The sequence below is a fragment of the Melissococcus plutonius ATCC 35311 genome (genome assembly GCF_000270185.1).
Classification (GTDB): domain Bacteria; phylum Bacillota; class Bacilli; order Lactobacillales; family Enterococcaceae; genus Melissococcus; species Melissococcus plutonius.
In genome coordinates, this window is the sequence record NC_015517.1 from 1 (window position 1) to 115,343 (window position 115,343).

Consider the following 115,343-nt stretch of genomic DNA (forward strand, 5'->3'; position numbering starts at 1 on the left):
TTTTTATAGATAGAAAAAGAGATACAGCAACCTGCTGTATCTCCTTATCAGTAAATACTTTTTGGATAATTAAAATTAGTGTATACCAAATAAGCATTTTATATTGATAATTTTTGCCAATCTTGTTATAATAATTCCAATCGATGTGCACGGCAATGCACATATATAATTATTACACATGAGACGGCAATGATCACAGGGGTTGTGATTTAGTGTTATTTTGAGTCGAAGCAAAATTAGCACCGTCTCTTTTTTATTTGCTTAAAATATACCATCAATGACTAGAACAAGCAACAATATGTTTATTTAAGGTATAAGTTATTACTTATAAAAACGGAGTATAAATTATACCTTAAATAATTAGAAAGAATAAGTTATACCTCAATAATAAAGGTATAACTTATTCTAAAATAAAAAGTATATTTAGTTAAATAGTTGATTGCATAGTATTCTTCATTCAAATATAAAAGAATAATTTATACTTTAAAATATAAATATAAAAGAATAACTTATTCTTTTTATATAAATAAATAAAGGTATAACTTATTCTTTTTGGCAAAATTAGCATGAAAAAATTATTTTAATTCCTCGAATTTTTGCTTGATTTCTTGCCTGGCTAATTCTTCTTTTGACATACTGAGTCGATTACCAATATAAGATTCGGCGAGCGTATCGACCAATTTATCAAAAGAAATTCTTCCAGAAACACCTTGTAGTTCAACAATATAATCTTGTAAGACATTGAGTTTACTTTCTAATGCAGGTGATATTTTTTTTGGAACAATTACTTTATAACGTTTATCTGAAATAATAACTGGTCTTCCTCTTTTTTTGTTTGCTGCTTGAAGTGTTTTCTCTCCATTATATTTTTTAAAACTTGTTGGTTTTATTAAAGCATTGTTACCAAAATTATTTTCACCTTCAATTTGAACTTTTTTCTTTTTTGGCGCATCAATTAATTGTTTAAATCCTTTAGATTCAGGAATATTTGTATTAATATGTGAAAGATTTTTGCCTGCCATTGAAAATTCTCCTTTTTTAAGATTCTAAATAGTTTCTTCTGGCTTCAATTTCATTAAGAATAGTTGTAAATAATTGATGAGCTTTAAAATCCCATTGATCAAAGTTTCCATTATTATAACGTTTTAAGTAAATTCCCTCTCTTGAATATCGCTTTAATCTATTTTGATAGGTAATAATGGTATCTAGAACGGCTGTATCATACATTTCTTTTGCTTCCTGTAAAACATCGGTATCCAGTTGGCTATCTGGATCCAACATACAAGCAACAATAGCAATAACTTGTAATTCAATATCATAGCGATCAACCATAAAATTTTGATAATTAATGTACTTACTAATACCGTCTAAAGATTCTTCTTGAGTCTGAAAAGCAATAATGCTGTAGTCAGAAGCTGCCATTGCATTATCAGAATAATCAGAAATAGTGGGCGGAACATCAATGAAAATATCATCATAGTGTTCTTTTAAAGGAGCTAGTAAGTTTGCTAAAACGGTTATTTGTTCTTCTTCTGTTTGAAAATTGCTAATGACATATTTTGAGAATGAGCGAAAACTTGTGTCACAAGCAATCAAGTCTAAATTTTCCATAATTGGTGTAATACAATTAACCAGAGAATTTTCTTGAATACCATTAGTTATTGTTTTTTCAATTTTATTAATATCTGCTGTCTTTGCTAATACTTGGGATGCATTAGCTTGTGGATCCAAGTCCAATACCAATGTTTTTCTATTTTTCATAATAGCATTGTCATAACCAAGCATAGTAACAATTTTTGTTTTTCCAACGCCACCTTTAAAATTTCCTACAGTATAGGTTGTTGCTGTCATCCCATTTCCCCCTCTCAATCCATATAAAAAGTATAAGTTATATATTTTTATATGTCAATAAATAACTTATACTTTTTGTAGAAATCACTGTTTTTCAATTTTTCCTAGGTTAGATAGACTAAATAGAATAATGTAAATTATTTTTTAAAGTATAACTTATACTTTTATATAGCTTTTAGAATAGACAATAAATGAATTAATTTTTAGATAAAAAAGCAATAGAACATGGTATTTTTTAAATCATTGAAAGATAAAATTTTTTATTTTCAATGCGAATAATTTATATATGTTATTCGCATAGGAATTAATTAAGTAGTTATCGAAAGTATAACCAGGTAATTGACTGATGAGATATTGACTTATCCATGAATTATAATAATAAAATACATAAAAAGTATAAGTTATACCTTAATTTAAAAGTATAACTTATACTTAAATTGATATTAATTAATCATTTATGTTTAGCTACTATTTAAAACGATAAATTGATGTAAGAAATTTTATTTTTTACTCTTCTTATTAGTAAATTAGTATCTGTTTTTATCAAATATTTGGCTTATTCAAAATAGCGATTAAATACCAAGCTATTTGATTAATGTAAAAAGAATATCTTAGTTCATAAAAGCTTTAAATTGAGATTGCCATTGACTGAAATATCTATTTGGATTAATCAAAGCAATTATCGAATAATATAGTAAAGCAATTGATTATGATATCGAGTTTGACATAAAGGAGCATTGATTGGCATTAATGCTGATGAATCAACTGGCAGATAGTATATGAATAGTTGTCGGTTCTGAATGATCTAGACTGACTGTCCTTGATAAGAAAAAATTATACAATAAAACAGCTAGTGATTTGAATATTACAATTAAACTATCCACTATAAAAATAGATTGTTATGATACAATTAAAAAAAGTTACTCACAAGCATTAATTTATAGTTAGTGCCAAGTGTTCATTAAATAGCAAGTTTATAACATTATTGATTATAATATAAAGGAAGTCTTTTGATACAATAAAGTAAGCGCTTGTTAATTTTTTATAGGGAAACAAGAGATGTGCTTAGTGTGAATAAGAAATATTAAGTATATAAATAAATTTTAGGTTTAAAGCGGTTACCTTGTTTGAAATCATTTAATAGCTCATTATATAAAAGATAAATGGATGAATAATATCTCTGAATTAGAAAAAAATTATAACTATTAAAAAGGATTTTCCTAGAAGGGATTATAGTAACAAAGAATGAATATAAAATTGAAAAATATAAGAAAAAATTATGGATCGTTTGAAGCAATTAAAGGAGTTTCCACTGAATTTAAGGAAGGTGGTTTTTATGGCTTATTAGGACCAAATGGTGCTGGAAAAACAACATTATTTAATCTCTTAATTCAAGCAATTGCTAAAACTTCGGGTGTTATTGATTGGTCGGTGAATGGAAAAAAAGTGGAACAACATGCACTTTATCAACATATTGGTGTAGTATTTCAGTCAGGTCGACTCGATAGTCAATTAACTGTAGAAGAAAATTTGATTATACGTGGTAGCTTATATGGCTTAAAGAAAAAGGAAGTACTTAGTAGAATAGCAGAAATTGATCAATACTTTAAAGATCGAGGAATTGAAAAAGAAAAGATATGGTAATCTTTCAGGTGGACAAAAAAGAAAAATTGATATCGCAAGAGCCTTAGTTCATAATCCATCGTTATTACTTTTAGATGAACCGACTACTGGCTTGGATCCCAAATCTAGAAAAGATCTTTGGGATGTGATTTATCGGTTGAATAAACAAAAAAAGATGACAGTGATTTTGATTACTCATTATTTAGAAGAAATGACCTATTGCGATACACTTGATGTTTTGGTTGAAGGAAAGCTTTATTATTCAGGGGATATTCCGACCTTTATCGAGCAACATGCACAAATGAATTTGCTGCTTACTTTAAAACAGAATGAATCAATCCAAAATCTAACAAATGATTTTCAAGAAAAACGTCAAGTAAGGTTTCAGGAAGTTATTTATCAAGATATATCTATGGATGATATTATGGTTCTGATTGCCAAGAATCAACCAAAGCAAATCATTGAAAGTTTTAATGTGCAATATGCAACATTAGAAGCAGCTTACCTGAATTTGTTAGAAAAAATTAAGAAGGAGAAAAAATGAATTGTTCAATTTAGTAAAAAGAAATATTATGGTTTATACACGTGATCGGGTTGCTTTTGCTATGTCTTTTCTATCAGTCATTATTTTACTAATCCTCTATCAACTATTTTTAGGACAGTCACAATTAGAGGCGGTTAAAGAAAATCTTGGAAACCAAGAGTTAACTTTAGCAATGACAAAAATGATAAATTATTGGCTCATTGCAGGATTAACCACAATTATTTCTCTGACTTCCACTCTAGGTGCTTATAATGTTATGGTTCAAGACAGGGAAAAGAAAATTGATGAAGATATAGGTATTGGTAATTTAGCGTATTGGAAAATCTCATTGTCTTATATCATTGCTGCTGTTTTTTTAGGCAGTGTGATTACAATAATTTGCTGCTTTTTAGGAATTTTATTCTTTAATGGCATCAATGCATTGAATGATTTTTCAATGATTACAGGATTGAAAGTCATTTTAATGATTATTTTTAGTTGTATCCTTTCTTCTAGTATTGTTTTACCGTTTCTGACGTTCATTAAAACAGGGACTGCTTTTACAATGTTAAGTACTATTATTGGCACAGTAATCGGTTTTTTAGCAGGTGTTTATATTTCCATTGGATCAGTGGGTAGACTACTTGCACAAATTATGACTTGGTCTCCTTTAACTCAAATTAATGCAATGTTAAAAAATGTTTTGATGGAAAAAAGTATGAATATCGTATTTAAGAATGCATCAGCGAACACCTTAGAAAAATATAAAAAGGCGTATGGAATTACATTATATAATTATGCTGAAAAGCGTCTGAGTCAGAATCAGTTATTGGTTTCTCCGCTTTTAATAACGATTAGTTTAACGATTGTCTATCTAGCTATAAAGAAAGGCAAAAATGTTGTTTCGTTTGTAAAAGAAAAAGATGTATAGGTGGATAGTATAATAAGTTTTATTTTGACAAAAGTATTTTTTTTTAGTTGTGAAACAATGTTTTATAAAAAATGCACAAAAGTCAGTTGAACTTTACGAACAATTATAAAAACATATCAATTACCTTAAAAAATTTACTAGAGAGGTTCGTGGAGTTCATTCGAAGGGTTATAAATCAAATAGTAGTATTGTTAAATTGCATTTTAGTGCTGATCATAAATAATTAGTGATCATAATAATAAAGGAGGAAATTCTATTTTTAATAGAAAAAGATATGTTCAATTGTTTAGTTTGTTTATTTATTTAATAGCTATTATATGAATTGTTTTGCAAGAAATTAGAGCAACAGAGCTGGACTTAGATTGAATGGTATAAGGCCTTTAGCAGATTTTTAGGCTATTCAATTTAGTGGGGTAGGTTTTTCCTTAGTTGTAGATACGCTAACTATGATTTTATATACCATCTTTGGTTCAACGCTGTTTATTTATATTAAAAACAATCATACTTTTTATAATATTCAACAACGAATAGGATATGTTAAATTTTTAAAAATTTCAGCATTTATTACTTTTTTATCGACTTTTATTTTATCAATTTTTACAAAAGTATAGAATTACTGCTCATTATTGTATTACTTAGACAACTGCCTTCAAATGTTAAACTTGAAAAATTTCTAATTAATCGCCTTTTAATGATAATACGTTAAAAAGTATGATTACATTCACCTTGTTTTCGGCCATTGGTTGAGGCGTATTTGCTGTATTTATCTTCTCGCTAGGTATATTTATTCAAAAAACAAGTATTCATTTTATTTTAGGTGCTATTATTGGTACAAATCTGATTGTGTTGCCAACTATATTTGTTTTTAATCTAGGCATTAAATCGATACCATTTTTCTCGCTTTGGTTTTTACCTAAATTAATCGCTCCCGGACAACTAGATTTTAACCTAGCTAATGGACACGATATTAATGACTATATTCTTTTTCTCTTTTCTTTCTTTATTCCACTATTTTTTGAATATTGATGTGTCAATGGCTTATTCGAAAAAGAAGAAGAGGATAAATTGGAAAATATCTATTAACAATAACTATTTAAAGTGAAAAGAAAGCTATCAAAAGTAAGCTATTTTACTTTTTTAATTCTTTAACAAAAGAATATATTTTTAAACAATATTCTTTTAGGAAAATCATTATATAAATAAAAAAATATTAAAAAAAACATTATTTTTATAAAATGAGATAGTATATAATTAATATATAAAAAATGATTAGAGTGATTTTTTTGAAAAAGATTTGTTTAGGTAATATTTGGGTTAAAATGTTGGCTAGTGTCGTAATCCTATTCTCATTAATGGGGACATCAGCTGCTTATGCTGCCTATTGGACAGTTTCACAAGAGAAGGTAGCTGCTGGTGGAGCATGGAGTACCTTTGGGTCTCCTAATACAAAACAAAGCAGTTCTAATCAGGCATCCTTTAATGGTGATGCTTTGCCAAATTCATTTGGATATAATGTTTGGCTAATTAATTCTAATGCAGGTAGACGTTCAGATACAGTTGGGTTGTATAAAAATTCAACTAGTTATGCTGGTAACAATAGTGGGTTAGCTGGTTATAGTTATTATGCAGACGTTCGTTCAAAGTCTTATGAACCGAATGATAGTGTTGTTACTTTACATTTTAGTGCAAATCGTAAATAATCAATAATTATAACAAATAAAGAGATGGATTTATTCGTCTCTTTATTTGTTAATAAAGGAGGAAATTCTATTTTTAATAGAAAAAGATATATTCAATTGTTTAGCTTATTCATTTATTTAGTAGCTATTACATGGCTTATCTTACAAGTAATTAAAATAAATTCTGGGCTTAAATTTAATGGTACAATACCATTAATAGATTTTTGGAACATCCAACTTAGTGGAGTAGACTCATCTTTAATTGTAGATACACTTACCATGATTTTATACACTACATTTGGTTCGATACTATTTATTTATATTAAAAACAACCATACTTTTTATAATATTCAACAACGAATAGGATACGTTAAATTTTTAAAAATCTCAGCAAGTATTACTTTTTTATCGGCTTTTCTTTTGTCAATTTTCACAAAAATATACGAATTATTGTTCATTATTATATTATTGAGAAGATTCCCTTCAAATATTAAACTTGAAAAATTTCTAATTCAACCGCCTTTTAATGATAATACATTAAAGAGTATGATTATATTCACCTTGCTTTCAGCCATTGGTTGGGGTATATTTGCTGTATTTATCTTCTCGCTAGGTTTATTTATTCGAAAAACAAGTATTTATTTTGTTTTGGGTGCCACTGTTGGAACAAGTCTTATTGTAATTCCAGGTATATTTGTTCCCATTCTAGGTATTAAGTCAGTGCCATTTTTCTCTCTTTGGTTTTTACCCTCATTAATTGCCCCTGGACAACTGAATTTTGCAGTTTCTAATGGACAAAATATCAATGTTTATACTCTTTTTTTCTTTTCTTTTTTCATTTATTCTACTATTTCATGGATATTAATGCGCCAATGGATCATTCGAAAAAGAAGAAGAGGGTAAGTAAGATGCAAATAAAAGAAAGACATATTTTTCCACTAACCCATTATTTATTGGTTGCAATAATTGCTTTAATGAGCAGTGGGTGGTGTGTTATTGACAATAAAATTCATGGAGATATCATTAGTACGCTAGTTGCATCTCATCTTTCAGTCCTAGTTTCACAAAGTCTATTGCTAGTTCTCATGATGTGGCAAGTATTAACCTATAAACCAATTTCAACCTTGATTACAGTTCGTAAACAATCTGAATACATACAAAAACAATTATTAAAAGTTGTCATAGCTGAAACAATCCTTTATTTTTGTATTTATTATGGCTTATTTATGTTTAATGGTATTCACTTCTTTCATGATGGTTCTTTTATGATGGGGACCCTATTGCTTGTACTACGCTTTTTTATCATAGCCATCCTTGCCATTATTATCGTTGGTGCTTATCGTTATTGTCCACCATGGTTATTAACTATAGGTACATTATTAATCAGCTTAGGTTATCACTATATATTAGAAGCTAAGTATCTATTGCTTATTTATAGTCCAATCTATGACCCACTTTATCGTGCCATTCATAGAATTTATCGAGGTTAAAGGAGAAAACAAATGCTAACTGTTCAAAAAATAACAAAGTCATTTAAGGAAAATCAAATTTTAACAGATGTTTCACTACAATTGCACCCCGGTCAATTAATACATATTTCTGGTATAAATGGTTCAGGAAAATCTACCTTATTTAAGATCATTACTGGTTTAATAGCAGCAGATCAGGGGACAGTAAAAATTGATAACGAAGATATCATTGGAGCATTGATTGAAAATCCTGGCTTTTTAGAATATGAAAACGCCATGACAAATTTAAAATTTTTAGGAAACTTAAATAAACGTTTCAATCAAACAAAAGTGATTGATCTTATGAATCAATTTGAACTAAGTCCGAATGGGCAACAATCTGTATCAAAATATTCGGTTGGTATGCGTCAAAAGCTGGGAATTATCCAAGCAGTCATGGAAGATCAGAACATTATTCTTTTAGATGAACTAACACGTGGATTAGATGCCAATGGGATTAAACAATTCATTATTTTACTTGAAACACTAAAAAAAGAAAATAAAAGTGTCATTGTTGCTAGCCATGACTATATAGAAGGGTTGGTTTATAATAAATCATTGAATTTAAAAAACGGACAATTAATAGATAAATAGAAAATTAATTTTTTGGTGTTACTTTTTAATGATGTTTATCTTGTTTATATGTGTTCCTAGCTATTTTGTAGGTATCTCAAAACATGCCTATAGTAGTCTATTTTTTGGCTATCAGGAAAAACCGCTCTTAATCATGATGATTAGTTTATTAAGTTTATTTTTTGATTACCTATCCTTAATTATTCCAAGGATGGAGTTATTTTCGATTCGCTCTTTTTCTTTAATTCGTAAACCAACTATCAAACGAAGTTGCTTTGTTTGTATGAAAGTTATACTTCCTTAATTTATTCCATTTCTTTTAATTAAATTGTATGCCCTGACTATTTTTGCAACTTCAATTGTTTTCGTTTGGATTGGAATATCGATCATTGAATGGTTTTTATGTTTTTATATAAGCTTAAATCTAAAGATCGCTATTCCTAATGGCTTTTTTCTATTTATTTTTATAATAGTTCGAATAATTGCTCATTTGTTATTTTAAAAAGTGAAAAAGATTGGCACCAAATAGTGAACAAGAATGAAAGAACTGCATGTATGGATGAGCAATTCTAGTGACGGTTTTGACTAATAAAGATTATAAAAATTATTGTTTCATTCTAAGCTTTCTAGAACAGTGAAAAAATCAATACAGGAGAAGAAATAGTCCTAAAATTTTGAGACACAAATTGCTTATTCAACGCGAAAAGATTACAAATATTGGAATCATTCGTCAAGAAGAGCTCAATTGAAAAACAGTAAATAAAATTGTAGCCAAAAAAATTAGCTACAAGCAAAAACTTACTTTAGTGTATTGAGTATAACATTTAATGTTAAATAGAGTGTACTGCTTATTGTTAGAAGAGTAATAGCTGAATAAATCAATTTCATACAGGTATTTTTGAAAAACGCAGGAAATTTAGTTATTAAGTTTGTTTAAGCTATTTAGATGTTACAAAAATACAAAAAGAACCAGATTTGACCGTTGTCTAGGTTAAATCTGGTTCTTTTTAATTATGAATCAATAAATAAGATAATAATTTTTTATTTAAAATAAAATAGAAGTGAAGTACAGAAAATATTTGGTTTTATGAATAACATAACAATAATCAGATTGGTAAATGGTATATGTACTATTTTCCAATTTTTATTATCTAGAAATAAAAATTTTTTCTATTAAATTTAAAATATTAATAATTATTTTTTAAAATGTAAGAAAAATGCTATAATAATACTATATCATAGTATATAATCATCAAAAAATTAATAGATGGTTATACTATTTTAGATATTTTAATCTAAAAAGGAGGGTAAAGATAGATGAAAAAAGTAAATTATATGTCGTTGTTGGGTGTTATAATGTTTAATCTGATTTTAGGAATTGCTTTATGGTTTTCTATTTTAGGAATACTGCTATCGTTTTGGGTTATTATGGTAGCCTTTACATTATCTCCATTGATTTTTATTGCCGTTATTTTGGTTAAATTCCAAAAATTTGCGTACTCCCAGCTTACATTAAGTTTTCTTTTAATGGTAGTAGGAGTTATTTTATATTCATTTGTAAAAAAGAGTACAAAAATAATAGTGAATTTTGGAAAGAAATATTTAGAATACAACCAAAAAATGATTTTCAGCTAAAATTAGTATATTCTAATTAGTGATTTTATTTTTAATCATTGATAGGAATCATCATTATGTTTAATAATTAGATTTAATAATTTTATTTAGAATTTATAATTACACCGATTGTAAAATTAAGCTAGACAACTAAAAAAGTCATTTGTTCTACACTCAAAATAGTTCCTTTGAAAAAATTATAAGAAATGAGTACAAATGACCCATTTTACATAAGATGAACTGGTTAATGATAGAGGCCTATTTCAAAATCAATCAGCACTTAAAATAGCACGTTGCTTAAAACGTTCAAGACAAACAATTTATAAAGTATATCTCTATTTTAAAACGGAGCATACCGCTTTTGATTATTTCAACCAATATAGGAAAAATAAAGCTAACTGTGGTAGACATTCCATCGTTTTATCAGAGAAACAAGAATCCTACATTCGAATAAAAGTTGTTCAAGGATGGGAGCCAGATATGATTATCGGTCGTGCAGCATTCCCTATTGATTGTTCTGTTTGTACACTTTATAGAATGTTTCGGACTGGCGTATTTCATCTGTCTCATTTACCTATGAAAGACGAATGAGACCCAAACGGTCACCAAGAAAAACAAGGAAAACAAATGTTTCGTCGCTCAATCCACGAATGAAAAAGCGACTACTCTCACTACTCAGAAGCGTTCGGTCACCTTGAAAGAGACATGATCGTTGGGTTAAACCATAAAAGTGCTGTAATTCCTTTAGAAGTATTAATAACTGGAGTACAAGATAAATTAGTTTCAAATAATGACATATTTGTTTGGTATAAAAATTTAGTAAAAAAGGGAGCAAACGCTTTTATTTATGTCAATGAAAATGCTGGGTAATGTTAGAACGAATATTGTATAATGTAACCAAGGGGAGAACTATGAACAGTATAATTATAAATATCAAAAATGTAACCAAAGAAATAGCTTTATTTAAATCTAACAATTTAATAAGAATAATAGATGATATTTCTCTTGAAGTAAACAAAGGTGAGTTTTTAAGTATAGTGGGTCCGTCTAGATCTGGTAAAAGTACATTATTAAATATTATCTCTGGTTTATCAACTCCTACAAGTGGTGAAGTCTTTTTAGAAGCTCAAAATATATACAAGCTAAATTCAACAAAGTTGGCTAGATTAAGAAGAGAGAGAATTGGATTTATTTTTCAACAATACAATTTAATTTCTGCTTTACCAGTATTTGAAAATATTTCTCTACAATTAAAACTAAGCCATCAAAAAGTTGATAAAATTCAAATTGATAAATTACTTAATAGTATTAATTTTGAACCTAAGTCATCGGCAAGTATTGATTCTCTCTCTGGAGGGGAAAAACAAAAGGTTGCTATAGCAAGAGTATTAGCAACTAATTGTGAAATTATATTTGCAGATGAGCCAACTGGTGCCTTAGACTCAGTCTCAAGTGAAAAAGTATTTGAAATTTTAAGAGAAATAACTAATCAAGGAAAAACAGTGATAATGGTCACTCATAATATTGAAATAGCATCAAGAACTGACCGGGCAGTTGTCATACGTGATGGGAAAATACAAAATATTTTATCGAATCCTACTGAAGCTTCACTTCTTCATGAAATAGCGAGGAACTTATAATATGGTCTCACTGGCATGGCTTCAATTTAAATATTCTTGGAAAATATGGATTTTCTCCCTTCCTGTTTTTATTACTTGTGCTTTTGTAATTAATATCTGCCTAACTAATTTTTTTAACTTTAGTAATAGTAGTTTGATAAATAATGACATGTCTAGCAATACCCAACTATTTTTTATTCCAATAATATTTGGTGGTATTATGATACCAATAGTTTTAAGAAATATTGTGAAAGAGATATTAAGTGGCTTAAGAAAACAAAATAATATACAAATTATTTTGGGAATGACACCAGAGTATCTTGCTATTCTATCAGGCTTAGAATTAGCTATTGCAAGTATATTAGGTACAATAGGTGGTTCTATTCTATCAACTCCATTTGCTCAATTTTTTTATAATTTTCTTGTTAGCACCCAAGGAGTTCAGCAATTCCCTCTCATGACTATCAGGTTTTCATTCCAATCATTTCTTATCACATTGGTACTCATTACAATAGTAACTCTGTATAGTGGATATATTCGTTCGAGACGCACATTTTATAAAATTCAAAAAAATATTGAAAATATAAAACTAAAAAATAGAGATAGATTTTATTGTTTGAAAGTAATGTTTATGCTATTTTTAAATATATCTATAATTATATATTTCTTGTCCCTTTTACCAGAAAGGGTAGGCATTAATTTTTTTGGCATCTTAAGCATTTTATTAATTTTCTCAGAAATAATTTCTATATCATTATTAATAAATGTATGTGGAAAAATAATTTTATTATCCTTTTCTAAAATTTTCAATATTATATCAAATAGATTTAATTTATCTTTGCTAAACTTAGCAACTTATAGTATCAGTGAGCATTATGATACTTTCAAAAAAATATATATCCCAATAACAATTATAAGTATATTTGTTTCCGGATTTTCTTCACTACTTATTGATTTACCTGATGGTGGTGATGCAGGAGCTAGAACTTCAAATATGGTTGTCTTTTTAAGCGCTCCAATACTTATTGTATTAGCAAATACCATATGTATGATGATGTTACTACAAGAAAAAGAAACATTCGAAATAAAACAATTATTTGTTTTAGGTTTAAGACCCTTAGATATTTTTTTAAAAAAAGAATTTGAAATTCTAATTTTTTCATTTACAACACTAATAATATCTTTGACATATAATTTTGTGTTGAGTTTAATGTTTGTTAGAATAACCCAACTGTTTAATAAAACTATGATTTGGATTAATATATGGTTCCCTTCTCTTTTACTTTCATTAGCAATCTTTGTATTAATGTCAATTGTAGCTATAATTAAATTAATAAACACTAAATGGGATATTTTAGACTTTAATATAGATATAGATATTTAATATACTAATTTTTTTCAAATTTAATCAAATAAGGAAACTAGTTCTATTCGTAAAGTTTTCAATATTCTTTTTTAAGAAATCTTTAGGTAAATTTTTTTCGCTTTTTCAATTCTTTCTTGTCCATTTTAACGGGAGCAATTCAAACCGTATTTTTTATTAAAATTTAAATTCATTTTAAGGAACTTTGAAAACAAACTCTAATTCAACTATAGCTTCATCGGATAAGGAGATTGTCCTTCTTCAATTTTATTTATACCTCACACAGATATGTTAATGAGTTTGGATAATTGTTCCTGGAGTAACCCTTTTTTCATCGATTTGCTTGTACATTTTCCTTAACACTATAAAAGACATTGAATTGAGTAAGAATATATTTAGACACTTATATTCTCCCTCAATTTGGAGAATATAAGCCTAGCAAAATTTCTTTTTCTGATGTTCAAGCTTAGACAAATCAATTAGCTATAAATGTTCAGGTGGCTTTAAAAATATGGAAAAATGAGCGGTTAAAGGTAGAACAAAAAAATTTTTGTTTGAAAATCAATCCAATTCAATTAATAATAATCCCTACAAAACCAAAGTTAAATGGTAAAGGAATTATGAAGTTACATGATGAAGATTTAATTAATTATCTTTCGATATTATGAAATAGGATAGATAAAAAGCTATATTCTACGTATAAAATACAGCTTAAATCAATTCTATGTTCAAAGCTTATAATAAAAATTATAGTATAGCTAAAATACATAAATAATTAAATTATTTTTTTCAATATATCAAATACATTCTCTTTTAATCAGTTGCAAATGTTTCAACTTTCATGCTTAGTTGATATTTTTTACGTAATATTGCGATTTGTTTCATCATGTCCGATTGATGATGAATATCTAAAGCTGATTGATTCTTCCAGCGATCAATTAGTAAAATAGAATGTTGATCTTCTACAGGTAAATAATACTCATACCGTTCATTCCCTTCCTGTGCGCGTATTTTATTCACGATACCTTGTTCAATCATTTCTTCCATGAATTGTTTTGCATGGTCTTCTTTTCCAGTATATGTAATCATCACAGTCAAACTCATATTTTCACTCCTTAACTTACTTTTTTGTATCTATAGTATAATCGATATGATGAACAATAAAAAATAATTATATTAATAGTTAAGAGATAATGTTGTAGCGAAAGTATGATTTAATATATACGAAAAGGTGAATTGAATAAATGAATATTCTTTTATTAGGTTGCATAACTTGCTTATTTATATTCTCTAATACATAAAGACAATTATGAAATACTGAATATTATTTTAGTCAATAAAATGAAGACAAAATAATTAGAAGCTTTCTAGATATCGTTTATTTTGAACCTATTTTGTTGGTATCTATTTATCTTTCATACTTTTCAGATACCGACTTATTTCTTTTTGATGGGTGATTAGTAAGTCATGGCTATATTTTTTCTCTTGATCAGAATCTTTTACCTCTTTCCATAAATATGCAGCGACTTTCATTGGTGAGTGATAATCTTTTGCTAGACTATCATTGCTGAAATCTCTGACAAAGTTATTCCACTGATAGGTTTGCTCTTCTTTATTTTTAGATAAGTCAACTGTTTTTTGTTCATAAACGTCAATTAAATCCTGTACTGTCGCATTAGTGTCTTGTTGAGCTTCAATTTCACGCATCTTAATACCCATTGATTTTTTAAAAGAAAATTTCTCCACACCATAATAAGAACAAAAAAATTGACGTGATTGATTGTTTAAACTAAAGCTTGATTCTAAAATTTTTGTTTTTGGCGTTATTTGATATGCTGGCAATCCTCGTCGATTCTTTTTTCTGATTGGTTTAATTTTATTAGTAGATTCGCCTTTTAATAATCGAATGATATATTCGGATAATTCATATTTTGTCCCATAGATTGGCAATTGATATTCCTGACAAATTTCTTTCAATTCTATTTTATACCAATAATGCTTTTCAAATTCTTCAATACTCATTTCTAGCATAAATTTAGTTTGTTTCACAAGTAACCATCTCCTGATTATTTATCTGACTATCCTAGAAACAATCATCTAAACTAGTTTGAATTTTGCAAACTGTTTTGGTTATTAATCCTTATAGATTAACTTGATTTGGCAATAAAATTACTGATATAGGATATAGCAAAAATATATCTAGAATAAACAAGAATCAATGAAACTATTATATAGAGAAAGATAAATAAAAATATTAAGACTGATCAATTAAACCGAATAGGAAAAATGTTAATAATTCGTCTTTTTTCAACATAAATGTAAATTAAAACAAATGAAGATTGCTTAATTTAACAATATTTTAGTGTTTCATATAATAGAATAGAAGAGTAGAAAAGTTATGATGGTGGCTATCCAATCGGAAGAGAGGTGATACGTATGAACGTACTTCACTTCAAAAATCTAAAGAAAGGGGAAGCCTCCTGTCTGCATTTGAAACAATTCAGACCATTTTTAGTTTTAGTATGTTTACCATTACTTTAATCGGTTTGATTGTTAAATTGCTTAAAAATGACAATAAAAAATAACCGTCTTATCTTTGCACGATAACGGTTATTTTTTAATAATCTAAAATTTTGTCACCATCTTAAACGGTTTTACAATTGAGGGATATGCGTCAATATATCTCTCTTTTTTATACTCTTATTATAGCATAGTAAGAACTTTTGTAAATATATTTACACCATCTCAATTAGTTATAAATAATTTTTAACATATATAGACAATCAAAATTTAAAAATTATCATTGATTTTTAGTCCATATGATAAAAGTAAATTTTTTAGTCTATGCAACTTAACACCTATTTTTATAATCTTTAAATTTTTATATATCTGTAAGGTATATGACCATTCTAGCATATCAGAATCAAATAAAAATACTTTTCATGTAAATATACACTAATTATAACTATATTATTTCCAGTAGTTCTTAAACGTCTTAAAGTAATACTGGTAATCAATGGTGAGATTAAGTTAATTGCTATAAACAGTATATAGGCATTCAAGTGATAATTAGATATAACTGAAATTAAATTAATTATTATTAAAACTAATAGAACTAAGATTCTAACGAAAAAAAACTTGAATATGAATTCTTTTTTTTTTTTTGAAATTTTTATTTGGAAATATATTTCCAATTAGTTCCCAAATATCCTTATTACCCTAGTAGGATAATATATGATTTACTTTAACTTGATTGTCTATAGTATCTGTATTTAAAACGATTGTTTTTACTGAAGACAATTTTAAGATAGATTGTTCTAATGAAGAACTAAGTACTAAACCTTTTATCGAACTTTTTTAATTTTATTAGCTTAGATTTTTAATATACCATTTGATATCTCAATATAATCGTCAAAATAATACAAATAAAATTTATAAAAACTAAACATTTGCTTAATAATAGAATTACCAATTGAACAAATCAATGCAAAAAATATGAATAGGTAAAAGTTTCTTGTTAAAAATTGATTTACTAAGAGAAATAAATCTATGCTAAATACATCTAATAGGTCTGAAATAGAGAAAAAAATAGTAAATACATAGAAATAATTCAAGGTTATAAAAGAACCTTGAATTATTTCCTTTATTGGTATAGGTCTATAAACTTTATTAAAGTGCACAATTATTTATGTTGATGTATTATTATATTAATTAACTTATTCGGAGGAAAATATATGAAAGCGATATATTTATTTGGTTTAAAGAAAGAATTATTATCAGTTAGAGCACTGGTAATAGGATCGATATTTAGTTTGGTATCTTTTTTAATTACCAATTATTCTCAATCTTTGGTATTATTTATTGATGGAAAGTCTCCGGCTATTGAAATTTTATTCGGAGTATATGCGATTTTAGGGTTTCTATTCTCTACAATTTTGTTTTCTAATATAGTTACAACTGAGTATAGAAGCCAAACGTTTCGTTATGTAATACCTTACGCTTCAAGAATGAAGATCTATTTAGCAAAATTTTTATTGATGATTACTTATTTTTTGGTGGTAACTTCAATAGGGCTAATAGTTCTTTTGGTTGGTAGAAACCAGTTCTATATTCCTATTAACAAATTAATCAATCTATTTATTTTTTATACATATGTTGAATCATTAACATTGTTGTTATCTACCATTAGTGCAAACGAGAGATTTTCTTCCTTACTAGGAATTATTCTAAGTATCAGCTTTCCCATACTCTATGCATTTATTTATTTTAAAAACAATGCAATTTTAGATGTATTTGATTGGATACTACCATTTAGATATTTAGAAAGTTCATGGGAAATCGGAATCTTAGTAATAATAACAATATTTATTTTCTATATTGGAGAATACTTTTTCGAAAGAAAGGATCTTTAAAAATGATTGAATGTGTTAAAGTACATAAAAGATTTAAACAGAGTGAAATTTTAAAAGGAATTAATCTAAATGTTAAAAATGGTAATATAACTGCATTGATAGGAAAAAATGGGGCAGGAAAATCGACTCTTATTGGAGCAATTCTCGGATATTTCAAAATAGAATCTGGTGAAATTAAAAGAAAATCAATTTCGGTTATGCCGGATGCAGATTCTTTATATACAGATATTACAAGGTCATGAATTTTTAAACTTTATTTGTAAGTTAAAGAATTTATCTTCAAATGATCAGGCAATACGGTTGGCGAGAGAATTAAATTTAGATAATGATTTAGAAAAAAAATAGATGGTTACTCATTTGGGATGAAAAAGAAAATTAGTTTTATACAAGCCTGTATCGGAATATACGATACCTATATTTTTGATGAACCAACATCTGGTGTAGATGAACCTTCAGCCATAAAAATGTTGGGGATAGTGGAGAATTTAAAGGCAAAAGGTGCAGGAATCCTCTTAACTTCTAACAATTTAGATGAACTTGAAAGAGTATCAGATTATATTTATATAATAGAATATGGGAAGATCATTAATGAAGGAACAGTAGAAGATATAATTTTAAATAATACTAGAACATTTCCTCCAAAATATACTTTAATTTTAGAAGATTCACCTCTTGTAGTCCCATTATTAGATAAAATTTCAAATATTGAATTAACAATTATTAATCAAAATAGAATTGAAATTGAAATGATAGAAGATAACGATCAAATTCGAGAAATAATATATATCTTATTGAATAATAATGTTAAATTTAGTGAATTTTATAGAAGTAAAATCAATTTGCGAGAAAGTGTTTATGCTCAATAAGTAGATAAAAGAATTTAAGATGCTCTTCATCTATGTATAAACCAAATCCTAATATGAAACAGTAAGTGAAAAGGTCAAAAAATTTAAGTTTTTGACCTTTTATTTTTGTTCGAATTTATTAGCAACCCATTTAATTATGTCCAATTAGAAGATATATTGATGACTTTAACAGAGTATAATAAGAGGTAAAAAATTATGATGGTGGCTATCCTGAAAGATGATGGTGCTTATGAAAGTAAGTGCTAAAATCGATGAAAGGAGAAGCCTGTTGTCTGCATTTGAAACAATTCAGACCATTTTAGGCTTTGGTATGTTTACCATTACTTTAATTAGTTTGGTTGTGAATTTGCTTAAAAATGACAATAAAAAATAACCGTCTTATCCTTTGGCTGGATAATGGTTATTTTTTAATAATCTTTAAATTTTTGCCACCGTCTTAAACGGTTCTACAATTGAGGGATATGTTTCAGCATATCTCTCTTTTTTATACTCTTATTATAGCATAGCAAAAATTTTTGTAAATACATTTACAACTTCTCAATTATTTACAAATAATTTTTAATATACATAAACAATCAAAACTTAAAGAATAAATCTACAACTAAAGAAATAGCTTCTTTCTATTCTACTTAAAACATCCATTTTTTGTAAAGATGTTGGATTTTGAATAATAATTTTATTTATTAATAAATAACTAAGATATAAATGAAAGAAAGGAAGTTAATCCTTAAAAACTAAATAGTATTTTTTATTAAAAAGGTACATTGTTATAATACCGATTAAAAAAACTACCCACGAATTTCCGTTCGTGAGTAGTCGTGAAAAATCCATTAAAGATATGTCCTTATTATATCATGATTTAGTGTATGGTGGAAGATATTTTACATAAAAATATACATTTATTACAATTTAGTTTAAATTAAGACAAAATATTTGTTAAAAATAATCCTAAGAAAAACGATCAAAAAATTTAGTAAAAGCCAGTTTGGTTTAATGATGGAATTACCAAAGAATAGTATATAAAAATATATAATTAAAAATTAATAGAACTAAATTATTAAAAAAGATAACAATACTCAATTTTATAAAATTAAACCAAACTTATATATAATTTAGTGATGCAAAAAAAGTTTCATTTTTAATAAACAATATGTTATTATTTTTTTATAAAATATAAAACATGCAGAAAAAATATGTAAAAAATTAGTAATTTTGTTTTTACTATGGATTTTTTATTAAACCTAGATATGTGTGTTGAATAGATTATCTATAAATTTAGATGAAATACAATGATGCTAGATTTATGATTAAAAATTATTATTATTCTTATGGAGACAATTATAGAAGAAGGTAATTAAACTATTTGGCATCATTCATAGTGAAGTAATATAGAATAAAAATTATGGTATATATATTTTATTGAAGTAATTGCAAATATAGGTTTTGAAATTATAATAAAAAGTAAAAGATTATAAGGAGTATTGATTTATGAACAAATAATTTTGATTCGTTTTTTATAGATAAATTGAAATATCTATTGAAACAAGAAAGTTTAACTGGTAAACTTAGGTTGCTTAGAACGATTTTCCTGATGATCCTACCTTTAAACTAGATATTATGAATTGATTAAGTTGTAATTAACTACAACGTATTTAGATATATTATAAAAACATTGATGAGGTGAGTTTGTTATTCTTAGTATTTATCTATTTATTTTTATATTATTAGTTATTGAAATCGTTTTATTTTTAATAAAAAATAAATTCAAAAATCATTATTTGCATAAATTGATCATTATTTGTATGACAATTATAGGAATCTTAGTTATTTGCGGAATTATCCCGATAGTAAGATACATATATTTAGTCAACCAAAATTATTAGTAAAGAAAAAGCTGCCAATTAGACTAATTAGTCTAATTGGCAGCTTTTTCTTTACTAATAAGGCAACCTTAAAAAATTAATTGATTATTTTTTGGAATTATCTAAGAAATTTAGCGCAATTATTATTTTATAATTATTTTTAAATCGTTTTATAAAAAATTAAATGAAAAGAGGAATACAAATGGATCAAATGGTCTTGGCAACACAAAAATGGTTGAATAAAACTTATGGAAGTGTGAATGGGTTCAACAAAGTAGCAGAAAATGGCAGAACAGGTTGGCCTACCATCTTTGCGCTACGAAGAGCGCTTCAACATGAGATGGGTATTACTGCTTTATCTGACAATTTTGGCCCAACAACTGAAAGATTATTCAAAGAACAAGTAGAACCAACATTTAATGGGAAAGGAACACCTAAAACAAATATTGTTAAAATTTTACAAGGTGGGTTCTGGTGTAAAGGAATTAACCCTAGGGTGAGTGGTAGTGAAGCACTTGATGGGATGTATACTAAATTCACCAAAGAAGCCGTAGAGAAATTTCAAAAAATGGCAGGTTTAAGTCCTGATGGTTATTTATCAACAATGTTGATGAAAGCATTACTGGATATGAGTGCTTTTGCTTTATTAGGAGATGCAAATATCCGGCTTATGCAACAAGAATTAAATCGAAAATATAATGCTTACTTTGGTTTATTACCCTGTGACGGTATTTATCAGAGAGAGACGAATCAGGCGTTAATTTATGCCTTACAAGCAGAAATAGGAATGGATACAGAAACAGCTAATGGCAATTACGGACCTGGAACAACAGCTAAAACACCAACATTAGTAGAAGGAAATAGTGGCAATTTTGTTAAGATTTTACAATGGGCATTGTATGTCAATGGATTTAACAAATCTGGTTCTTTCAACGGCTCTTTTACAAGTGAGGTAGGTCAAGAGGTTAAAAAATTCAGAGAATTTATGAATTTAAATCCTTATACAACAATTGCTGATATGACTGTAATCAAAGGCTTGTTATCAAGTGCCGGCAATACAGATCGTTCAGCTACTGCTTGTGATATGGCGACACAATTAAATAAGCAACAAGTTCAACTTCTTAAAGACAAAGGTTATTCCATTATTGGTCGTTATTTAACAGGAAGTGTTGGAACTGGCGCCAATAAAAAGGATAAAAACTTAACAACTTCAGAAATACAAAATATAACCGATGCCGGTTTGAATATTTTTCCTATCTATCAAGATGGTGGTTGGGAAGAAAGTTATTTTAATAAAGAAAACGGTGCTAAAGATGGTCAGCTTGCTCATCAGGCAGCTTTTAATCTAGGATTTCCCTATGGAACAACGATTTACTTTGCGGTTGACGTAGATATTCAGGATGGTGATATCGCAGGAACAGTCTTACCTTATATTAAAAAAGTTCAATCTGTATTAGCTTCAAAAGGCATGTATCAAACAGGAATCTATGGGACAAGAAATGTTTGTCAAAGAGCAGTCGATACAGGCGCAGTAAAAAGCTGTTTTATTTCTGATATGTCGACTGGATTTAGTGGCAATCTAGGATTTTCTATGCCGAAAGAATGGGCATTTGATCAATTTTATGAACATGAAGATTTGGGATTCCCTATCGATAAGGTGGCTGTATCCTATAGAGACAGTGGGGTTAATCAATTCAATACAACGGAAGAAAGCTTAGTTCAACAACAAGCCGCTCAGCTTTTAAAGAAATTAAAATGGACGACTCTTGATACTGTCAATATTAATCTGAATACAGAATACCATATTGTTCCTACCTTTTCAGTGGATGTTTACTTCAAAGTAGCGGCATCTTGGGAAAATAACAATCCTAAAGCAGGTTATTCATTGGTCGTATCAAATGGAAATGTAGACAAAATAAAATATTCTGATCCACTACAAGAAGAACTAAATAAGTATTCAGATATTTTGAAATTACAAGGAGATCAGCAAATTGAAACAGTAATCAATAGTCTGGCACCTACCATTGGTAATGGAGTCATTGAAACTGGCATCTGTGCCCGTGATGGTAAAATTGGGATGAAATTTATTATTAAAAAGCAGATAAAGGAAACAATAGAAGGACATGAAATCCAAACAAGCTTAACCTTAACTGCTGAAATTTACACAACACCGTTGAATCCAGCGCCTATCCCTGTACCTAAATATAAAGAACTATATAACGATATTGTAGAAGGGCTTAGCACAATAAATTGGGGAAAAGTAGCTTTAGGTATGGGAGCTTTGGCTCTTATGGGAATAGCCATAACGGTCGCTGCTGCCCTTGCACCAGCTATAGCAGAATTTATAGAAGGAATTTTTACAGTTTTAAATCTAGTTTAATAAACGTGTGATAGTTTTAATAAAATACAATTAAATATCAATGTTAAATAGTTATTTTTTAATTCATTGATAATGTAAAAATTAAACAATGATTAACAAAATAAATGTTTAATAACTATAAGCAAAATTGATAAAATTATTGACATTACTAAAGATAGAGTAATAAAATTGTACCATTTCAATTGAGTAGGAACTAATGAATTTGCTAAACTAAATAGATATTTTTCGTTTTCTTTTAGGTTAATATTTGTACTATTTTCATTGATATATAAATAAAATGATTGTTTAATTTTTTTAATTAAATTTATGAGAAGAATGAGCAAAGATAAAACTAAAACATCAACTATCAAGATAAACATAATGCTCAAATGATTTATTGAAAAAAATAAAGAAAATAGAAGGATGAAGATGATTAACATATAAATAATTATAGATAGTAATAATTGTTGTTTTGTTATATATGAATTTTTACAAATTTGTACAATAATTTTTTGCTGTTTTTGTTTAATTTCCTTCTTTGACACCAATGAATAATACTTAGCAAAAGATTTTTTATCTTGCCTTCTTGCCAAATTGAGTTTAATCATACAATAGATGGTTATGGTAAAAATAATAAAAATAGCACTATAAATAAGTGTAGTTAAAATAAAAATATTCAATAAAATACCCCTTTCAATTATGCTAACTATAGTATAGCATTGATTAACAACTAATTCTATATTATACAAAAAATTATGAAGAGAAGAAATTAAAACTAATTTTTTTATAAAATGCTCATTAGTATAGTAGTTTAATGCCTACTTTGTATGTTTTTTCTGTTAGATGTTAAAAATTAAATAGATAAAATGATAAGGATAAAAAGAAGTAATATTCATATAGTTGCTTGGAAAATATAGGGATATCTATAAAATCATATTATGTACATGTGGAATTCGTACAGCTATTTTAAAAATTAAGGGACACCTAGTTATTGAACTAAGTATGTTTTAATTTAATTATTGACTAATTTAAAATTAGGCTCCGTCTAAGTAAGCAAGAATCATTAATAGAAATAAAAAGGATATTGACATCATTAAAGATAATATTCTATAAAAGTAGTTATTTTTAATAAACGATATATCTGATGTGTTTATATTCTCTTTTTTAAATTCAATTGACGTAAGATCATTATTCTTAATATATAAATAAAGTAAATAGTTTATTTTTTGAGATAAAAAAGTATATAAAAGAATAAGAGAAAAACAAAAAAGACCGACAGACAAAATGAATAAAATACCTAAATTCCAAATAATAGTAAAGTAGAAACAAAGACCATCAACCAAAATAGAAAGAATAACTATTCTATGAATAACACTAATAAAACGATATTTTTTTCTCAAATCAAATGACCCATTAAAAATCTCATTGAGACTCTCTTTTTGTTTTTGTTTAATCTCTTTAGGAGAAGTTAGAGAATAGTAATTGGCAAATAATTTTCTCTTTTTTAGATTAAATAGGTCAAACCTAGTGAAACTAATCATAGCAAAAGCAAAAGAAACAAAACAACAAATAATTGTAATGATAACAAGAGTGTTCAATCTGTATTCTCCTTTAAAAAATTGGTAAATTTAAGTATATTAATTATATTTAATATATTTTGATAAACCAAATTTATTTAAAAATATAAAATAAAAATTTATACAATTTATAATACAATATGTAAAAAATAAATTAATATATTCATTTTAATAATTGGACTATTTGAAATTTATGTGTTTTAAAAATTATAAGAAGGAGAAATTATTCCAATTTCTCCTTCTTAATTTTATAAAATATTGATCAATATAATAGCTAAATATTTTCTAAATTAACGAACTGGCTTAACACGATATGTTTGTCCATTTTTAGGATTATCTACCAAAAAATAGAAAAATCCAACATTTGTAAGTTTATAAGGAGAATGGTTTAAAGGCAAATTGTATCGATGTATTACAGCACCTGGATCAAATCGATCTGTAACATTTACTCCAAATCCATCTATTTTAAGTTCAATTTGCACATTATTTGTACCATTTAATCCAAATATATAACCACCATATCTTCTTCCTGAACCTGAGAAAGGTTGTGAGAGATAAGACTGTCCAACGTTTAACCATTTAGAAGCAGTTGGAGCATTTGTTCCAAGAGGTTCAATAGATGTCAGCGAATCGATTGGTTCAACCACCTGTCCAAATTTATCATACATAATGGGATCTTTTTTTATGTTTTCCTCATGCGAAGATGGTTCAGATGCTTCTACAGTGGTTTTAAATGAAATAGTAAATAAAGAAAAGGTTATTATACTCAAACCCAATAAAATTTTTTTGTTCATAATCTTCCTCCTAAATTTCTATTACCTTTAATAAATTAAAAATATTAATTATATGATATTTATTATATCACAAATAATAATAGTTACAATAAAATTAATCGAGAAACTTCTATATACAATTAATTTTGCACTGAAAAGGTGATTATTCTATGTAAAATAGAATAATATTTACATAGATAAAATCATAATATGATTTTTTATAATCAAATAAGCTTATATACTATTTATGTTCCTCTCTAATGTTAGACGTTTAGGTAGCTTGTTTCAAAATACTACAGTTTAAAATATAAATTTTATTCTTTATGCAAAAAATTCTGAATTCTTACTAATTTAAAGGGTACTCTTATGAAGCAATCTTATTTTATTATAGTTAAATCATTATTTGCTGATAACTTTTCAATTATTTCTCTATTTATTTATGTGTATATTTTTTGATATAAATTTATCATAATTACTTTTTTAACGATCATACTAGTTTTGAAATTGAAATGTTATTTCCAATATCTATTTTTGTATATTTAAAAATCATAATAAATATATTATTTTTACAATTTTTTGTATTCCTAAATCATTATAATTAGGTACAAAAATAGAAATATTCATTTTTGATCACCTGAAACCTAGTTTTTAAGCTCGATTATTTCATCAACAAATGCTAAATTCTTTGGTCGGTGTATAATCATAAGTACAATCTTATTTTTAAACAGTTTTTTAATTTCAGCTAGTATTTTTGCTTCCGTATTTTCATCTAAAGCTGAAGTAGCTTCATCAATAATAATTACTTCAGCATCTGAGAAGAACATTCGAGCAAAGGCAATACGTTGTTTTTCTCCACCAGAAATATTTGCTCCTTTCTCACCGATCTGTGTATATAATCCTTCCTCAAGTGAATGATAGAAATGAGTTAATTGGCATTTTTTTAACACTGCTATAATGTTTGTATCCGGTATGTCTTTATCAAAAATAATATTTTCTTTTAACGTTCCTTGAAAAATTGGCGATTCCTGAGATAAGTAAAAAATATGGTCATAGTAGTCATTCAAATTATAGCTCGATAGGCTTTCATGGTTAACCAATACTTTTCCCTGTGTTGGTTTGAATAAGCCTAAGATTATTTTTACCAATGTTGATTTACCAGCACCACTTTTACCAATTAAGCCGTACACTTTGTTACTCTCCAAATTTAAATTTATGGAATTTAATAGTTGTTTATTTTGAATCGTTAAACTTAAGTTTTCTATATGAATCGTTTGAATCTTTCTTACTGTTTTTCCTTTGATAAATAGGGCATTATCTTCTTGTGTTTCATAGAAATCTTGTAAACGATGATAAGATACTTTGTCTAAATTATATTGAACAAAGATGACATTAAATATAGCAATTGGGGTATAGATACGATCAGCATAGGTCACTAAAGCGACTATTCCACCTAAACTAATGGTTATGATATTTGTAAAAGCCAATATCACAATCAACAACTTAATAATGGCTACAAGTAAGGCAAAAAAACCAAAGAAAAATTCATGGATCATGGTCATTTTTGTCAGATTATGGGTTGTTGCATTGGCCATTTGCTTATAATTGCTAATTTCTTTTTTATATCTTTTGTTAATTCGAAAGGTGACCATCTCTGTTATGCCACGGATTAAAATACTATTCATTACCTCTTCAAAAATTAAGGAATCTTCTTTGATTTTTTTCAAAATATTTAATAAGTATTTTGTGACAATAAATATAAAAATATAACCGAATAAGATTATTGGAACAAATTTTATGTTAATTACACCAATAAAAAACAGATTAAAAAGGGTTTCTGGTAGTAATTCTCTAAATAATCTGCCATAAAAATTTAAATTAATATCCCTACCTGCATTTGAACCCGCCTCAATTTTTTGTAATAGTATTCCAGAACCTGTTTTTAGATATTCTGGATAATAAATCTTACTAATTTTAGTTAAAGCTTTTTCTTTTAAATAAAAGAAAATACTATTCTGAAGCTGAATCTTTGGACTTTGCTCTAAATATGCCAATATTGGAACAAGAACGACAGCAAAGCCATAGACTAAGATACTTTTAATATCTAATCCGTTATTAAAAGTATCTAATAGCTTTTGAAAATAAAAAATATTAATTGCATTTAGTAGTGAAACGATAATACCAATTCCGATATAGATTGAAAAATGCTTTTTAAAGTGTTTCCATAATTTAATATTCATTTTTGCTCCTAATAAGTATAGTTAACAATATCTTTTATCTATTTTTATAAGCCTTCATTAGAGAAATGATGACTATCTTGCGAGATGATTATGTTAAAGGTAATTAGAATCTATGAAAGAAAAGATGAAACCGATTAGCAATTTATGGAGTATTAAGACAATTTTATACTGAATAAACTTACTATTAATTGAATTAAGCTTATCACCAATTTAGTTAAAGCTATTAAAATCACCAGTTTTTCAACTTTGATGAGTTATACTGGTTATTTTTATGACTTATACGATCATCATCTTAAGCTGTTTTGTATCTTCAAAATAGTTTATTTTTATTACTTTTTATATTTTTATTATAGCATAGTGTATTTATGCTTAATACGCTTACATTTGATTAGTTATCTATAAATGAGGATTTAACTACATAAACAATGAAAAATTAATTGTTTATCTATTGTTATAAATAATTACTATATATAAGTAAACAATATGGTAAAATTAGAATATAAAATAGGTACATGGGTAGTGTAAAAGGCTGATTTTAGTAGCGAAAATAGCAGAAGAAATAGCAAATGAATGAAATGTATGGAAACAAAATGGATCGAAAAGAAGATAACTATATATAAATGAAACAATTCAAAATAAAAAACAGGATAAGATAACGCTGCCATTTTAATGAAGGAGAGTAGAGAGATGAACTATGTATTATGCGAGTTAAAATTAATGTTTAAATCTAAACTATTTTTGTTTTCACTAGCACTATCCATGTTAAGTATTGGTGTGGGTATTAGTGGTAATAAACTTATGGTAGAAATGGAGAAAGGATTAACGATATTCTTTTCTGGTTTTAGTTTGAGCACATCTTCTATCTTGCCCTTATTAGCACCCTTATTAGCCGCATTACCAATGGCAGATTCTTATATAAACGATTCTCAGAATAATATGACGACTGCAATATTCAGTCGTGAAACAAAAGAACAATATTTTATAAAAAAATTTTTAAGTGTAGGTTTATCTGGCTGGATTTCTCTTTTTTTACCTTTAATTATGTTGTTAATTGCTAATTTAATAGTATATCCAACCTTTTCCAATGCTTATATGGGAGTTATAGGTGGAGCTTTTTCAAAAATATATGAAAGTAATCAATTGATTTATGCAATTATTCTTATTTTAAATAGTAGTTTTTTTGGTTTTGTTTATGCAAATATTGGGTTAGTTTCATCATTTTATTTTAAAAATAGATATACCTGTGTATTTTTCCCATTGTGCATTTATTTTTTTCCTTCATTTATTTTTCCATTTTTAAATCTAGACAAATATGAACCAGTGACTACCTTTGATATAACTTCAAATACAGCAACAAACGGGATCTTGGTATCTACCCAACTATTTTTATTACTTGGTATTACCTTTCTTGTAGGTTATAAAAAAATAACCAAAAAGGATTTAGGTCTATGATCAGAAGAATTGAATGTATTCGCTTTTCTAGAAATAATTATCATGTACTTATTAGTTCATTTTTATTAATCATCATTGGATTTTCATACTATCAATTTTTTTTAGAATCTCCTAGTAGAAATTTCTTTTCATGGATTTTGTATAATTTTCAGAATTTATATACGATTGGATTAGCTTTTCCGATGTTTTATTTAATAATAATAAATTCTCAATTTTTATTCTCTTTAAATAACTATAACTATATTTCTAGATTGTGTAGTAGACGGATATTATTCCTTTCTGATGTAAGAACAGTTTTTAAGGCTACCTTATTATACTTGCTAGGTATCATAGCGATATGTTCAATGATAGGCATATTCGGTTTAAATCTTGATAATACTTGGGATAAAGAGATATACTTGTTTTTTAGAAGTGTTTTACAAACAACACCAAATAAAGAATTTACACCAATGTTCCAAGCTGGACTTTCCATTTTATTTTTATTTATGTATTTACTAACGATAGGAAATTGTTTTAATTTTCTTTTTACCTATTTCAAAAAGAAAAGCGTTGGTTTTGTCATTTTATTATTTTTAATCGGTAGTCAGATTTATTTTTATAAGGTACCTACTACAAGTTCTTTTTTTAATGGTATTATGCCAATTAATCATTATATTCTTTATATGGAAAGGTTTAATGAGAATAATGGTTTTATTTCAATTGGAATTAGTTTGCTGTATTGGATTATTCTTTTTTTAATAAACTATGGGTCACTTTATGTATTGTATCAGCGGACTGATTTGGGAGAATACAGATGAGAATAAATATAGGATTTCAGAAAATATATCTTTCCCAAATAAAAGAGAAAAAAATTTTCTTATTAATAGGATTTACCTTTATAATTATCTACTTTTCTGTATTGATAGATGTAAATACCAATGTAATATTAATGTATCATTCGATCATTGATGGAATCGCCTATAGAGATTTTTCTGTGTTAGCCATTATTCGTTTTTTGGTATTGCATTTGATATATATTTATTTTTTTTCTTTATCGACCAATTTTAAAGACAATACCTATCTATATTTAGCTTTTAATAGACTTGGAAATATAGGTATATGGTATCAAAATACACTTTTGTATGCTGCATTTTTAGGCATGTTCTATTGGGGAATCATGTTAATTGGTTTTATAATTTACTTACTTATATTAACAGCATTCATTGGAGAATTATCATTGTTTTATCACGTGATTTTCTCAAAAAAGACAGTGCTATTTTTCTTATTTAGTATTCTATCCAGTATTTCCTTAGCAAATATCTTTTTATCAATAAAAAATATAGTAAAAAAAGAAAATATAGCATTTGCTAGTGTAACTTTTCTTTTATTATGCTATATCTTTTCTTTTTATCTTGTTGGAGAGAGGCATTTTCTTTTTTTTAATACGGATATTTTAACGGTTGAAAGGATTAGTTCAACGTTTTTCGGGGAAAACGCTATAATAATTAACATTTTTTGGCAATTTATTCAAAATTTGATTATCAGTATTTTTACTATAACTTACTTAAAGAAAAAAGGATTGGAGTGATTTTTATGAATGTTATAGCAATGGATAAAATCAACATGAAATTTAAAGACCTAGTTATTTTTGAAGATATGTCTTTTAAATGCTCGAAAAATGGCATTATAGGTATTGTTGGAGAAAATGGCTCTGGAAAGAGTGTTTTATTTAAACTACTAGCAGGCTTTATTATCCCAAACCATGGAACAATTATTATAAATGAACATAACATCACTAAAAACAAACTATTTCCTAATAAATTAGGCGTTCTTATAGAAGAACCATATTTTTTAACGGATATTACTGGATTTGAAAATTTAAAACTGCTCGCTAGTATTAAAAATGAAATATCAGATAAAGATGTACTAAATACGTTATAAAAGGTAGGACTAACAAATCAAAAAGATATAAAAGTTAAAAATTATTCATTAGGCATGAAAAAAAAGTTGGGCATCGCTCAGGCGATTATGGAAGAACAAAAAATAGTCTTATTAGATAAGCCTATGAATGCATTAGATGAAGAAAGTGTTGAAAATATGAGAGAGTTGTTCAAACAACTCGCTAATGATGGCGCAACTATTTTAATAGCTAGTCATAATAAAGAAGATATCAATAAACTATGTGATGATATCTATAAAATTAAAGGACATCGATTAGAAAATATAAAAATAGTAGTATAAGATATGAATATTAATAATAGAAAAAATTCCTAAGACATTTAAATTCTTAATAAAAAATGCATTGAGAAACAAAAACTACATTCCTATTCTGATCATAAAAATTTAATTAAACAGATCGTAAATGTTAGTGAAATGAATGCAATTGATTAATAAAAAAAGAGAATTAACTTATAAGTTATTATAGAAAGGTGCTATTCGATATTTGGAACGAAAAAAATTAGTACTAATAGATTAGTATTGAGAAAGCTTTGTTTAAAAGATAGTGTTCAAATGTTTGACAATTGGGGATCGGATTCTAAAGTCACGAAATTTTTAACTTGGAAGCCTTATAAGAATATAGATAGTGTCAATCATTACTTATCTTTAGTAACCAATAACTATTGTAGTGAAGATTATTTTCATTGGGGAATTGAAATAAAAGATACCCATACACTAATTGGAACTATTTCTGTCGTGAACTATCATAAAAGGATTCAAACAATGGAAATAGGATATGCTATTGGAAGAAGATGGTGGAATCAAGGATATACATCAGAAGCATTATCGGAAGTGGTTAATTATTTGTTCGCTGAAACAACGATTCAACGAATAGAAGCTTTTCATGATACTAATAATCCAAATTCAGGGTTAGTTTTAAATAAGTGTCAATTTGTTTTTGAAGGAATTCTTAGAAAAAGAGGAAAAAATAATTGTGGCATTTTCGATGAGTGTATCTATTCAATTTTGAGACAAGAATCAACTAAAACAGCTATTTAATATATACCTATAATTTCTATTCAATTAATTCGAGAAATTGGACTTCCAATATTATTGCTAAATCTAATGATTAACAATAATAGATATAAGGATAAATATCTAGACATTGGATAGGAAAGGGAATCAGGAAACATTCAAGACTTTAAAGCTTAAATGAACAATAAGCACACAATTAAGGATATCCTAGTTGGGTGCTTTTTTGTTTAGTTTGGTAGCTATCTTTTCAGAAAATATAGAGATTGTATGATAAAAATGAAAAAATATAGTTATCTTATGATATAGCCTATATTAATAACTAGGGATTGACTATGAATAATATTTATCTTAAAGAACAAACTTATTTTAAAAAGTCATTCTTCTTTTTCTGTCTAAATAGTTGTTCTTATTCCAAAACCGTCTTTGCTTGTTTGTACTCTCTAATTTTTGGTGGTATAAAACTGTCAAAGAAGGGTTGAATTTCATCAAGTGAATCAGCAAATAGAATTTTATCAAAGTCTTCTTGTGTCAAAAAGCCTTCGTCAACCATTAATTGGTATTGCTGTTTAAGCGGATTAAAGTGTTGACCAATTCTTCCCCACGAAATAACTTCTGTAATTTCTTCAATGGTTCCTGGGCCTCCTGGCAATGCTATATATAGATTAGCAGTTTCAATCATTTTTTTCTTACGTTCATGCATATCGGATACAATGATAAGTGAAGTAAGATTATCTTTTGCAAGCTCTCTATCCACTAAAAAATCGGGCATAATACCAGTAACTTCACCATTTGCCTTGAGGACGGTTTCTGCAATGATTCACATTAACCCCGCATTTCCGCCACCATATATAAGATTACATTGATTCTCACCAATCCAATTCCCTAAATCCTCTGTGATTTGCTTATATTCTTCTGAATTACCACTGCTTGCTCCACAATAAACTGCAATATTCATTTGACTTCTCCCCTCGACATAGTCTGTTTTATGATAGTATAAACTTGAAAGAGGGGATTTATCAATACAGAAATTAGGGAATATAAATCATGAATGATTGATTTTTATAAAAAAAGAAATTGGTATCACTACGATTCCTTTATAAGAATAGGCTTTTTAACAGAAGAAGTTGGTGAACTTTCAAGAGCAATTAGAAGTATTGAAATTGGGAGAGATAGACCAGATGAATTACTAAAAAGTGAAGCATATTATAAAGAAAATTTAATAGAGGAACTCGGAGATGTATTCGATAATGTACTGATCATTGCAGATAAGTATGATATTTTGCTTGATGAAATCATTAAATATCATAGGAGAAAACTTGAAGAACGGTTTAAGGAAAAGTAACACCATTTTACTATAAAAAAGTAGGCACCTCAAAGCGAGGTGTCTATTTTATTTAAGATAATCCTATGATTTTCATTGAAATCGCACCTTATAGAAAGTATTTTTTCTTCTAAGTATTATAGAATATTGTGTATTGAGAATTGAATCTATCTAATGAAATAAAAGATCTCTTATGAAAAATCATGTTAGAGTAATTTTTATCACTTTTTCCAGTAATGTTTTGATTATATTGAAACCGATTTCCAAATTGTAGATTGAATCCAAAGTTAATATAAGAAAATTATCACAAATTTATAAAGAATAATAGATAGTTAGAAACATTAATAATGATAAAATAGAGTAAACAGACTGATTTGTTAGGGAGGTTCTATAAGAATGGAATTGTGTTTAAAAAATTTGTCAAAAGATTATTCAAAAAAGAAGGCTATCAATAATTTGAATATCAGCTTTACCAATGGATTGTACGCTTTATTGGGACCAAATGGTTCAGGTAAATCAACCCTGATGAATTTACTATGTGGATTGATTTCACCAACGTCTGGAAAGATTATGTATGGCACAGTCGATATTTCAAAAAATAAAGATGTTTTGTATGAGCAACTTGGATATCTTCCTCAAACCTTTAATTTCTATCCTGATTTTACTGTATCTGATTTTTTAACTTATTTGGGCACCTTGAAAGGCATTCACCTAGATGACCTAAAAACAAAAATAAATATCGCATTAAAGAAGGTTAACCTAACTACCAAAATAGATAAAAAAATAAAGAATCTTTCAGGCGGGATGCAGAGAAGGCTAGGGATTGCACAAGCGATCATTAATGATCCTAAAATTTTAGTTTTAGATGAACAAACTACAGGATTAGACCCAAGGGAACGTGCTTCCTTTAAAAAATTAGTATCAGATTTAGCAAAAGATAGACTAGTTATTGTATCCACACATATTGTTTCTGATATTGCCGACATTGCAGATAATATTATCTTTTTGAAAAAAGGATCAATTGTATTGACTGGTAATATCGATAAAATTCTTAAAACGATCAATGGAAATGTTTGGCTTGCAACAGTTGATCAAGAATCGGGCGAGAAATTAGAAGAACAATATATTATTTCAAAAGCATATTATCTACCAAATAATGATATACAATATAGGATTATTTCAGACAACCGACCTTGTGAGTTGGCAAAACCATCAACATCATGTTTAGATGATGTCTATCTTTCCATTTTTAATGAAGTGAGTGAAGGAGAAAAACATGAAAACTTTAATTAAATATGAAATAAAGAAGATTATTACTAAAAAATCCATCCTTTTTACATTTCCATTGATCCTTCTTTTTGTGCTATGGCTTTTTATATTGCCATTTTTTCAGGAAAACATCACATTACCATCAGGTGAGAGTTACCGAGGAATGAAAGCAGTCAAAATTTTAAAAAAGCAGCCAGATATACATCTAAATGCACAGGAAGTAAATCGACTAATTGCTAAATATCAAAATTTAGCTAAAGATAAAAAAAATTATCCTAATGGAGACCCGTCCCAAATTGAATTTAAAAATAGGATAAATCATTCATTTGTTTTACCAAATTATGAAGCGTTAAATCTGATTGCCAATGTTCATTCAGGCGCTAAAAGATATGTTGGTCATCCTGAAATACGTAATATCAAAACTTCTAAAAAAACGTTTAATCTCTATAAAAAGTTAGGCACTAACTATCATGATATTGAAAATGGTAGGAAGCTAAATAGTTCTCGGTACTATTCTACTAGTGAGAAAAGATATTGGGAAAACATGGTTAAAAAAATAAAAACACCCTTTAAAATTGGATATCAAGGTGCATGGATAATTATTATTGACCGTCTGACTTTTTTATTTGTTCCCATTCTTTTTATTTGTATATTGGTATCCCAAGCGTTTATTTATGATATACAACTACGTACAATTACAATTATTTTTCCGACTATGAAGGGACGAAGAGAATTGGTCATTGCCAAGCTTTTATCTGCATACCTAGTTGGAGTTGTCTATTATAGTTTGTTTGTTTTCCTAGTCACTGTTCCACTGTTATCCTTATATGGTATTAAAGGATGGGATTTACCTATACAAGTTCAAGATCCAAGTATTCCTTATCCTTGGACATTATCACAAACGGTATTTATCCATTTTGGCATAGGTTTGTTAATTTTACTTGGATTAATAACGATTATTTTGCTTAGTTCATTATTTGTAAAAAAAAATATACCGATTATCATGTTAACAATTTGCCTAGTTCTAATTCCTATGATTATTCCTAAATCTAGTGAATGGTTAGTTTATCGTCTATTGGTAGGAATTTTACCTATTACCCAGCTTGATATGGCTTATGTCGATTGGATTAGCTATAGTATTTTTGGTAAGATATTTAATGTTTATTCTTTTAATCTAGTCATATATACTTTAATTGTACTCATTGGTGTTCCGATGATTATCAAAAAATATTCAAAATATGAAATTGATTGAAGATTGATGCTTTAATGGTAAGTAAAGTAGTAGAGGGAGAGATTTTATGGCTAATGGTAATATTGTAGTCATTGATGATGAAAAAGATATCTGTGATTTAATCGCATCCTTATTGGTGAGTGAAGGGTATACCGTTTCTTCTTTCTACACTGGAAAAAATTTTATAGAATACAGCGAAAGAAATGAAGTACCCCTATTAATTTTAGATATTATGTTGCCTGATATTGGTGGATTAGAAATTTTAAAAGAAATACGAAAACGAAAATTTTTCCCAATTTTATTACTTACTGCCAAGAATCTTGATGCGGATAAACTAGTAGGATTGACTTTAGGTGCAGATGATTATATTACTAAGCCATTTAACTCTTTGGAAGTTGTTGCACGTGTAAAAACACATTTAAGACGAGTAAATCATTATAACAATCAAACGCCAGAGGAGTCCTATCTATTAGAATATAATGGACTAACCTTAAATAAAAAGAAATATAAAATCTTTTTATTTGATGAAGAAATTAAAGTAACTCCTATAGAATTTGCAATACTTCATTATTTATTAATAAATAGTGGTAGGGTTGTCACATCGGAAGAATTATTTGAAGCAGTTTGGAAAGAAAAATATATGGATAGTAATAACACAATAATGGATCATATAGCGAGGATAAGAGAGAAGTTACATGAAAATCCAAGAGAGCCTAATTATATTAAAACAGTGTGGGGAGTAGGATATACTATTGGAAACTAACAGGTTGTATAACAAGGTATTTAGAAAGATATGCTTTCAGTATTTTTCAACAATGCTCCTTCTCCTTCTATTTTTAGTCATCTTTGTAGATATCATATTGATCGATTCAGGTATCAGTTGGCGAGGATCACCGCATGAAATTCAATGGATTAATTATTTACAAGACAATCTATTAATTATCAATATAGTGACCTTATTTTTAATTTGGTCAATCACGACATTCTTATTCTTTTTAAGATATATCTTTTATCTAAAGGAAATTACAGATGCTGTCCAAGTTATTTCAATCAATACTAAAGAAAAGATTGAATTATCTAAAGGAATTAAACCACTAGAAATTCAACTTAATATTATTTGTCAAAATTTAGAGAATCAAAAAAAATTGTTAAAAAATTCAGAGGAAAGCAGACGAGATTTGATCACTCATCTCGCACATGATTTGAAAACTCCCTTAACTAGTATTATTGGTTATTTAACCATTATTAAAGCTAAACCAACACTGATAAGACTAGCAAAAAGAAATACGTTGATATCGTGCTTAATAAAGCCAATAAATTAAATGTTATGATTAATGAGCTTTTTGAAATGACTCGTTTTGATCACTATCAAATCACTTTAAGCAAACAACCCATTAACCTAAGTGTTATGGTTCATCAACTCTTTTATGAATTTAAACCTGTGCTGAAAGAAGGCCAAAGCTTCTCATTAGACATTCAAAAGGACCTAGTTATCGTCTCCGACCTGACTTTAATGGAAAGAATACTGGATAATATTGTGAAAAATGCTATTAATTATGGACTTCCAAATTCTAATATTTCTTTTCATCTAGAAAAGAATAGGGAAAATAAAATTATATTAGCGATAAGTAATACTTGTCTCCCTATCAATCATGAGCAACTTCAACATGTATTTGAACCTTTTTATAGAATTGATGAATCAAGAAGCAGTCATGATGGTGGAACAGGACTAGGACTTTATATTACCAAGAATTTTGTAGAAAAATTGGGTGGTTCTATAACTTTTCAGTATGAAGATAATCGAGCAAATGTACAAATACTATTTCCACAATAATCAAATTTAATTTAACGATATATATCGTATAATATACCTATAGAAAAGTTATGCCGGTGGTTATCCAAAAAGGTGATGGTGCCTATGAAAATAGGTACTGAAATCGATGAAAGGAGAAGCCTGTTATCCGCATTTGAAACAATCCAGACAATCTTAGGATTTGGTATGTTTATCATCGCTTTGGTTGGCCTAGTTGTTACATTGCTTAAAAATGACAATAAAAAATAACCGTCTTATCTTTAGCGAGATTTCGGTTATTTTTCATTAATTAACATTAAAACTTGCTACTGTCTTAAACGGTTCTACGAGAATTAGGGCGTATTGGTAGTACGTTCTTTTTCTTATAATTCCAGGATAACATCATTGTTACTAAAAATCTAGTAAAAGTAATCTTTATAAATTTAATAAATGAATAAATTATATTCATATGCGCCTATTAAAGCTATTTTTATGACAAAGAAATAAAATAGATTTTCATCTATATTTATTGAATGAACTAAAAAAGATATCTTTGCTTAAAAGTAGGCATAAATTAAGTAGTAAGAGGAATTTTCTCATAGATATAAGGTTCTTAGAATTAAAAACAATACGAATGATGAGATACAAGTTAGACAATAATAGTAGTTAATAAAGTGGCATTACTAATACTTCTAATTGTAATTGTGCCCATGCTATCATAAAAGATAGTATACATATTTTTGTTATATTGAGAATTAATTATTTTTATTGAAGTATAGATTAAACTTCTATAATATAATAATTTTATAGGAGGTAGAGATAGCTATGTTATTTGGTGGTTTAACAGGTACGGTTACAGATACAGGTGGAATTATTATTGGTGCATTGATTGGTGAACTTTTTAAGAAAAAGTTGACGATTAAATATCAAGATGTTTTATATACAGCAATTGGGTTTGTTGCATTTGGTATAGGGATAGAGACGATTTCTCAAAATATACCAAAATCCAACTTGCCTATTTTATTCATTATCAATTTTATAGTAGGTACGATAATTGGAACAAGATTGGGATTACAAGATAAGGTAGATCATTTGTCTACAGAGGATAATGCTGAAATCATACAAGCAATTGTCACTATGCTGCTGCTTTCTTGTATTGGGGCATTACCTATTGTTGGTTCGATAATGGCTGCTACAAAAAATGATTTTACTTTTCTTTTTACAAATGCTTCTCTTGATTTTGTTTTGTCTCTAATCTTTGGAGCTTCAGTGGGTATCCGGGTAATTGTAGCAGCACCCATAATATTTTGTTACCAAACAATAATATTCTTACTTGCTAAATGGATGGGAGACTTTTTTTCCTCTTCATTAATTGTAGAAATTTCAATATTAGGTGGATTTATGGTAACTGCATCTGGTTTAAATTTATTAAACATCAAACAATTTAAAACTGTTAATATGTTACCCTCCTTATTCATACCGATTATTTTCTTTGCTTTAAAAGCCTTGTTTTATTGGTAATAAGATAGATAGAAAATAAGAAGATTCTTTTAGCGATATTTTTAATAAGTTTTTTCTTTCAAGTTTAAGAAGGGCATCACCATTACTAATTATAATCTGCTTGAATTATAAGAGTTTCTATTATATCTAAACTAGTTATGCTTATTTTCTTCTAAAATAAGCATAGTATACTACTTTCATTTTTATGTTTCCTCTGTTTGATGAAGGATTTAATCACTATCTTATCTCATGGTTAAGCAAGTTTTATATAGAAAAAATTATTCACATTTGCTTATAATTTTAATTGTTATTTTTAGATCGGTGAATATCTTATAATCCAGGTGACAATTTAAATAAAGATAGAGGCAAATAAACAATAACAAAATTATCTTTCAAAATATCCTTTCTTTTATCTTGATAAAGGAATGGATTATTTTTTATCTTCTGTTTCAGTAATCGAAGTATTCATATAGTATCCATATAGTATCCATTTAGGATTTAACAACTATAACTAAATTGCTAAAGCTAGAAAAAAACTCTTTTTTCTAGAATTGTTGACAATATTATACGATCTTTCATTTTTAGAATCTATAATTTTATGATTTTAAAGACACAAGTAGTTCTATAAGTTAATTTTATCATTCGATTTTATTTGATGAATTATTCTTATTGGTTATTTTGATTTATGTAATTTGTTTGATGGAAAATTAAAATTAAATTATTTAGTTATTTATTTATGTATGTTTATATTCTTTCTTTTTAATATTTTCACAACATAAATGACTCTTTAGTTTTATTTGTTTACCAATTTTTTATAAAACTAGTTGTTTGACAGCTTTTTTTTTGTATGTTAGTTTTTACTTGTGACAGGTTAATTCTGTCATAAAATTAAATTTTTATACTAATAAAATAATTAAATCAAGAAAGCAAATTTTGTTATTTTATTTAAGTTAGTTTGTTTATTACTTTTCTTTAGAAGATTGATCCAATCTTTTACATTATTTGTAATAGGAACCTTGAATTGAAAAGGTCAATTATTTACTAATTTGTAGTTATTTTTTATTTATACTTCTATAAAATAATTTTTTAACTTTGTTACATAAATAACGCTGGAATGGAGAAAATTATGGAAATAGTCATTATTGGTGGTATAGCAGCTGGTATGAGTGCAGCAGCTAAAGCCATTCGAACAAATAAAGAAGCAATAGTAACAGTAATTGAAAAAGCGAATTATATTTCTTTTGGGGCTTGTGGATTGCCTTATTATTTGGGAGATCAGTTCAAAGATGAACAAGAAATGTTTGCTCGAACGCCTGAACAAATGAAGGCAACTGGTATTCAGTTAATGTTAGAACATGAAGTAACTTCAATTGATTTTGAAAATAAGGAACTCAAAATAACGAATTTGAAAACAAAACAAACATTAACAAAAAGCTATGATCGTTTGTTAATTGCAACAGGAAGTACGCCAATTGTTCCAAAAATTAAGGGACTTAATATGAAAGCGAAAAACATTTATACCATTGATACCCCAGGACATGTACAACAATTAAAGGAACAATTAGATAACTATCAAAATATCTTGATTATTGGTGGTGGATTCATAGGTCTTGAAGTTGCCGATCAATTAGCGCAAAAAAATAAGCAAATCCAGTTGCTTGAAGCGAATAAAACAGTTGTCAATGTTCCTTTTGATCCTGAATTCTCTGAAAAAATTGCTGAAGCAGTTACAAAAAAAGGTGTAAATATGTATTTTGAAGAAGTCGCACAGGAAATGATTTTCAAGGAAGATAATGTAATTTCAGTAAAAACAACTAAAAGAGAATTTCAGGTCGATGCAGTAATTATGGCAGTGGGTGTAACTCCTAATACGGCTTTTGTAGCGGGACAACTAGATATGTTAACAATCAATGGTGCTATTATTATTGATGATTATGGAAGAACTTCAATTCCCGATGTCTTTGCAGCTGGTGATTGTGCAAAAATCAACCATCGCTTAGCGGGAACCATGTATATTCCACTAGCTACAACAGCAAACAAGTTAGGAAGGATTGTTGGTGAAAATCTTGTAGTAAAAGAAGAAAATATGCATACGTATAGTGGTTCACTAGCAAGTATTGCAATTAAAGCGGGTGATTATGAAGCTGCTGCTACAGGAATCAATGAAACAAAAGCTAAGGAGTTAGAATTAAATTATAAAACTACTTGTATTGAAACAATGAATCATTCCAATTACTATTCTACTCAAGAAAAAATTATGATTAAATTGGTTTATGATGCAGACACTTTTGTTTTGTATGGTGCTCAATTATTTGGTAAAAATGAAACAGTACTAAGAGCGACAGCTTTTTCTACCGCAATTTATGCAGGATTAACAACAAAAGAATTAGGATTTGTTGATTATGCTTATGCACCACCGTTTGCTTCAACGTGGGAAGCAATTAATGTAGCAGCAAATACAGCAAAATAAAAATGAGAGAAGTGAAAGGTTATGATAAAGACTCCCTTTTTTACACAATTTTTGAAAATTAGCAATTTCTATACCATAGGCGCATTAATCTTATTAGCGCTAGCTATTTTACTTTTAAGATTTCTAAAAACAAAAAAGATTGATTTTTCGATACGTATGATAACTGCATTGATTATTGGACTTATGATCGGTATTTTCATTGATTTTATTGGTGGTAAAAATGGTACTTATGTTCACTTTGCTCAAATGGAGATTTCTGCTTGGTATGAATTACTGGGAACTGGATTTTTAAAACTCATCCAATTATTGGCTGTTCCGGTAGTTTTTTTATCGATTATTAAGGTTGTTATTGATGTTCAGGGAGAACGTTTAAGAACATTAACCAGTAAAACATTTGTTTCTTTACTTGGCACTACCGCTATTTCAGCGATGGTTGGTATTCTTGTTGTAAAAATTTATCGGTTGAATGGTGCAGCTTTTGCTGGAAACTTAACTGGAGAGAAAGCTTCTTCTATGCGTCAGATTGCTTCACAAAGTTTTCCGGAATTTTTTCTAAATTTAATTCCTAGCAATATAGTGGAATCTTTAGGTAGTAATGAAAGTATTGTTTCCGTGGTAATTATTGCTGCTTTATTTGCTGGAGCGATTCGTTTTCTTAAAGTAAAAAAACCGGATCAGGTGGCTCCGTTTGTAACAATTCTTGATTCTTTAAGGATCACAATAAACTCAATATTGACAAATATTATTAAAATAATGCCTTATGGCATTATCGCATTGGTTAGTAATACGATTATTTCAAATGGAATTCAGGCAATTATTGGTATGTTAGGATTCATTGCAGCTTTATATACAGGTATTATAATTATGTTATTAGTATATATAGTTATTTTGATTCTATTAGGCGTGAATCCAGTAATTTTCTTTAAAAAATCATTTACAACCTTATTATTTGCTTTTTCTTCACGTTCAAGCGTGGGTACATTACCTTATACTTTAAAAACCTTACAAAATGGGATGGGAGTAACAGAGGAAACTGCTAATTTTGTTGGTACTCTTGGAACAACGATTGGATTAAATGGTTGTGCAGGCGTGTTTCCGGCAATGCTTGGCACATTAATTGCTTCTGCTGTTGGGACAGAAATGAATTTTGTTTTTTATATTGTAATTGTCCTTGTCGTAACGATCAGCTCCATTGGCATTGCAGGTGTGCCTGGGACAGCAACTGTTGCTGCAACGGTAACTTTAAATGGTTTGGGTTATGGAAAAACAATTTCAAGCATTGGAGCCATTTTTGGTATAGATCCAATTATTGATATGGGAAGAACCTTATTAAACGTCGCCGGTTCAATGATTGCCGCCATTATTGTTGATAAATGGGATGGTACTTTTGATAAGGAAGCTTATAATCGAATAACTGAAAAAGATGAGTAATTGTATTATTTATAATTAGATAAATTCTTTTAAAGACATGGGTAAAAATTATATTGATGATTTAATAAAACCAACGCTTTAGCATTGGTTTTAAAGATTGATATAAATAACTACCTATGTCTTTTATTTTTGGTTCGAATCAGGTTATTAATAAATGGTTGCTTGTTCAGAATTTATTAAACAAGGATTAGAAAAACATTTATGAAAAAAAAGTGAAAATCATATAGAAAAGCAAATATTTTTTTTTTTAAATTCAACGTGCTATGCTTAATTTATACATTTAGATTTTTTAGAAAGAAATTCAGTGATATTTCTAGGTAAAAGTTTTCTATTAAAAAATGAAATTTTTGAGAAGGGTGGTTGCTAATTTTATTCAATAATATGAATACTTTATGGATTCCTAATATAAATTTTGATGAATGAATCATTTAATTATTTGGCAAAAACTATAGGGAAACTATCTTATCTAGTGATAATTAATTGTCAAATATGGGAGGGAAAATTCATGTGGCATGAATTAATCAAGTTTTTTTTAAATAATACCATTATTTTTTTATTTTTATCGTTAGCAATAGGCTATGTCATTGGTCAAATAAAAATCAAATCATTTAGTTTTGGCGCAACGGTTGGGGTATTGGTAAGTGGTTTGGTATTAGGACAGTTGGCAAATTTTACAATTGATCCATTGCTTAAAAATGTCTTTTTTAGTTTATTTATTTTTACAATTGGATATGAAGTAGGACCAACATTTATTCAGAGTTTAAAACGATCTGGCTTAAAATTGGTGGCTCAGGCGTTCTTTTTTGCCATTGTTGCTTTTTTGTTTTCTTATGGCCTTTTAAAATTATTCCGATTTAATCCTGGTGAGGCAGGAGGAATTGTATCAGGGGCGATTACACAATCTGCCGCTTTAGGAACAGCAACTTCAGCAATTAACAATCTAAAAGTATCAGAGGCATTAAAATCTGCTTACACCTCAGATGCAGCAATTGCCTATGCAGTGACCTATATATTCGGAACAATTGCTACCATTGTAACGGTTAGAAATATCGGGCCTTTAATTTTGGGAGTAAATTTAAAAGAAGAAACAAAAAAAGTAGTTGAACAATTACATTTTACCGAGAATGGTAACAATGAACTTTATGACTTAGAGAGTAATATTGTAATTCGGTCATTTAAAATTATTGATTTACCTTCAACAGAAGTAACGGTCGATCAATTTGAAAAATGGTTACAGCAAAAAGTAATTGTACAGCAAGTTTTCACCAATGATCGTCCTCAACCATTCACCCATACAACGAACTTACGAAAAGGGCAGGTAGTGACCATTATTGGGAACAATGAGGAAATTTATAAACTTGAAACAAATGAAAAATATTATCAGGAAATTTTTGATGATAAGTATAAAAAAATTCCAATCAAAAAAGTAGAAGTTATGTTAACAAGAGTTTTTAATTATTATTCATTAAAATCTTTAGTCGATAAAAGTATCATTATTATTTCTGCTAAAAGAGATGGAAAAGATATCGACGATTTGACCAAGTTGCGTTCAGATGACCGGGTGACAATAGCTGGACCTGATCAGTCTATTCAGCGAGCAATACCTAGTTTGGGATACCCGATTACACAGGGAGAAGCGACAGATGTCAGTTTTCTATCAATTGGGATTGTCTTAGGTGTTTTGTTAGGAGATATCATTATTACTATTAAAGGCCTTCCTATAACCTTGGGTTCTGGCGGTGGTGTATTGTTTAGTGGTTTGTTTCTAGGATGGTATCAAAACAAAAACATTCGTATTGGAAATATTCCAAGTTCAACACGTTGGTTTTTAAAAAGCGTAGGATTAAATGGATTTATTGCAACAGTTGGATTAGGTGCTGGAAGTCAATTCGTAAAGGCGATTCAATCAATGGGCATTAAAATTATCTTGATAGGTTTGTTAATTTCAACCGTTCCATTTATTATTACTTTGCTCTTTGGTAAATATATACTGAAATTTAATGCAGTTGATAATATTGGTAGTTTAGCAGGTGGAGGTACTTCTAACTCTGCATTGAATTCTATCATTGACCAAACAGGTAGTAGTATTTTTGCTTTAAGTTTTACGCCTACCTATGCTATTGGAAATATTCTCATTACAATGTTTGGTTCATTAATGGTAACTTTAATAGGTGGCTGATTAAAAATGACTAATAGGTAAAATACCTATTTAATCATAATAGTTTGATAAAATGATTGAAGGAGAGGAATAATTATGGGAAAATTAAAAGTTGGAGATCAAGTCATATTAAAAGCTGATCATATGCCTGGTATGAAAGGGGCAAAAGCAAGTATTATTGCAGCAAAATTAAGTAATGTTTACCAAATTACCTATACACCTACAAATGGTGATAGTCAAGTAACACATCATAAATGGATTATTCAAGAAGAAATTCGAAAAGCACCTAAAGAAAATTATCTATTGCCATCGGGCTATGAATTTACCTGTTTGGCTACACATATGCCACACATGTATCTATCAAAAGCAATCATTGAAAATGGTCGTTTTGATATTGCTTATCAGGTAGTTTACGAACCAGTGAATGGTGGTGGCAAATTAATGCAACATAAATGGTTTATTGATGAAGAATTTGACATGCCTAAATAATAGAATAAGGTTGTTAGGTTAGGAGATTAACCATTAGAATGAAAAAACAAAAAGATTATAAAAAAGATGAAGCCAGTCGTGGCTGCTTAGGTGATACTTTTGTGGAATGGAGTTATATCCATTCCACCTTTTTATCTTATTAGTATGTTAATTTTTATTAAAGAGAATGGAAAGTAGTGAAGAAAATAATACTTGTTTTACCGTTAAGTATCTACAAAAAAGATATTCAAGTGTACTTTTTACATAGAATTATAGGTACCTTTTCTGGTTGATATATTTTCATCTTTTTGAATAGCTATGAATTTTTATGAATGGAGAAGATTGCCTTTTTAAAAATCATCTAAATAGCTAGGTAGTTAGTATTTATAAACATAGTAATAGAGGAGTAATTGTTAGGTAGAAAAATAAATTGATCTATTATTTTCGTTCTTTATTTAATAAATGTATTATAACTTTACAACATTTTAAAATATTGTTACAATTTTAGACATAAATGAAGGGAGTGACTATTTAATGAGAAAAGTTAGTATGAAATTTCCTCCTACTACAGGGAAAGTATTAACAAAATGGTTAATTGGTGAGTCGGATCCTTTAAATAAAAAAGAACTTTCAGAGAAGACAGGTATTGTTAGACAAACATTGTATATTTATATAAAAAAACTTCGTGCAGGTGAGAAAACCATTGAGGAATTATTAACTGTAGATGAAATGCTGCGCTTGATTGCTTACCAAAATGAAGTGATTCAAAGACCTAAAAAAGAGGATGTCCAAAGACAAAAAAATATTGAACAGCAATTGACATTTATAAACTCAATTAGAAAATCACAAAAACAACCTCCTTTAACTTTAGATGAGTTTATAGAAAAAAATTTATAGAAGAGAATTTCTACTAAGGAATGATAGCAATGTGGCAAATCATACTTCCCTTCAACCCAGTAGCAACACCAAGACCAAGTATAAAAAGAACAAAAACAGGAATTCTTACCTATTACACAGAAAAGTATGCAACTTATCTTGAAGAAGTTTCCAATTATCTTTCAGATCATCAGTTAATAAACGATGATTTTTACCAAACGATTGCTTGTGAGATGGGTGTAGTAATGGAAGTGGATTTTTTTATTCAACGAGCAAAAAACCAAAAAAAAGTTAATACTATTTTACGAACCTATGCGCCAGATATCGATAATTTATTAAAAGGTGCAATGGATTGTATTTTTAATCAATCGAAGATTAAAGATAGTTGTGTGGTCGGTGTTATAGCTTTTAAATATAATACAATAAACAATGCTAGAACGGAAATACGTTTAAGACGGGTAGATGAATTGGAAAAAATCCAATATAATTTTTCAGAAATCAGTCAGGTGGATTGGCAAATTTCGTTACCATTTAATCCAGTAGCAACGCCTAGACCAGGTGTTAAAAGAACAAAAACAGGAATTCTTACCTATTATCCAAAAAAATATCAAGACTACAAAACTGCAATGAAAACATATATTGAGGATCAAGAAATGTATAACCAAGACTTTTTTCAGGTCATTCAATCTTCCTTTGGCATGATTGCAGAAATTGACTACTTTTGTCAAATGGCTAAAAATCAAAGAAAACTTGAAAAATTAATGAAAGTAACTGCTCCTGATATTGATAATTTGGTCAAGGGAACATTGGATAGCATTTTTCATTATGGACTACCTATTAAGGATAGTCGAGTTGTTGGTTTGATTGCTTATAAATTCAACACTCTAAAGAATCCACATACTGAAGTCAGAATAAGAGGGATCTAACGGTGGCAAAATTAACAAACAATGAAAAAATTCTTCATATTTTAAATACGCAGGATGCTATGAATCCACTATTGAATGATTATTTAGTTCAATTAAAAAAGCGCTCTGATTGGCAGCAATGTCATAAGAAAAACTATTTAAAAATCGTAGCTGAATTAAATCAATTGAAAAGTCAGGAAAGTAAGAAACAGATACAACAAAAAAATATAGTTCATCTATTCAATAAAGCTAAAAGCGAAGCAAGCATTATTATTATGTACAATTCAGAAATACGATTTGTTCATTTTGAAATATTTTATCAATTTATTCAACTTTCTGAAGTGAATCAACAAACAGTTCAATTAATGATTTTACTTAAGAGTAAATTGTCAAAAGAATCTTTATTAGCCGCTATGCTAGAGAAGTTGATAGCATTATGTTTTGCAATGTCTAAGAAAGATTACCACCAATTTTTGTATTATAGTCAGTTTTTTACAAAAGGAATTCGTTTCTATCAAACTCTTTCACAAAAACAATTGGTAGTATATTTAGGAAAAATTTTAAGTCTATGTCAAAAAAGCCATCTGGATACATATAAACTCAATGAATTAATTATGATGGTTATCAATGAAAAAGAATATCCTGAAAAACCAAATCCAGAAATTCTATTGGCTATGTTACATAAAATGAGAATGCCTAAGATGTATATAAAAAGAGGTTATACTGTTTTAAATTATTATCAACCATTAATTTATGCAATGAATAATTTAAGGAGAGTTTTAAGAGAATCTAGGGAATATACTTCTTTTTATCATGCAGTGATTAATTATAATAATGCAGTCAATAATTTAAGAAATTACTATCATACAAATTATCTTCAGGGAGGTGGAATGCCAAAAAATACAAAAGCAACGATTGATAAATAATAGTAATTAAAATTTACAATGAAAAATATTGATATTGATTATTGAAAGGTAATATATAAAACTGATCAATAAATTAGAAATCAGTGTAAGTTACAACATTTAACAATAAAATAAGCTAATAAATGAATAGAAAATAAACATTAACCTACTAGCATTAAATAGAATACAAATTATTGATTAAAAATGGAAAATTTGTATGTAATTAGGCAGATGGGTTATTTTATTATCTATTTATTTTTGTGTATTAAAGATGAAGATATTTATTTGTATGATAAATAAATATCTTAAAAAAATATATAGTTAATATGGCTTCATATTATCGTATTTAATTCATTAAATATGAAAATATACCGTAATTAATGAAAGAATAGATATTAATTTTAAGTCATAATTAAAATTAGTATTATTTATTTTTAATTATAATACTATAATAATAAAAGTTCCTATTATTAAATCAAATTTACTAATAAAGTAACAGCTGTTATATAAATACAATTCATAATGCTTGACCATATCTATTAAAAAGTATAAAATAATATTAATTCTAAAGAAGAAAGGAGGGAAAAAATAATTACTATATAATTAGGAGAGGTTGTCTATATTGATGAATTTTTTAAGGCATTATTTTATCATTGGCTGGTCATGTCTCTTGGTAAATCTTTTTGCTTTACCTGTTTTTGCTACAGATGAATCTGCAAATTTACCAAATTCATCAAACGTAATTACGCCATCCGTTTCTAATGATTTGCCTAATGTGTCAGAGAAAAATGAATTAAGTAAACAGAAAACTGATGATTCCTCAATAGTTAGTGAGGAAAATACTCAAACAAAGGTACAAATAGAACAATCAAATGAAAAGTTAAAAATATCAGAAGAACAGCAAGAAAAGCGTGCAACATTAAGCTATACAGGACAAGGAACGATTGACTCTCCCTATCAAGTCTATTCGATTCAGGATTTGATTGCTGTATTAAAAATAGATCTACCTAGTGGTCAAACAATGCAATATATTCAGCTGATGAATGACATTATCTATACGTCGAAAGAAATTAATTATGGTTCATCTAGTTATCTAAATATTAGACAAAATACAACGATTGATGGTCAAGGATATGCATTGCTATACAATCGTGGTAGCGCTAATACTGATAGTGCCCATTTTCGCACTGGAGCTAACAACATAACGGTAAATTACAAAAATATAAATTTTGGTAATGAACAATATACAGATAATACTTGGTACGGTATTCTTGAAATTGATGGAAATAATGTAAATTTTACGGTTGAAAATATTAATTATACGATCGCAAATGGTTGCCAACCATTCTATTCTCAAGGATCAAATAATACATTAACAATTAAAGGGAAAAATAACTTTAAAAGTCAGACACCAAAAAGTAACGGAACAAATGGTGGTGAATTTGCCGAAGGCTTTGGCAACATTACTTTTGCCAAAGATAGTGTAACAACAATATACAATGATTCTTCCTCTTCGGATGGTCTTTTTTGGGCAAAAATGAATAGTAGTAAGATGGATGTACTTGTTGATGATGCAGCTGAGGTGACAATTCAATCAAGTAAAAGCTACCTTTTTTATATGTCCTCTACTGGTTCTCTCACTGTAAATCCTAATAGCAAGTTTAAAGTACTTTATTTTAAAGGAAATTATGGAAAATCAAATTTTTCTCTAAGTAGCGCTTCTAGGTTAACAATGACATTTAATGAAAATGCAATTGGAGAGTTTTTATCTGAGGATCAAAATGGTCAATTAAGAGCACAAACAACTACAATTAAATTAAACCAACCCAATTATGTATTATTTAAAAATATGGCAAATGAAGGAAAAAGCTTTTTATCTTCTGGAACTATTCAACTAAATCGTATAGATATATCTATAAATAAATATCCAGTGGATTATATTCAAAACGGTCAAATGAAAAATTTAGTTGATAATGTTATTTCTGGGCAAAGTCAAACGATAACAACAACTAATGTATCAAATGCCACTTCACTTGCTTATCATTCAGCTGTCACAATAAAAAATCATTCTTCAGATTCGACAGTGGATGTAGACAATAGTTCAGTTAATGCGAAAATCGATTCTTATGAACCGGCAACCCGTAAACTAGATAAAGCTTATTATAAAATCGCGACTGACAGACTTTATAGTGGAAAAATCAATACACCTGCTGCACAAGCCAGTATTGAAAATCCAAGTGATCCAAGTGTTGTTCTTGATAGTGTTGAAGTGCCTATTATCTATGATGGTGATGTGATTCAATCTGGAAATTCTCATATCTTTAATCATCTTGCTCCTGAAACCTATTATATTTATATGAAAGTAAAGGATTTAGGAATGGATACAAATACAGAATATGTTACAAAAAGCCATTGGGTAGAGGATGAGGTTCAAGTTGTATCCTTGATCAATGTGGCTATTCCAGTCCAGCGACTTTCATTTACCAGTCCTGCAACAGGTGAATTTGGTAGAAAACAAAATTCGCAAGATTTAAAAATACTGAATCAAGGAAATATTCCACTAAATATTAATCTACAGTCTGTAGTAATTAATAACAGCGAAAAAAATTCTGTTCAACTCGTTAAAGCATTTAATACGCATCAACATGAGTTAATTTTGAATTTGAGTGCCCAATATAGTGATCAAACAGAAAAGGCAATGACTTGGGGACCGTTATTGCCAGGAGAGCAGTCATTTGTTAACCAGTTAGCTCTTCAACCATTTTGGAATGAAACAAAAAGTAATGCAGATATTTATGCTGAAGGTGATTACTCAGGTCCAATGGATACAGCCCAGCAACTGGATTGTTCCATTCGTTTTTCAGTTTCACCAATTCAACAGAGGGAAGGAAAAATTAAGAGCAGATGAATAAAAAAAGAATACTAATCAGTGGTTGTACATTATGTTTATTATTATTTGGTGGTTATCTAATTTATATCAACTATTTTCAAAAAGAAGAAGTACCAACTACTGTAGTTAACGGAGATTTCTTACCCGCAAAAAAGGATGCTCGTAAAATCTCTGCTAGGGAGATTAAAAAATCTGCGCAAGCAGAAGTGGACAAAAGTAACTTCAATATGGTAATCGGATCAAAAGCTAAAATCGATAAAACTACGATGGCGGGTAATTTGTTTATTCAAAATCCTAAACATAACGCTTATCCGATTAATGTGGTGATTTCACTAAATGATACGAAACAAGTGGTTTATACTTCAGGCGCCATCCGTCCTGGCGAGGAAATAAAACATGTTTCATTAGAAAAAAAAATTTCAAGCGGGCAGCATTTGGCAACTGCCAAATTTAATTTATATGACCCAAATACACAAAAACATAAAGGGGAAGTAGCATCAGGAATAACATTTGAAGTACAATAAAAAGGAGGAAAAAAGATGAAAAAACTATTGATGGCAGTATTACTAATTGGCAGTGTTGTAAGCTTTGAGACAGTTGGATTGGCAGAGGATGACACAGAGGCGAGTAATCAACAAACAGTAAATGGGAAAAAAGATGCAGATATTACTGTTGAAGGTACGCTTGGAGCAGACAATAAGAATCCAGAAGAAAAAATTCCAGAAGGTAGCAATGATTGGATCAATGTAACTGTCCCAACAAAGACCATTTTTTACAATACAGTTGAAAATAAAAATATTCAGTCGCCAACCTATACAATTATGAATAATTCCGGACGTCCTGTAACGGTTTCAGCGACTAATTTTGTAGACACAACAAGTGATGTGACACTTCCAACTGATTTTGATTTGAATTTACAAGTTAAAGGAAACAATCCCACATCGGCAAATACACCACTGGTAACAGATGGAAAAATAGTTACAGGCTTGAATGCAAAATTAATTACCTTAGCCAACAATCAAAACCAACTGGTTGCAAGCGATCCTGAAAATGAGAACCCAGTAAATAATAAAGCGACTTTCACTTATGGTGGAACAGCAACCGTAACTAAATCGACTAAATTGTCTTATACCTTAAGTTTAAAGTTTGATGCAGTTGCTTGGCAATAAACCTAGGAGTGTCGAATATGTCTAATGAAATTACGATTGATGGTATGCTAGTTGTTAATGAAGAACAAGAAAAAGTAAATTCTCAACCTACTACTACTTCTTCTAGTTCTACCCACGTTTCTAAAGAAAAAAATGATCAAAAAGAAAAAATTGCTGTAATCGAGAAGCAAATGGATACGACATTTCCACAAACAAATGAATTAGATGGAAGTACTCCTACATTAATTGGTATATTATGTATTTTATTATGCTTAATTTATAAGATTAAAAACTGGTTAACTCATTAATAGATAAATAGCTATAATAAAAAATTTCACTATAAATCAATCATTTTTGATTTATAGTGAAATTTTAGCGTATCAAATAGTTAGATAGGCACAATTGTATACTTGATCTTTTTTAGACCGTCTAATAATCTGATTTTTTATAGAGAAGATAATAGGTAGACAAAAAGTAACAATTGCTACCTTTAAAATGAATTAGATTAATAATAGAAATAGGAAAAAATTTGTTAATTTTTTATATATAGATTATTTTTATTTCCAAATTGTTATTTATAGAGAATAATGGTAAAAAATATAAGTATAGAAATTAATAACTTAAAAAATGAACATAATAAAAATATAACTTTCATTTATCTGCAAAATAGACTGGAACCGAATTATCCATTATATAGATTCGGTTTTTAGTCTATTGCTTTTCTATCTATTTATTTCTGATAAATAGGCTTATGATAAAAATTTTAGATCATATTTTTATACAAGAAAGACAACTACTTTTTATATTTAATATTTATTTTACTTTAAACACATTCCTATAAGCTGCTTCTCTCTGCTTTTATGATGGCTATTTGTGCATTGTTATAAGCATAGATGCCTTCCACATCTCCCGTATTTAAGGCTGCAATGGCTTCATTAGAGAAATGAAGAGCAGAGGTAGTAAAAGAAAGTTGCTCATCTGATTTTTTATTTTCAGCAAGGAAAGTTTTTGTTGCCTGATGATTGATAATAGTCAACGTATCTGGCAATTCGCTTAATTGTCCAATAGCTTCATTTATTTCAAGATCAGCTACCTTTTGATAATGACGTACGGTATAACCGAGAGTTTCATTTTTCTCTAATAACAAAGCCGCATAGTGATCAGCATTAATTAAGGCAGCAATCCCAATTTGACCATTTTGTATAGCTGTTTTTTCTTTTGAAAGTGTTACTTGAAAAATTTCTTCTTGTTCAGTTTGACGAATACCAATGAAAGCAGGCGTTTTTAGGTCACTTAATGTCTCATTTTTACCTTTTAATAAACAACAATTTTTATCTATTGTTAATTCTTCTACTAATTGGTCACGTAAGGTAATCCATTCAGGGGACAACCTTTGCTCGATAAATTGGTCGATAAAAGGAGTCAGGTTTTGTTCTTGAGTTAGTATATCAGTATGAGCCGGAAATTTTGTTAAATCAACCGATCTTTCAGGAATTCCTGTATAAATAACTGGCCAATCCTTTTCCCAGTTAACTGGATAAAGTAAAGTTTCACGTCCTGTGTTGGTAAGCAAAGTAAAGCCAACGTTACTTGGATGTGTGCCTAAACAAGTTAACCACCAGTTGCCTTTTGTATCTTGAAAAAGATCTGCATGTCCAATATTTTGTAAAGGTTGTTCGGCACGATCTCTATTTGTAAATAATGGATTTATGCCTGCTTCAGCCTCAAAAGGTCCCCATAAAGAGCGACTTCTTTGCATAGTAATCATATGTCCCACACCTGTACCGCCTTCAGCAATTAACAAATAATACCAACCATCTTTTTTAATAATATGCGGACCTTCAACATCACGACCACCTGTTCCAAAGCTTATTATTTTTGGCTTTTGAATAAGGTTTCCTGTTTTGATATCAATTTCCACCTGTTGGATCGCCTTAGTTCCCTTATCATCGATATAACCGGTAAATTGTAGGTAAGTATGGTTATCTTCAAAATATAAATCCGGATCAATTCCTGAAATGGCAACTTCAACTCTATCTTGTTGCCATTCAATTGTTTTTTTATCTACTGTCAATCTGCCTCGTAGAATAAATGTTTTGAATTCCGAAAAATTTGTAGTAATGACATAAAAATGCTCTTGATAATAACGTATACAAACAGCAAAAATGCCTTCATTGGATTTTGCTGCTCTTAAATCTGCTTGTGAGGCAAAGTAGCAATTCCTTCTAGTTTTGTCCAATTTAGGAGATCGGTACTTTTTGATAATGCAATACCTGGGTAATATTCAAACGTACTATTGACTAAATAGTACGTATCTTCTACTCGAACAATACTGGGATCTGGATATATGCCTCGTAAAATTGGATTTTGATATTGGGTAACCATTAAATGAAATTCCTTCCTAGAAAAAATAAGAGGGAACTAGAATCAATTGATTTCTTGGTTCCACTCTTTTAATTAAAATTTGAATTTATAAAATGAGTGAATAAACTATAATTTTTTAGCACTCTGTGTATTCTCAACAAGATAGACTATAGATAAAATAAAGAAAAATCTTTTTGCAATAATATCTTTATTTATGACTTGTCTGAGTTTTTAATTAGCCAGATAAAGAAGTAATTATTGTTGATTAAACTGTTTAACAATCGTATCAAGATTTAAATCATCTGTAGCTGCAAATAAGAGGTTAGCTTCATGCAGTTTCTCTATACTGCCTATACCGACCGAAAAACTGCCTGCTTTATTAATGGCTGTAATACCTGCGATTGAGTCTTCAATTCCAATACATTCTTCAGGCTTCAGTTGAATAGCAGCAGCAGCAGCTAGGAAAATATCAGGAGCTGGTTTTCCGGCTTTAACTGCACTTGGATCAGCAATAGCATCAAAAGCATGATGTAAGTCTAATTTTCTTAAAATAAATGGTGCATTCAGACTAGCAGAAGCAACTGCTAATTTAATATGATGTGCTTTAAGTGTTTGAATAAATTCTTGAATGCCAGGTAATGTATTTTCTGGCGTTAATGTTTCTAAATAGGTAAGGTAAATATTATTTTTCTCGGTTGCCAGTTCATCAAACTTTGCTTTAGAGACAGTTATATGCAAATAATTCAAAATAATTTGGAGTGAATCTCCTCGGCTAACACCCTTAGTTTTTTCTTCCAAGTCATCTGGTAAAGTTTTGTCAAAATGATCTTTAACTAATTTTCGCCAAGCATCAAAGTGATAAACTGAAGTATCAGCAATGACACCATCCAAATCAAACAAGGCACCCTTTAACATATTAATGTTCCTCCCGTTCACTTAAAATTGGTGTTTCACATAAAATAGCTGTAATTTGATCAAGTGTTTCAGGTGAAATAGTAATAAAAGGCAGTAGAAGATTTAATTTAGCTAACGACATAGTACCTAAACCACCATTTAAAGCATTTGGATCATTTCTAAAGAAATCAAGTACAGGATCCACTTCATCAATCATAGTAACTAATTTTTTATCTTGCATGATTTCTATAACAGGTGTTTCTTCATTGTAACGTTCAACATAATCCTCTGTTGGTATATAGCTAATCATATAGTTACCAGCAGTTAAATCAAATTAGCCACCTTGGTAAAGCTGATCGTTTACCTGAATTGCAACATTTTCTGCTCTTGGTAAATCAACATGCGTAGTTATGCCAAATGGTACCTGAAGATTTAATTTGATAGTATGATCGATTGTTGCTTCAATTTGATAGTTAACAGCAAATTCACCATAAGGTGTATCAAAATGACCATTTACATGTTTTAGGCGATAATCAAAGTGCGGTGAAAATACAATTTCTTTATAACCAACAGTATGATCACAGAGACCTAAAAGATATTTGTAGCCCCATTCCATAATAGCACCAATACTATAGTGATTTAAAGAATTCATGCCTTCTGTATTCATTGAACCATCTGGTTCTACTGAATTCCATCTTTCCCAAATAGTGGTTGCACCTAAATCGACTGCATACAACCAGCTTGGAAAATCTTCTTGTAAGAAGATTTTTGTTGCTAATTTATGTTGGCCATATTTAGATAAAACTTGGCAAATGAAAGGCGTACCCACAAAGCCAGTTTTCAAATGGTCATTATCTTTATTTAAACGAATTACCAAATCACTAACAACCCGCTCAATTTGGTTTTCAGGAATTAAATCAAAATGCAAAGCTAGGGCATAGGCAGTTTGTGTATCAATGGCTAAACGACCTGTTTCAGTAATATATTCTTTTTTGATCGTTTCTTTGATTTGTTTTGCCAACATAGCATAATTCTTAGCATCTTCTATATGGTTCAATAATTTTGCAGTTTCAGCAACAATCTGACTGGAATAATAATAGTACACAGAAGCGATAAAATCTTCATCGGTTTTTCCAGTTGGTAAAGCAGGATTTTCACCATCTAATGCCAACCAATCACCAAATTGGAAAGTACCTGTCCATAAATTCTTATTTTCAGTTTTACGGCCAATGTAATCTACCCAAGCTTTCATCTCAGGGTAATTCTGTTTCAAGATGGCTGTATCACCATAGACTTGGTACATATTCCAAGGAATAATGGTTGCTGCATCTCCCCAAACTGCTGCACCACCATCATGATTTCCCATTGAAGGAGCATACATAGGGACAAGACCATCAAGTTGCTTTTGTTCTACAGCAATATCTTTTGCATATTTCTTGAAAAAGGCAAAGACATCCATATTGAATGCTGCAGTATTTGAGAAGACTTCAGCATCGCCTGTCCAGCCCAATCGTTCGTCGCGTTGTGGACAATCTGTTGGCACATCGAAGAAATTACTCTTTTGTCCCCAAATAACATTTTGGAATAGACGATTTACCTTGGGATTTTCTGTTTCAATAGAACCAGTTAAACGCATATCTGAATATATGTTTGCTGCTTTGTAATCATTAGCTTGCAAGGGTCTTGTATTTCCTTCAATTTTAACATAGCGATAACCATAATAAGTAAAATGTGGACGTACCCATTTTTCTTCGCCATCAGAAATATAAACAAAAGCAGCGCGAGCATCTCTTAAATTGTCTCGATAAAAATTACCTTCTTGTAGAATTTCACCTACCTGAAAAACAAGCTTGGTTCCCTTAGGTTCACGGTTATAAAATGCTAACCATCCAGCTTGATTTTGTCCAAAATCAAGTACTTGTTCTTGTGCAGGTGTTTCAATGATCAATTGGACAGGTAGGTATTCTTTTACCTTAATGGGTAAACTTAGACGATCTTGTAATATATTGGTTTCTTCTTCTAAAACAACAACAGGCTGCCAGTGTTCTAGAGTAATCTGATCATCTAAATCTTCACCATAATAAATCGCTGATTTCGTTATTTTGCCACTTGTTGTTTGCCAAGAAGCATCTGTAATAATTCGTTCAGTTGTACCATCTTTATAAGTAATATGGTATTCGGCAATGGCTTTTTGCCAATCACCATAAATATTTTCCTGACCGCCTTCAAAGCCATAATTTCCTTTATACCAACCATCAGCAGTTGAAATTAACAGTTCATGAGTGCGATCAATTTGGGTAAAGGCAGTTGTGATATCATACGTTTGAACTTGGACCCACTGATCATAAGCCGTAATACCAGGTGTTAAATATTCATCACCGACTTTTTGGCCATCAATATAGGTTTCATATAATCCTAGACCAGTCATATAAAGGCGAGCAGTTTCAACCGGTTTATTTAATGAAATTTCTTTTTTAAATAACGTATTTTGGATATTTTTATCTTCATTTGCAATCCATTTAGCAGTAAATGTTTCATGCATTTTACCCGTTTCAAAAAACGTTTGAGCAGTTGTTATAATTTGATCTTCATCCAGTAAACTTATTTCAATTTGATAACGAGTTCTAGATGTTAAATTAAGTGCTACGTTAAAATAGTTTTCCTGATAGGGAAGTTCTTCAGTCTGGTAAACTGGTAGTGTTTTGTCAGTTGTCCAGATTGTTAATTGTTTTTTAACTGGCATAAAGGTATCAGCTTGAATCTTAAAATCAATTCTTAGATCATTAAGTTGAAAACCGATTGGTTCAATCATATGATTGATTAAAATTTGAGAAATTTCCATGTTTTTCACTTCCTATTATAATTTTGCTGTGAAATCACCACAGAAGGGATCTACTGGATTGATTCCTTCAAAGGCTTCCTGTCCAGTAATTTTTCGCATAACAGCTTCAACACTCGCTTTGTTTCCTGTATAGGCATTAATAAATGTTGAAACACTTGGAATGTCAAATAAATGATAAGGATTTGCTGTTGAGATAAACACGGTAGGAATCGCCTGCATAAACCATGGTGAATTAGCTGCCATTAGAGGAATCCAATCCAGTCTTGTAGTTGTTTGATTGCTGGCTGTTTCAATATTTGCAATATAAAGCGCTAAGTCGAATTTTTCCTTCATATCTTGAACGCCTTCTTCAAAAATTTCATGGAAGTCTAACTGTTGAGAATTATAAAGAGAAACAATAAAGCCAACTTTTTCTAACTGCATTTTAAACAGATCTGTGACTTTTCCGCCTTCTTTAAATCCACCCTCATCAGAGTCTCCTAAAATAACTAGTCGGATACGTGGGTATCTTTCAGGAGTTAGTGGAAGCAAGTGATCACGATCTTTCACCAATGTCACAGCTTTTTTTTCGACTTCTTCCGCCAATTTTTCATGTGCTTTGGTATCTAATGCTAATGTTTCCGGTGGTGTAAGCAGTAAACTTTCGTTTGTATCCATGATGCCTTGCGCTAATTTTGTACCAAGAATTCGCATAATTGCTTCATTGACACGCTCTATTGGCAATTTACCATTTTCAACGGCTTGTCTGATATAGTGATAATCTTCATCAATGTTTTTATTAAAAAGAATCATATCAATTCCTGCATTGATTGTTTCTGGCAGTAAGTTTTCACGATCTGTTGCTGCATTGTAACCAATCATTGGGGTTGCGTCTGTAATCGCTAGTCCGTTGAATTGCAGAACATCTCGCAACAATCCATTAATTAAAAGAGAAGAACTGGAAGCTGGTCGTAAATCTTTATCGGAAATATCAGGTTGTAAATAACGTTCCCAGGCAGGTTGCGTGATATGGCCAATCATAATACTAGAAATACCTGTTTCAATAAGTTGACGATAGATTTGTCCATAAGTATTCATCCAGTCATCTTTAGTTAATGAATTTACAGAACTTACTAAATGCTGATCTCTCTCATCCACACCATCTCCAGGAAAGTGTTTGATAACTGGGATAACTTGATTTTTTTCTAACCCTTTGATTTGAGCTTCTGCCATTTTCATTACTCGTGTTTTATCACTACCAAATGTTCGTGTGTTTGTAATAGGATTTCTAAAATTTTTATCAATATCAACAATTGGGGCAAAAGACATATTACAACCGACTTGACTGGCTTCAAAACCAGAAACATTACCTAATTCGTAAGCACTTTTTGGATCATCAGTTGCAGCCATTTGAAGAGGCATACCAAACCAAGTGCCTTCAGATATAATGCCATTACCACCAGATTCTAGATTTGCTGCAAAGAAAAGAGGAACCTGACTAGCTGTTTGAGCTGTTGCTATTTCACGCTTGATTTTTTCAGCCACGTCTGGACGATACATCATACCACCAGGTTGGTATTTTTCTATGAATTCAGCAATATCCGTCATATTTTCATCTTGACCAATGACAAAAAATAATTGACCAACCTTTTCATCAATTGACATTTTAGCAATTTTTTCTTCAATATAATTAATTTGTTGTTTATTTAAGCAATAAGGTTTTTTTGTTAAATCTACCATTTAATGAACCTCCAATGAGTTTAAAATTTGCACTTATTATTTATTATAATGAGAATGGAAGCGAAAACTATTGTTAAAAACAATAAAAATCATGTTCATTTCACAGTTTTATCTGTATAAATTTGGTTTTATTACAGATAAATATAAATAATTAGTATTAAATAATCATTTATATTAATATTTGTATGGTATACTAAGCTTCTTAGGCGGGAAAGATAACTAAATTATGGTAGCATAAGAAGTGGGGGAAATAGATGAAGACAATGGTTTTAGAATTATTGAAAAAACATAATTATCCACGTGAATGGAAAAAGTTGGCACCAGAAATGCGTCCAAAAATTATTTCATACGTAGGAAAAGAACCTGTATATGAATTTTATCATACTTTAAATGATTCATTGGAAATTAACACCCATTCAGTTGCTGTTTCTGTTCAACCGGTAGAATCCTTTATTCCTTACCATATGCATAATTATGTTGAGTTAACGATTCCGCTAGTGGGCGAACGTACCGTAGTGACTGAAAATGAAAAAATACATGTTGCCCAGGATGAAGTAATTATGATTGGTAAGTATACTGTTCACCGCGTTGAACCGATCGATAGGCAAGCTGTAGTGGTTAATCTAACATTAAAAGGAACTGCTTTTTCATTAAATGATTTTGATTTTATGTATAGAAAGGGAAGTTCACAAAGTATTTCTACTATGTTATTTTCACTTCTTTTTAGTGATAATTTTGGTGAAGTCCGTTATACACGAATTAATACGCATCATGACAATAAAATTATGGATATTTTATATGATATTATTTATGAATATTATTGTCCAGACATTCAAACTAATCAAATTATTCATTTTGAAATTTTAACTTTATTTTCTAGATTAATTCGAGTAGCTTCAAATGAAAAAGTAGCTGTCAAAATGAATGATCAACCACCAACCAATTTATTGACACTACTTTTATATATTGAAAAGCATTATAGTCATATTACACTGGAAGAAATGGCAGATTATTTTAATTTTAATCCTAATTATTTGTCTGCTTATTTAAAAAAACAAACTGGATTAACTTTTATCAAACTCGTTCATTTACAAAGAGTAAATGTAGCTGCAGAATACTTAACTTATACAAATGCACCGATTGAACAAATCTCATTAAAAGTTGGCTATGAAAATCCTTCATATTTTTATAAAATTTTTCGCAAATACCTTGGAGTATCACCAACCGATTATCGTAAACAAAATAGCGTTGACTAATAGGAAAATAGATAGTTAGTTAATTGGTTTAAAACCTAAAAAAAATAATTAAAGTTTAAGCAAGCATTTCTTTTTATTTAAAAGAAATGCTTGCTTAAATTCATATTGTAGATTCAAAATTTAAGATATCAGTTTTATAGGTATGAAAATCATAAGTTAATTAGTTATAAATGCGTTAATAGATAGCTTGTTTAAGTTTCTCAACAACATATTTACTATAATAAATGAAAAAAATATATTTTTATTAATATATTTTACTTAATAGTTGATAATTGTTTTTATTTATCTTGTTTTTTATTTATTTGTATAATTATTTTAATTAATTTAAAATAAATAGTTTTAATTAATTGTTTTTTTTGTTACTATAATAGATATCCTTTGTTTATTTTTTATAAAAAAGGATACCAGTAGAAAAGTTCGTTACTCTAAAAAGATTGCTCGAAGAAGTGTTACCATTTATTTTATTTGTAAAGTTTATCTTTTTGAAATCGCTGTCTAGAATAAATTAAACTTATAATTTAGGAGGAATTTTATGAAAAAGTCAATTGTTTTTGCTAGTTTGGGAATTATGTTCTTATCGGCAGGTACGCTTTCAACTTTGTCCACATCAGCTCAAGAACAACATACACATACATCAGAAATTATTTCTAATCAAGCTTATGTTAGTAATTTTTCAGAATTAAAAGCTGCCTTGGCAGAAGATAATGGTATTACTACTATTAGATTAACTGAAGATATCTCCCTAGATAGTGGCATAAAGATTCATCCAAGCAAACAACATGTAACAATTGATGGACAAAATCATCAGCTGACAGAACAATCATTAGGCGTACATGGCACCATTTATGTTGATTCAAATTCTAGCACAACAGAAGTTAATGTAGTAAATCTTTCGATTATGGGAAAAAATTATTATGGACCTGTCAATGTTGATAATTCTCTAAAGGGTGTAGTGTTAAATTATACCAATGTTAATTACAATGGACCGCAGTTAGTTCATAACGTTAAAGGATTTGCAAACTTTTATGGCAATACAACGATTAATATAGAGAAAGTTCTGGATGGATCTAACGTTGCGCAAGAGGTTGCTGAGGTAATGGGAGTAACCATTAATGATAATTTTAAGGTTACTCATAATGGCCAAACAGACAGTGCTTTTTGGATGGGAACCAGTTCTGATGTGCAACCATACTTTATCATTAATGATAACGCCAAGGTTTCTATGGATATCAAGAATAATACGCTATTTTATATTGATAACAGTGCTAAACGTCCTCTGGATATGACGGTTGGAAAAAATGCAACCTTTGAAGTAAATACAATTAGAGAACTATTTAGACTGGGAAATGCAGGAAATATTTTACTGAAGAATAATTCTAAAACAATAATTAATCGATCTACCGATACAACAAAAACACCAACGATCCAATTATCTGGTTCTGTTAAACCTGAAAAAGGTGCTATCTTAAATATTATCCATGCACCAGAAACAACTGCACCAACAATGTCAGGTGTTTAATTTGATTTAACCATTCAGTAAATGGTAACACTTCTTCGAACAGTTTTTTTAAAGTGATTGAGATGAATGATTAGCCGTCTATATTTTCTATTTATTAGAGAAAATATAGACGGCTAAAAATAATGCCGTTTTTAATCTTACCTTAAACTATACAGCTATTTAATATACAATTCAGTCGTTGATGAACTGATAAAAAAATAAGATATAATGAGTGAAATTTAAACATGTTAAAAGCAAAATTAATTTACATACAATATTATATTATGTATAATATTGTATGTAAATTAATTTTGCTTTAAATATAAATTTTTAAATTAAAAATTCATCAAATGAATGTAATCTTTTTTGTTTTTAAGTTTTCTAATTAGAAAGGTTAAGCCTATGAATGCAATCTTAATTGTTAATTCTTTAGATCAATCTAAACTTTAAAAAATTAAGTATAATGAAGGATTCTTCAATCAATTTTTTAGCTTATATTTACTAGTAATAGCAAATGAATAAAAAAGGAGGAAAGTGTATGGCGATTCAAATTTCTTCTGAACTATTAGAAGGTATTGTGCTATCTGTTTTAAAAAATGAAGATTTATATGGATATGTTTTAACACAAAAAGTTCAAGCAAGATTTCCAATTTCTGAGTCCACCATCTATCCAGTGTTACGCCGTCTTAAGAAAAATAATTATTTAAAAACCTATGATCAACCTTACCAGGGACGAAACCGTCGTTATTATCAATTAACTGAAGGAGGAGCTGAACACTTAGTTAAAATCATAGATGAATGGACAGCATTTAGTCATCAAGTTAATCAAGCATTGGAGGAAAATCGATGAAACAAACAATCAATGAATACATTAATGAATTAAAAAATTACCTATCAGCCTTAGAAGATGAGGAATCTCAAGATATTTTAGAATTTTATTATGAATTTTTATTAGATGCCGATACGGATAGCAGAAAAGAAATCGAGGCAGCATTAGGAACACCTAGACAATTGGCACGTAGGATATTAGCTGATTATTCTTTGGTAGAAACCAAAATAGATGATCAGCAATTTAGCGAAAAAGAGCTTCAACATCAAAATACAAAACGTAATTTACAAAATATTTGGTGGATTTTTCTAGGACTGTTAGCAATTCCTGTTGGACTACCATTAGTGATCCTTTTATTTAGTATTCTTTTATTTTTTTTCTGTATTATTGCTTCAATCGTTATTCTTTTAGGCGCCTTTCTTTCAATAGCATTATTCATAATTTATAAAACGTTTCCAATTATATGGAAACAAGAATGGGCAACAGCCTATTTTTACACCGGTTGTAGCTTAGCAATAATTGCATGTGAATTGCTTGTCATTCCACTTTTCTTGAAATTATTACAATCCACTGTTTCATTAGCAGCTAAAGTAGCACGTTGGATTGGTAGGAAGGTTTTCACCAAGCATGATTATCAACAATATGGAGGCCAAATGAAATGAAAAAATACTATTTTACGCTATTTATTGTTTTGTTTATGGGAATTATTTTCGGATTATTTGGTTATTTTAATCATGGATTTCAGCCAGTAGTTGGTGATACCATACTTGGATCTGTCCATGTATTAAGACATGAAGACAGCAAACAAATGCATACTTATCAAACAAAACAACCATTTAAAGCACTTACTATTTTTGTAGATCAAACAGATATTTTGATTAAACAAGGTTCTCAATACTCTGTTAATTTTGAAACCAATCAGAAAGCAACAGTTAAAGTAAGTGATCAACAATTAGAAATTAAGCAAAAAGCTAGATATAATTTCCAAATGTTCTATTTTCCAGTTATTAAAAAATCTACACTAACCATTACAATCCCTAATCTAACAACAATAGATAAATTAAATCTTTCCATAGAGAATTGTCGTGTTCGTTTTGATCATTTGAATTTGAAGAAAGCTTATTTGAATACCTCTAATTCACAGCTAACTTTTAATCAAACAAAGATTCTAGACAAATTTCATACAAATGATCAAGAAGGAAATTATAAGTTAGCGAATAGTGAATTTCATAATATAAAATTTAACTCAGATAGCACAAATATTGATACAAATCATTCAAAAATGATCAATTTAGGCATTGATTTAGAAGATGAACTTAAATTTAATAGCGAGTATTCTGAGTTAACAAATCTAAACTTAGAAGCAAATGGTAATACGACAAATTATAAGATGCATAATAGTAAATTGTTGGGCAATAATAAAATTAATGGTGATGAAACCTACTTAGATTTAATTCATATCAATCAAGACTTAAATTTGAAATTCACTAGAGATGAAAATACCAGTATTTTATATAACAATAGTAATTACAAAGGAGACTCTCTTGTTAATAAATCAACAACGAACTCTTTGAAAACAATCAGTAATAGTGGTCAGATAAAAATAATAAAATTAAAATAGCAAAATTTATGTTTAGCTGATTAAAAAATGAGAATCAATAAGTTAAAAAATTTACGATTCAAATAGATAAAAGAAAACGGATTTGCTTGTTAAGATCAAATCCGTTTTTTTTTTAGATTTAACAGGTTATTTTATGTAAGGTGTTTTTGTTGTATCAAAGTACTTTCGACACAAAAAATCAATAAAAAAGTTCATGGAGTAACTACCGATTTTTTGATAGCTTATAGAATTAATACAAAAAATTGCATGAATCGATGCACGAATGAACAAATCCTGCTGTTGAGTCAATAAAGCAGTTTGACAGTTTGAAGCTAAAATTTGATCAAAAATAAATGAATGATTGGCAAAAAAATTGCCATAGGAAGAAATAATCAATGCTAATGAATCCTCAGTTAGTGAACGTGCGAGTTCTTTTTGTCTTGATTCAGTGTTTCCGATAAAAACCAATTTATCTGATAATAATAGACCTTCTTGTAAATTTCTTGCCATTTGAATAGATGAACTATAACCAAAAATAATGATTTGATTATGTTCTGTGATTAGTTTAATCAATTCATCAATCATTTGAATAGATACTGTTTCTAAGGTATTTTGAATGGATTGGATAATTTCATTTCCATAGGATTGAAAAGATAAAGATGGTTGGTCTGAAATACCATTTAATTCTTCTTTATTGAGCCGAAATAGTCGTGTTGGATCCGTTTGATTTTCAACAGCAATTGCTTCCTTGAGTTCTAAAAATGTAGCAAAATTAAAAAATTTGCAAAACCGTGTAATGGTGGAAGGAGTAACATAGGTTTTTTCTGCCAGTTCGGTGATTGTCATTCTTGGCAGTAAGGATCTATAGGTAAAAATGTAAATAATAATTTTTGAAAAGGTATCTGTTTGGGCATGTTCATTTAAATAATCTAATAATATCAAAGTAGATTTCATTGTAGTACTCCTTAGAATTGTCTAGAATTTCAAGACAATTAAAAATTTTATTTCTAAAAAAAATGAACCCATTACAATGAAAACGCCATCTGGATGAAACGTGATAAAATAAAAAGCACGAAAAAAGGAAGGATGTTAAAAAATGAAGCTGATGGATCGCTTTCAACACTTATTAGAAAAAACATTGGTCCCTTTTTCCAATAAATTGGGCCAAAACAAAATCATGCAAAGTATTTCAGAAGGAATGATACTGACATTACCTGTGACAATTGGAGCCTCTGTATTTTCTATATTAGCCAATTTTCCTGTTAAAGGAATCAGTGACTGGTTTCAATCTACCGGAATAACTCATTCAATGAATGCTATTGTAAATGGTTCGACTAACATTTTAGCAGTTTTTATTGTTTTTGCAATTGCCTATTCTTATGGTAAACGAAGTAATGCAAATGGAATTGTTTCGGGTTTTCTAAGTTTAGGTAGCTTTTTTATGTTAGCGCCTCAATCGGTTGGAAAAGGAAAACAAGCAATAAATGCTTTTGCTATGAATTCCTTAGGAAGCGAAGGGATTATTGTAGCTATTATTCTTGCAATTATTATTGCTGTTTTTTATGTCAAGCTCAGTCATGTAAAAAAGCTGACAATTAAATTACCTGATTCGGTGCCAACTATGGTTAGTCAATCTTTAGAACCATTGATTATTGGAATTATTATTTTTAGTTTTGTTTTACTTGTTCGACTAATTTTTGATTTTAGCAGTTATGGCACACTTTTTGAATGTATCAATCAATTAATTGCACAACCTTTAGTACATATCGGCGGTTCTGTACCAGCTATCTTATTTATCTTTATTTTATCAAATGTGCTATTTTTATTTGGTATTCATCCTGCTGCCATACAAGCAGCAATTATGCCTGTCATCATTTCAATGATGGTGAGTAGTGGACCAGCCTTTCAAGCAGGGAAACAAATTCCGCATTTAGAAAGACTAGTTGTTTATAGTTTTGTTAATAATGATGCAGCGGGTGGGACATTAAGTCTTTTGATTTTTGGTTTGTTTGTTGGTAAATCGAAACGTTATCGAGAATTTTTTAAAATTTCTTTAATTCCGAATATTTTTAATATAAATGAACCAGTCATTTTTGGATTACCTGTTGTTTTAAATCCAATTATGTTTCTACCTTTTATTCTTTCCAGTTTTGTATCTGGTAGTGTGGCATTTTTAGCCGTTAAAATTGGCTTTATTACAAATTATAATCCAATGATTGGTCTTGGTATGCCTTGGACATTGCCTAAAGTCATTGGCAGTGTATTTACCATTGGTTGGCAAGGGCCAATTGTTTGGTTCGTTAATTTCTTATTACTAGGTATCTTGTATTATCCATTCTTTAAAATACTAGATAAACAAGCCGTAGAAGCAGAAAAGGAGCAAGGATAAAATGAGTATAATTTCAAAAGTACCAACAGATTTTCCAGAAAATTTTTTATGGGGAGCCAGTACTTCTGCTTTTCAAGTAGAAGGAGCAGCTTTTGAAGATGGTAAAGGAATTTCAGTTGCTGATTTACGAGCAAAGAAAAGTAAATTTTTAGATACTTCTGTGACTGTTGATCATTATCATCATCTCGAGGAAGATATTCGGTTGATGAAAGAATTGGGTTTAAAATCTTATCGTTTTTCTATTAGCTGGACACGAATTTATCCAAACGGCAATGATTTAAAACCTAATGAAAAAGGATTGGCTTTTTATCATAAACTTATTAATTTGTTAGTAGAAAATCAAATTGAACCAATTGTGACGATTTTTCATTTTGATTTACCTCAACAATTAGTTGAACAATATGGTAGTTTTGCAGATCGAAGATGTGTCGATGATTATGTTTGTTATGCTAAACTATTATTTGAAGAATTTGGAAGTCAGGTAAACTATTGGTTAACGATTAATGAACATTCACTTTTGGTAAATGTTCCCAGTATGATTGGCTTACATAGTGATAATATGAAAGAATTAAGACAATTGGCAGAAAATGCAAATTATTATATGTTTTTAGCACAAGCTAAAGTCTTCAATTTATGTCATGCTATGTTGCCAAAAGCAATGATTGGACCGGCTGTCTCTTATATGACAAATTTACCTTATCGGCATAAATCAACAGATGCCTTGCTAGGCAAATCGTTAGAAGATGTAGTTAGTTTCTTAACGATGGATGTAGCGGTTCGAGGAGAATTTCCTTCTTATTATTTAAGAAAATTACAAGAAGAGGGACTAAAACTTCCCTATTTGCCAGAAGATGAAGCTGTATTTGCAACTGGACGTGCCGACTTTTTAGGATTGAATTGGTATTGTACAAGTATTTTTAGAGAAAATGAACAAGCATCATCAAAAATGTTAAAGGGCGTTATTGATCATATTGAGCGTTATGAAGATCCGGATTTACAGCACACAGATTGGGGATTTTCTTATGACCCGGTTGGATTAAGATATGCTTTACAGCGAGTACATGATCGCTTTCCAAATTTACCATTAATGATAACAGAATGTGGTTGGTCAGAAAGAGAGAATTTGGAAAAAGGTCAGGTACATGATACCACTCGGGTAAATTTTTTAAGAGATCATATTGCACAACTAAGAGAAGCCATTCGTGATGGTGTAAATGTTCTTTCTTTTAATCCATGGTCCTTTATTGATTTATTAAGTGTAGGAGATGGGATGGATAAACGTTATGGACTTATTTATGTCGATCGTGATAATCACTCAGCAAAAGACTTGAAGCGTTATAAAAAAGATAGCTTTTATTTCTATCAGAAAACGATTCAACAAAACGCAAAAAATATTCAGTAAAAATTAATTAAAAATAAAGGGAATAACTAACAATCTAGTAAAGAAATAAATGATAATTAAGGTAAAAAGGAAAATTGTTGAATCGATAGCTTAATGAATATTATTAAGAAAAATAAAATAATTAAAAATAAAAAATAGCCATTGGATTTAAGCTTACTGTAAATTAATACTTAAATTCAAGGGCTATTTAGGCAAATAAGTTTAGATAAATAATTAAAAAATTGAATATCGTATCGATCACTCAAATAGGATAGAGAAAACAGAATTAATAAAGATATATTCTTATTGTCTGGCAATGAAGATGAATCTTAATTATGAGTAAGGAATATGATAAAAAGTTTTATCATAAATAAGATCCACATACCTAAATCCTACTATTTAATCATTAAGTTATCTATATAGATTGTTTTTTTCATCAGCAAATTTAGAAATCTTTTATTTTTTGATTATTTTTTCTATTAGTTATGCATAAAATAAAAATTTATTCTTAAGAAAAATTATTTAAAAGATAAATATTATTGTTATTTAATTAGTTTTGTTATTGAAAGATAAACTAAATAATTGTATGCTTTAATTTGTAAATAGGTAAAGGAAATAAATTGAGGTGAAATATGTTACAAAACACAATTTTAAATAAATTAATTAAAATTACTCAGCAACCAATTTTAATTTTTTTCTATCAACTTTATGAGAAAACAGATAACTCGTTTGAAGCATTAAAATTAATAGCCAGAGAAAAAATAGTAACTGCTGGTAGAATTTCTGAGTACTTAGATATTAAGCCATCAAGTGTTACACAAATTCTTAAAAAGTTGGAAAGTATAGATGCTGTAAAAAAAGTTAAATCCGAAGAAGATGCACGTGTGACATTTATTAAGATAACACAAACAGGTGAGGAGTTAATCAAAAATAGTAATTTTTCATCTACTATTTTAGAAATGATATTTAAAGAATTTTCAGAAGCTGATTTAGAGCAATTAGATAATTATTTAACAAGAATCTATGATAATTTACATACTGATGAATTGGATATTCAACTAATGAAAATATTTTCCAATGAAAGAAGATGGCAACAATTTAGTGAATTGTCTACTTATTTTTATAGAGCAAGGGAACAAATGATGAGGCAGGATAGATTGGAAAAATTTCGAGGTTTTAAAAAACATTGAACTTTTCCAAGTTCTTTTTAAGAACGGATTCACAAATTTAATAATTTTTGGTGGTGACTGTACCTAATGGTAATAGAAAAAGGAATAAATACAAAGACGAAAAAAGAAAAACCAAAATTCTCTTTACAGCAATTTATCTATTTAATAAAAATAACTAAACCTAAATATCCTTTATTAATTTTAGGGACTGTCCTTTTAATTATATCTGCAAGTGTCCAAATTTATGTACCAAAACTTACTTCATCATTAGTAAATAATTTTTCAAAGGGAATTGATTACTCATTATTGATAAAGGTTGTTATTTTATTTGTTATATCAGCAATTATGTCAGCGATTGGTGGCACGGTTCTAGGTATATTTGGTGAAGATGTTATTCAAAGTTTAAGAACAAAACTATGGGATAAACTGACCATTTTAAAGGTCGCTTATTTTGATAAAATGAAAGCGGGAGAAATGTCTAGTCGCTTGGTAAATGATTCTTCTCAGATCAAACAATTATTAGCTACAACCATTCCTCAGACCTTTTCAAGTCTTATTTTAGTTATTGGTTCAGTTTATATGATGATTCGAATGGATTGGCAGATATGTCTAGCTATGTTGATAGCTGTGCCAGTCTTTCTAGCGGTAATGTTTCCAATGATGATATTTGGTATGAAGATCGGTCGCATAAGACAAGATACCTTGGCACAATTTAATGGGATTACCAATGAAACCTTAAATGAAATTCGTCTTGTAAAAACGTCAAATGCAGAAAAGCAAGCACGTAAAGAAGTGCAATTTCAAATTAAAAAATTGTTTAAAGTAGGGAAAAAGGAAGCTAGCTTTAATGCAGTGATGCAACCCTTTATGATGATGCTTTTTATGAGTATGGTCTTTGGCTTACTTGCCTTGGGCATGCACAGAGTTGCAACTGGTACTATGAAAATAGGTATATTGATGAGTTTTTTAATGTATTTATTTAATTTGATTGGTGCATTACCTAATATTGCAATGTTGTTTTCTGAGTTGGCAAAAGCAGCTGGAGCTACAAAACACATTCAAACATTATTATATGAAGAAACTGAGAATTTAAATGATGGAAAATTGCTTGATTTAACAGGAAAAACCATTGAATTTACAAATGTTGATTTTTCCTATGATACAGAGAAAAAAATTCTGGAAAATGTTTCCTTTGAAGCAAAGCCAAATCAGATTATTGCCTTTGCTGGACCTTCCGGTGGTGGTAAATCAACGATTTTTAGTTTATTGGAACGTTTTTATGAACCTCAGAGTGGAACTATTCAAGTAGGTGGAGAAGCAATTGAACAATTAAATTTAAAAAATTATCGAAGTCAGATTGGATTTGTCTCACAAGACAGTGCTATCATGGCAGGAACCATTCGTGAAAACTTAATTTATGGTTTAGAAGAGCAATATACTGATGAAGAATTATGGCATGTTTTAGAATTAGCTTATGCTCGAAAATTTGTTGAGGCTATGCCTAATGGATTATTAACAGAGGTAGGTGAACGCGGAATTAAAATTTCCGGTGGCCAAAAACAAAGAATTGCTATTGCAAGAGCTTTTCTACGTGATCCTAAGGTACTGATGTTAGATGAGGCAACTGCAAGTTTAGATAGTGAATCTGAAATGATGATTCAAAAAGCATTAAACAAGTTAATGGAAGGCAGAACAACGCTTGTCATTGCCCATCGACTAGCAACCATTGTTGATAGTGATAGGATCTATTTCATTGAAAAAGGAAGAATAACAGGACAGGGTACACATCAAGAACTTGTTGAAAACCACGCTGTTTATGCTCGATATGTTAATGAACAATTCCGGCTAGAAGAATAATTACTTTGTGTTTTTATCGAAATAAGCAGTTATGATTATATGAGATAGTTTGTTTGATGAAAATTTTTTCTTATCCTATAACTATTATTAAATTTTTAGTGAATAAGAAATATCATCGCTATCTGTTGGTCATTCGTTTAAATAAATCATTATTTTATATTTTTGTTACAATAGAGATAGGCATTTTTTATTTTTCTTGTTATTCATTTTTTCTATGTTAAAGTTAAATAAGAGAGGATGTTGTAAATGAAAAAAGAGTTTGAAAAATTATTTGAGCCAGTTCAATTTAAATCTGGTATTAAAATTAATTCTCGATTTGTAATGTCTCCGATGGTAGTAGAGGGATCAACCTATGAAGGCTATGTCGGAGAGGAAGATTTAAGTTATTTTGAAAGACGTGCTAATGTTTCTGATCTGCTAATAAGTGGAGCTACCAGTATTGCAAAAGATGCGAATGCTTTTGGTTATGGTTTGACAAATGCTGATGAGAGTTATCTAGAGGGAATGAAGAAACTTGTAGCAACGATGAAAAAAATGGCGCCAAAGCAATAACTCAGTTATTTCATCCAGGGTATGCTGCAAAATATAGTTATCAAGAAAATAAAAATGTCTATGCACCAAGTACTATTCCTTTTTCTTTTTTAGATTATCCAACAACTGAATTAAGCGAGGCAGAAGTTGAACAATTAGTTAGAGGCTTTGGAGAAGCTGCCTTAAGAGCTATTCATGCTGGATTTGATGGTATTGAGATTCATGGGGCTAATCATTATTTAATCCAACAATTTTTCTCTAAAACTTCAAATAAACGATCAGACAAATGGGGAGGAAGTTTAGAAAATAGAGCACGTTTTGCCTTAGCTATTGTTGATGAAATTCAACATGTGATTCGTGAGAATGCAGAACGACCATTCGTTTTAGGCTATCGACTTAGTCCAGAAGAAATTCATGAGGAAACGGTTGGTTATACACTAGATGATACTCTTTATCTAATTAAACAGCTAAATGAAAGAGAATTGGACTATGTACATCTTTCTCTTTTTGGACCATCTGGATATCGTTCTAAAGCAGTATTGGGGAATCGAACTGGAGAAGTTATTGCTAGAGTTGTAAAAGAAAACTTGAATAATGCAACAAGATTAATTGTTGTAGGAGATATTACTTCTGCAGATAAAGCATTGGAAGCTGTTAAGTATGCTGATATAGCTGCCTTGGCTTCTGCTGTTATCGTTGATCCAGAGTTTGTTGAGAAAATCAAAGTAGGTGCAGAAAATACCATTTCTTTGGATATTACGAATCGTTTAGAAGAATTGAAATTGCCGAGAAATTTTTATTTGGTAAAATCGGCAATGACAAGTAACAAATCAATTCCTCAAATTACTTTAGATGCTATAAAATAAAATGGATGAAAAGATAAGAAACAATTGATATTTATCTGTATTTTTTATTGTATCGAAATAATTTGGCATAAAGTAAGCTAAGCTAAGATGAATAGTCTGTTAGTATTCAATCGTCTTACAAGATAAAAAAACAAAATTAGTTTCTCATTAAAAAAACAATCTAAACGTTCATTCTGATGAAATAATTAAATTATAAATGTCATAAATGAATAAGGTTAGATATCCTAGGATATCTAACCTTATTCATTTATTGTTAAATTTTAATCTATAATTTTTCCTTGTTCCCATTGACCATTTGAAAGATCATCAGCGATTTTACGATATTTTTCATCAGATAAATCATACAAAAAAAATATAATAATTGCAGCCATGATTAGTGCAAAAGCAGGATATAAAGTCATAGCACTCTTGATTCCTAATAAGGTACTTGAAGATTGATGGGCATTTGCGACATAACCAGTGATTCTAAAATTCCAGCAGAAACAATTGCAGCTAGCGATTGAGCCAATTTACGAGAAAAATTAAAAGCGGCATAGGTAATTCCTTCTTTTCTAATTCCCGTGTGCCATTCACCATAATCAATGACATCTGAAATAAATGCCCAAGTAATTCCATTTGGAATGGCTAAAGCGACATAACCAATAGTAACAAGAATGATAAAGATCGTAGTATTTGTTGGTAGAACGAAATTTAAACCATTAGCAATTGCACCAATAATGAAAGAAACAATTGCAGTTTGTTTTTTACCAAAGTGTTTTACCAATGTGGGAATCAACAAAATGGCTACTACTGATGCTCCCATCATGACACCGTTTACAATGGGTTGTAAAGAAATGTTTCCTAAGTTATATTGACAAAAATAAATCATCATGGTGTTATTGGTATTCATTGCTGAAATTGTAAATAAAGTTAATAAAATCATTGCACCTAATGGTTTATTGGTAAAAACAACTTTCGCATAATCTTTAAAACCAGCACGTTTGATATTTGCTTCACGGTTCACTTTAACGTATTCTTTTGTTCCTAAATAACAAATAGCAAAGCCGATTACTCCGATAAAAGCCATTATTGCAGCAGCTATTGTGTAGCCATGAGCGGTAGCTTTTCCACTGTGATAAGAAAATAACATAACAATTGGAATAAAAGCTACACCAGTGATTAATTGAGCACCTAAGGAACCAGCTTGTCGTGTAGTTGCAAGTTCGGCACGATCTTCAACATCCCTTGTCATAACTGAAGCAAGCGATCCATAAGGGACATTCGTTAGACTATAAACAACACCCCAAGCCATATAGGTACCAAACGCATAAATAATTTTTCCATGTATTGAAATATTGGGCATCATAAAGGTAACTATAGTTAAAATAGCTAATACACATGCTGATAGCATCATTACCGGACGAAATTTTCCTCGATGACTAATGTTTTTGCGCCCATCAATAAATGATCCTGCTAAAGGATCCGTGAAGGCATCAAAAATTTTCGTTACCGCAAAAATGGTGCCCACCATTCCTGGAGAGATCATTGCCACATCGGTAAAAAATTTTGTCAAGTAGGCTTGTCCCAAGTCAAACATAAAGCCATTTCCAAAATCACCAAACCCATAAGCAATTTTTTCACGCCAAGAAAGCTTTCCTTTATTCCCGTTTTTTTGCCATAATTTCATATTGTTTTCTAGTTTTGTTTCCATGAACTTTCCTCCAAGAAGTAAAGTGATTTAATTCACATTTATATTAATATATTAAAATTGTTAACGTGAACAAATTAGGCTAAAATAATAAAACCTAGTATTTAATTCAAATTATGTTAGTGACAACAAAAATTTTATCATGATTAATTTGTGAAATAAATAACTTGTTTGAAATTTATAAAAAATTTTTGTTACTTTCTATTCATTTATAGCAATTAATTTTAAGATAATATATTAATTTTATTTTTATCAATATTTTTCTAAGTAAAATTTTTAATTTAAGTTTTAAAAATAATCAATGAAATTTCTAATTTATTTATTTGTATTTGAAAAGTAGTTAGAATTCTGTTTATGAATTTAAAAAAATAGGTAGATAAGAATAATAAATATTATTATAACTTGTCATTACTTTTTATTTAAATTAATTTAATTATCATTTTTACCCTGTTATATTAAAAAATTGTAAAATAAACTAAGTAGTTGATTTTAATTTCCTTTTTATAATAATTTTAAATTTGGCAATATATATATTTTTCTGTTTATTTATATTAGAATATGGACTGTTGTATTGGTTCTATTTAAAATACTCTGACTTTAAAATACAGAGAACATTTATTTAAATGAATATATGAAATTCTCAAAGATAGATAAAGGCTACTAGCTACTAGACAGATTTGAAGAATGAATGAGAATAACTTTACTGAAATAAAAGATTAGTTAATATTTAATTTGAGCTTTTTAATAGGATTGTTTTATTGCATTGATTTTTTGTTTTATATTGGAACCTTTTTAGTTTTCAAAAATACTTGATTTGTTAGTTTTAATTCAAACTAATACAACTAACTAAACCTTTATAATCATACTATTCTTTGCTAAAAGACAACGTGTATTGATTCAATTCTTTTTAATTTTTATATAGTAAAGTAAATTTTATCTGTATTAATTTAAAGCAGAATAGATTTTGAATAGATGAATAACTGATCTTGTATTTAGTAAAATTAAGGAAAGGAGTGATTCTCTTTATCAGGTTAGTTGGTAATAAATTATTGGTCATTGATAGGTAATTGGTTTTAATTTATCGCAAATAATGTTGTTACCATTATGGAATTAAATTTTTAAACGTTTATAGTTAAAAATTATTAAAACATCTTTACCTCTCAATAAAATTAAATTCGGCAAGAAACGCTAGAAGATCAACCGAACCTCATTTTTGCTATTTTCCAATGATTGGTCATCAAAAATTTTATTCTTAGAAGGGAGAAGAGCTATGCGAAAAATTTTAAAATTAGTTACTATTATTTCTTTGGTAATATCTAGCTTTCCTGTAGGGTTATTGACTGATGCTAATGAAACGAATGCTGAAACAGCTGAAACGGTACAAACAACCACCAAAACAGATGGAATATCTGAAGCCGAACAATCAGCTAAAATGGATGGAACGTCTGAAACAGCACAGATAACTAAAACAGATGGAACTTCTGAGACAACACAATCAGTCGAAACAGCTGAAATACCAAAAAAAGTTAATAGAGAAAATTTCTTGGATTATTTTCAACTAGGTGGTGTTTCTACATATGATAAGGGAACAGGCATTGTTACACTAACACCAAATAAAAGTCATCAAGTTGGGAATGTTACACTTAAACAACGGTTTCATTCACATACATCATTCGATTTAAAGGGTGCCATTTACCTAGGAGATAAATTAGATTCTGAAGGAGGGGCTGATGGTATTGGCTTTGCTATTCATCCCAATGCAATTGGTTCTGTAGGCTATTCGGGAGCCAATCTGGGAATTGGTGGATTGCCTAATGCTGTTGGTTTTAAATTAGACACTTTTTATAATGGCAAGCAAACTCCTGATCCTAATGCATCAGATGATGTTCATAAATTAGGCTGGGATGCAGATCCTATTCGGGGACAGAATAACCCATTCGGTGCTATTGTTCATACTAATGCTAAGGGTTATGTCACTACAGAAACAAAAGATGTAAAACTTCTAGATAAAAAACAAGTGCTGAATAAAGCTATTAAAAGAGAAGAAACTGATGGCGGATACGATGCATTGCTAGCTAAAGGAGAGAACGAGAAAGGTTTTGTTCCTATAGACTTTGACTATGATAGCAACTCGCATATCCTAACCGTAACATTTGGCGTACAAAAATGGCAAACAAAGATTGATAGTGCAGAATCTTTAGCAACATCTGTTAGTGGATCTACTGGGTTATTTAGGAATCTTCAGAGTTTAGGTTTGACTCAGCTAGTTATGTAAAAGCAACAAATATTAAAGTAAATAAAGTTTGGAAAGATAATAATAATCAGGATGGCATACGTCCAGATTCAGTGTTGGTTAATCTTCTACAGAATGGTAAATTTTTCCAATCTTATTCTTTAAAGAGCTCAGAAAATTGGGAACATACATTTGATAATTTGGTAGCAGAAGGTTTACATGGAAATAAGTTTACTTATTCTATCGAGGAAGCTTCAGTTCCAAGTGGATATACTTCTTCAAAGGAAGGCAACACGATTATTAATACACACCCAATAAAAACTACTACAGTCTCTGGCATTAAAATCTGGGATGATGATAATAACCATGATGGTACACGTCCAGATAAGATCACCATTCATTTAATGGCGAATGGCAAGGAAGTAAATAAAAAAGAAGTCACAGCTAAAGACAATTGGAAGTACAGTTTTACCGACTTACCAGAAAATGAAGCCGGCAAAGCGATTAAGTACACAGTAAAAGAAGACCAAGTGCCGGGCTACGAAACCAGTTATGAAGGAAACAACGTTGTTAACAAACATCCTTCAGCAAAAACTGAGGTATCGGGTGCAAAAATTTGGGAAGATAACAATGACCAAGATGGCACACGTCCAACCAAGATTACGGTTCATCTGATGGCCAATGACAAAGAAGTGGACCATAAAGAAGTTACCGGAGAAAATGGCTGGAAGTACAGCTTTACTGACTTACCAAAAAATGAAGCCGGCAAAGCGATTAAGTACACAGTAAAAGAAGACCAAGTGCCGGGCTACGAAACCAGTTATGAAGGGAACAATGTTGTTAACAAACATCCTTCAGCAAAAACTGAAGTATCGGGTGCAAAAAGCTGGGAAGATAACAATGACCAAGATGGCACACGACCAGATAAAATTACGGTTCATTTGATGGCGAATGACAAAGAAGTGGATCATAAAGACGTCACAGCCAAAGACAGTTGGAAGTATAGTTTTACCGACTCAGACAACAATTAAAAATGCACCTGTTCAGGGAACAGGCGACCAAACTGTATTTACAGATGATGATGGACAGAATTATCTGATCTTTTCGGGTAAAAATGGTCGAAAACATACTTTTGTAAGTAAGATTTCAGCAGAAGATTCTCTTTCAATTGAACCTGGTGTACAAATTGGTTATGTCAGTAGTGGTCGAGAGGGAAATGCATTATTTCATTTGAATCATCATTATTATGCAGCCTCTTCAGATTTACATGGTTGGAATGCTTCACAAACTCATATTATTCGTTCACAAACCAATAACATACTGGGAAATTATTCTACTAGTTATATTTTACCAGGAACAGAGAAGGACTACAGTCACGTAACGCAAACAGGTTTTTTTGTAAAAGTAAAAGGAAAAAAACAAGAAACGGTAATTTATTGTGGTGATCGTTGGGCAGATTTTGCTTGGAATGGATTAGGATATAATCAATGGATGCCTATATCTGCAAACGAAAAAGACATTCAGCTGCATTCCCTAAGTAATTGGAAATTAAATACAGTGACAGGTGAATGGCAGGTAGGTGATAATAACAATTATATTTTAAATCCTGAATTTGCCGCCGATCGCATTATTGTAAACAAACTAACTGGTTGGGAAAATCAATTGGAAGAAAACTCTGCAAATTTTGTTAGCAATGTCTCTCCCTGATCCAATCGAACACGATTTGTGTTGCAATTAGGTGCAGATCAAGCTTATGGAGGAAGTGTATATCAAGAAATACAATTACCAAAAGGAAAATACCATTTTTGTTTAGACAAAAACAGTCTTGGTGATTTGGATATAGCTAAGGTAATCATTCAAGATGGAAAAAGAAAAACCTATGAATTCTCTCTAAAAGAAAAAACAAATGGATGGCAAACAAAAGAATGGAAAGATATTGAGATAACCAGTGGTAAAGCAAAAATAGGTTTGTATGTAAAAAGCAAAACAGGCGGACATTATTTAAAAATAGATAATCTGTCATTAACCAAGCAAACAGATGAATAAATAATTAATTTTGTCAAACAATACAGTATACGAGCCATTTCTTCATTAATTCCTGATTGAAGAAATGGCTCGTATTTTTAGGTATCTAAAAATATCTTCTGAAAATTCCGATTTGGTTGATGATCCTTTTTATTTCATTGGTGTATAACAGAGAAACAATAAATAAAAAAGCTAAATAAATTAAAAGTATAACTTATACTTTTTGAAAAATAATAAATAAAAGATACTTTAAATATTAATCATATTTCAGTTTCTCATTTATTAGAATTGCTCACCCAGAAAAATTTTTAGAGACTTCATAGATAAAAATAAGCCTTAATAATGCTGTAAATTGATTTAAAAGTTATCGTTCGATAAGCATTAAATTTATGCAACACTATCAATATTGACCATTCGTTTTTCTAAATAATCAAGTAATAGATACATAAATCTATGAAATATTTATAAAAAATAAAAACCTATACTTTGTTAGTTTTAGGATGATCAATAATATCGGTGAAATTCAAAAGTATTTCATGTTAGACTGTTTAAATCTTTCTCATTGAATAAATCAATAGTGATTAATTGTTAAGAAGATATCTTAGTTTTAATAGACTGGTCATTTTAAACTTATTAGTTGCAATTGATTGTAAAAATAAGCGATTTCAATTATCATAATTATGATAGATGGCTCATAAAACCAATTGGTATATCAAATAAATTTTAAAGAAAGGGCATTTTATCAAATGACTTTTTATAGTATTGATTTTTTAAAATCGCAATCTAGTTGGAATGATTATTTAAAGTATGCATTTATCTTTGGTTTATTAATTATTTTAATTATTGTCTTTATCTTTTATATAAAAAATAAACTACAAACAAAATATCGAGACTTAAGCTTGATTATTTTGTTAACGATTATATTTATCCTAGGTATTCAGTATTCTCAATATATTCAAAATCAAAACCAACATTCAGGAACTGCTCAAATGATAAATGTTATAAAACAAGTAGCAGAAAACGAACATAAGAATAGCCAAGATATTTTAGTAAATAGTACCTATTTAACTGATGGCGTTCTTATGAAAATCAATAAGCAATATTATAAAATCAATCTAAGTCCAGATAGCAATTCCTATGTAACGCAAAAAATTTATTTATTGAATCCAGATATTACAATACAAAGATAGGAGAACTTATGCCAGCATATAATTTAACCTTCATTAAATTAGGATTAGGGATTGTTTGTTTAGTCATTCAAATTAACCTCACGGGAAGAAGCAATATAGCTCCTTCTTCAACACTTGATCAGGTAGAGAACTTTGTTCTTGGTGGTATTATCGGTGGTGTTATTTATAATGATTCTATTTCTATTCTACAATTTGTATTGGTTCTACTGCTTTGGACATTACTAGTTCTAATTGTAAAATTTATTAGAGAACATAATCGTTTTTTGAAAAATTTTATTGATGGTAAGCCAGTTACCTTAATAAAAGATGGAAAGATTAATATAAAAGAATGTCTACAGTATGGCATTTCTGCGAATGATTTAATGTTTAAACTACGAAGCAATAAAATTTTTCAGGTCGAACCTATTAAGCGTGCAATCTTAGAACAAAATGGTCAATTGACGATAACCAAATTTGGAGAGCAAAATGTGTATTATCCTTTAATTGTAGATGGACAAATAAACCCAGATGTCTTAGAAGCAGCGGGAAAAGATATAAATTGGTTAAACCAGCAAATAAAAGAGAAAAATTATAAAAATGTCAAAGAAATTTATTTAGGTGAATATTTGTCAGGTAAACTAACGCTATATGGTTATAATGATAAAGAGGATTAATTCATTCTTAGCCTCCTCTCAAAAATGATTCTTTTCTTTTACAAATCATTGATTACTGTCCATTAACTACTTACTATAGATAGGAAGAATCAATTATTGGGTAAAAATTAGTTTGGTTTTTCTTTAGATGAACAAATAAAAACCTAGAACGATCATACAACCATGATCATTCTAGGTTTTTATTTTTAGTCATCTATTTTGTAATATCGAATATTTCCCATCATTTTTTGAATGGCAAATAAGGTAGTATCATTGAATAGATATTCGTTTTCATCTTGCGGTAAAACATCTTCAAATATTTTTTCATAATCTGTAATGGATAACGATTGTCGATTATCCAATAAAGCTTGATGCTCATTCGTCATTAAATATTTTTCGTAACCTTCTACTAGTTCCATTGAAAAGAATTCACTAACTGCTCCAGAACCATAACTGAACAAACCAATTCGATCACCAGCCTGTAATGTTTGACTATTGTCCAGCAGGGAAATAAGGCCCAAATAAAGAGAACCGGTATAAAGATTTCCTGTTTGTCGACTATAAATAGTCGATTGCTCATAATAATGTTGGAAACGTTCTTGATCGTTTTCACTGATTTCTGGGAAAATTGCTTTTAAAGCCTTTTTCCCCATTTTTGTATAAGGTAAATGGAAAGTTAGGGCTATATAGTCACTAGGCTGCAATTGGTTTTGTTTAAGATTTTGCTTCCACACTTTTACAAAAGAATTAATGTAGACTTCATTAGATAATTGACCATCCACCAAAGGATAATGATGACCAACAGGTCGCCAAAAATCATAGATATCTTCTGAATAAAAAACACTGTCATTCATAAAAGTCAATAAACAAGGGTCAGCACTAATCAACATAGCAACAGCACCACAACCTTGTGTAGGCTCACCTGCTGTTTTAAGTCCATATTTAGCAATATCAGTAGTAATCACTAACACTTTTCTTTGAGGATGACATGCTATATAGTTGTAAGCTTGTTGTATAGCGGCAGTTCCTCCATAACAAGCATGTTTAATTTCAAAAGAACGAGCAAAGGGTTGTATGCCTAATAATCGATGAATAATAACGGCACTTGATTTTGAAAAATCAATTCCAGATTCAGTACCAACAATAACCATATCAATCGTCTGTTTATCTTCATCTGAAAGAATTTTTTTGGCAGCAGAAGCTCCCAAGGTAACAATATCTTGTGTTTTTGGTATCACGGACATCTTATCTTGTCCAAGTCCAATATGAAATTTATCTGGATCGGTATCCCGAGCATTTGCTAATTCTGCCATATCTAAATAATAATTTGGTACATGAAAACTAATCTTGTCAATTCCTATTTTCATTTGTCTACCCCTTTCCCTAAAATAATACCACAGAAAATCAAAAGTGGGGATATTACATTCTTAAGAAAGAATAAAACTATTTATGGATTAATTAGGATGAAGTAAGTATTAATAGATGAATGTTCCCTTATAAAAAATCTTTTCTAAATACCGGTTATAAGATAAAAAATTACATAGAAACATTCATTAGAAGTAAAAAACAAATATTAATCGGATATTTCTCATTTAAACTTGATATTTTGTTTAAATTAAAAGCATAAATGATTTATAAATTATTTCTAACTGGTTTTAAAATGATAAAAATCTAGGAGAATAAAATTAAATAAAATAAAATAAAATCTCACCTCAATCAACCAATGTTTATTCTTAAGAAATAGTAAAACTATCTATGGTATACTAAATCTGGAAATTTATTCTTTAGATTATTGGAGGAAGAATAATGGAAGAAGTAGTCATCTTGAGTTCAGCAAGAACACCGATTGGAAAATATAAAGGCTCTTTAGCTCAATTTTCAGCTATGGAGTTAGGACGTATAACTGTAAGTCAAGCGATCAAAAAAGCGAAAATAGAACCTAATGAAATAGATCAAGTTTTTATTGGAAATGTTTTGCAGGCAGGCAATGGCCAAAATATTGCTCGTCAAATTGCTATAAATTCAAACATCCCTTATGAAGTACCGGCAACAACGATTAATGAAGTTTGTGGTTCAGGATTAAAGGCAATTATCTTAGCCATGCAACAAATTCAGTTAGGAAGAGCTGATGTAGTAGTTGCTGGTGGAACTGAAAGTATGTCTCAAGCTCCTGAATTGAAAAAATTTGATTATATTACTGATGAATGGCAGCTCCCATTTTCAAGTATGATTTATGATGGATTAACAGATGCTTTTAGTCATAAACATATGGGATTTACAGCAGAAAATGTTGCAGATAACTACTCTATTAAGCGTGAACAAATGGATCAATTTTCTTTCTATTCACAGAAAAAAGCAATTCAGGCAAGTCAAAATGGAAAATTTGCAAATGAAATTGTTCCAATAGAAATAACAAAGGATCAACAATTAAAGATAGACGAAGGCATCCGCTTGGATACAAAACTAGAAAAAATTGCTAGTTTAAAACCTGTATTTAAAGAAAATGGGAAAATAACTGCTGGAAATGCGTCCACTTTGAGTGATGGTGCAGCTACACTTGTCTTATCTTCTAAATCCTATGCTATAAAAAATGGGCTAGATTATTTAGCTACCATTAATGAGTATAGTGAAGTGGGCATTGATCCTGATCTTATGGGAATTTCACCAATTCAAGCAGTCCAACAATTGCTTGAAAGACAGCAAAAATCGATTAAAGATATTGATCTTTTTGAGATTAATGAAGCATTCTCAGCTACTTCAATTGTTGTACAAGAGAAATTACAATTACCTGCAGAGAAAGTGAATATTTATGGTGGTAGTATCGCTTTAGGGCATCCTCTTGGTGCTACTGGGGTTCGTATTGTTACTACATTGTTATCTGAGTTGTATCAAGAAAAGAAACACAGTGGAATTGCTAGTTTATGTATTGGTGGTGGTTTGGGTCTAGCTTTAATGATTACCAAAAATAAACAACTAGAGGAACATGAGAATAAAGGAAAGAAATTTTACCAATTAACAAATAAAGAACGCTTGAATGAACTGGTTAAACTAGGGAAATTAACAGACGAAGAAGCCAGACAACTCGAATTTGAAACTGTTTTACCTGAAAAAATTTCAAATAATATGATTGAAAATCAAATTAGTGAAGTGGCCATTCCATTAGGTATTGCTCAAAATTTTGTCATTAATGACAAGAAAAAATGGATTCCCATGGCAACAGAAGAACCTTCAGTAATTGCTGCAGCTAGTAACGCTGCCAAAATTATTGCCAACAGTGGTGGCATTCAATCACAAGCAATAGAGCGACAAATGATTGGACAAATTGTATTAAAAAATGTGACCGATTATGCTAAGACTCAAGAAAAAATCATTCAATATAAGGAACAACTGTTTGACACAGCAAAAGAAGCCTATCCGTCAATTTACCAACGGGGTGGTGGTATAAAAGATCTTAAAATTCGAACTTTTAAAGATCAAAATTACCTATCGATCGATTTAAGTGTAGATGTGAAAGATGCGATGGGCGCCAATATCTTAAATACTATTTTAGAAAAAATTACCCAAAAACTACACGAACTATTACCAGATATAGATGTTTTATTTAGTATTTTAAGTAATTATGCAGTACGCTCTTTAGTTAAAGCCTCTTGTACCATACCAGTTAATAAACTAGGTAAAGATGTCGCTGAGAAAATTGTTTCAGCTAGCGAGTATGCTAAAATAGATTCCTATCGTGCAGTGACCCACAACAAAGGAATTATGAATGGCATTGATGCGGTTGTATTAGCAACAGGAAACGATACAAGGGCAGTTGCTGCAGCTAGTCATGCCTATGCAGCAAAAAATGGCAATTATGAAGGATTAACAACCTGGCAATTTGATCAATCGCAAGAAAATATAATTGGTGAATTAGTCTTACCTATGGCAGTCGGTATTCATGGTGGAGCAACCAATCTTTTACCAAAAGCCAAATTAAGTTTAAAATTATTAGAAGTTAAAAATGCTAGTGAACTTGCTGAAATTATTGTTGCTGTTGGATTAGCTCAAAATTTAGCTGCAATTAAAGCATTAGTTACTGATGGCATTCAAAAGGGACATATGGCCTTACAAAGTCGTTCATTAGCGATTCAGGCAGGTGCCCAAGAAAATGAAATTAAACAAGTCACGCAACGATTAAAAAAAGCAGAACATATTAATTTGGCTACTGCTAAAGAAATCTTAGCTACACTAAGACAAAACTAGGCTTTTACCTAATTAAAAAAGAGATTTTTCATAAAAAGGTAATCATTTAAAGTTAGAGTTTTATACTAATTTAAATGATTATTTTCTCACGAAAAAATCAAGAAGTCATTTATTTTTCTAATATTATTTAATTGAAAAATGCAATTAATGGTAAACAATAAATTTATTTTTTAAGTGAATCATTCTCTAAGATTAATTTTTAAACATTATAGTTAAAAAAGCAAAGAAATATCTTACAGATATAACCAGCTGAAAGTTTTTCTAGGATGATTCAGCTAAGAATTTAATTGGAATGGTTTCTTATTCTTTTGAAAAATCATAGTATGATAGATTTTCTATTGTAATTTTATTAGGGATACGGTATAGTAGCAACTATTAATAATTAGTTATTTATATAAAAAATATTAATAAAGACAGAATAATTAATAATATAGTCATTTGAAAAAGGCGTATTTTTTAACTAATCAAGTTATGATTAAAAATCTAAATAGACGACCTACTTAACAAGAATTTTCTCAAACCTTTTGGCATACATAATTGTAAGTAAATTTTAATTAGTTTAAAAATAAATGAATCTGTTACTTATATCTCTTGAAAAATTAGTAGAATAACTAGTTTAGAAGGTTTCTCTATTTCTACTTATTATAGATGAAGCATGGATTTAAGAATAAAATGGCGAATAGATAAAGGTTAAATATCATTGCAATATAAATTAAAAATAGATTTTCTGAAAATTCTAATTTTTAAAAATAATTAATTTTTTGAACAATTATAAAAATCGTAAATTTTTAATTAATCTATAATAAATAGTTAGATAAAACGAAAATTTTTAAAATTCTGTTTATTTTATCTTTCATTCCTACTTTTTCATAACTCGTTTTCTTGGTGAAATGACTCATTTGCTTTGTTTTATAGGTTGGTCGTCTAAGCAATATTTAAAGTGAAATATAATGAAAAGTTTGTATTATTTAATTGTACTAGTTGAATATTTATAACGAATTAAGGTAGTGATCGATTTAAAATAGTTGTATTTCTTTTAAATTAAAAGGTTTACTTACTTGAATAAAGATAAGGGAAACTGCCAAAGAGTAGATGCAATAGAATTATTTTTTTATGATTCGTTTAATTTATTCTTTGTATTTAAGCAATTCAGAATATATGACAGCTTTTCCATTATAGGTTGTCTTTATAACTAAAATAGCATAACTGATTATTTTTTATTCTGGTTAAACTAGAAAGGCTAAAAGCCTTACATAGTAACGGAAGAAATATGGAAAATTTTGTTCAATCAAATCATAGTAACGTTTAGTCAATAAAACAAACTTACATGAAAGATTGAATCCATCATTATTTACGAAAGTACTTAGATTGTCTGTCTTACTTTCAATATATTTTCTCCAAAAGAAAAATTTAGAAGGTGTATATTTTTATTTTTTAATTAATATTTATCAATTATTATAAATGAATTATGTACTTTAAGGAGATAAATCAAATGGATTGGATAAAATTAATCGGAATCTTAATTATTTTAATTGGGTTTATTTTTAAATTTGATACGATTGCAGTTGTAATTATTGCAGCTTTAGCGACTGCACTTGTTTCAGGAATTTCAATTGGCGACTTTTTTACCTTGTTAGGTGAAGCATTTGTCAATAATCGTTTGGTGACCATTTTCTTATTAACTTTGCCAATGATTGGACTATCAGAACGATTTGGATTAAGGCAACAAGCAGTTATTCTGATTCGAAAAGTCAAAGGATTAACACCAGGAAAATTCCTTACATTATATACATTTATTCGAGAAATTTCAGGTTTGTTCGGTATTCGTATGTCTGGGCATCCACAATTTGTTCGACCAATTGTCAATCCAATGGCACAAGCAGCAGCAAAAACTAAATATGGAAAAATTTCTGAAGAAGACGAAGATAAAATCAAAGCTCGTGCAGCTGCTAGTGAAAATTATGGTAATTTTTTTGCTCAAAATACATTTGTTGCGGCTTCTGGTGTATTATTAATTGCTGGAACATTAAAAGATTTTCATTATAAAGTTTCTGGAAGCAGTATTACTCATATCGCATTATTAATTGCAATTATTGCACTTGTTTTAACAGCAACATCAAATTGGTTATTTGATCATAAACTAGCTAAAAAATATAAGGAAAAAGGGGAGAAAAATAATGGATAAATTTATTCCAACTATTTTAGAGTTCTTTTATATTCTCATTGGTCTACTTTCTATTTTGACTTCTTTCCGCGTATTTTTTGACAAAACAAATTCTGCAAGAATTGGAACCAGCCTTTTTTGGTTACTTCTTGGTATTATTTTTGCTGCAGGTAATTTTATGCCTTATGCCATTTCAGGAATTCTATTAACGATCATTGGTATTTTAACCTTATTCAAACAAGTAAAAATTGGTAAATTAGCAGAATTAAGTGAAAAAGATGGCGAAAAATCAGCTAAGAGAATTGGCAATTGGGTATTTTTCCCATCTATATTATTAGCTGCTTTAGCCGTTGGAATATCCTACACCTCTCTTGGTGGACAGGTTGGAATTGGCATTGCTTCAATTCTCTCTTTGATTGTAGCAATGTTTATTATGCGTGCAAAACCAAAAACAATGCTAGATGATACAGACAGAATGTTGCAATCTGTTGGAACAACAGGTATCTTGCCACAATTACTAGCTGCTCTTGGTGTCATTTTTAACACAGCTGGTGTAGGTGACGTGATCTCTCATGCTGTTTCAGGTGTTGTGCCAGAGGGAAATCGTTTAGCCGGTGTCATTGCTTATTGTTTAGGAATGATAATTTTTACAATGGTTATGGGAAATGGCTTTGCTGCCTTTACGGTTATCACTGCTGGAATCGGAATACCATTTGTTATTTCTCAAGGTGGAGATCCAGTAATTTCTGGCACTTTAGCAATGAGTGCTGGATTTAGTGGCACACTTCTTACACCAATGGCTGCTAACTTCAATGCACTCCCAGTAGCTTTATTAGAAATGAAAGATTCAAATGGTGTCATAAAAGCACAGGCACCGATTGCTTTAATTATGATTGTTGTTCATATTGCATTAATGTATTTTTTAGCTTTTTAGAATCGTAATAAAAAAGAGAAAAGAGGAAAATAGAATGAAAATTTTAGTCACAGGTTTTGATCCCTTTGGTGGAGAAACAACTAATCCAGCATTAGACGCTGTAAAAGGGTTACCAGATAAAATTAGAGAGGCAGAAATTATTAAACTTGAAATTCCCACAGTCTTTAATAAATCTGCAGAAGTCACTAAACAAGCTATCTTAACCTACCAACCAGATGTGGTTTTAAATGTTGGACAGGCAGGAGGTCGCTTTACAGTAACACCTGAACGTGTGGCGATTAATAGAGATGATGCTCGAATTCCAGATAATGAAGGCAATCAACCTATAAATGATTCTATTCATGAAGATGGGGCACCTGCTTATTTTACACAACTTCCTATAAAAGCAATGGTAAAAATGATTAGAGATGCTGGTTTACCTGCAGCTGTATCAAATACAGCAGGTACATTTGTTTGTAACCATATTATGTATCAGGTACAATATATGATTGATAAGGAATTTCCAGAATTGAAGGGTGGTTTTATTCACGTACCATTTATTGCTTCACAGGTTATTGATAAACCAGAAACGCCCTTTATGAATTTAGCTGATATCATTACTTCACTTGAAAAATCAATTGAAGCAATCCTATTATTTGATGAACAAAAGGACCTAGAAACAATAGAAGGTACCATCCATTAATTTTTATATTACTCAAATATTCTTTTATGCAATTTTGCACAATTTAATAAGAACCTTATTAAATTGTATAAAAAGCCACTAAAAACCTCTATGCATTAAAGTATTTTTTAGACAAATTAAAAAATACAAGATATGTTTAAGAGGTTTTTTTAATTGATACTAAAATGTATATTCAGCTTTTAGAAGAAGACAGAATGCATTAAACTTATTAAAAAATTTGCTAATTTTTAATGCTTATCTAGAAAACAAAAGAAATTAATAAAAATAGGTATCTAAATTGAAAAAATGATTAATAGAAAAATAAACGTAATGAAAATAAAAAATCTAAACCAAGAAGTGAGAGCTTGTTGAATTTGACTATAGACTAGTGGAGTAAATCTTGTATCTTATAATATTTTTAGTTTATAAGAATTGTTTCATTTAAATAGTAATAAATAATTAAAAAATTACATTTTTGTTAATCTAATATAACTTTTTAAGGTATAAAATTCCTACATTGTAGATAAGGTTAGGCAAATATATCTTGGAGATTCATATCAGTTTATTATATAGGAATATATGCCAAAAAGAATTATAAAAATTAAAATAAGAAAATTTATCTTGACATAGAATTATATTGAAGCGTATAACTAAGATATCAAAGCTTGCTTAATTGGTTTTTTGAAAATTTTACTTTTTATTGTGAAATTTTGAACAATAAATTGCTTTTTAAATTTATAAGTATATAGATGATTAAAATGTGAGACTGGACTTTGATTATTAATATAGGATTTATCAAGTTTAGATGATGAAGCAATTTTATAATATAGACTTGATAATAGAATGAATTCATATATATACGCAGATAGGAAATATTTATAGTATTAGAAAGAAATATTAATTTTTTAGCCAATTTTTTTAGATAAAATGCATGCATCTCGTAATAAACTAAATATTTCTGAATTAACTAAATTAGGAGAACCAAATTTTTATTTTTTAATTATTTTAATATATAGATTCAAAAATATTGTCATTAAATAAAAAATTGTTCAATTTTCTTGTTTCTTTTAACTTAATATAAGTGTTATTTAATTAAAATAACTTTTTTAGAAGAGGTAGTTATGAAAGAAATTGTAAAAAAATTAATAAAAGATAATCCTGTACAAAATATACTGTATGGCGTTGGTTCTACTTTAAATTTAATTGTTATTGGTGTGTTTTTAATGTTAGTCAAAGAATTAATAAAAATTAAAAAAAATACGGCATTAATTTCTAGAAATGAACAAATTTCATTTTATTTCAGTACGCTAATAACCATATCAATCATAGTGATCATCTTTTCTGTCTTAGTTCTTTGTATGATTCAAAAGAGTGTATTTCATAGTCGAAGAGACTTTAATATCAAAATGAAACTCACTGGTATTTCTTCCATCTGCCTTGCTAAGATATATATTAAAGAAATATTTACTATACAAAAAATAACCATTCCTCTAGGTATTTTATTAATGCAACTAACCTATACAATAATAAGTAGATAGTAGATATTCCAAGTAAATGGATTTCAATAACAATAGTTGTTTCCTCAATTATTTTACATATAATGATACTTTTTTTCAGCAGTGCTATCATTTTATGCAAACTTTCTCGGTTTAATCCCTTAGAAAAATTGAGAAATCCTTATATGCAAGAAAAGGTAAGGACCCTAAGAAAACGGGATTATATTTTATTTTTTGTAGGTATAGGTCTAATAGGCATACCATTAATTTATTCGAATACAGACAATTCTTTCATGGCATTTATACCTATAGTAGGGATATTTCTTATCATAGACGTACTTTTGGTTATGATACATAATAGTTTTAAAAAAATTGGGCAAACTAATTCTATGATTGGTTTATATCTATCCGAATCAATGATTTTAGGTTATTACAAAAAAATGAATAGTATCGTAATGACTCTGATAGTGGGCGTAATGATTTCCGTAGGTTTGATTGGTATGTTTAATACTATCAGAGGGATATCTAAAGATACTGTCAATCAAAATCTTTATTATCAAACCCTAGTTGTCTATTCAAAAGTAAAATCATTTTTATTTGAAAAGGAATATAAAAAACAATTTGATAAAATAGATCCTCATTCAAAAATAGCATATGGCATTAACTTAGAATTAACCGATAAAGAAGGCATTAAAAATACCATATCTGCTATTGATAATGATTATTTTAGGTATGGCGAGAAACTAAAGATTATAAACCATAACAACATTTCTAGAAATATTTTAGATGAAAATTTTAATGGCATATATTTACCAGATTACTTTATAAATGAAAAAGATATTGGAAAAAAATGGCCTTTGAAATTAGGCAACAAGACATTAGATTTAATCATAGCTGGCAGATTTCATGCGAATGGGGATAGAGGAAGATTTGGTTTCATTTCAAAATCATTTTTACAAAAATTTATGAGTAAGCCGGGATTTGTAAATGCCTTTTATGTTAACACAGCAAACCAAAAACTAACCAATGAAATTGAAAATAATAGCAATGCTATAGATATTTATAAAGTTAGTAAAAAGCAAATTGCAGCTGGCAGCTATAAAAATGCAATAAAGGGAACCGAAATATTTGAATTATCTTCCAATGCAATTATTTTGTTAGCTATAATTATGGTATTCCATTTTTATTTTTCAACTAGTTTATCTAATTATTTTGATATTTCTAGAAGATTAAGGGCACAAGGTATATCCATATCAAAACTAATTAATGCCTATTTTTTACAAGTTTTTTGTGTCATAACATTGTCCTTTTTAGTAGGAACAGCGTTATCTATTTTTTTATTCGAGGTGGGGTGGACATGATATTACCGTATATTGATGTTAACGTTACATACACCTTGCCTATAAGGGATCTATTGATTAAATACATTATTGTATTTGCAATAAGTTTTATAGGTGTATATTTGAGTATCAAAAAAAGTTTAAAAGATGATTATCTGAAATATATAACGATCTCAGAATAGGAGGATTTAATGAGTATAAAAGTTGAAAATTTAACATATTCAATCCAGGAAGGAAATCAGGCTAGAAAAATACTAAACAATATTTCAATTAATATTCCTAAGGGAAAACTAACTTCAATTACCGGTGAATCTGGTTCAGGAAAAACAACATTACTTTATGGACTTTCTGGCATTCTTAAGATAGATGAAGGAAATGTATTTTTAGATGATAAAAATCTTTATAATATGAAAATTAAAGAAAGAGAAAAATTCAGACTAAATCATATTTCATTTATCTATCAACAGTTAAACTTATTTAACTTTTTAAATGTTGAAGAAAATATAAAAATTAATTGGCTTTTAAGAAATAAAAAAATCTCTAAAGATGTGGACAAACAAATTGACCAGTATCTAGAATTATTTAATTTAGGTAATAGTAAGAAAAAAGAAATTCAATCACTGTCTGGCGGAGAAAAGCAAAGAATAGCCATTATTAGGAGCTTTGTATCAAAATCAGATTTTATATTTACGGATGAACCAACAGGTAATCTGGATACCAAGAATAGTTTATTATTTATGGAATCCCTTCAAAAAATAATGAAAAATTCAACTCGTACGGTGATAATGGTGACCCATGATTCAAAGTTATGTAATTATGCTGATGAAAAAATTAATTTAATAGATGGAAAGATTAATAATCATACTATAATATAATAAACAGGAGAATAATTATGATAAATAGAAAAGATGAAGTTGCTGAATTAAGCTTATCTGTTTTCATTAGATACAATCCTAAGATATTGCTGAGATCGGCGAACTTTACAAAAATAGAATATTATTTTCACTCCACACCTTAGATGAGGAGGTTGACTTGAACTAAAATTTAGATCAAGAAACCAAGCTAAAAGACTTCATTGATTCTTCCAAATAGTGTTCTTATATAAATCTATTCTAGCTGACTATTCGCTATGCGCCATTTTTAATATATTATACATAAATTGTAAATCCAAGATAAAAAGATAGATATCATTTTCAAAAAAAATATTGATTTTATTAAATGTACATTGTATATTAAATGTAATAAAATTTTTAAAATAAACTGTAATTTTCATTTTAATTTACTATTCCTCTTCACTTATAATAAATAAAATGAAAAAAATCTGATTTCATGGAAACGATTACCTTAAAAGAAGTAAAAATGAAGATAGAAACAGAGGTTGTTAATAAAAAAGAATATCTACTGGTTATATTATCTAAGATAGAACAAAAATTATCCTGTTTCATTTAATGTAATAGAAATAGATTTGTTGTCAGAGGAAATTCAGAAAAAGTATCTCTCCTTTTTAGAAAAAGTAGAAAGCTTAGATAGAAATGAAAAGAGTAACTTACTAATGTATAGACTATTTGAGATTAATTTATCGACCAAGTATATATTTAAGTACTTTTATAATTGGATTGTGTTTATCATGCTCTTTCAATTTTTATTCTTACCTCTATTTCAAAATAATTTTTTTGAAATAGTTCGATTAAGCTACAAGCTGGACTATGTACAAATCATTTTTATCCTATATTTTACATGGAATAGGGCATGCAGCTTGGTTAAAAAAAAGGATATAAAGCAATTAAAATTTGGGTTTGCTTTAGTATTAAATATACTACCTACCTTTTATATAAAACATAAAGTGTATAATTTCACTAAGATAGAAAAAATTACCTACTATTTATCGGGATGTCTAATGAATATTTTTATTGTATTTAGTGCATTGATCTATCAACTTGTTTTTGGAGTTTCCAATGTATCCTCTTGTTTTATTTTAATTAATTTTTCAATTGTTTTTTTAAATTTGATTCCATTTTTAATTACAGATGGTTATCATATTTTAACAATTATTACTGATGAATACAATTTAAGGCAAAAATTTACCTCAGTTATAAAGAATCCTGTTAATCTTAAAAATTATAATAAGTTTGTTAAAGTATATACAATTTTTAATATAATTTTTTTGTTTTTTATAAATGTGAATACCTACACAAGAATTACAAATGTCACAAATTCGTATGTCGGAATGGGTGCGTTATTAATTATAACTATACTGCAAGTATTATTGTTTAGGAGATAAATGAATGATAGAAGTAAAAAATCTTGAAAAAAAATATGAAAAAAGAACCATACTGAATGATGTATCCTTAGAAATCATTAGCGGAAAGATAACCGTAATTTTGGTAGAGAGCGGTTCAGGAAAATCTACCTTGTTAAATTTGCTGGCTGGTTTTGATTTTGATTTACCTAATGTTGGAGAAATTTTTATAGAGAATACCAATATCAGTAAATTGAATGAAGAACAGAGGACAAAGTTTAGAAAAGGAAAAATTGGTTTCATTTTTCAAGACTTTATGTTATTTGAAGATCTGACGGTTGAAGAAAATCTTAGAATGGGCGCAAAATTCAATTTAAAGGATTTGAATATAGTTGAAACAAATGCGCTAATAGATGAAACACTGGAGCTTTTAGGTTTAATAGAAAAAAAGAAAAGTTATCCAGAACAGTTATCTGGTGGCCAAAAACAGAGAGTAGCCATTGGGCGTACGTTATGTACAAGTCCAGATTTTATTTTTGCAGACGAACCGACTGGGGCATTGGACAGTGTGAATGAAGAAGATATATTGAATATCTTTAGTCTTATCAATCAAAAATATGAAACGACCTTGGTTTTAGTAACACATAGCCAACGAGTAGCAGAAGCGGCAGATGAAATTATTAGAATTGTAGATGGTAAAATATATGAAGAACTATAAAACTTGGAAAATTTTTTTAAATGGCTTTATCTTATCTTTTGTCGTAATTTTCATCTGCATAGCTTTATTCCAAGTGGGAACGAATATTAATAAAGATTTAGATAATCATAATAAAATTACATTAAAAGCAATAAATAAAACACCCTATCGCGATATCAAATCACTTACTGATAAATATCCAGGGAATGTAGTTATAACAGCAGATGGATTTGCTAAGTTAAATAAAAAAGGGTATGAAGAATATCTTTTAATGAAAAAGAGCAACAACTTTTCTAAATATGTTCTTATGGAAGGTAGAAAGCCGAAAAGCGCAGCTGAGTTAATTATTTCGAAAAGAAATGCTGATCAAAACCATATAAAATTAAATAAGAAAATTAACGTAGACAGTAGAGGAAAAAGAGTTGTTGGAATTTTCAAAAATGAGGGAGACATCAATGAAGATGTTGTTGAACGAATAAAATTAAAAGAAGAAACAGTGATTAGTAATTTAGAGTTTACAAATTTAAAGAAAACGGATTATACATTTATTAAAAAAAATAAGACAGCAAACTTTGAAGTTGAGGCCAATGATGGAAATAACAAAAAAGAAACTCTGCTTATTCTTTTACAATTAATTGTTTATATTACCTTTATTATTACGATCTTCTTCTTACTTATTATGATGGAGTATGAAATAAAGAAAATATTGATTCGAAGAAAAAAGAACATATTTCTACTAAAATCAATGGGTGAAACCAATAGAAATATTTTATATTATGAACTATCTTATTTTTTGAAACCATTGATTATTGGTCTCATTTTTGGTGTTTTAATAGGAACAGCAATTATTCCTTTAGCCTATAATGCACTACTTGGGAATTTTGGCGGAGAAAACTTTTATCAATTTACCTATAATAATTATCCTGTAATTCAAATTATCCTAGGTGTTTTGATTTGTTTCATTGTAGAGACAGTTCTTTTCTATTCAAATATTTCTAAAAGCTTGAGATCTGTCAGTCTAAAAAGTTTTTACATGAATAAGGAAAATAACCGATATTCATTTAAACACATTCTACTTTACTTGTTAGTTGCTATTTTAGCAGTGATTGCAGTCAGTGTGATGATCCAGCTATCATTAATATCTACTACAAAAATTATCATTAGCTTGATTCTTATAATGTCAATTTTGCTGTTGCCTCAAGGAGTCATAAAACTGATAAACAAAATCTTTCCGGGAAAGCTGCTATTTGCCAAATCTTTTCTAAATTCAAACCAGAAAAAAGTAAGCAGTATTATTTTAGTATTTACTGCTATTTTGACCCTACAATTTGTTGTAATTAGTGCAACCTTGTCTAGTTTAAAATCTGTTAATGAAGGATGGAAAGTGATATTAACTGGAGATGGATTTGGCATTAATCCTTCAGGAGATAAAATTGATCCACAAATTTTAGATGAACTTAAAGGGATTGACCATTTATATTTATCTAAAAGAATCTATCCAACTGAAAAAATAAGATTTAAGAGTCAAGAAACAAATGGTTTTATGGTAAAAGGAACAGATATTGATAAATATAAGGATAGTGTAAAAGGTAAAATTTCTGATGGGAAAATTTTAATAGGACGAGCAATCTCTGTTAAGTTAGGAATAAAACCTGGTGATCAGATTGTATTCAAGAATAAAAAAATAGAAGTATCTGGAGTTACCTCTTCTGGCGAAAACGGTGGGGATATCGTTTATATGTATCCGGCACTGTTTAGAGAACTTTTTGGAGAAAAAGGAGCAGATATTGCGACGTTGAATATTGTTAATCAGAGATCTTTTGAAAAAAGTATTCGAGGTAAAGAAAATGTTTTTTACTTTAGAACAAATGCTGAATATATAAAAACAGGTATTAATTCTGTCTACACAACACTGTCACCAGTGATTGCATTATGTGTAATTGTCGCTTTATTAGGTATAGCAATTATCATGTTGATGTTGAATGATTTAATTTATGATAGCAGGAAGGCTATTGTGTTATTGCGTTCTTTAGGGAGTGGAAGACTGTCCCTTTTTAAAGAGAACTTGCTCGTGTTATGTATGTTATCTTTTTTAGCCTATTTATATGCATTGTTATTCACTCAAATTATTTCTGATACTTTAAACTTCTTTATCGCTTCCAAACTTGGTTCGATCGTTGAGATAAATAGTTTTAATCTATATACATTGTTATTGAGTGCTGTAATTTTGTTCCTAATGAATCTATTGATCGCTGTAAAAAATACGTTTTCAATGAAAAAAGTTTCAATAGCAGAAGAAATGCGGACACTTTAATTTATAATTTTAATTAGCTAACTACTTTAATCCTTTGAAATAATGTTGATCAAAAATAGCCGAGAAGAAATAAAATGGATTGTTTCATTCATTGTATACATAATATTTAACAATTAAGGGAAATATTGAATATTGAAACATTTGAATTCCTCTCTAGTTATTATTCATTTTCACTAATAGATACAGAGTATAAATCATTACCACTATACTTTCTCTTAGGCAATAATATGGATATATTCAAATCTTTAAAAAAATTTATCTTTGAACTTTGTCATTGAGATTTTTGACTCATTTGAGGATTTAAAGGAAAAAATTATTACATTAGAAAAATTTATATTACTAATAGATAATTATTATTTACATTATTTTGAGACTGATCAGCATTTTTGTTATCACTTTATAGTAATTGAACAGAATAATGAGACAGGTATACATGCTTATAATTTTTTTATATAAAAATACCTTCTTTATTGATTATGAAGAGTTAAATCATGCAATGAGATTTTCTAAAGAATTGTTTTTTTACTGTTTAAAAATGAAAATAAATAGTTTAAACTTGATAAGAAGTTAGTTTATTGTTCATTTAATAACTCTCAACAAGTCTTCCACCTAGTTTGCTAATAGTAAGAATTAAGCATAACTTAGGCAATAAAAAAGAAAGTTATCAATAATTAGGAAAACAGGAGGAAAAACAATGCAAGTTAAAAAATTTAATCAAGATTGGTATTATTGGAAAGAGCAAAACTCTTTTGCATTAGTTTGGGATATTCCTGAATATGCAAAAATTGTTCAACTGCCACATGATGCTATGTTAGAGCAAGCGGCTTATGCCGAAAGCCAAAATGGCGGAAATACTGGTTATCATGATGGTGCAATCTACAATTATGTCAAAAAATTGGTTGTTCATGAGAATCAAAAATCAGAACAATTTATTTTAAAATTTGAAGGAATTTATATGAATGCAGCTGTTTATGTCAATGGACAATTAGCTGGAAAAAATCCTTTTGGGTACTCAACTTTTTATGTAACATTAAATGATTATTTAAAATATGGTACAGAAAACGAAATTCGTGTGCAAGCAAGAAACGGTGCCATGACAAATAGTCGTTGGTATTCAGGTGGAGGTATTTATAGAGATGTTTATTTATTAACGAGTGGCTCTTTATTTATTGAACCTACAAGCATTCATATCAAAACAGAACAAGCAACGAAAGAATTAGCTAGTCTATCCATTAAAACTAAAGTAATAAACAAGGAAAATTATTATCAAGATGTCCAACTCATTACAACAGTTAAAACAAAAAGTGGTGAAGTTGTGGCATCTACTACTGATCTATTCAATTTATTAAGTAATGATACTCGAACATTCTCGCAACGATTAACTGTTATTCATCCAGAGTTATGGTCGGCTGAAACACCAACATTGTATAAGTGCATTAGCCAATTATATAGCAATAACCAATTAATTGATGAAGAGGTAACAACTTTTGGCATTCGTACATTAACACTTGATAGCTACCATGGTTTACAAGTAAATCATATACCAGTTAAATTACGAGGTGCCTGTGTTCATCATGATAGTGGTTTATTAGGTGCAGCGACCTACAAAGAGACGCATTTAAGGCAAATAGCGAAATTAAAGGCTGCTGGGTTCAATGCAATTCGTATGTCTCATCAACCAATGGCACCTGCAATGTTGGAAGCCTGTGATGAATTAGGGATGTATGTAATGGATGAAACCTTTGATATGTGGAATCATTGTAAATCAGATTATGATTATGGATTATACTTTAATGAATGGTGGGAAAAAGATGTTGAATCAATGGTGTTAAAAGACTATAATCATCCATCCGTTCTCCTGTATTCAGTTGGAAATGAAATTCCAGAAATTGCTACAAATCAAGGAAATAAAGTTTGTTATGAACTTGTTGAAAAAATCCGCTCATTAGATCATACACGCTATATATTGGCTTCAATCAATGGAATGTTTGCTGTAGGAGACCAATTAGGTGAAATTATTCAAGACATTTTACCTACACAATCAGCTGATGAAGAAACGCTTGATGGCAATGTCAATGATTTTATGACAGTGCTGGATATTCATCTAGATGAAATTGTGACTCATGAGATTGTTGGGCAAGCTTTGGAGCGTGTAAGTGGTTTGCTGGATATTACAGGTTATAATTATATGATGGCTCGTTATGAATTGGACGCTAAAGAACATGCCAATCGAATACTTGTTGGTAGTGAAACTTATCCCCCAGAAATTGCAAGAAATTGGGAAATTATAAAAAAATTACCCACCGTTATTGGTGATTTTACTTGGACAGGTTGGGATTATTTAGGAGAAGCTGGCGTTGGTGTCCCAGCATATAAATGGGGTGAAGGAGGATTTGGAGCAGCCTTTCCTTGTCAACTCGCTTATGTAGGCGATCTGGATATTACTGGTTTTAGACGACCTATGTCTTATTATCGTGAAATTGTTTTTGGCTTGCGAACGGCACCCTATCTAGCCATTCAAAATCCTTACCAACCAAAAGAAAAATTAATTAAAACGCCATGGATTATGAGCGACACAATGAGTAGTTGGGATTGGGAACTTCCTCGTGGAACATTAATCAATGTAGAAGTTTACGCTCCCGGTGAAAGAATCGAGTTATGGTTAAATGATACATGTGTTGCACAAGAAAATATGCCGGAAGGGAGTTATCGTCAAATAATTTCTATTCCTTACGAACCTGGTAAACTATGTGCCTATAATTATCAAGGAACAAAACTATTAGGTCAGACAGAATTATTAACAACAGGTAAGGCAACCAGGATTCAATTGACACCAGAATTAATGTACAGCCAAGAATTAATTTATATTGAAGTTTGCTTAGTTGACGAAGCTTGACTAATTGTTATGAATGATGACTGTGATATTGTTGCTACAATAACTGGCAGTGCTGACTTATTAGCCTTTGGTAGTGGGAATCCCAAACCTCTGACTAATTTTAATACAAATAAAACCAGAACATTCAACGGACGTGCATTATTAATTCTAGCTAAAAATCAACAATTATCATCTATTCAGATTGCTGTTCATAGCAACAACGATTCAAAGAAAGATGAAATTGTTGGTCAATTAACCATTTAAATTTAAATAAGAAAAGAAATAAATAAAAAGAAAATAGAATATTTCCTTGTTTTTTCTTAACAAACTTGCTCATTTAATAAATGGACAATTACTGAAACTGACCAAACCGTATATGTCTAAAATGAGGCAAGTATTGGTAAAACTATTGATAGTTTAACTATGGAAGTACAAAGGTTTTATAAAATTGGGCATGTTAAATGATTATAGAGGTAAAAAAATAGAATTACACAGGATGTAGATTCCTTGTATATAGTCCAGACTTGAAAGGTTGGATTGATAAAAAAGGGTTAAAAATTAATTAAATTGTAGACAAACTCAGTTATTTGAATGGGTTTGTCTTTTTATATATATTATAAGAAAAATGGAAGTATTAATAAATTTTTAAATTTATTTGTATATTTTTAATTTATCTATATAAAAATATCTTTAAATTTTAATTTTTCTATTTTCCTAACCGGTTCTATTCCTTAATTTATAATTTTAAATTCTATAAATAGTAATGACCTAATTAGTGAATAATTCTAAAATAATAATTGACTATATAAATATAAACAGTAAAGGCAATTAATGTAATTAGCTAAAAAACTACAATTATTATAAACAAAAAGCAATTGCTTTTATAAGTAATTTATGCTATTATTTTAGTTGATGTTAACGTTAACAATTTAAATTTAATTAAAAAGGTAGTTATAGTTTAAACGAAGTATAGATAATATTCATTATTTTAAAAGTGAGCTCAGAAGTATAACACCTTTCTTAAAAAGTAACTTGGATGATTAACGATAGCAGTGGTTCATATTATAAATAAATGTTAACGTTAAACAAAATAGCTATTTTAAATCATTTTTGAATAAAATTTATTGTGAAAAAATGAACATTTTTATAGCAATATTTTTTGAATAAATTAATTTGATAAGAGGCGATTGATAGCGATAGAAAAAGTAGATGAATAGTTAGGTAAAAAGATAAAATTATATGATTGTTGAAGGAGTGTATTTGTGTATGTTTTTAGACGAAGATTTTTTATTAACAACGCCAATGGCAAAAAAATTATTTCATGATTATGCTGCAGAAATGCCAATTATTGATTACCATTGTCACTTGGATCCAAAAGAAATTTACGAAGATAAAAATTTTAATAATATTACTGAAGCTTGGTTAACTGAAGGCAATAATTTTGGTGACCATTATAAATGGCGATTAATGCGAGCAAATGGTGTACCAGAAGAATTAATTACAGGAAATGGCGATCCTTATGAAAAATTCTTAGCTTTTGCAGGTGTTTTAGAAAAGGCTTATGGTAATCTAATTTTTGAATGGTGTCACTTAGAGTTACGAAGATTTTTTGGAATTGAGGAAGTATTAACGATAGAAACAGCACCAAAAATTTGGGAAGAAGCCAACAAGAAAATAGTAACTGAAACATTTTCACGTCGTCAATTAATACGTAATATGCATGTTAAAGCATTATCAACAACAGACGATCCAACAGACGATTTACATTACCATGAATTAATTAAAAAAGAAGAAGCAACAAATGGATTTAAAGTCATTCCAGGTTTCCGACCAGATAAAATTTTAAATATTCAGGTAGATACATTCACGGATTACTTAGAAAAATTAGCAAAAGTTAGTGGCGTAATGATTGAGCAGTTTAGCGATATTAAAAAAGCGTTGGAAAAACGGGTAGAATACTTTGAAGAACATGGTGGTAACATTTGTGATCATGGTCTAGATAGTGTGCAATATGCAGAAGAGACAGAGGAAGAGCTAAATGAAATTTTAGCTAAACGTAAAGCAAGAAAACAACTCACTGAAATAGAAATAGCAAAATACCGTACAGGAGTTTTACTTTCACTAATGAAAATTTATACAGATCATGATTGGACAGTTCAATTCCATATGCATGCTTTAAGAAATTTAAATAAAATAGCTTTTGAAAAAATGGGTGCAGATGTTGGCTTTGATGCAATTAATGATGAGCAGGTAGCTGTTATGACTGGTAAACTATTAAATGCTTGCAATGAAAATGGTGCATTACCGAAACTAGTTTTATACTCACTCAATCAAAATGATTGGATGCAATTACTAACAGTTATGGGATGCTTCCAGGGTGGAAGAAAACAAAAAATGCAATTTGGCACAGCTTGGTGGTTTGATGATACACGAAGTGGTATGAGAAAACAATTAAAAATGTTAATGGAACAAAGTTTACTTGGTAATTTCATTGGTATGCTAACAGATTCTCTGAGTTTCTTAAGTTATCCACGTCATGAATATTTCCGTCGAGTTCTTTGTGAATTATTAGGTGAAATGGTAGAAAGAGGCCAAATTCCAGCATACGAAAAACGTTTAGGTAAAATGGTTCAGGATATTAGTTATAACAATGCAGAAGAATATTTCCAATTTAAATAAAAACCTTATCTTATAAATGATAAGAGATAACTTGTATGTTTGATTTTAGAATGAATCGTATATAAAAAAGTTAAGGAAATATATAGTATAAAGTGATCAAAGTGATGAATAATCATCAAATTAAGCAATTCACTGCTATATTTTCTTTGACTTTTTTGTATATAGTCATTATTTTAACTTTTAATTAAAAAGTTAAAGTAATGAATAAAATAAAAAGTTATTTTAATCGAGTTCAGTAATCATCAAAATAAAAAACTAATCATTTGGCTTTTTATTATTAAATTAACTTTGAAAAAGATTATCAAGAGGAATTAAGAATTGTTGTAAAGTTAGAAGTGAAAGATACCTATTAAAAAAAGAAACATCTATAGAGAAATACTCAGTAAAAATAAAGAAAATAAAACTAAAAATATAATAAAAAAAGACAAGCTTGATTATTAATCAAGCTTGTCTAATATTTACAAGAAAAATTTTATGCAATTAATCTTTAAAAGAAATTTCCTAGTACCAACCATTATTCATCCAGAAAGTTTTTGCTTGTTCCCAAGAACCATAACGTTCTGAAACATAGTTTTCAGCAACTTTTTCTTGGTTTGCAGGTGAATAATCACCTTTTAAGTATGAAGCATCTAATTGATATCGACCTATGTATTTCCCATTTGTTGCATTGTATGAGCCACTTGATTCTCTTTGTGCAATCCATTCTTTTGCTGAATTTGAATCGCTTGTTGGCGCACTTGTTTGAGCTGGTGCTTGTTTTTGTATCATTGGTGTTGTACTTAGTGCTGGTTGAGCAATCGGTGTTGCCTGCATAGTTTTTGGTGTAGCTACAGCTGAATCTGCCGTTTTAATTTGTAATTGTTGGCCTTCATAAATCATATTTATATTTGAAATTTGATTTTTGTTTGCAACCTCTTGTATGTTTGTATGGTTTTTTGCAGCAATACTTGATAATGTATCTCCTGCTTGTACTTTATATAAACTGTCTGCATGAACATTTCCTGCTCCAAGACTTAATCCGATCCCTGCTGCTAGCGTAGTTCCTAATAAAATTGTTTTTAGTGATTTCATATAAATGTGTAATCCCCTTTTAAGTAATTTATTATTCGCCGCTATCAACGACAAGGAATACTTTATCATTTATTTGTATTACATGGGTATTTTTACCATAACAACTTGTATCTTTTGTTACATTCTAATTTCATTTCTGTAAAAAACTGTTTTTTATTTCATACTATTTATTTTAAGTTTCATAATATGAAGCCAAATATTTAGCATATTTAGCATTATTTTCTATATATAGCAAATGAAATCTATTTATTTTAAATAATACAAAATAGAAATTTCATTTTTAGATTTTCATTGGATTCTATCTATGAAGTAATAGAAGTTACCTTATAATAAATATCAATACTAGAAAAGAAGCTAGTAATATAATATATGTTCAGAAAAAATAAAAAATTTTTTGTGTACTTAGATTTACATAAAATACAATAGAAAAAAATCAAACATTAATTGTCTGCATAAATTTCATGCAGACAAAAATCAGAAAGAAAAATTATTTAATCATTATAATTTTATTCAAATGAAATTAAATAAGTATTGCTAAAATAAAAAAACGATTTACCAATAAAAATAAATAGTAAAACGAATAGAAGAAATTATAAAAATAAAAATAGAGAAGTATGTTTTGCTCTCATTCTAATAGGTTAATTGAAATTGCTGAAATATCAATTGTCTTACAGAATAAATAGATTTTTTAATTAAAATGATAAGTAAGTAATTTAATGGTGAATTAAAATATTTATATTTTATATAGCAATAATTTAATAATTTTTCGTTTATCTATATTAACATAGAAACATATGTATGTTATACTAAAAAGAGCCTAATAGGCTCTTTTTAGTATAATTGGTAGAAATCTTCTCTAAACAATGAATTAATCATTCTTGTGAGAATTTTTTCCACCTTTTCTACCAATTTCTGAATAAAATTCTTTGTTATGTGTTTGGGCGGTTTTCTCTCCGCCCTTTTTTCCGTTTTCTTCATAAAATTCTTTGTTGTGTGTTTGAGCAGTTTTTTCTCCACCTTTGTGGCCTGCTTGGGCACGAGTCATTTTTTTATTATTCATTTTTTTCCCTCACTTTTTATTAAATTAAAAAATTTTTATAAGTAATTCTGAAGAATTACTAATACAATTATAAAAGAGAACAACTATAAGTACAAAATTTCTGCTTTACGCATATTTTAATAGTAATCCTTGTGTTTATGTGTCAGTTTTTCTAACTAAATTTTCATGACATGGCTTAATATTTCTAATTTTTATCTTATTCTTTGATTACTCATGACATCTTATTACTTAGGAGAAAAGTGAGTTATTTTGTAAAAGATATCTTTATAACTATTTTAATTATTAACTAAAAATAGATTGATTAATATTTATTTAGACTTTCTTATTGAAAGTCTTTTTTTTTGACAAAGTAAAATAACACTTTCAAAATTGAAAATGTAAATTGTTAAAAAGGAGGAGAAAAATGAAAAAAATTTATAAAAATATTTATGGCTTTAAGTATAATAATAGTAATTTTAACAGCATATAATAACAAGAAAATGGAAGAAATAAAACCTACAGGCGGAAAAGAGAAGAAGGGGACCATAAAATTATGGGTAGATGCAGCTGTTATTGACATTTATAAACCTATAGTCAAACAATTTGAAAACGAACATAAAGGGTTGAAGATCATTGTGAAACCCAGTGAGACAGGAAAAGCCCAAGAAAATGTAAAAAAGGATCCAAGTGCTGCAGCCGATGTTTTTATGATGCCTCATGATCAATTAGGCCAATTAGTAGGAGCAGGAACGATTTATCCAAACACAAAATATGCCAATAATGTCAAAAAAAATAACGCAAAAAATCTTGTTGATTCAGCTACGTATAATGGCAAATTATATGGCTATCCTTATGGGATGGAAACACTGATTGCTTATTACAATAAATCTAAATTAACAGCAGAAGAGATGAAAACATGGGAGACAATCACGAAAAATGGAAAACTAGGGACAAATTTTAGTGAAGAGAATGCGAATTATGTCTTTGTGCCTCTATTTATGTCAAATGGTGATGAACTCTATGGAAAAACAGGAGAAAACATAAAAGGAACAAATTTTAATAATGAAAAAGGCGTTCAAGTATTAAATTGGATTTATGATCAAAAAGATAACAAAGGCGTTGTTCAATCCAATGATGATGCCCTATCTAGATTAAGAAATGGAGAAATTGATGCTTTCTTATCAGGTCCATGGTCAAAAAATGATGCTAAAAAAGCATTAGGAAAAAATTTCGCAGTAACATCTTATCCGACAGTCAATTTTGGAAATGGCGAAGCCCAACAAAAAGCCTTTTTAGGAGTAAAATTATTTTGTGTAAATGCATCAACGAAAAATCCATTGGCCTCGATGGCTTTAGCAGATTATCTTACAAAAAAAGAAAATCAGTTAACCGTATTTGAAAAGAATGGGATTGTGCCATCCAATAAAGAAGTATTAGAACAATCAAATGTCCAATCGGATGCAGTTGTCCATGCAGTAATGACAATGAGTAATGAAGAACATTCGGTTACCATGCCAAAACTGCCAGAAATGGTTTCATTTTGGGAACCAGCCGATGCTTTAATTAATGATACGTATAATCATAAAATCTCTAAAAATCAATTTTAATCAAAATTAGATAAACTGGTAAAAGATACGAGTAAATCAAAATAATCAGAAGATAAAACTTCTAAGTAGGAAAGGATATTAGGGCATTCTTTTCCTATTTTTCATTCATTAGTTAAAAATAGGCATAGAAGAGGAAGTGAGGAAGGGATGAGAAAGAACAATCAAACAAACCAGCTTTCTTTTTGGCGAGTATTCAAAACAGGAGATCTGCCGATAAAAGCTTCCTATTTGATTATGGGAAGCACAAATTTTGCGAATAAACAAAAAATCAAAGGGCTGTTGTTCTTATTACTTCAGATCAGTTTCATTGCTTGGTTCATTTTTTATGGTTTTCAGGCTTTAAAGATGCTACAAACTTTAGGAACAAAGGCACAAAGTTGGGTTATGGATGATTCTTTAGGAATTGAGGTACAAGAAGCAGGCGATAATTCAATGCTGCTACTTCTATTTGGCATTGTTGCCATTATGATTTGTATGGCCTTTGTAGTTTTATATATTGTAAACTTGAGAAGCACTCGAAAAATTTTTCAGTTAAAGAAAGCAGGAAAAAAGATACCAAATTTAAGAGAAGATTTGAGTAGTTTATTAAATGAAAATTTCTATATTACTTTAATCAGTTTACCCTTTTTAGGTGTTCTATTATTTACTGTTTTACCATTAGTCTATATGACTTCTATTGCTTTTACGAGTTATGATCATAACCATTTACCGTCAAAAAACCTATTTCATTGTGTTGGATTTTCAAATTTTAATGAAATGATCCATGGTGATATTGCAGGTACTTTTTTTCCCATATTTATTTGGACAATCGTATGGGCAATTCTAGCGACGATTACTACATTTTTCTTTGGTATTTTATTAGCTTTATTAATCAATACGAAAGGAATAAAAGGTAAAAAGGTTTGGCGAACTATTTTTGTTATTACGATGGCTGTTCCACAATTTGTTAGTTTGTTAATTATGGCTAATTTATTCAATAATTCTGGACCGATTAATACTTTATTACAAAAATGGCAATGGATTACTCAACCAATTCCATTTTTAACAAATGGTATAATGGCGAAAATAACAATAATTATCGTTAATATGTGGGTAGGTATTCCAGTCACTATGCTTGTGACTACTAGTATTTTAACAAACTTGCCAAAAGATCAGATTGAAGCGGCAGAATTAGATGGTGCAACTAAAGTACAAATTTTTAAAAAGATTACTTTTCCACAAATTTTATTTGTAATGTTCCCAAGTCTCATTCAACAATTTATTATAAATATTAATAATTTTAATGTTATTTTTCTATTAACAGGTGGTCAACCTGCAAATAGTAATTATTACTCAGCAGGAGAGACAGATTTGTTAGTAACATGGTTGTATAAATTAACCGTAACAGTAGCAGATTATAATCTGGCATCTGTAATTGGCATCATTATCTTTATTCTTTCCGCAACTTTCTCATTACTTGCCTATACACGAAGCAATTCATTCAAAACAGAAGGAGTGTAAGCAAAATGAAAACAACGAAAAAAACGGGATTGATTTTTTGCTACGGACTTTTAACACTCCTGGCAATTGTGTGGTTATTTCCAATTGTTTGGATTATTGTGACAAGTTTTAGAGAAGAAGGAGGAACCTTTGTCACCTACTTTATTCCCAAACAGTGGACAATAAAGAACTATCAATTATTACTGACAAGTTCAACTTATCCTTTTGTACAATGGTTTATAAATACATTGATTGTGGCCAGTTTTAGTTGTCTCATTTCAACGTTAAGTACAATTGCAATTGCTTATTCGTTGAGTCGTTTACGTTTTAAAATGCGAAAGTCGTTTTTAAAAATAGCTTTAGTATTAAATATGTTTCCTGGATTTATGAGTATGATTGCTGTGTATTATATTTTAAAAGCGATGAATCTAACAGGAAGTTTGTTTGCATTGATTTTGGTTTATTCATCGGCTTCTGCCTTGGCATTTTATATTGCTAAAGGCTTCTTTGATACGATTCCTAAAACATTAGATGAATCTGCCATGATGGACGGCGCAAATCGGTATCAAATCTTTATCAGTATAACCTTGCCATTAAGTAAATCAATGATTGTTTATACCGCACTAACTACTTTTATGATTCCATGGATGGATTTTATCTTTGCAAAGATAATTTTAGGAGACAATGTAAATAAGTATACGGTTGCTATTGGTTTATTTACGATGCAAACAAAAGATAATATGAATAAGTATTTTATGGCCTTTACAGCTGGCTGTGTACTCATTGCTGTTCCAATCACTTTGTTATTTATCTTTATACAAAAATACTATGTAGAAGGAATTACAAGTGGATCTGTTAAGGAATAAAGAGGAATATAACTAACTTTTTCTTTAAATCAAGTCATTTTATGAAGAGAATGGTATATAAATTGTATTAACTGAAATTAGTTGTAAAGTTAAGTTAGACAAAAATATCTTATCTAATAATTAAAGTATTATACTATGTTGTTTTCTATGATTTTAGAATTTACATTCCAAAGAATGTAAATTTATTTTTTGTTTATTATATCTGTTAAGTGATTATTATTTTCTATAAAATACAATTTTGATAAAACATTATTTTAATGATTATCCAACATCTTTAACTCTTCTAGCCAGCGTCTTAAAATTTATTTGTTTTCATTGTCAATAAATATTCTTTTTTAACCCACTTTTCACTAGTCTGTGTTTTACTAGATGTTAATAATATTTTTACATTATGGCGAGTTATATTGCTATTATTTATGACTCAAAAAATTCACCTATGTTAGAATCAAAATATTTAGCCAAATTTATAACCTGTTTGAGAGCTATCTTTTAGTAATCTTAAAATAATGTATTATGAACAAATTTTTTGCAACATAATTTTTTCTTCATCTATATTGACATAATTATATTAATATTATATCTTCTACATATGAACATATATTTATATTTATATGTAGAAATGAGGAAAATCTATGTCAAAAAAGATATTTAAAACATTATCTGATTTTTTGGGAACCCACTTTATCTATACTTATGATAACGGTTGGGAATATGAATGGTATGCTAAGAATGATCATACTGTTGATTATAGAATACATGGTGGCATGGTTGCTGGTCGTTGGGTAACAGATCAACAAGCAGATATCGTTATGCTTACAGAAGGTATTTATAAAGTAGCTTGGACGGAACCCACTGGAACTGATGTAGTATTAGATTTTGTTCCTAATGAAAATAAGCTTAACGGCACAATCTTCTTTCCAAAGTGGGTGCAGGATCACCCTGAAATTACGGTTACCTACCAAAATGAACACATCGACCTAATGGAAGAATCTCGTGAAAAATATGAGACTTATCCTAAGTTAATGGTGCCTGAATTTGCAACAATTACCTACATTGGAAATGCTGGCCTAAATAATGACGACGTCATTAGTGAAGCTCCCTATAAAGAATTGCCCGATGATATCCGCAATGGTAGATATTTCGATCAGGAATATAAAAGAATAAACAGATGTTGATTTAAATAATTTATTTTTATAATAAATTTAATTTTAAGTATTCTTATAATTAACAAAAAAATATATCAAAGCTAAGGTAGTATTTATACTAAGCAAAGAAATTAGAAACATATATCAACAATGAAGGAATATAGACAACTATACAGCATTTTTTGAATTGAAATAAATTTTTAGAGACAGCAGGATCAAAATAGAATTTACCTAATATACTAACTTGATAAAGGGAGAATGCCTCTCCCTTTTTTATTTGGATGAGTTTTTCTGATATATTTTTATATTTATTATTTTTATTTGGAAATAAAATGTTGACAATAAGTTTATATTTATTTATTATATGAGTTAATTCAAGGAAACATTTTATAATAGCAAAAGACGATACTAAAAATGATAATTTCTCAGATTATTAATTTTTTAATTAAAAATTTTATCCATCTTTATCAATTAAAATTTTTAATCAATAAAGATGGATAACTAATAAATAAAAAAGAAATACTGTATAGAAATTATTTACTTGTTATTTCAATGGATGACTTGGACTACAGAAAAAGTTATTAATCATTTAAATATAATAAATATATAGGAGAAAATATGAAAAAAAAATTTTTAGCAACATGTTTAAAAATTGAGTAGTTACATTTCTATTTATAAATATTCATAAGGGAAGAAGAAATTTGAAGAATAAATTGCTAATCATTTTTGTACCCCTGACTTGTTTTATATTTTGTTTTTTTATGATTAATATACAAGAGAGCTATGCTGACCCTATTACACAACTACCAAATTTTCAATATAGTGGAACAATGTTGCCGGAAAGCAAAGATATATTTAACTTTAGATATGGAAAAAATACCTATTTTAAAAAATTGTCTGGAGAAGTTTTAAATGGTGAAAAACTATATGTAAATAAAACTCCTAGTGAAGCTCAAGCAATGATTTATCATATCGGTTATTATCAAGGAAAGAATATAAATGTAAAGATAACGTTAACAGGAAGAGCCGGAGGTCTATATATTAATAAAAAAGATTTTTTAAATATAGACTTGGATATAGGTGGTTGGATTACAATAAAATTCGAATTTTTTGATCAAGCTAACAATCCTGTTTCTATTCCTTTAACTACAAATTGGAATAAAATTAATAAGCAAGTGAGTTTAAAAATAGGAAAAGATAAAATTAGATATTTAATTGCAGATCCTACAAATCAGTTTACATATAAGGAAGAATCAAATGGCGAACTAACACTACAAAACAATGTTACTTCTGCTGTTGATACTGGGATAAATAGTTCTTTGCAATGTATTTTATATCCAACAACCGAAGTATCCTTTAATTTTAATCATAAACAAGGCTATAACTCTTATATTAAGTATAATTATGAAAATTTAAATGCTTCAATGCTTTCAAATGCTTATGGGCTAGATGAGAGGTTTGATACATTTAATTCAAATGACCTGACTCTTACAGCAGTTCAAGATATCAGTAATAACATAGCAGATGAATCAAATGCATCAAATGGAAAGCTCAATGCTTTGGCTACCAATTTTAGAAAAGAGATAGATAGTTTACCGTTTTCACAATATAAAATTGATGGGTTTCAGGTGTTAGATTCAGATGGGAATAATCTTACGGATTTATTCAGTCTATCTGTTAAGGATGAAAATGACATAATATTAATAGCGAGGAATCCTAAAGATAATCGATTATATAATACGGCATTAATGTATTTAGTGAAATCAAAATGGATAGGTTCAGAGGAAAAACCAGTAGATCCTGGGAGGATAGATAACAATGGCTATTTAAAAGTACCGTTTGAAGTACAAACAACTTCTATACCAAACAACACATTTATTAGTAAGGGACAATCTTCAATTTTTTATAAAGGAAATATTAATATTAATTTTGTTGATATAGATAATCCAGAAAAAATTTTGAGAGATCCCTTAACCATTCCAAGTATTTTAACTCTGTCTTTTGATTTATCAAAGGAATATCCTGATATTCCAAACTATCAACCTGTTTTCACTCCTTCTAACGATTCTGAAAACAACGATAAAGGAATATTATTAGAGAAGACAAAAGAAATTACACATCAATATTTACGTAAAAATAACATTCATTTTGAAATACTTAATAAAGATTCCCTCACTATAAATCAAGGAACACAAACAGAGGTAACAATGAATTTTTCTGTTTCTTTAGAACTATCTGATGCATATGATTTATATGGAGAATATAATGGAAAGAGACAGTTAATTCATCATTATACAACTAGTAATGGAAAAAAAGATTCACTAACATTTAATATTCCAAAAGAGTGGATAGGCAAAAAAGTAATCTTTTATGTTGTTTCAAATCATTACAATACAGAAAGCAATAAAGAAGAACGACAAATTATTGCAAGAGAACCCGAGCTGAGAGTACCCCCTATTTTTTCTTTTGGTGAAACAGAAATTAAGAACGAGAAATACGGCATTCTACTTCCCGATGCGCTAAAAAATGAGATTAAAGTCATTGATGATGCTCAGGTAAAATGGAAAATTAATATTAAAGAAATGCTACCTTTTTCTGCAAAAAACGAGGAACAATTATTAGAAAGAATTCATTTTACAATTAAAGGAAAAGAGTATATTCTGAATCAGGAAGATCAAACCATTTTGACGGGTGAGACCTCTACCCAATTAGATAAAAATGATAGTATTTTTATCATTATCACACCAGCAGATAAACCAGGGAAATATCAAGGAATACTTGAATGGACACTGTTGAATGGACCAAGTTAATTCTAAATAAACTTTATTTTTTCTATTTTAAAACAAATTTGTTGAATAAAATAAAAAATAATAAGAATTAAATACTAACAAATGAAATAATTTAGCTTTTTTGTTTTTTGTATGTTTATTATTGATTGCCTCAATCAATTTGATTGTTAAATTGATTAAAAGAGCAATAAAAAATAACCGTCTTATCTTTAGCAGGATAACGGTTATTTTTTATGAATCCAACTTTATAAGCCGTTGTCTTAAAGGTGCTATTGGGATTGTATAGATAATTGAAATTTAACACTATTGGTAGAAAAAGATTCATTAAAAGAAACTAGCTAGTTACATAAAAAATATTAATTATTAGAAATGAAAATAGGAAATGAACTATTGAATTAGAAAAAATTAAAAAAACAAGAAATTATTAAAGCATATATTTCTCATTAAATAACTGCCTTGAGTAAATGAAAAGAATATAGTATATTGTATAAGAATAAAAAAGTAATCATAAATAATGATGAACGATAGTTGATAGATCTGTATAAATATAAAATAATTAATAATGAATATACAAATTATTGTCAGATAATTATAAAAATTTATTGAGGGAGTTGAAGAAATATGGAAATTGAATGGGGAAGTTTATCCGAATGGGTAGCAGGAATTTCAAAAGTAATCTCTGTTGCTGGTGCAATCATTTATCCAATTATCCAAGCAAAAAAAAATAGAGAAAAGGCAATACAAAAAATAATTAGAATTGAATGGCGATTAGCAAGCTATATAGTAAAAGAGCAACACGAGCATCCAGAAATAGATATAAAAGAACTTTATAGTTATCAAGAATTTATGAAGAATTATTCAAGAACAATGCTTATTGGTGAGGATGACCAATTACTTGATTTAACACGAAAATTAAAAGAACTATTAGTAAAACTGGCGGATAAAAATTGTTCATCAACCTCCTATTATTTATAGAATCAGTTAAGAATAAACATAAAAAACAAAAAATTAAGATTTAGCCAAAAATTCGTTTTTTCATTTCTTTTCCTGCATCAGTTCCAGCAACACCGCCTAGACCGGTTTCTCGTAAACTTGCAGGTAGGGTAGCACCAATTTCACCCATGGCAGAAACGACTTGGTCTGCTGGAATTTTATTTTTGATATCTGCAAGAGCCATATCAGCAGCAATCAATGCATTGCCAGCACCAATAGCATTTCTGTTAATGCAAGGTATCTCTACTAAACCAGCTACCGGATCACAAACTAAACCTAAAAGGTTTTGCATAGCAATAGAGAAAGCTTCAGCAGATTGGCGAGGTGTGCCTCCTGCCACTTCAACAGCAGCAGCAGCGGCCATTGCTGATGCACTACCGACTTCAGCTTGGCATCCACCAGTAGCACCTGCAATACAGTCATTATTAGCAACCACAATACCAAATAAACCGGCAGCAAATAAAAATCGAATCATTTGTTCTTTTGATAAATCAAGCGTTTCGTTAATCGTAAATAATACTCCAGGTAAAGTACCAGCAGCACCAGCTGTTGGAGTGGCACAAATGACGCCCATAGCAGCATTAACTTCATTTGTACCAATTGCTGCTTGAATCCCCTTCATCATTAATTCACCGGATAAAGGTTGGTGATTTTCTCTATAATTTTTTAATTTAATAGCATCTCCACCGGTCAAACTAGTAGAAGAAAACACACCTTCTCCTTCTTGTGAACGTTTAACAGCATTTTCCATTGTTTGTAAATTTTGTTCCATGATGTTCCACACATCATCAAAGCTCATTTGAGATTGTTCCATTTACTGTTCAATCATTAAATCGGATAAAGATTTTCCAGTTTTTTCTGCTGCTGTTATAAATTCTTCTATTGATAAATACATAATTTTCTCTCCTAATAATAACAAAATTATAATAAAATAATTCTTGTTTCCTTATCAAAATTAACTAGTTCATTTGCAATAGCTGGCAATGGACGTGAGTCTAAATCAAATTCATATAAGTAATCCTGATCATTTTCAAGTTTTACAATTTTATTTATTTTAATATTGTTTTCTTTCAAAATATTCTCAATACCAATTTTTGTGTTCTCATTTTTTGTCAAGGTTAACAAAATAGGTAAAGTACCTTGTGGTTCAATAATAAATCCATCAATTTCAATATATTTGATTTCAATAGTACCTCCACCTAAAGATATGCCAGTCACATGAATACTATGTGTATCATCTTCTAAATATAGACAGGCTGTATTTGCATGATGAACAGAACTATCTCCTTCCATTTCTATAAATTCAATAGAAATACCTTCAGATTCAGCAAGTTCAATGGCTTGCGGTACACGTGAATCGTTTGTAGCAAAACCTAAAATACCTGCAATAATAGCATAATCAGTCCCATGTCCCTTATGGGTTTCAGCAAAAGATTCATAATATTTGCAAATAATCTTTTTAGGTGTTTTGCCAAATAATTTTCTAGCAACTTGACCAATAGAGACAGCTCCTGCTGTATGTGAACTTGATGGACCAATCATAATAGGTCCAATGATATCAAAACAACTTTTATAGTTTAATACTTTTTGTTTTTTTCTAGAATTTTTAATAT

General features: G+C 29.0%; 87 protein-coding genes and 8 pseudogenes (1 of these 95 running past the window's edge). 76 read left to right on the top strand and 19 right to left on the bottom strand.

Features of this window, described 5'->3' with window-relative positions; translation table 11 throughout:
* Positions 1 to 575: 575 nt before the first annotated feature.
* Together MPTP_RS08325 and MPTP_RS08330 are read right to left on the bottom strand one after the other, a co-directional pair.
* Entirely contained in the window at positions 576 to 1,022 is a 447-nt protein-coding gene (locus tag MPTP_RS08325; protein WP_013774678.1) for a hypothetical protein, read from the bottom strand.
* Positions 1,023 to 1,038: 16 nt separating this feature from the next.
* Entirely contained in the window at positions 1,039 to 1,851 is an 813-nt protein-coding gene (locus MPTP_RS08330) for a ParA family protein (protein ID WP_013774679.1), read from the bottom strand.
* A 1,245-nt stretch (positions 1,852 to 3,096) separates the two neighbouring features.
* Between MPTP_RS08330 and MPTP_RS08335 the strand changes: the two are divergent.
* From MPTP_RS08335 to MPTP_RS08375, 11 genes and pseudogenes are all read left to right on the top strand, one after another.
* Positions 3,097 to 4,018 (top strand): annotated as a pseudogene (locus MPTP_RS08335) (ABC transporter ATP-binding protein).
* A gap of 1 nt (position 4,019) precedes the next feature.
* Positions 4,020 to 4,928 carry an ABC transporter permease gene (locus MPTP_RS08340; protein WP_013774682.1) on the top strand — a complete coding sequence of 303 codons (909 nt, stop codon included), beginning with the start codon at positions 4,020 to 4,022 and terminating at the stop codon, positions 4,926 to 4,928.
* Positions 4,929 to 6,202: 1,274 nt separating this feature from the next.
* Entirely contained in the window at positions 6,203 to 6,628 is a 426-nt protein-coding gene (locus MPTP_RS08345) for a choline-binding protein (RefSeq protein WP_375782334.1), read from the top strand.
* A 24-nt stretch (positions 6,629 to 6,652) separates the two neighbouring features.
* Positions 6,653 to 7,510 carry a hypothetical protein gene (locus tag MPTP_RS08350; RefSeq protein WP_013774685.1) on the top strand — a complete coding sequence of 286 codons (858 nt, stop codon included), beginning with the start codon at positions 6,653 to 6,655 and terminating at the stop codon, positions 7,508 to 7,510.
* 5 nt (positions 7,511 to 7,515) lie between these two features.
* Positions 7,516 to 8,097: a hypothetical protein gene (locus MPTP_RS08355; RefSeq protein WP_013774686.1), complete on the top strand. Its 582-nt coding sequence runs from the start codon at positions 7,516 to 7,518 to the stop codon at positions 8,095 to 8,097.
* 12 nt (positions 8,098 to 8,109) lie between these two features.
* Positions 8,110 to 8,709 (top strand): ATP-binding cassette domain-containing protein, encoded by a 600-nt coding sequence (locus tag MPTP_RS08360; protein ID WP_013774687.1) that lies wholly within the window; start codon positions 8,110 to 8,112, stop codon positions 8,707 to 8,709.
* A 28-nt stretch (positions 8,710 to 8,737) separates the two neighbouring features.
* Positions 8,738 to 8,992 carry a hypothetical protein gene (locus tag MPTP_RS09620; protein ID WP_127515705.1) on the top strand — a complete coding sequence of 85 codons (255 nt, stop codon included), beginning with the start codon at positions 8,738 to 8,740 and terminating at the stop codon, positions 8,990 to 8,992.
* A 1,013-nt stretch (positions 8,993 to 10,005) separates the two neighbouring features.
* On the top strand, positions 10,006 to 10,323 hold the full coding sequence (locus tag MPTP_RS08365; protein WP_013774688.1) for a DUF1700 domain-containing protein: 318 nt from the start codon (positions 10,006 to 10,008) through the stop codon (positions 10,321 to 10,323).
* 219 nt (positions 10,324 to 10,542) lie between these two features.
* Positions 10,543 to 11,049: pseudogene (locus tag MPTP_RS10105) on the top strand (transposase family protein); the annotation flags it as partial.
* A 164-nt stretch (positions 11,050 to 11,213) separates the two neighbouring features.
* On the top strand, positions 11,214 to 11,942 hold the full coding sequence (locus MPTP_RS08370) for an ABC transporter ATP-binding protein (RefSeq protein ID WP_013774690.1): 729 nt from the start codon (positions 11,214 to 11,216) through the stop codon (positions 11,940 to 11,942).
* Position 11,943: 1 nt separating this feature from the next.
* Positions 11,944 to 13,305, top strand: coding sequence for an FtsX-like permease family protein (locus MPTP_RS08375; protein ID WP_013774691.1), 1,362 nt, complete (start codon positions 11,944 to 11,946; stop codon positions 13,303 to 13,305).
* A gap of 792 nt (positions 13,306 to 14,097) precedes the next feature.
* On the opposite strand, the gene MPTP_RS08380 is transcribed toward MPTP_RS08375, so the two are convergent.
* Together MPTP_RS08380 and MPTP_RS08385 are read right to left on the bottom strand one after the other, a co-directional pair.
* On the bottom strand, positions 14,098 to 14,388 hold the full coding sequence (locus tag MPTP_RS08380; protein WP_013774692.1) for an antibiotic biosynthesis monooxygenase family protein: 291 nt from the start codon (positions 14,386 to 14,388) through the stop codon (positions 14,098 to 14,100).
* 300 nt (positions 14,389 to 14,688) lie between these two features.
* On the bottom strand, positions 14,689 to 15,315 hold the full coding sequence (locus tag MPTP_RS08385; RefSeq protein WP_041363641.1) for an SAP domain-containing protein: 627 nt from the start codon (positions 15,313 to 15,315) through the stop codon (positions 14,689 to 14,691).
* A 419-nt stretch (positions 15,316 to 15,734) separates the two neighbouring features.
* Here MPTP_RS08385 and pepG1 (MPTP_RS09520) point away from each other — a divergent pair.
* From pepG1 (MPTP_RS09520) to MPTP_RS08405, 6 genes and pseudogenes are all read left to right on the top strand, one after another.
* Positions 15,735 to 15,869, top strand: a pseudogene (pepG1, locus tag MPTP_RS09520) (type I toxin-antitoxin system toxin PepG1); the annotation flags it as partial.
* A gap of 1,149 nt (positions 15,870 to 17,018) precedes the next feature.
* Positions 17,019 to 17,696 carry an ABC transporter permease gene (locus MPTP_RS08390; protein WP_013774694.1) on the top strand — a complete coding sequence of 226 codons (678 nt, stop codon included), beginning with the start codon at positions 17,019 to 17,021 and terminating at the stop codon, positions 17,694 to 17,696.
* 2 nt (positions 17,697 to 17,698) lie between these two features.
* Complete coding sequence (locus MPTP_RS10110; RefSeq protein ID WP_013774695.1) at positions 17,699 to 17,938, top strand: ATP-binding cassette domain-containing protein; 240 nt, start codon at positions 17,699 to 17,701, stop codon at positions 17,936 to 17,938.
* A gap of 120 nt (positions 17,939 to 18,058) precedes the next feature.
* Positions 18,059 to 18,562, top strand: a complete 504-nt coding sequence (locus MPTP_RS10115; RefSeq protein ID WP_013774696.1) for an ATP-binding cassette domain-containing protein — start codon at positions 18,059 to 18,061, stop codon at positions 18,560 to 18,562.
* Between the two features lie 229 nt (positions 18,563 to 18,791).
* Complete coding sequence (gene pepG1 / locus MPTP_RS09525; protein ID WP_013774697.1) at positions 18,792 to 18,935, top strand: type I toxin-antitoxin system toxin PepG1; 144 nt, start codon at positions 18,792 to 18,794, stop codon at positions 18,933 to 18,935.
* A gap of 1,691 nt (positions 18,936 to 20,626) precedes the next feature.
* Complete coding sequence (locus MPTP_RS08405; protein WP_013774698.1) at positions 20,627 to 22,804, top strand: glycoside hydrolase domain-containing protein; 2,178 nt, start codon at positions 20,627 to 20,629, stop codon at positions 22,802 to 22,804.
* Between the two features lie 1,846 nt (positions 22,805 to 24,650).
* Here the strand turns inward: MPTP_RS08405 and MPTP_RS08420 are convergent.
* Positions 24,651 to 25,154 (bottom strand): hypothetical protein, encoded by a 504-nt coding sequence (locus MPTP_RS08420; RefSeq protein WP_013774701.1) that lies wholly within the window; start codon positions 25,152 to 25,154, stop codon positions 24,651 to 24,653.
* 620 nt (positions 25,155 to 25,774) lie between these two features.
* Positions 25,775 to 27,370 (bottom strand): ABC transporter ATP-binding protein, encoded by a 1,596-nt coding sequence (locus tag MPTP_RS08425; RefSeq protein WP_013774702.1) that lies wholly within the window; start codon positions 27,368 to 27,370, stop codon positions 25,775 to 25,777.
* A gap of 687 nt (positions 27,371 to 28,057) precedes the next feature.
* Here MPTP_RS08425 and MPTP_RS08430 point away from each other — a divergent pair.
* The 5 genes and pseudogenes from MPTP_RS08430 to MPTP_RS08450 all read left to right on the top strand — a co-directional run bounded on the left by MPTP_RS08430 (position 28,058) and on the right by MPTP_RS08450 (position 31,798).
* Positions 28,058 to 28,822: a membrane protein gene (locus MPTP_RS08430; RefSeq protein ID WP_013774703.1), complete on the top strand. Its 765-nt coding sequence runs from the start codon at positions 28,058 to 28,060 to the stop codon at positions 28,820 to 28,822.
* 398 nt (positions 28,823 to 29,220) lie between these two features.
* Positions 29,221 to 29,619, top strand: a complete 399-nt coding sequence (locus MPTP_RS10120; protein ID WP_231849687.1) for a hypothetical protein — start codon at positions 29,221 to 29,223, stop codon at positions 29,617 to 29,619.
* Positions 29,616 to 30,389: a hypothetical protein gene (locus MPTP_RS08440; RefSeq protein ID WP_013774705.1), complete on the top strand. Its 774-nt coding sequence runs from the start codon at positions 29,616 to 29,618 to the stop codon at positions 30,387 to 30,389. Before MPTP_RS10120 ends, MPTP_RS08440 begins: the two co-directional genes overlap by 4 nt.
* A gap of 5 nt (positions 30,390 to 30,394) precedes the next feature.
* Positions 30,395 to 31,042: pseudogene (locus tag MPTP_RS08445) on the top strand (ATP-binding cassette domain-containing protein).
* A 237-nt stretch (positions 31,043 to 31,279) separates the two neighbouring features.
* Positions 31,280 to 31,798, top strand: a complete 519-nt coding sequence (locus tag MPTP_RS08450; protein ID WP_221293957.1) for a GNAT family N-acetyltransferase — start codon at positions 31,280 to 31,282, stop codon at positions 31,796 to 31,798.
* Positions 31,799 to 32,180: 382 nt separating this feature from the next.
* On the opposite strand, the pseudogene MPTP_RS08455 reads toward MPTP_RS08450, so the two are convergent.
* Positions 32,181 to 32,729 (bottom strand): annotated as a pseudogene (locus tag MPTP_RS08455) (LOG family protein).
* Between the two features lie 93 nt (positions 32,730 to 32,822).
* Here MPTP_RS08455 and MPTP_RS08460 point away from each other — a divergent pair.
* From MPTP_RS08460 to MPTP_RS08540, 19 genes are all read left to right on the top strand, one after another.
* A complete protein-coding gene (locus MPTP_RS08460; RefSeq protein WP_041363621.1) occupies positions 32,823 to 33,116 on the top strand; it encodes a MazG nucleotide pyrophosphohydrolase domain-containing protein in 294 nt (97 codons plus the stop codon).
* A gap of 375 nt (positions 33,117 to 33,491) precedes the next feature.
* On the top strand, positions 33,492 to 34,388 hold the full coding sequence (locus MPTP_RS08465) for an ABC transporter ATP-binding protein (protein WP_013774709.1): 897 nt from the start codon (positions 33,492 to 33,494) through the stop codon (positions 34,386 to 34,388).
* Positions 34,372 to 35,616 carry a hypothetical protein gene (locus MPTP_RS10125; RefSeq protein ID WP_013774710.1) on the top strand — a complete coding sequence of 415 codons (1,245 nt, stop codon included), beginning with the start codon at positions 34,372 to 34,374 and terminating at the stop codon, positions 35,614 to 35,616. The genes MPTP_RS08465 and MPTP_RS10125 overlap by 17 nt, the downstream gene beginning before the upstream one ends.
* 46 nt (positions 35,617 to 35,662) lie before the next feature.
* The gene (locus MPTP_RS08475) at positions 35,663 to 36,358 is read left to right on the top strand and encodes a response regulator transcription factor (protein ID WP_013774711.1); all 696 of its coding nucleotides are present in this window, start codon (positions 35,663 to 35,665) and stop codon (positions 36,356 to 36,358) included.
* 97 nt (positions 36,359 to 36,455) lie between these two features.
* Positions 36,456 to 36,917, top strand: a complete 462-nt coding sequence (locus MPTP_RS09180; RefSeq protein ID WP_048590049.1) for a histidine kinase dimerization/phospho-acceptor domain-containing protein — start codon at positions 36,456 to 36,458, stop codon at positions 36,915 to 36,917.
* A 5-nt stretch (positions 36,918 to 36,922) separates the two neighbouring features.
* Entirely contained in the window at positions 36,923 to 37,429 is a 507-nt protein-coding gene (locus MPTP_RS09185) for a sensor histidine kinase (protein ID WP_148267225.1), read from the top strand.
* Positions 37,430 to 37,513: 84 nt separating this feature from the next.
* A complete protein-coding gene (gene pepG1 / locus MPTP_RS09530; protein ID WP_013774712.1) occupies positions 37,514 to 37,657 on the top strand; it encodes a type I toxin-antitoxin system toxin PepG1 in 144 nt (47 codons plus the stop codon).
* A 555-nt stretch (positions 37,658 to 38,212) separates the two neighbouring features.
* The gene (locus MPTP_RS08485; RefSeq protein WP_013774713.1) at positions 38,213 to 38,908 is read left to right on the top strand and encodes a DUF554 domain-containing protein; all 696 of its coding nucleotides are present in this window, start codon (positions 38,213 to 38,215) and stop codon (positions 38,906 to 38,908) included.
* A gap of 1,093 nt (positions 38,909 to 40,001) precedes the next feature.
* Complete coding sequence (locus MPTP_RS08490; RefSeq protein ID WP_231849688.1) at positions 40,002 to 41,357, top strand: CoA-disulfide reductase; 1,356 nt, start codon at positions 40,002 to 40,004, stop codon at positions 41,355 to 41,357.
* A 21-nt stretch (positions 41,358 to 41,378) separates the two neighbouring features.
* Positions 41,379 to 42,788, top strand: coding sequence for a cation:dicarboxylate symporter family transporter (locus MPTP_RS08495; RefSeq protein ID WP_013774715.1), 1,410 nt, complete (start codon positions 41,379 to 41,381; stop codon positions 42,786 to 42,788).
* Positions 42,789 to 43,293: 505 nt separating this feature from the next.
* On the top strand, positions 43,294 to 44,967 hold the full coding sequence (locus MPTP_RS08500) for an aspartate-alanine antiporter-like transporter (RefSeq protein WP_013774716.1): 1,674 nt from the start codon (positions 43,294 to 43,296) through the stop codon (positions 44,965 to 44,967).
* A 75-nt stretch (positions 44,968 to 45,042) separates the two neighbouring features.
* On the top strand, positions 45,043 to 45,435 hold the full coding sequence (locus tag MPTP_RS08505) for a YdhK family protein (RefSeq protein ID WP_013774717.1): 393 nt from the start codon (positions 45,043 to 45,045) through the stop codon (positions 45,433 to 45,435).
* 513 nt (positions 45,436 to 45,948) lie between these two features.
* The gene (locus MPTP_RS08510) at positions 45,949 to 46,311 is read left to right on the top strand and encodes a hypothetical protein (protein ID WP_013774718.1); all 363 of its coding nucleotides are present in this window, start codon (positions 45,949 to 45,951) and stop codon (positions 46,309 to 46,311) included.
* Positions 46,312 to 46,340: 29 nt separating this feature from the next.
* Positions 46,341 to 47,216: a RusA family crossover junction endodeoxyribonuclease gene (locus MPTP_RS08515; protein ID WP_013774719.1), complete on the top strand. Its 876-nt coding sequence runs from the start codon at positions 46,341 to 46,343 to the stop codon at positions 47,214 to 47,216.
* A gap of 2 nt (positions 47,217 to 47,218) precedes the next feature.
* On the top strand, positions 47,219 to 48,121 hold the full coding sequence (locus MPTP_RS08520) for a hypothetical protein (RefSeq protein ID WP_013774720.1): 903 nt from the start codon (positions 47,219 to 47,221) through the stop codon (positions 48,119 to 48,121).
* A gap of 604 nt (positions 48,122 to 48,725) precedes the next feature.
* Positions 48,726 to 51,008 carry a hypothetical protein gene (locus MPTP_RS08525; RefSeq protein WP_231849689.1) on the top strand — a complete coding sequence of 761 codons (2,283 nt, stop codon included), beginning with the start codon at positions 48,726 to 48,728 and terminating at the stop codon, positions 51,006 to 51,008.
* The gene (locus MPTP_RS08530) at positions 51,005 to 51,514 is read left to right on the top strand and encodes a hypothetical protein (protein WP_013774722.1); all 510 of its coding nucleotides are present in this window, start codon (positions 51,005 to 51,007) and stop codon (positions 51,512 to 51,514) included. Before MPTP_RS08525 ends, MPTP_RS08530 begins: the two co-directional genes overlap by 4 nt.
* 15 nt (positions 51,515 to 51,529) lie before the next feature.
* Complete coding sequence (locus MPTP_RS08535) at positions 51,530 to 52,159, top strand: hypothetical protein (protein ID WP_013774723.1); 630 nt, start codon at positions 51,530 to 51,532, stop codon at positions 52,157 to 52,159.
* Positions 52,160 to 52,176: 17 nt separating this feature from the next.
* Complete coding sequence (locus MPTP_RS08540; RefSeq protein WP_013774724.1) at positions 52,177 to 52,446, top strand: hypothetical protein; 270 nt, start codon at positions 52,177 to 52,179, stop codon at positions 52,444 to 52,446.
* Positions 52,447 to 52,973: 527 nt separating this feature from the next.
* On the opposite strand, the gene MPTP_RS08545 is transcribed toward MPTP_RS08540, so the two are convergent.
* The 5 genes and pseudogenes from MPTP_RS08545 to MPTP_RS08560 all read right to left on the bottom strand — a co-directional run bounded on the left by MPTP_RS08545 (position 52,974) and on the right by MPTP_RS08560 (position 59,957).
* Positions 52,974 to 54,377, bottom strand: a complete 1,404-nt coding sequence (locus tag MPTP_RS08545) for a family 43 glycosylhydrolase (RefSeq protein ID WP_013774725.1) — start codon at positions 54,375 to 54,377, stop codon at positions 52,974 to 52,976.
* The gene (locus MPTP_RS10130) at positions 54,329 to 54,523 is read right to left on the bottom strand and encodes a family 43 glycosylhydrolase (RefSeq protein ID WP_013774726.1); all 195 of its coding nucleotides are present in this window, start codon (positions 54,521 to 54,523) and stop codon (positions 54,329 to 54,331) included. Before MPTP_RS10130 ends, MPTP_RS08545 begins: the two co-directional genes overlap by 49 nt.
* Before the next feature lie 234 nt (positions 54,524 to 54,757).
* Positions 54,758 to 55,417, bottom strand: coding sequence for a beta-phosphoglucomutase (gene pgmB, locus MPTP_RS08550; RefSeq protein ID WP_013774727.1), 660 nt, complete (start codon positions 55,415 to 55,417; stop codon positions 54,758 to 54,760).
* Position 55,418: 1 nt separating this feature from the next.
* Positions 55,419 to 58,238 (bottom strand): annotated as a pseudogene (locus tag MPTP_RS08555) (alpha-L-rhamnosidase).
* A gap of 15 nt (positions 58,239 to 58,253) precedes the next feature.
* Positions 58,254 to 59,957 carry a glycoside hydrolase family 3 protein gene (locus tag MPTP_RS08560; protein WP_013774730.1) on the bottom strand — a complete coding sequence of 568 codons (1,704 nt, stop codon included), beginning with the start codon at positions 59,955 to 59,957 and terminating at the stop codon, positions 58,254 to 58,256.
* A gap of 254 nt (positions 59,958 to 60,211) precedes the next feature.
* Here MPTP_RS08560 and MPTP_RS08565 point away from each other — a divergent pair, with 254 nt between their 5' ends.
* The 5 genes from MPTP_RS08565 to MPTP_RS08585 all read left to right on the top strand — a co-directional run bounded on the left by MPTP_RS08565 (position 60,212) and on the right by MPTP_RS08585 (position 65,161).
* A complete protein-coding gene (locus MPTP_RS08565; RefSeq protein ID WP_013774731.1) occupies positions 60,212 to 61,213 on the top strand; it encodes an AraC family transcriptional regulator in 1,002 nt (333 codons plus the stop codon).
* 532 nt (positions 61,214 to 61,745) lie between these two features.
* The gene (locus MPTP_RS08570) at positions 61,746 to 62,732 is read left to right on the top strand and encodes a pectate lyase-like adhesive domain-containing protein (protein ID WP_013774732.1); all 987 of its coding nucleotides are present in this window, start codon (positions 61,746 to 61,748) and stop codon (positions 62,730 to 62,732) included.
* 517 nt (positions 62,733 to 63,249) lie between these two features.
* On the top strand, positions 63,250 to 63,561 hold the full coding sequence (locus MPTP_RS08575) for a PadR family transcriptional regulator (protein WP_013774733.1): 312 nt from the start codon (positions 63,250 to 63,252) through the stop codon (positions 63,559 to 63,561).
* Entirely contained in the window at positions 63,558 to 64,202 is a 645-nt protein-coding gene (locus tag MPTP_RS08580; RefSeq protein ID WP_013774734.1) for a DUF1700 domain-containing protein, read from the top strand. The genes MPTP_RS08575 and MPTP_RS08580 overlap by 4 nt, the downstream gene beginning before the upstream one ends.
* The gene (locus MPTP_RS08585; RefSeq protein ID WP_013774735.1) at positions 64,199 to 65,161 is read left to right on the top strand and encodes a DUF4097 family beta strand repeat-containing protein; all 963 of its coding nucleotides are present in this window, start codon (positions 64,199 to 64,201) and stop codon (positions 65,159 to 65,161) included. The genes MPTP_RS08580 and MPTP_RS08585 overlap by 4 nt, the downstream gene beginning before the upstream one ends.
* A 126-nt stretch (positions 65,162 to 65,287) precedes the next feature.
* Here the strand turns inward: MPTP_RS08585 and MPTP_RS08590 are convergent, their stop codons facing one another.
* Entirely contained in the window at positions 65,288 to 66,094 is an 807-nt protein-coding gene (locus MPTP_RS08590) for a MurR/RpiR family transcriptional regulator (RefSeq protein ID WP_013774736.1), read from the bottom strand.
* A gap of 142 nt (positions 66,095 to 66,236) precedes the next feature.
* Between MPTP_RS08590 and MPTP_RS08595 the strand changes: the two genes are divergently transcribed.
* The 5 genes and pseudogenes from MPTP_RS08595 (at position 66,237) to MPTP_RS09290 (ending at position 73,333) form a co-directional block, all read left to right on the top strand.
* Positions 66,237 to 67,529 (top strand): PTS sugar transporter subunit IIC, encoded by a 1,293-nt coding sequence (locus MPTP_RS08595; protein ID WP_013774737.1) that lies wholly within the window; start codon positions 66,237 to 66,239, stop codon positions 67,527 to 67,529.
* A gap of 1 nt (position 67,530) precedes the next feature.
* The gene (locus MPTP_RS08600) at positions 67,531 to 68,931 is read left to right on the top strand and encodes a glycoside hydrolase family 1 protein (RefSeq protein ID WP_013774738.1); all 1,401 of its coding nucleotides are present in this window, start codon (positions 67,531 to 67,533) and stop codon (positions 68,929 to 68,931) included.
* A gap of 611 nt (positions 68,932 to 69,542) precedes the next feature.
* Positions 69,543 to 70,100 (top strand): MarR family winged helix-turn-helix transcriptional regulator, encoded by a 558-nt coding sequence (locus MPTP_RS08605; protein ID WP_013774739.1) that lies wholly within the window; start codon positions 69,543 to 69,545, stop codon positions 70,098 to 70,100.
* 66 nt (positions 70,101 to 70,166) lie between these two features.
* Positions 70,167 to 71,936 carry an ABC transporter ATP-binding protein gene (locus MPTP_RS08610; RefSeq protein WP_013774740.1) on the top strand — a complete coding sequence of 590 codons (1,770 nt, stop codon included), beginning with the start codon at positions 70,167 to 70,169 and terminating at the stop codon, positions 71,934 to 71,936.
* 321 nt (positions 71,937 to 72,257) lie between these two features.
* Positions 72,258 to 73,333: pseudogene (locus MPTP_RS09290) on the top strand (oxidoreductase).
* Positions 73,334 to 73,593: 260 nt separating this feature from the next.
* Here the strand turns inward: MPTP_RS09290 and MPTP_RS08620 are convergent.
* Positions 73,594 to 75,023, bottom strand: a pseudogene (locus MPTP_RS08620) (glycoside-pentoside-hexuronide (GPH):cation symporter).
* 1,267 nt (positions 75,024 to 76,290) lie between these two features.
* On the opposite strand from MPTP_RS08620, the gene MPTP_RS08625 reads away from it, so the two are divergent.
* The 6 genes from MPTP_RS08625 to MPTP_RS08645 all read left to right on the top strand — a co-directional run bounded on the left by MPTP_RS08625 (position 76,291) and on the right by MPTP_RS08645 (position 81,121).
* On the top strand, positions 76,291 to 77,295 hold the full coding sequence (locus MPTP_RS08625; RefSeq protein WP_013774743.1) for a lectin-like domain-containing protein: 1,005 nt from the start codon (positions 76,291 to 76,293) through the stop codon (positions 77,293 to 77,295).
* Positions 77,296 to 77,366: 71 nt separating this feature from the next.
* Positions 77,367 to 78,284, top strand: a complete 918-nt coding sequence (locus tag MPTP_RS08630; protein ID WP_013774744.1) for a Cna B-type domain-containing protein — start codon at positions 77,367 to 77,369, stop codon at positions 78,282 to 78,284.
* Positions 78,205 to 78,960, top strand: coding sequence for a glycoside hydrolase family protein (locus tag MPTP_RS08635; RefSeq protein WP_050978181.1), 756 nt, complete (start codon positions 78,205 to 78,207; stop codon positions 78,958 to 78,960). The genes MPTP_RS08630 and MPTP_RS08635 overlap by 80 nt, the downstream gene beginning before the upstream one ends.
* Positions 78,961 to 78,978: 18 nt before the next feature.
* Positions 78,979 to 79,299: a hypothetical protein gene (locus MPTP_RS09200; RefSeq protein WP_048594124.1), complete on the top strand. Its 321-nt coding sequence runs from the start codon at positions 78,979 to 78,981 to the stop codon at positions 79,297 to 79,299.
* Between the two features lie 725 nt (positions 79,300 to 80,024).
* Complete coding sequence (locus tag MPTP_RS08640) at positions 80,025 to 80,468, top strand: DUF3290 domain-containing protein (protein ID WP_013774747.1); 444 nt, start codon at positions 80,025 to 80,027, stop codon at positions 80,466 to 80,468.
* Positions 80,469 to 80,476: 8 nt separating this feature from the next.
* The gene (locus tag MPTP_RS08645) at positions 80,477 to 81,121 is read left to right on the top strand and encodes a DUF421 domain-containing protein (RefSeq protein ID WP_013774748.1); all 645 of its coding nucleotides are present in this window, start codon (positions 80,477 to 80,479) and stop codon (positions 81,119 to 81,121) included.
* Positions 81,122 to 81,306: 185 nt separating this feature from the next.
* Here MPTP_RS08645 and MPTP_RS08650 read toward each other — a convergent pair whose 3' ends face one another.
* Complete coding sequence (locus MPTP_RS08650) at positions 81,307 to 82,467, bottom strand: hydroxymethylglutaryl-CoA synthase (protein WP_013774749.1); 1,161 nt, start codon at positions 82,465 to 82,467, stop codon at positions 81,307 to 81,309.
* Between the two features lie 439 nt (positions 82,468 to 82,906).
* On the opposite strand from MPTP_RS08650, the gene MPTP_RS09535 reads away from it, so the two are divergent.
* The 13 genes from MPTP_RS09535 to uxaC all read left to right on the top strand — a co-directional run bounded on the left by MPTP_RS09535 (position 82,907) and on the right by uxaC (position 102,741).
* Positions 82,907 to 85,342 carry a hydroxymethylglutaryl-CoA reductase, degradative gene (locus MPTP_RS09535; protein WP_013774750.1) on the top strand — a complete coding sequence of 812 codons (2,436 nt, stop codon included), beginning with the start codon at positions 82,907 to 82,909 and terminating at the stop codon, positions 85,340 to 85,342.
* A 1,492-nt stretch (positions 85,343 to 86,834) separates the two neighbouring features.
* The gene (locus MPTP_RS08665) at positions 86,835 to 87,527 is read left to right on the top strand and encodes a DUF969 domain-containing protein (protein ID WP_013774751.1); all 693 of its coding nucleotides are present in this window, start codon (positions 86,835 to 86,837) and stop codon (positions 87,525 to 87,527) included.
* Entirely contained in the window at positions 87,520 to 88,440 is a 921-nt protein-coding gene (locus MPTP_RS08670; protein WP_013774752.1) for a DUF979 domain-containing protein, read from the top strand. Before MPTP_RS08665 ends, MPTP_RS08670 begins: the two co-directional genes overlap by 8 nt.
* A gap of 34 nt (positions 88,441 to 88,474) precedes the next feature.
* A complete protein-coding gene (gene pcp, locus MPTP_RS08675) occupies positions 88,475 to 89,122 on the top strand; it encodes a pyroglutamyl-peptidase I (protein ID WP_013774753.1) in 648 nt (215 codons plus the stop codon).
* A gap of 1,100 nt (positions 89,123 to 90,222) precedes the next feature.
* Entirely contained in the window at positions 90,223 to 90,639 is a 417-nt protein-coding gene (locus MPTP_RS08680; protein WP_013774755.1) for a hypothetical protein, read from the top strand.
* 143 nt (positions 90,640 to 90,782) lie between these two features.
* Positions 90,783 to 91,958, top strand: a complete 1,176-nt coding sequence (locus MPTP_RS08685) for an ABC transporter permease family protein (protein WP_013774756.1) — start codon at positions 90,783 to 90,785, stop codon at positions 91,956 to 91,958.
* Between the two features lie 170 nt (positions 91,959 to 92,128).
* Complete coding sequence (locus tag MPTP_RS08690; protein WP_013774757.1) at positions 92,129 to 92,812, top strand: ABC transporter ATP-binding protein; 684 nt, start codon at positions 92,129 to 92,131, stop codon at positions 92,810 to 92,812.
* A gap of 17 nt (positions 92,813 to 92,829) precedes the next feature.
* Positions 92,830 to 92,955, top strand: a complete 126-nt coding sequence (locus tag MPTP_RS10275) for a hypothetical protein (protein WP_260325813.1) — start codon at positions 92,830 to 92,832, stop codon at positions 92,953 to 92,955.
* Positions 92,956 to 94,222: 1,267 nt separating this feature from the next.
* On the top strand, positions 94,223 to 94,894 hold the full coding sequence (locus tag MPTP_RS08700; RefSeq protein ID WP_013774760.1) for an ABC transporter ATP-binding protein: 672 nt from the start codon (positions 94,223 to 94,225) through the stop codon (positions 94,892 to 94,894).
* On the top strand, positions 94,881 to 97,187 hold the full coding sequence (locus MPTP_RS08705) for an ABC transporter permease (protein WP_013774761.1): 2,307 nt from the start codon (positions 94,881 to 94,883) through the stop codon (positions 97,185 to 97,187). Before MPTP_RS08700 ends, MPTP_RS08705 begins: the two co-directional genes overlap by 14 nt.
* A gap of 694 nt (positions 97,188 to 97,881) precedes the next feature.
* Positions 97,882 to 100,083: a glycoside hydrolase family 2 protein gene (locus MPTP_RS08710; protein WP_013774762.1), complete on the top strand. Its 2,202-nt coding sequence runs from the start codon at positions 97,882 to 97,884 to the stop codon at positions 100,081 to 100,083.
* A gap of 9 nt (positions 100,084 to 100,092) precedes the next feature.
* Positions 100,093 to 100,326 carry a hypothetical protein gene (locus MPTP_RS09630; RefSeq protein ID WP_013774763.1) on the top strand — a complete coding sequence of 78 codons (234 nt, stop codon included), beginning with the start codon at positions 100,093 to 100,095 and terminating at the stop codon, positions 100,324 to 100,326.
* 1,002 nt (positions 100,327 to 101,328) lie between these two features.
* Positions 101,329 to 102,741 (top strand): glucuronate isomerase, encoded by a 1,413-nt coding sequence (gene uxaC / locus MPTP_RS08715; protein ID WP_013774764.1) that lies wholly within the window; start codon positions 101,329 to 101,331, stop codon positions 102,739 to 102,741.
* 501 nt (positions 102,742 to 103,242) lie between these two features.
* Here the strand turns inward: uxaC and apf are convergent.
* Both apf and MPTP_RS08725 read right to left on the bottom strand, forming a co-directional pair.
* Complete coding sequence (apf, locus tag MPTP_RS08720; RefSeq protein WP_013774765.1) at positions 103,243 to 103,812, bottom strand: aggregation-promoting factor; 570 nt, start codon at positions 103,810 to 103,812, stop codon at positions 103,243 to 103,245.
* Positions 103,813 to 104,680: 868 nt separating this feature from the next.
* Positions 104,681 to 104,872, bottom strand: coding sequence for a KGG domain-containing protein (locus MPTP_RS08725; RefSeq protein WP_013774766.1), 192 nt, complete (start codon positions 104,870 to 104,872; stop codon positions 104,681 to 104,683).
* Between the two features lie 479 nt (positions 104,873 to 105,351).
* Here MPTP_RS08725 and MPTP_RS08730 point away from each other — a divergent pair, with 479 nt between their 5' ends.
* The 6 genes from MPTP_RS08730 to MPTP_RS08755 all read left to right on the top strand — a co-directional run bounded on the left by MPTP_RS08730 (position 105,352) and on the right by MPTP_RS08755 (position 113,712).
* Positions 105,352 to 106,458 (top strand): extracellular solute-binding protein, encoded by a 1,107-nt coding sequence (locus MPTP_RS08730; protein ID WP_013774775.1) that lies wholly within the window; start codon positions 105,352 to 105,354, stop codon positions 106,456 to 106,458.
* Between the two features lie 147 nt (positions 106,459 to 106,605).
* Positions 106,606 to 107,958: a carbohydrate ABC transporter permease gene (locus MPTP_RS08735; RefSeq protein ID WP_013774767.1), complete on the top strand. Its 1,353-nt coding sequence runs from the start codon at positions 106,606 to 106,608 to the stop codon at positions 107,956 to 107,958.
* Between the two features lie 5 nt (positions 107,959 to 107,963).
* A complete protein-coding gene (locus tag MPTP_RS08740) occupies positions 107,964 to 108,803 on the top strand; it encodes a sugar ABC transporter permease (RefSeq protein WP_013774768.1) in 840 nt (279 codons plus the stop codon).
* 632 nt (positions 108,804 to 109,435) lie between these two features.
* Positions 109,436 to 109,978, top strand: coding sequence for a phenolic acid decarboxylase (locus MPTP_RS08745; protein ID WP_013774769.1), 543 nt, complete (start codon positions 109,436 to 109,438; stop codon positions 109,976 to 109,978).
* A gap of 731 nt (positions 109,979 to 110,709) precedes the next feature.
* Positions 110,710 to 112,758: a hypothetical protein gene (locus MPTP_RS08750; RefSeq protein WP_231849684.1), complete on the top strand. Its 2,049-nt coding sequence runs from the start codon at positions 110,710 to 110,712 to the stop codon at positions 112,756 to 112,758.
* A gap of 600 nt (positions 112,759 to 113,358) precedes the next feature.
* Entirely contained in the window at positions 113,359 to 113,712 is a 354-nt protein-coding gene (locus tag MPTP_RS08755) for a hypothetical protein (RefSeq protein WP_013774771.1), read from the top strand.
* Positions 113,713 to 113,752: 40 nt separating this feature from the next.
* Here the strand turns inward: MPTP_RS08755 and sdaAA are convergent, their stop codons facing one another.
* Positions 113,753 to 114,544: an L-serine ammonia-lyase, iron-sulfur-dependent, subunit alpha gene (gene sdaAA / locus MPTP_RS08760; protein WP_231849685.1), complete on the bottom strand. Its 792-nt coding sequence runs from the start codon at positions 114,542 to 114,544 to the stop codon at positions 113,753 to 113,755.
* 107 nt (positions 114,545 to 114,651) lie between these two features.
* On the bottom strand, positions 114,652 to 115,343 hold the 3' portion of the coding sequence (sdaAB, locus tag MPTP_RS08765; protein WP_013774772.1) for an L-serine ammonia-lyase, iron-sulfur-dependent subunit beta. 10 nt of this gene lie beyond the right edge of the window; the window shows 692 of its 702 coding nt (coding positions 11–702); its start codon lies beyond the right edge, outside the window; it ends in the stop codon at positions 114,652 to 114,654.

What these genes read in the sequence shown, in the direction of transcription:
- MPTP_RS08680 (WP_013774755.1), top strand. Translation starts at nt 90,223, where the DNA reads ATGAAAGAAATTGTAAAAAAATTAATAAAAGATAATCCTGTACAAAAT.
- MPTP_RS08540 (WP_013774724.1), top strand. Translation starts at nt 52,177, where the DNA reads ATGTCTAATGAAATTACGATTGATGGTATGCTAGTTGTTAATGAAGAA.
- MPTP_RS08440 (WP_013774705.1), top strand. Translation starts at nt 29,616, where the DNA reads ATGAGAATAAATATAGGATTTCAGAAAATATATCTTTCCCAAATAAAA.
- MPTP_RS08625 (WP_013774743.1), top strand. Translation starts at nt 76,291, where the DNA reads ATGCGAAAAATTTTAAAATTAGTTACTATTATTTCTTTGGTAATATCT.
- pepG1 (WP_013774712.1), top strand. Translation starts at nt 37,514, where the DNA reads ATGAAAATAGGTACTGAAATCGATGAAAGGAGAAGCCTGTTATCCGCA.
- pgmB (WP_013774727.1), bottom strand. Translation starts at nt 55,417, where the DNA reads ATGTTAAAGGGTGCCTTGTTTGATTTGGATGGTGTCATTGCTGATACT.
- MPTP_RS10110 (WP_013774695.1), top strand. Translation starts at nt 17,699, where the DNA reads ATGATTGAATGTGTTAAAGTACATAAAAGATTTAAACAGAGTGAAATT.
- MPTP_RS08385 (WP_041363641.1), bottom strand. Translation starts at nt 15,315, where the DNA reads ATGCTAGAAATGAGTATTGAAGAATTTGAAAAGCATTATTGGTATAAA.
- MPTP_RS08510 (WP_013774718.1), top strand. Translation starts at nt 45,949, where the DNA reads ATGAGAAAAGTTAGTATGAAATTTCCTCCTACTACAGGGAAAGTATTA.
- apf (WP_013774765.1), bottom strand. Translation starts at nt 103,812, where the DNA reads ATGAAATCACTAAAAACAATTTTATTAGGAACTACGCTAGCAGCAGGG.
- MPTP_RS08390 (WP_013774694.1), top strand. Translation starts at nt 17,019, where the DNA reads ATGAAAGCGATATATTTATTTGGTTTAAAGAAAGAATTATTATCAGTT.
- MPTP_RS08585 (WP_013774735.1), top strand. Translation starts at nt 64,199, where the DNA reads ATGAAAAAATACTATTTTACGCTATTTATTGTTTTGTTTATGGGAATT.
- MPTP_RS08665 (WP_013774751.1), top strand. Translation starts at nt 86,835, where the DNA reads ATGGATTGGATAAAATTAATCGGAATCTTAATTATTTTAATTGGGTTT.
- MPTP_RS08330 (WP_013774679.1), bottom strand. Translation starts at nt 1,851, where the DNA reads ATGACAGCAACAACCTATACTGTAGGAAATTTTAAAGGTGGCGTTGGA.
- MPTP_RS10115 (WP_013774696.1), top strand. Translation starts at nt 18,059, where the DNA reads ATGAAAAAGAAAATTAGTTTTATACAAGCCTGTATCGGAATATACGAT.
- MPTP_RS08560 (WP_013774730.1), bottom strand. Translation starts at nt 59,957, where the DNA reads ATGGTAGATTTAACAAAAAAACCTTATTGCTTAAATAAACAACAAATT.
- MPTP_RS08710 (WP_013774762.1), top strand. Translation starts at nt 97,882, where the DNA reads ATGCAAGTTAAAAAATTTAATCAAGATTGGTATTATTGGAAAGAGCAA.
- MPTP_RS08745 (WP_013774769.1), top strand. Translation starts at nt 109,436, where the DNA reads ATGTCAAAAAAGATATTTAAAACATTATCTGATTTTTTGGGAACCCAC.
- MPTP_RS08575 (WP_013774733.1), top strand. Translation starts at nt 63,250, where the DNA reads ATGGCGATTCAAATTTCTTCTGAACTATTAGAAGGTATTGTGCTATCT.
- MPTP_RS08430 (WP_013774703.1), top strand. Translation starts at nt 28,058, where the DNA reads ATGAACTATGTATTATGCGAGTTAAAATTAATGTTTAAATCTAAACTA.
- MPTP_RS08405 (WP_013774698.1), top strand. Translation starts at nt 20,627, where the DNA reads ATGGATCAAATGGTCTTGGCAACACAAAAATGGTTGAATAAAACTTAT.
- MPTP_RS08590 (WP_013774736.1), bottom strand. Translation starts at nt 66,094, where the DNA reads ATGAAATCTACTTTGATATTATTAGATTATTTAAATGAACATGCCCAA.
- pcp (WP_013774753.1), top strand. Translation starts at nt 88,475, where the DNA reads ATGAAAATTTTAGTCACAGGTTTTGATCCCTTTGGTGGAGAAACAACT.
- MPTP_RS08475 (WP_013774711.1), top strand. Translation starts at nt 35,663, where the DNA reads ATGGCTAATGGTAATATTGTAGTCATTGATGATGAAAAAGATATCTGT.
- MPTP_RS08570 (WP_013774732.1), top strand. Translation starts at nt 61,746, where the DNA reads ATGAAAAAGTCAATTGTTTTTGCTAGTTTGGGAATTATGTTCTTATCG.
- MPTP_RS08525 (WP_231849689.1), top strand. Translation starts at nt 48,726, where the DNA reads ATGAATTTTTTAAGGCATTATTTTATCATTGGCTGGTCATGTCTCTTG.
- MPTP_RS08495 (WP_013774715.1), top strand. Translation starts at nt 41,379, where the DNA reads ATGATAAAGACTCCCTTTTTTACACAATTTTTGAAAATTAGCAATTTC.
- MPTP_RS08685 (WP_013774756.1), top strand. Translation starts at nt 90,783, where the DNA reads ATGCAAGAAAAGGTAAGGACCCTAAGAAAACGGGATTATATTTTATTT.
- MPTP_RS08380 (WP_013774692.1), bottom strand. Translation starts at nt 14,388, where the DNA reads ATGAGTTTGACTGTGATGATTACATATACTGGAAAAGAAGACCATGCA.
- MPTP_RS08485 (WP_013774713.1), top strand. Translation starts at nt 38,213, where the DNA reads ATGTTATTTGGTGGTTTAACAGGTACGGTTACAGATACAGGTGGAATT.
- MPTP_RS08645 (WP_013774748.1), top strand. Translation starts at nt 80,477, where the DNA reads ATGCCAGCATATAATTTAACCTTCATTAAATTAGGATTAGGGATTGTT.
- MPTP_RS09535 (WP_013774750.1), top strand. Translation starts at nt 82,907, where the DNA reads ATGGAAGAAGTAGTCATCTTGAGTTCAGCAAGAACACCGATTGGAAAA.
- MPTP_RS08325 (WP_013774678.1), bottom strand. Translation starts at nt 1,022, where the DNA reads ATGGCAGGCAAAAATCTTTCACATATTAATACAAATATTCCTGAATCT.
- MPTP_RS08425 (WP_013774702.1), bottom strand. Translation starts at nt 27,370, where the DNA reads ATGAATATTAAATTATGGAAACACTTTAAAAAGCATTTTTCAATCTAT.
- MPTP_RS08515 (WP_013774719.1), top strand. Translation starts at nt 46,341, where the DNA reads ATGTGGCAAATCATACTTCCCTTCAACCCAGTAGCAACACCAAGACCA.
- MPTP_RS10130 (WP_013774726.1), bottom strand. Translation starts at nt 54,523, where the DNA reads ATGGTTACCCAATATCAAAATCCAATTTTACGAGGCATATATCCAGAT.
- MPTP_RS08460 (WP_041363621.1), top strand. Translation starts at nt 32,823, where the DNA reads ATGATTGATTTTTATAAAAAAAGAAATTGGTATCACTACGATTCCTTT.
- MPTP_RS08705 (WP_013774761.1), top strand. Translation starts at nt 94,881, where the DNA reads ATGAAGAACTATAAAACTTGGAAAATTTTTTTAAATGGCTTTATCTTA.
- MPTP_RS08755 (WP_013774771.1), top strand. Translation starts at nt 113,359, where the DNA reads ATGGAAATTGAATGGGGAAGTTTATCCGAATGGGTAGCAGGAATTTCA.
- sdaAA (WP_231849685.1), bottom strand. Translation starts at nt 114,544, where the DNA reads ATGGAACAATCTCAAATGAGCTTTGATGATGTGTGGAACATCATGGAA.
- MPTP_RS08635 (WP_050978181.1), top strand. Translation starts at nt 78,205, where the DNA reads ATGACAAAGAAGTGGATCATAAAGACGTCACAGCCAAAGACAGTTGGA.
- MPTP_RS08670 (WP_013774752.1), top strand. Translation starts at nt 87,520, where the DNA reads ATGGATAAATTTATTCCAACTATTTTAGAGTTCTTTTATATTCTCATT.
- MPTP_RS08565 (WP_013774731.1), top strand. Translation starts at nt 60,212, where the DNA reads ATGAAGACAATGGTTTTAGAATTATTGAAAAAACATAATTATCCACGT.
- MPTP_RS08505 (WP_013774717.1), top strand. Translation starts at nt 45,043, where the DNA reads ATGGGAAAATTAAAAGTTGGAGATCAAGTCATATTAAAAGCTGATCAT.
- MPTP_RS08595 (WP_013774737.1), top strand. Translation starts at nt 66,237, where the DNA reads ATGAAGCTGATGGATCGCTTTCAACACTTATTAGAAAAAACATTGGTC.
- MPTP_RS08535 (WP_013774723.1), top strand. Translation starts at nt 51,530, where the DNA reads ATGAAAAAACTATTGATGGCAGTATTACTAATTGGCAGTGTTGTAAGC.
- MPTP_RS08350 (WP_013774685.1), top strand. Translation starts at nt 6,653, where the DNA reads ATGGATTTATTCGTCTCTTTATTTGTTAATAAAGGAGGAAATTCTATT.
- MPTP_RS08740 (WP_013774768.1), top strand. Translation starts at nt 107,964, where the DNA reads ATGAAAACAACGAAAAAAACGGGATTGATTTTTTGCTACGGACTTTTA.
- uxaC (WP_013774764.1), top strand. Translation starts at nt 101,329, where the DNA reads ATGTTTTTAGACGAAGATTTTTTATTAACAACGCCAATGGCAAAAAAA.
- MPTP_RS09630 (WP_013774763.1), top strand. Translation starts at nt 100,093, where the DNA reads ATGAATGATGACTGTGATATTGTTGCTACAATAACTGGCAGTGCTGAC.
- MPTP_RS08355 (WP_013774686.1), top strand. Translation starts at nt 7,516, where the DNA reads ATGCAAATAAAAGAAAGACATATTTTTCCACTAACCCATTATTTATTG.
- MPTP_RS08465 (WP_013774709.1), top strand. Translation starts at nt 33,492, where the DNA reads ATGGAATTGTGTTTAAAAAATTTGTCAAAAGATTATTCAAAAAAGAAG.
- MPTP_RS08725 (WP_013774766.1), bottom strand. Translation starts at nt 104,872, where the DNA reads ATGAATAATAAAAAAATGACTCGTGCCCAAGCAGGCCACAAAGGTGGA.
- pepG1 (WP_013774697.1), top strand. Translation starts at nt 18,792, where the DNA reads ATGAAAGTAAGTGCTAAAATCGATGAAAGGAGAAGCCTGTTGTCTGCA.
- MPTP_RS10125 (WP_013774710.1), top strand. Translation starts at nt 34,372, where the DNA reads ATGAAAACTTTAATTAAATATGAAATAAAGAAGATTATTACTAAAAAA.
- MPTP_RS08375 (WP_013774691.1), top strand. Translation starts at nt 11,944, where the DNA reads ATGGTCTCACTGGCATGGCTTCAATTTAAATATTCTTGGAAAATATGG.
- MPTP_RS08610 (WP_013774740.1), top strand. Translation starts at nt 70,167, where the DNA reads ATGGTAATAGAAAAAGGAATAAATACAAAGACGAAAAAAGAAAAACCA.
- MPTP_RS08490 (WP_231849688.1), top strand. Translation starts at nt 40,002, where the DNA reads ATGGAGAAAATTATGGAAATAGTCATTATTGGTGGTATAGCAGCTGGT.
- MPTP_RS08500 (WP_013774716.1), top strand. Translation starts at nt 43,294, where the DNA reads ATGTGGCATGAATTAATCAAGTTTTTTTTAAATAATACCATTATTTTT.
- MPTP_RS09620 (WP_127515705.1), top strand. Translation starts at nt 8,738, where the DNA reads ATGATGTTTATCTTGTTTATATGTGTTCCTAGCTATTTTGTAGGTATC.
- MPTP_RS08365 (WP_013774688.1), top strand. Translation starts at nt 10,006, where the DNA reads ATGAAAAAAGTAAATTATATGTCGTTGTTGGGTGTTATAATGTTTAAT.
- MPTP_RS08580 (WP_013774734.1), top strand. Translation starts at nt 63,558, where the DNA reads ATGAAACAAACAATCAATGAATACATTAATGAATTAAAAAATTACCTA.
- MPTP_RS08700 (WP_013774760.1), top strand. Translation starts at nt 94,223, where the DNA reads ATGATAGAAGTAAAAAATCTTGAAAAAAAATATGAAAAAAGAACCATA.
- MPTP_RS08420 (WP_013774701.1), bottom strand. Translation starts at nt 25,154, where the DNA reads ATGAACAAAAAAATTTTATTGGGTTTGAGTATAATAACCTTTTCTTTA.
- MPTP_RS08370 (WP_013774690.1), top strand. Translation starts at nt 11,214, where the DNA reads ATGAACAGTATAATTATAAATATCAAAAATGTAACCAAAGAAATAGCT.
- MPTP_RS08650 (WP_013774749.1), bottom strand. Translation starts at nt 82,467, where the DNA reads ATGAAAATAGGAATTGACAAGATTAGTTTTCATGTACCAAATTATTAT.
- MPTP_RS08640 (WP_013774747.1), top strand. Translation starts at nt 80,025, where the DNA reads ATGACTTTTTATAGTATTGATTTTTTAAAATCGCAATCTAGTTGGAAT.
- MPTP_RS08530 (WP_013774722.1), top strand. Translation starts at nt 51,005, where the DNA reads ATGAATAAAAAAAGAATACTAATCAGTGGTTGTACATTATGTTTATTA.
- MPTP_RS08605 (WP_013774739.1), top strand. Translation starts at nt 69,543, where the DNA reads ATGTTACAAAACACAATTTTAAATAAATTAATTAAAATTACTCAGCAA.
- MPTP_RS08750 (WP_231849684.1), top strand. Translation starts at nt 110,710, where the DNA reads ATGATTAATATACAAGAGAGCTATGCTGACCCTATTACACAACTACCA.
- MPTP_RS08730 (WP_013774775.1), top strand. Translation starts at nt 105,352, where the DNA reads ATGGAAGAAATAAAACCTACAGGCGGAAAAGAGAAGAAGGGGACCATA.
- MPTP_RS08600 (WP_013774738.1), top strand. Translation starts at nt 67,531, where the DNA reads ATGAGTATAATTTCAAAAGTACCAACAGATTTTCCAGAAAATTTTTTA.
- MPTP_RS08690 (WP_013774757.1), top strand. Translation starts at nt 92,129, where the DNA reads ATGAGTATAAAAGTTGAAAATTTAACATATTCAATCCAGGAAGGAAAT.
- MPTP_RS08360 (WP_013774687.1), top strand. Translation starts at nt 8,110, where the DNA reads ATGCTAACTGTTCAAAAAATAACAAAGTCATTTAAGGAAAATCAAATT.
- MPTP_RS08735 (WP_013774767.1), top strand. Translation starts at nt 106,606, where the DNA reads ATGAGAAAGAACAATCAAACAAACCAGCTTTCTTTTTGGCGAGTATTC.
- MPTP_RS09185 (WP_148267225.1), top strand. Translation starts at nt 36,923, where the DNA reads ATGATTAATGAGCTTTTTGAAATGACTCGTTTTGATCACTATCAAATC.
- MPTP_RS10275 (WP_260325813.1), top strand. Translation starts at nt 92,830, where the DNA reads ATGATAAATAGAAAAGATGAAGTTGCTGAATTAAGCTTATCTGTTTTC.